This window comes from Duganella sp. GW822-FHT06D06 (genome assembly GCF_058799615.1).
Map to the genome: position 1 here is coordinate 1 of NZ_JBXALQ010000013.1, position 112,674 is coordinate 112,674.

The window sequence follows — 112,674 nt, forward strand, 5'->3', positions numbered from 1 at the left end:
ATCCCCCACTTTCATCCTTAGATCGTATGCGGTATTAGCGTAACTTTCGCTACGTTATCCCCCACTCCAGGGTACGTTCCGATATATTACTCACCCGTTCGCCACTCGCCGCCAGGTTGCCCCGCGCTGCCGTTCGACTTGCATGTGTAAGGCATGCCGCCAGCGTTCAATCTGAGCCAGGATCAAACTCTTCAGTTTAATCTCTGTTTATTTGACACTTTCGTGTCACCGTCATTGCTGACGGGTCGCTCACTCAAAATACTGACAGGCCACTACTTGCGTAGCGCCTATTTCATTACTTCTTGTGAACATTTGATATTTTAAGTATCAGCAGGACTAGCCTGCTGTGCACTTTCATCAAACGTCCACACTTATCGACTGTAAATTTTTAAAGAACTTATTCGGTACTGCTTGCTTGCTGCGGAGCGTTGTGTCCGTCAGCGAAGAAGAAAGAGTATGAAGCGTTTAGATCGTTTCGTCAACCCCTACTTTTTCCCAGCTCCCCGCTCTTCTCTGCATTTGCATGCACCGTTTTGCGGGGAGGCGAACTATATCAAAGGCCGTCGAAGTTTGGCAAGCGCTTTTCGAGGAAAGCTTGCATGCCTTCTTTCTGTGCAGGCGTGCCGAAGGCAGACTGGAACAGGCGGCGTTCATAATTGACGCCTTCCGTCAGCGTGGTCTCGAAGGCGCGGTTGACGGAGTCCTTGATCATCATCGCGACCGAGGTCGGCATCGATGCGATCTGCTTCGCCGCAGTCAACACTTCTTCGATCAGCTTATCGGCTGGGACCACGCGCGACACCAGGCCGATGCGCTCCGCTTCCGCCGCGTCGATGATGCGCGCGGTCAGCAGCATGTCCATGGCCTTGGCCTTGCCGATGGTGCGCGGCAGGCGCTGCGTGCCGCCCGCGCCCGGCGTGACGCCGACCTTGATTTCCGGCTGGCCGAACTTGGCGGTATCGGCCGCGATCAGGAAATCGCACATCATGGCCAGTTCGCAGCCGCCGCCCAGCACGTAGCCGGCCACGGCGCCCACCACCGGCTTGCGGATGCGCAGGATGTGTTCCCAGTTGCGGGTAATGTAGTTGTCGCGATAAGTATCCACATAGGTGTAGTCCGCCATGGCGGCGATGTCGGCGCCGGCGGCGAAGGCTTTCTCGCTGCCGGTCAGCACGATGCAACCGATGGCCGGATCGGCGTCGAACTTATATAAGGCATCGCCCAGCTCGTTCATCATGCGGTCGTTCAGCGCATTCAGCGCCTTCGGACGGTTCAGGCGGATCAGGGCAACTTTGTCGTGCACTTCAACGATCAGATCTTCATATTGCATAAGGTGTCTCCTTCACAGTGAAATATTCCTGAAGGATTGTAGCGCCTAACTCCCGCACTGGTATCATTGATGGACAGCAACCTGCTTTAAAGAGCCTCCTATTTTTACCGCCTTACGCCGCCACCTGAGCAACAAGCTGAACCACAAACTCAGCAATGACGCCCTGCTGCGCAACGGCGAATTCATGCGCTACTGGTCCAGCTCCATCCTCAACGGCTTCGGCAGCTATATCAGTGCGCTGGCCTTGCCGCTGTGTTCGGTCCTGCTGCTGCACGCGACGCCGGCGCAGATGGGCATGCTGGGCGCCTCGGCGGCGATTCCGTTTGCGCTGCTGGCCCTGCCGGCCGGCGTCTTCCTCGACCGTAACCGCAAACTGCCGGTGCTACTGGGCAGCAAGGCGGTCATGGCCGTGACGCTGGGCAGCATCCCGCTGGCCTACTGGCTGGGACTGCTGTCCATCGAATGGATGTACGTGGTCTCCTTTATTACCGGCGCGTGCTCGGTGGTGGGCGGCGGCGCGGAGCAAATCTTCCTCACCAATCTGATCGGCCGCGACCGCCTGACCGATGCGCAATCCAAGTTCGCCGCCACCGATTCAGCCGCCCGGCTGATCGCGCCCGGCATCGCCGGCATCCTGATCCAATGGCTGACCGCACCGTTCGCGGTGCTGGTGAACGCCATCGGCTTTGTGATCTCCATCCTGCTGCTGCGCAATCTGAAGGCCACCGACCCCAAGCCGGCGCCGTCCCACAAGCATCCGCTGCGCGACATCCACGACGGCCTGCTGTTCATCTGGGGCCAGCCGCTGCTGCGCACGCTGGCTTGGGGCGCGGGCGTGTGGCATATGCTGTTCTATGGCTACGCCGCGCTCTGCGTACTGTTCAGCACCCGGGAGCTGGGCATGACGGCCGGCATGCTGGGCATGGCGCAGATGGTCGGCGGTGTCGGCGTGCTGATGAGCTCCTTGCTGCTAAAACCGCTGAACACCCGCTTCGGCGCCGGCGTCACCATGCAGATCGGCCTGGGCCTGACCGCGTTCGCGTTCGCCGCCATGCCGATGATCCCGGCCAATCTGTTCGGCAGCCCGACCGCCAGCGCGGTGGCGTGCGGCGGCCTGTCGCTGTTCCTCGATTGCGGCGTGATGCTGTTCTTTATGCCGTATATGACGATGCGCCAGAAAGTCACGCCCGACGCCTACCTGGGCCGCATGGTGTCGACCATGCGCTTCCTGACGGTGGCGACGGCGCCGCTCGGCGCGCTGGCGGCCGGCTATATCGGCGAGCACTTCAGCATCCGCACCGGCATGGCGTGCGTGGCGGTGGGCGGCATCGCGCTGTCGGTGGCGCTGGCGATGTCTTCGGCGATGCGCAACGCCCAGCATCAGGCGGCGCCGGCCGCCTCCTAACGTGCGCCGCCGATCCGGCTAAGGCATTAGGCTGGCTTCAGTGTCCCATCATTGGAGTGCGCCATGTTCAAGTCCATCCTGCTGCCCACCGACGGCTCGGAGCTGTCGGACAAAGCGACCGCAATGGCGGTCCGGTTTGCCAAACTCAATCACGCCCGCATCGTCGCCATCACGGTCATTACGCCGTTGCCGTTCTCGTCCATGGGCGACAGCGGCGCGGTGATCGATTCCGGCCAGTTCGCCGCGCAGATGCAGAACGCGGCGCGCCAGCATATCGACAAGGCGGCCGCCGCCGCGCATGCCGAGGAGATTCCGTTCGAGGGAGTGATCACGATGTCGCCCAGCCCCTACGAAGAAATCGTCGAGGCGGCGAAGAAGTTTGAATGCGACATCATCATGATGGCGTCGCATGGACGGCGCGGCCTGAACCGGCTGTTTTTGGGCAGCGAGACACAGAAGGTGCTCGCCCATACCACGCTGCCCGTGATGGTGTTGCGCTAGGTGCTAAGTCAAAGCGGCTGCTTCGGCAGCAGCACCCAGACATTGCCGCGCTGCTTCATGCGGCCGGCGTTCTCCGAAGCCTCGGTGCCGAAGCCGAAGAAGTAGTCGACCCGGATCGCGCCCCGGATCGCGCCGCCGGTGTCCTGCGCCATGACCAGGCGCTGCAAGGGGATATCGCTGTTCGGCATCGTGGTCGCCAGGAACACCGGCGCGCCCAGCGGCAGCTGCGACGCGTCGATCGCCACCGAGCGCGACGGCGTCAACGGCACGCCCAGCGCGCCTTTCGGCCCCACTTTCGGATCCGGCAGCCGCTCTTCCTTGAAGAACACATAGCTCGGATTCACATTGAACAGCTCCTGCATGCGCGTGGGGTGGCCGGCGATCCACGCCTTGATGCCCTGCGCCGATGCCTGCTCCAGCGTCAGCTCGCCCTTCTCCACCAGGTATTTGCCGATCGACTTGTATGGATGGCCGTTCTGGTCCGCATACGCCACGCGCACGGTTTCCTGGCTGTCGGTCAGCTGCACGCGGCCCGAACCCTGCACTTGCAGGAAGAAGGACTCCACCGGATCGTCCACCCACAGCAGCTCCTTGCCACTGAAATCGGCCTTCTCGATATCGGCGCGGGTCGCATATGGCACCACTTTCTTGCCAACCAGCTTGCCGCGCAGGCGCATGCCCTTCAGCTCCGGGTACACACTGGCCAGGTCGACGGTCAGCATATCCTCCGGCACCTTAAATAGAGGGGTCTGGTACGGTCCGCCTTTTTTGCGCGCGCCGCGCAGCAGCGGCTCGTAGTAGCCGGTGACCAGGCCGTCGGTGGCGCCGTCCGGCGCGATCACCCGGTTCGGCTCCATGAAGGCCTCGAAGAAAGTACGGATCGCCTGCTCGTCGCTGCTGTTGACGCTGCGCGCGATGCTGCACGACTCCTTCCAGGTCGGCTGCTTGGCCAGCACCGAGCACGAGGACATGAACGCCGGCCAGGCCGCGCGCACATCATCCTTGTCCCAGCCCGGCAGCGAGGCGAAGGTGGTCGGCACCATTTGCAGCGCGGCCGGCTTGGACGGGAGCGGCGTCGGCGTCGGCGGCACCGGCGGCACCACCGGCGCCGGCGGCGTCACGGTGGGTGCCGGCGTTTTATCGGGCGGCAGCGGCGTGGTGGTGCAGGCGGCCAGCGAAACCGCGACGACGGTCAGCGGAACGAGTAGACTACGGCGTGTTAATGACATAAGGATGGCTATGTGGGTATTGATGATAGAAGCAGGCGTGGCGTTTTTCCTGTTGGTGTTCATCGTCTGGTGGACCATGTACCAAGGCAAGGGCAAGGCTAAAAAGCTGCCCCCGCCGGCCAGGGAAAACGAACAAGAGTAATCAGTGCAGCGTGCGCGGCAGCGACAGCACGAACTCCGGGATCTTGGTTTCGAACTGGTGGCCGTCCTCGGCCACGCAGAAGTACTCCCCGACCATCGAGCCCTGCTGGGTTTGCAGCGCCGTGCCGCTGGTGTACTCGAAATGCTCGCCGGGTTGCAGCAACGGCTGATGGCCGACCACGCCCAGGCCGCGCACTTCTTCCACATGATTGTTGGCGTCGGTGATGACCCAGTGGCGCGAGATCAGCTGCGCCGCCACCGTGCCGGTGTTCTTGATCGTGATTGAATAGGTAAACACAAAATTGGTGCGTTCCGGGTCCGACTGATCCGGCAGGTACTGAGTTCTGACCGACACAGTAAATTCGTAAGTGGCCATCGAGATTCCTTAAAGCTTGGTAAAAGCGTAATCGCTCTATGCAAAATTGGCGATTGTATATCGTCAGACCCCCATTGCACCGCAAATCCGCCCCGTATGCAAGGACGGCGCGGCTGAAATCCACCGCAAAACCGATACAGTCGCGCCGGGCAGCGTAAAATAGCGCATCTTTTTCTTGCCAGCCCAAAGCCATGACCACTTTCCGCATCGCTCCCAGCATTCTGTCCGCCGATTTCGCCCGCCTGGGTGAAGAGGTCCGCAACGTCGTCACCGCCGGCGCAGACATCATTCACTTTGACGTGATGGACAACCATTACGTTCCCAACCTGACCATCGGCCCGCTGGTATGCGAAGCGATCCGCCCGCACGTGCAAGTGCCGATCGACGTGCACCTGATGGTCAAGCCGGTCGACCGCATCATTCCGGACTTCGCCAAGGCCGGCGCCAACATCATCACCTTCCACCCGGAAGCGTCGGACCACATCGACCGTTCGCTGCAACTGATCCGCGACCACGGCTGCAAGGCCGGCCTGGTGTTCAACCCGGGCACGCCTTTGAGCTACCTGGAACACGTGATGGACAAGATCGACATGATCCTGATCATGTCCGTCAACCCAGGCTTCGGCGGCCAGTCCTTCATCCCGCAGGCGCTGAAGAAAATCGCCGAAGCGCGCCGCCTGATCAACGAATCCGGCCGCGACATCCTGCTGGAAGTGGACGGCGGCATCAAGGTCGACAACATCGCCGCCGCGGCGGCGGCAGGCGCGGACACCTTCGTGGCCGGCTCCGCCATCTTCGGCAAGCCGGACTACAAGGCCGTCATCGACGCCATGCGCGCCCAACTGGCGACGGTGTAAGCATGAGCGTGCTGGCAGGCGTACGCGCCGCAATCATCGATCTCGACGGCACCATGCTGGACACGATTCCCGATTTCCACGTCGCCCTCAACGGCATGCGCGCGGAACTGGACCTGCCACCGATCTCGCAAGACCAGATCGCGCTGATGGTCGGCAAGGGCTCGGAAAACCTGATCCGCTCCGTACTGGGGCTGGATTGGGACGCGGCCCGCGTGGAAGCGCATTTCGAGACCGCGATGGACGCCTACCAGCGCCACTACCTGAGCATCAACGGCAACCACAGCGCCCTGTATCCGGGCGTGATCGAAGGCCTGACGGCGATGCAAGCGCAGGGCCTGCGCCTGGCCTGTGTAACCAACAAGCCACTTTCTTTCACCACGCCGCTGCTCAAGCTCAAAGGCCTGGACGGTTTCTTCGAGGTGGTCTACGGCGGCGATTCGCTGCCGCGCAAGAAACCCGACCCGTTGCCGCTGCAAACCGTGTGCGCCGATTTCGGCCTGGCGCCGGCGCAGGTGGTGGCCATCGGCGACTCCTCGAACGACGCGCAAGCCGCGCGGGCGGCGGGTTGCCCGGTGTTGACCGTGCCTTACGGTTACAATCACGGAGAAGCTATACACAAAACCGATTCCGATGGTATAGTAGCCACATTGCTAGAAGCGTCTAGCCTGATTCGTTCGCAAAACTAACCCTTAGCTGAACTGACCTGACCAACATGTCTCTCTCCAAAAAACACAATGTCAACCAAACCGGCTCGATTGAGGCCTGGCTTTGGCGACGCTGGCAATCCTGGCAAACTCAGCCAAACTGATTGCTGTCGTTGGTGCACGCGCACCCGACAGGTTTTTTGACAAACCACCGCCAAGCCCACACCCACAGCCTTGGCGGCATGGAGAGAAGACATGACCGAATTCGAATTCAAATCGTTGGCCACCGACGGCTACAACCGCGTTCCACTGATCGCTGAAGCCTTCGCCGATCTCGAAACCCCGCTCACGCTGTACCTGAAACTGGCCCAGTCCCAGAACGGCGGCAAGAACACCTTCCTGCTTGAATCGGTGGTGGGCGGCGAGCGTTTCGGCCGCTTCTCCTTCATCGGCCTGCCGGCGACGACCGTGCTGCGCAACTTCGGCACGCGCACCGAGATCGTCAAGAACGGCGCCGTGATCGAGACCCACGAAGGCAACCCGCTCGAATTCATCGAGGCTTACCAGAAGCGCTTCAAGGTCGCGCTGCGTCCCGGCATGCCGCGCTTCTGCGGCGGCCTGGCCGGCTACTTCGGCTACGACACCGTGCGCCACATCGAAAAAACGCTGGTCCACACCCAGCCCAAGGACGATCTGGGCCTGCCCGACATCCAGCTGATGGTGACCGAAGAACTGGCCGTCATCGACAACCTGTCCGGCAAGCTGTATCTGATCGTCTATGCCGACACCACGCAGCCGGAATCGTATTCCAAAGCACGCCAGCGCCTGAAAGACCTGCGCATGATGCTGCGCCGTGGCCTCGACGCGCCGGTGACCAGCGCCTCGGTACGCACCGACATCACGCGCGACTTCCCGAAAGAGAAATACCTGAAGGCCGTCGCCAAGGCCCACGAGTATGTGATGGCCGGCGACTTGATGCAGGTGCAGATCGGCCAGCGCCTGCGCAAGCCCTACGTCGATTCGCCGCTGACGCTGTACCGCGCGCTGCGCTCGCTGAATCCTTCGCCGTATATGTACTTCTACAATTTCGGCGACATGCAGATCGTCGGCGCGTCGCCGGAAATTTTGGTCCGCAACGAGACGCTGCCGGACGGCGAGAAAAAAGTCACGCTGCGCCCTATCGCCGGCACCCGTCCGCGCGGTGCGACGCCGGAGCGCGACGCCGAACTGGCCAAGGAACTGCTGGCCGATCCGAAAGAGATCGCCGAACACGTGATGCTGATCGACCTGGCGCGCAATGACCTGGGCCGCATCTCCGAGATCGGCAGCGTCAAGGTCACCGACCGCCTGGTCATCGAAAAATACTCGCATGTGCAGCACATCGTCTCCAACGTCGAGGGCAAGCTGAAGTCCGGTCTGTCCAACCTGGACGTGCTGCGCGCCACCTTCCCGGCCGGCACCCTGACCGGCGCGCCGAAAGTGCGCGCGATGGAAGTCATCGACGAACTGGAAATCTCCAAGCGCGGCATCTACGGCGGCGCCTGCGGCTACCTGTCGTTCGGCGGCGAGATGGACGTGGCGATCGCGATCCGCACCGGCGTGATCAAGGACGGCATGCTGTACGTACAGGCCGCAGCCGGCATCGTCGCCGACTCGATACCCGAGATGGAATGGCAGGAGACTGAAAACAAGGCGCGCGCCGTGCTGCGCGCCGCCGAACAAGTGCAAGATGGCCTGGATGGGGAGTTCTGAGATGCTGCTAATGATCGACAACTACGACTCCTTCACCTACAACATCGTGCAGTACTTCGGCGAACTGGGTGAGGATGTACGCGTGTTCCGCAACGACGAAATCACGATTGCGGAAATCGAAGCACTGAACCCGGACCACATCTGCATATCGCCAGGTCCGAAGGATCCGTCGCAAGCCGGTATCTCGATCGAAGTGCTCAAGCACTTCGCCGGCAAGAAGCCGATACTGGGCGTGTGCCTTGGCCACCAGGCCATCGGCGAGGCCTTCGGCGGCAAGGTCATACGCGCCAAGCAGGTCATGCATGGCAAAACTTCTTTAATCGCGCATACGGGCGTGGGTGTCTTCAAAGGTCTGCCCTCCCCCTTCACGGTGATCCGGTATCACTCGTTGGCTATCGAGCGCAGCTCGCTGCCGTCCTGCCTCGAAGTGACGGCATGGACGGACGACGGTGAAATCATGGGCGTGCGCCACAAGGAATACGACATCGAGGGCGTGCAGTTCCACCCCGAGTCCATCCTGTCGGAGCACGGTCACGCACTGTTGAAGAACTTCCTGGTCCGCTAAAGACGCCGGTGCGCCCCGCGCGCGCCTCCTTTAGCAGCAATCCGCGTCCAAATTGAAGAAGGAATCGCCATGTCTATCACCCATCAAGAAGCACTGCTGCGCTGCATCGAACACCGCGAGATTTTCCACGACGAGATGCTGCACCTGTTCCGCCAGATCATGTCCGGCGAAATGTCGCCGACCATGATCGCCGCCCTGACCATGGGCCTGCGCGTGAAAAAAGAAACCATCGGCGAAATCGCCGCCGCCGCGCAAGTGATGCGCGAGTTCTCCACCAAGGTGCCGATGGCCGACACCACCGGCCTGCTCGACATCGTCGGCACCGGCGGCGACGGCGCGCACACCTTCAACATCTCCACCGCTTCGATGTTCGTCGCCGCCGCCGCCGGCGCGCGCGTGGCCAAGCACGGCGGCCGCAGCGTGTCGTCTTCGTCCGGCAGTGCCGACGTGATCGAATCGCTGGGCGCCAACATCAACCTGAAACCCGAACAGATCGCGCAATCGATCGCGCAGACCGGCATCGGCTTCATGTTCGCGCCGAACCACCACGCGGCGATGAAGCATGCGGCGCCGGTGCGCAAGGAGCTTGGCGTGCGCACCATCTTCAACATCCTGGGACCGTTGACCAATCCGGCCGGCGCGCCGAATATCCTGATGGGCGTGTTCCACGCCGACCTGGTGGGTATCCAGGTGCGGGTGCTGCAACGCCTGGGCGCGCAGCACGCCATCGTGGTCTATGGCCGCGACAATATGGATGAAGTCTCGCTCGGCGCCGCCACCCTGGTCGGCGAACTGGTGAACGGCGAGATCCGCGAATACGAAATCCATCCGGAAGACTTCGGCCTGCAAATGATCGCCAGCCGCAACCTGAAGGTGGCCGATGCGACCGAGTCGAAAGCCAAGATGATGGAAGCGCTGCGCGGCGAGCCTGGCGCGCCCTACGACATCGTCGCGCTCAACGCCGGCACCGCGCTGTACGCGGCCGGCGTCGCCAGCTCGATCGAAGACGGCCTGGCGCGCGCGCGTGCGGCCATCACCTCCGGCGATGCGATGCGCAAGGTCCAGCAGTTTGTCGAGGTCACGCAAAGCCTCGGCAACACCAATTAAGGGAGGCCAGCATGTTCGGCATCCACGATCTGACGCTGTTTGTAATCTCCGGGCTGCTGCTCAATATCATGCCCGGCCCCGATTCGCTGTTGATCATGACGCGCAGCGCCACCCAGGGCTGGCGCGCCGGTTCGGCCGCCGCATTGGGCATAGGCGCCGGCACCATGATCCACATCTTCGCCGCGGCGCTGGGCTTGTCGGCGCTGCTGGCGACGTCCGCCACCGCGTTCACGGCGGTCAAGTGGATCGGCGCGGCATACATCGTCTACGTCGGCATCGGCATGCTGCGCGCCAGGCTGCGGGCGGAGGCCGACGACGCGACGGCCGCCGAAACGGCCGCGCGCGCTGCGGCCCAGCCGCTGGCGTATCGCAAAATCTTCTTCCAGGGCTTCCTGACCAATGTGCTGAACCCGAAGGTGGCCTTGTTCTTCCTGGCGTTCGTGCCGCAGTTTATCTCGGCCGATTCCACCAGCAAGCCGCTGGCCTTCATCATCCTGGGCTGCATTTTCAATTTCAACGGTATGTTGTGGTGTAACGGCCTGGCCGTCTTCACCGCCTTTGCCAGCGCGCGCCTGAAGCTCAAGCCGCTGGTGGCGCTGTGGCTGAACCGCGTGACGGGCGGCCTGTTCCTGGCCCTCGGCCTGCGCCTGGCGCTGGCCGAACAACATTCATCTTAGGCTTATCATGTCCGACATCCTGAACAAAATCCTCGCAGTCAAAGCCGACGAAGTTGCCGCCGCCAAGAAGCACCGCAACCTGGCCAGCCTGCGCGCCGACGTCGAAAGCAACGCCGAACTGCGCGCCGGCCTGCGCGGCTTCGAAGCGAGCCTGCGCGGGAAAATCGCCGCCGGCAACGCCGGTGTGATCACCGAAGTGAAGAAGGCATCGCCGTCGAAAGGCGTGCTGCGCGCCGACTTCCGCCCGGCCGAGATCGCCGCCAGCTACGAGGCCAACGGCTCCGCATGCCTGTCGGTGCTGACGGACGAGCAATTCTTCCAGGGTTCGGTGGCGTATTTGCAGCAGGCGCGCGCCGCCTGCTCGCTGCCGGTGCTGCGGAAAGATTTCATGATCGACATGTACCAGATCTACGAAGCGCGCGCCATGGGCGCCGACGCGGTCCTGCTGATCGTCTCGGCGCTGGATCACGGCCTGATGGCGGAAATGGAAGCCTGCGCCCACGAACTGGGCATGGGCGTGCTGGTGGAAACCCACGACGGCGACGAGCTGACCGCCGCGCTGCGCCTGAAAACCGCGCTGTTGGGCATCAATAACCGCAATTTGCGGACGTTTGAGGTCTCGCTGGAGAACACGCTGGTCCTGCTGGACCGCATTCCGGACGAAAAACTGGTCATCACCGAATCCGGCATCATGGTGCCGGACGACGTACAACGCATGCGCGAAGCCAATGTGCATGCCTTCCTGGTCGGCGAAGCCTTCATGCGCGCGGCCGATCCGGGCGCCGAACTGGCGCGCCTGTTTAACTAGGCCTGCATCGCCTGCAAAGGCTGGACGTGCCCGGACGCGATCTCGATACGGTCGCGTCCACGTTCCTTGGCGCGATAAAGCGCCTCATCCGACCGCATCAGAATGGCGTCCAGGTCCTCGCTGACACTTGTTTGGCAAGCAATACCTATGCTGACGGTGTAAGCCGGCACCCCTGGTCGACCGGGTTCGCGCACCGCGCTCAGGATGCGTTCCGCGATATGGTGCGCCCGCTCCAGGCCGGTAACTGGCAGCAAAACAATAAACTCTTCTCCCCCGAATCGCGCCACGTGATCGGAAACCCGCAGCGCTTTACCGATAACGGCGGCCACGTCGATTAAAACCCGGTCGCCGGTGGCGTGGCCGTGGCAGTCGTTAATCTTCTTAAAATAATCCAGATCGATGCTGAGCATGGTCATGGCGGTGGATTCACGCCGCATCAGCGCATGTTCTTTGGCGTAAATGGCGGCGAAACCGCGGCGGTTTAATACCTGGGTCAGTGGATCGAGCGTGGACCGGCGTTCCAGTATGCCTTGCAAGCGGCGGGTGGCAACCGCTTTAAAACTCACCGCCAGCAGCAGAACCATAAAATGACCGGCCGCCAGATAGAGGCTCTGGAATGGTCCCATGCTCATTAAATTAACCTGGGCGCCTCCATATAGTGCGGCCAGCAATCCACGCGTTAATACTACCAGCGCCTGCAACAGCAGCAATATGCCGAAGAATTTAGTGGAGAAATGGCGTTCACCATAACGCCATACCATTATCAACTGGTTTATATAAAAAGCGGAAATCAGGAAGGAGAATACGGCGACCCGGGCGGCGAAATGCGGCTGGATAATCAACCAGTATCCCACGCCCAACATAGCCAGCGCCCAAACCAGATGGAACAACCACCACGTTGGCGCCCGCCCATAAAATATCTGCGTGCCGATCATTCCGAAACCAACGCCCCATATCAGGGCGGAATTGGCGCTGAGCAGGGCAAAGGTTTCACCGAGTGCGCTATATCTCAGGCTAAATAATCCTGCGCCGCATGCCAGCGATATCAATCCCACCGCCCAATAATTCAGGCCCTTAATCTCCGTGGGAAAACTCAAATGGGCGGTATAGAGGACGACACTCATCGCGCCGGCCATCAGCGTCGACATCAGGATAATCGTGGTGGGATCAAGCAGTATCACTTGCGGGTCTATCCTCTGGCAGAAAACTCAGCCAAATTCTAAACCAGAACAAGACCACCGCGTAGGATTAAACCGCCGACAACACAGCAGAGTTCCAATACACGCTGGAATCTGGTTAGTACGTGCCAAAATCTGGCATGGAGTGGGCAAAAAAATCCGGGGACTCGCCCCGGAACCAGGAATTAACGCGCCGCGCTGGGGCGCAACGGGCCTGCGGACTTCTTGCCGGCCGGATCCAGCGACAGGCTAATTCCAGGAACCCGGTCGCCTTGCAATGTCGCGCTGAATGTCATCAGCTCATCCCGGCGGAATGCGTGCACCTCAATTTCCGAGCCGACGCCGTAGCGGGAAAGCAGAGTTTCCAGATTGGTGGCGGTAACCCGCAAACCATCGACCGCCATCAATATATCGCCAGCCGATAACCCAGCCTGGTGCGCCGCGCCATTCTCATGCACGCTGGATAGCTTGCAATCATTACCGTCCTTGCCGAGATTAACATCCAGGCCGGGCTTGGCCGATTTACGTTCATCGTTATATTTAACGCCGAATGGCGCCAGAATTTTAGCCAGCGGCAAATCTTCGGTGCCGCGTATATATTTATCGAAGAATGGCTTGAATCGTCCGCCGCTGATTTCATCGAATAATGCTTCCACTTCGGCCGGCGTAACTCCGCGTCCGCCGCCTTGATAAAAATCGCGGCCATAGCGTTGCCATAATGCGCGCATCACATCATCCAGCGATTTCTTGCCGCCGGTTTTGGCGCGTATGCTCAAATCCAAAGCCAGCGCGATCAAAGAACCCTTGGTGTAATAACTGATGATGGCATTCGGCGCATTTTCATCCTGGCGGTAATATTTACCCCAGGCGTCGAAACTGGAATCGGCCACGCTTTGCTTGGTACGACCGCTGCCGCGCAATACACTAGCGATGGTTTTACCCAGCAATTTGAAATAGGCCGGTTCGGCGATCACGCCGGCGCGCACCAGCATCAAATCGTCGTAGTAACTGGTGAAGCCTTCGAACAACCACAGCAACGGCGAATAATTCTCGACCTGCAGGTTATATGGCGCGAATGCGGCCGGCTTGATGCGCTTCACATTCCACGTGTGGAAATATTCATGGCTGCACAGGCCGAGGTATTGCAGATAGCCGTCGCTGATATCCTTGCTGGCCGCAGCCGTGCTCGGCAAGTCGGCGCGGGCGCAGATCAAGGCCGTCGAAGCGCGGTGTTCCAGGCCACCATAACCGTCGCCGACGGCCAGCGTCATGAACACGTAGCGGTCCATCGGCGCCTTTTTGGACTTCGGCTCGAAGAAGGCGATCTGGGTTTCGCAGATCTTTTTCAGGTCGGCGCTCAGACGTGGCAGGTCCAGGTTGGGCACCCGGCCGCTGATGACGATGTCGTGCGGGATGCCGTGCGCCTTGAAGGTGGCCAGCGCGAAGTCGCCTTGCTCCACCGGGTGATCGATCAACTCGTCGTAGTTGGACGCGATGTACGTGCCAAAACCATAACGTTTCGCTTTCAGCTCCGGCAGCGAGGTCGCCACGCGCCAGGTCTTGGCCGCTGCGTCGTCCGGCCGCTGGATGTCCACCACGTGCGGCTGGTCTTCCTGACCCAGCACGCGCAGGAACACGCTGGTGCCGTTGTAGAAGGCGTGATTCTGGTCCAGATGCGCGGCGCGCACCGACATATCCCAGGCATAGACTTCGTAGTGCACCGTCAGCGAGGCCGCATGATCCTTCAGCGGGGCGGCCTGCCACGAGTGTTTATCCAGCTTGTCCAGCGCCACCGGCTGGCCGTTCGACTCGGCGCGGATGCGCACGATGTTGCGCGAGAACTCGCGGATCATGTAACTGCCCGGTATCCAGGCCGGCAGCGCGAACACCTGGCCGCCTTCGGCCGGCGCGTCCACCGTCAGCGTGACATGGAACAGGTGGGCGGCCAGATCGTGTCCGACGATGCTGTAGGCGATCGCCGGATTGCTCTTGTTGGTTTTCTTCATCTCTATCCTTGTTTTACAAATCGCCAGGCGTATCGATATCGCGCACCACGCCGACGTCGTCGACTATCAGCTCGCTCACCGCATGGCTTTTTAATATGTCGCGCGCGCCCTGGTCGCCTTCCAGCGCCAGCAGCAACGGCAAATGATAACTGCTGAAGGCGACCGGATTGCCGCGTCGCCCTTCAAAGACGGGCGCCGCGATGCGCGCGCCCCGTTCGATCGTCGCGGCCAGGGAGCGCATGGTCTCCGGCTGCACATGGGGCATGTCGCCCAGGCCTATCAGCCAGCCTTGCGCGCCTTGGGTGTAGTCGACCGCCATCGTCAGCGAGGCGGCGATGCCCAGGTCGGCATCCACGCAGACGCGCACTTCGCATCCCAGCTTGCCCAGCAGCGCCGCCACCTGCTCGTCGCCGGAGCGCACCACGGCAACCACGCGCGGCAGCGCGGCCAGCATATTCCTGGCGCTGGCGACGACCACCGCGTCGCCATCCTTCAATGGTTGCAGCAATTTGTTTAGTACGCCGGACGGGTCGAACCGCTTGCCCCGCCCGGCTGCCAGCAATATCCCTACCAGTGCCATTCAGCTCAGGCGCTGGCCAGATCGAACGGCAGCTTGCGCAGACGCTTGCCGGTCAATTTGAACAACGCGTTGGCGAAGGCCGGCGCCAGCGGCGGCAGGCCTGGTTCGCCCATGCCGGTCGGCGGATCGTTCGACGGCACGATGTGGACGTCGATCACCGGCATGTCCGTCATGCGCGCCACCGTGTAGTCGCCGAAGTTCTGCTGATCCACCACGCCGTCCTTGAGCGTGATCGCGGCGCCCGGCAGGGTCATGCCGAGGCCCATCAAGGCCGCGCCCTGGATCTGCGCTTCGATCGTCAGCGGGTTGACCGGCTGGTTGCAATGCACGCCGGCCGTGACCCGGTGCAGTTTGGGCGTGCCGTTCTTCACGGACGCCACCACCACATACGCGATCACGGTTCTGAACGATTCATGCACCGCCACGCCCCAGGCCTGGCCTTTAGGCAAAGCCTTCTTACCGTAGCCGGATTTGGCGACCGCCAGCTCCAGCGCGGCGATATGGCGCTTGCCCTTTTCGCCCATCAGCTTCTTGCGATAGGCGACCGGATCCATCTTGGCCGCGTGCGCGGCTTCGTCGATCAGCGTCTCCATGACGAAAGCGGTGTGGGTGGAGCCCACCGACCGCCACCACAGCACCGGCACGTTGGCCTTGACGGAGTGCGCGCTCAGGTTCAGCGGTACCTCATACGGTTCGCCCATGCCTTCGACCATGGTGGAGTCGATGCCGTCCTTGATCATAAACGGCTCGAACGGCGTGCCGGTGATGATGGACTGACCAACGATGACGTGATCCCACGCCACGATATCGCCCTTGTCGTCGATGCCGATATCGGCGCGGTGCACATGCGACGGACGATAATAACCGCCCTTGATGTCGTCCTCGCGGCTCCAGACCACCTTGACCGGGTCCTTCTTGCCGGTGGCCTGCCATACCTTGGCGATGTTGACCGCTTCGACCAGGTAGTCGGAAGTCGGCACCGCGCGGCGGCCGAAACCGCCGCCGGCCATCATCGTGTTCAGCACCACCTGCTCCGGCTTCAGGCCGGCGGTGGCGGCGATGGCGCCTTGATCCATGGTCTGGAACTGGGAGCCGGCCCACACCGTGCAGCCGTCCGGGCGCAGATCGACCACGCAGTTCAACGGCTCCATCGGCGCGTGCGCCAGGTAAGGGAATTCATACACGGCGGAGATCTTCTTCGCCGCGCCGGCCAGCTTGGAGGTATCGGCCTTGCGCACCGGCAGGCCGGGCTTCTGCGACAGCGCCTTGTACTCGGCCAGCTGCTTGTCGCTGCTGACTTTTTCGACGCCGCTGGTGTCCCACTCGATGATCAGCGCTTCGCGGCCCATCTTGGCGGGCCAGTAGCCGTCGGCCACCACCACCACGCCGCTGCCGCCGCGGTCCGTCTTCACTTCCAGCACTTCGATCACGCCCTTGATCGCCTTGGCTTTCGAGGCGTCGAACTTGGCGACCTTGGCGCCGAACACCGGCGGCCGCGCCACCACGGCGACCTTGCTGTGCGGCGCCTTGAAGTCCATGCCGAACACCTGCCTGCCGGTCGATTTGAGTTTCGCGTCCAGGCGCCGGGTCGGCTTGCCGATGAAGTTGAAGTCCTTCGGATCCTTCAGCTTCACGGTGGCGGGCACCGGCTGCTTCATCGCCGCATCGGCCATCGCGCCGTAGGTGGCTTTTTGCCCCGCAGGTCCGGTCAGCGTGCCCTTCGAAGTCTTGATCTGGTCCGGCGCCACCTTCCACTCCTGGGCCGCCGCCGCGATCAGCATCGCGCGCGCCTTGGCGCCGATCTCGCGGTACTGGATGTAGGAGTGGGCGATAGTGCCCGAGCCGCCGGTCATCTGGATGCCGAACGCCGGGTCCTTGTATTGTTCGCCGGCCGGCGCCAGCGCGCCGTTCATCTTCGACCAGTCCGGGTCCAGCTCCTCGGCGATCAACATCGGCAGCGAGGTCTGCACGCCCTGGCCGAATTCCAGCCGGTTGACCTGCACCGTTACGCTGTTGTCCGGCGCGATATGCAGGAAAGCATTCGGTTCAAACACCTTGGCCGGAGGCTGCTGCGCATTGGCGAAGCGTCCAGCGGCAGGCATGAAGAAGCCCAGCACCAATCCGCCGCCCGCCGCCGCGCCAGCCTTCATGAAGCTGCGGCGCGACACGCCGCCTGAAGTCTCTACACCCGCCATCGATTCCTGATTGAGCCATTCGATACGCATGACATTCTCCTTTAGGCGATGGTTTTGGCTGCGTCTTTGATGGCTGCGCGGATGCGCTGGTACGTCCCGCATCGACAGATGTTGCCGCTCATGGCGTTGTCGATATCGGCGTCGGATGGGGCTTTGTTGGTGCGCAGCAGAGCGGTCGCGCTCATGATCTGGCCACTCTGGCAGTAGCCGCATTGCGGCACATCCATCTTGACCCACGCCGCCTGCACGGCCTTGCCGACTTTGTCGGACTCCATCGCTTCGATGGTGGTGATCTTCTGGCCTGCCGCCGCCGAAATCGGCGTCACGCACGAGCGGATCGGCTGGCCGCCCAGGTGCACGGTGCAGGCGCCGCACAGCGCCGCGCCGCAACCGAACTTGGTGCCGGTCATATTCAGGTTGTCGCGCAAGGCCCACAGGATCGGCGTCGAAGGATCGGCGTCTACCTGCATGTCTTTACCGTTGATATTCAATGTAATCATTCAGTTCTCCTGTGGACGATGCGCTGGAATGGTAAGACTTACTGCTTGATCTTGGCGAGCTTCTCTTCAAGCGCCTTGGTGTCGATCGCGCCCGGCACGCGGGTGCCGTCGGCGAAGAAGATGGCCGGGGTGCCGGAAATACTCAGCTTGTGGCCCAGCGCCAGCACCTGGTCGTTCGGCGATTCGCACTTCTCCGCCGCGACAGGCGCCGCCTTGTTGTTGACCATCCAATCCTCCCAGGCCTTGTTGCGGTCCGGCGAGCACCAGATGTTCTTCGACTTGGCGAACGAATCCTCGCTCAGGATGTTGTACATGAAGGTGTAAACCGTGATGTTGTCGACTTCCTTGAGCGTGGTCTGGCGGAAGCGTTTGCAGTAGCCGCAGTTCGGATCTTCGAACACCGCGATCACCCGCTTGCCGTCGCCCTTGACGGTCTTGATGGCTTTGTCCAGCGGCAGGTCGGAGAACTTGATCTTGTTGATCTCTTCCAGCCGTTCCTTGGTCAGGTCGGTGCTGGTGGTCAGGTTGAACACATGGCCGGAGAACAGATAGGTGCCGGTCTTGTCGGTGTAGAGGATATCGTTGCCGACGCGGATTTCATACAGGCCGGCGTACGGCGTTTCCTTGATCGAATCGACCTTGACGTTCGATCCCAGGCGCGGCTCGACCAGCTTCTTGATCGCATCCGTGGATGGGGTTTCCGCGCCCACGCAGGACGCCATCAGCGCCGACAACAACAGCAAAACGGTCTTACTCATTCTCATAAAATCTCCAATGACTACAGACGAACCGACAGGCGCCAGCCTACTTCCCCATCGCGTGGGAGATCAGGCGGCGCTTCAGCACCGGTAATTTATCCAGCAAGTTTAATCCCAAATTGCGAACCACGCGCAGCGGCTCCATATCCGCGCCGAACAGGCGCGCCAGGCCGTCGGTGGTGAGCTGCATCAGCAGCACGTCTTCCTTGCGGGCGCGCTCGTAGCGGGCCAGCACGCGGGTGTCGCCGATGCTGCGTTGTGCTTCGCGCTCGCTCAGGGTTTTGATCAGCTGCGCGACGTCGGCGAAGCCCAGGTTCATGCCGTGGCCGGCCAGCGGATGCACCACATGGGCGGCGTCGCCCACCAGCGCCACGCGCGGCGCGCTCATGGCGTGCGGGCGCAGCAAACGCAATGGGAAGTCGCGCACCAGCTCCGGTTGCAAAGGCGTCAGCGCGCCCAGACGCTCGGCGGCATAGACGGCCAGGCGGTCGGCGATCTGCTGCGCCGATTCGGCGCGCAGCGTATCGGCCAGCGCTTCCGGCGCCGACCACACCAGCGAGACCTGGTTGCCTGGCAGCGGCAGCAGCGCGACGATGCCCTCGGCGCCGGTGAACCATTGACAGGCGGCGCCATGGTGCGGCTTTTCGCAGGCGAAGTTGGAGACCACCGCGCGCTGGTTGTAGCTGCGGTAATCGAGGCCGATGTCGCACTGGCCGCGCACCCAGGACTGGGCGCCGTCGGCGCCGACCACCAGTTCGGCCTTGATGCAGGCACCGTCGTCCAGCTGCACGGTGGCGCTGTCGTCGGTGCGCAGCAAAGCGGTGGCGCGGCCCTCGACGAAGCGCACGTTCTGCGCGAACTTGAGGGCGGCGTCCAGCGCCTGTCCCAGGTTGCGGTCTTCCATGATCCAGGCCAGCGTGCCGGTGTGGGCGCCGTAGGCGTCGAAGGCCAAGCCGCCGGCGTTGGCGCCGTCGCCGTGGACGATCATCGCGTCCACCGGCGCCACCCGCGCCTGGTCCAGCGCCTGCCACACCTTCAGCGAGGACAGCAGATTATTGGCGGTGTGGTTCAGCGCATAGACCCGCGCATCCCAGCCGATATCGGCGGCCGGGCCGGCCGGATGCGACGGCGGAGCGAGCAGGGTTACACTAAAACCGGCCTGGGCCAGGCCCAGCGCGGCGGTCTTGGCAATCGCGCCATTGCCAACAATGCAAATATCACTCTCGATAACGCGCTGCGCAGCGGGGGAGGATGGATTAGTCATCCGAACATTATAGCGTTTGTAGGCCGGAAAAATTGGCCCTGCGACAATTGTCCCGCGCGGCCCGCCGGGATCTACCTGGCGAAGAACAGCAGCCTGCCGTCGGCGGTGGCGGCGATCAGCTGGCCGTCGTGCCACAGCGGCGTGGCGATGAAGGCCCCCAGCCGCTTCACGTGCTCGATCGACGCCATCACCGTGTGCTCGCCTTCGAACAGGCGCTTGGCGTCGAACTTGCCGGTGGCGCCGTCCATCAGGCGGAATTCGTCCGCCCGGCTTTCCGCCGTGCGCCACGACCATTGCGGCTTGCCGCCGGCCGCATCCAGCGCAAACAGTTCGCCGCGCATGGTGGCGCCGATGACGGCGCCCTCGGCCAGCACCGGCGTCGCGTAAGTCCACACCTTGGTATCGTGTTCGTACGCCACCTTGCCGGTTCGCTTGTCCAGCGCGACCAGCAGGTTGGTGTCGGAGGTGCCGAAGTACACCCGCTCGGCGTCCGCCACGGCGCCCGAGATGATCCACGAACCGCGGCCGGGATAACGCCATTTCAACTTGCCGCTTGCAAGTTCCAACGCGTAGAAGTGAGCGTCGCGCGAGCCGATGAACACCGTGTCGCCATCGATCAGCGGCGGCGCCTGCACGCCGAACAGGATGCTGGTCTTTTGCTCGGTCTCGGTCTGGTAGCGCCACAGCTGGGCGCCGCTGGTGGCGTTCAGCGCGTACACCGCGCCGTCCCAGCTGCCGAACACGATCGCCTTGCCGGCGACGGCGGGACGCGCGTGGATCATGCCGCCGCTCTTGAAGGCCCACGCGACGGCGCCCGTCCTGGCGTCGAGCGCGTACAGCCGCTCGTCGCTGCTGCCGATGTACACCCTGCCCTCGTGCACCAGCGGCGACGACAGCCAGAAGTCCCACGGATCGGCCGACGGTCCGGCGCTTTTCGCCGTGCCATACAGGCCGTAGGCGGCAAAGCGCGCCTCGCCCTGGGTGGAGAAGCTCCAGCGCTGCACACCGGTCTGCGCATCGACCGCATGCAGCCGGCCGTCGCGCGCCAGGAAGTAGACCATGCCGCCATCGACCGCCGGGGTCGACGCGATGCCGCCGCCGGCATGATGCAACCATGCGAGCTTGCGGGTCGCCACATCGAACGCATACAGGTTGCCGTCCTCGGCGCCGATGAACAGGCGCCCCTGCGCAACAACGGGGCTGGACACCGTTTGCGCGTGCAGGTCTATCGTCTCCCGCAAGCGCAGCGAAGACAGGTCGGCGGCCGTCGCATGCAGCGCGGCCAGCAGGGCAAACATCGAAATCAGGAATCGCATCGGTCGTACCTCCAAGTGGGCCAGCGGCGATTGTAGCGGCGCGTTGCCGGCCCAAGCTTCAGGCTTTCTATAGGCCGCGGCAAAGCTGCCGCTGTTATACTTTTCGGCATGAATATTCTGCTCGTGGAAGATGACCTGGAACTGGGCCGCGCCCTGCGGGCGGTATTGCACGACGATGGCTACGCGGCCACGTGGGTGCGGCTGGCGGCCGACGCCCAGCGCCAGCTCGACACCGGCGCGTTCGCCGCCGTGGTGCTGGACCTGAACCTGCCGGACGGCGACGGCATGGCGCTGATGCGCCAGCTGCGCGCCGCCGGCCAGCAGATCCCGGTGGTGCTGATCACCGCGCGCGACAGCCTGGGCGACCGCCTGTCCGGCTTTGCGGACGGCGCCGACGACTACCTCGTCAAACCCTTCGACATGGCGGAACTGCTGGCGCGCCTGCGCGCGGTGCTGCGCCGCTCGCACCCGGAGGCGGCCGGCCAGGGCCTGTGGACCCGCGCCGGCCTGTCGCTCGACGAGCGGCGCCAGGCCGTCAGCTGCGAAGGGCGTCCGCTGTCCTTGTCGCGCACCGAATTCAACCTGCTGCTGGCGCTGATGCAGGACGCCGACCGCGTGCTGACCCGCGGCGAGCTGGAAGACCGCGCGCTGGCTGGCAGCGAAAGCGTGACGCTGGACGTGCACATGTCCAACCTGCGCAAGAAGATCGGCGAGCACCGCGTGCGCACCGTGCGCGGCGTCGGCTACATGATCGCGCCATGACGGCGCAGCGCTCGCTGTTCCGCCAGCTGCTGGGCGGCTTCCTCGCCGTGGTGATCCTGGTCTGGCTGGCCGTCGTCGCCATGGCGTTTTACGAGAACACGGTGCTGCAGGCCCGCCACACGGCGATCGAGAACCGGGGCTGGACGCGCCAGATCCTGCTGAACCTGAGTTCAGTGGCGCACGACCCGCTCGAAGTGGCGCGCGTCGCCGCGCAGGTGGAAGCGCTGCGCGCCGACATGCTGCGCGAGGCGAACTACTGGCCGAAGCCCGTGATGCTGCAGGTGTGGCTGCATGGGCGGCACGTCTACCGTTCCAACGTCCAGCTGCCGGGCGGGCGCGCACTGCCGGCGCCGCACGAGCCGACGCTGGGCACGGACTGGTCGACCGCCACCGCCACGGACGCGGCGAGCGGTATCGTCGTCCGGCGCGACGCCATGCACGACACCAACTGGCTGCTGACCAGTTCCGGCGCGGCCTACTACCTGACGCCGCTGCTCTACAGCCTGCCCTTGCTGGCGCTGCCCGCGTGGTTCATCGTGCGGCGCGGCCTGCGGCCCGTGCAGACCATGGTGGCGGAGATCGAAAGGCGCTCCGGCAGCGACCTGCAACCCCTGCCGCCATCCGGTTATCGCGAACTGGCGCCGCTGGCCGCCTCCGTCAACGGCTTGATGCAGCGCCTGACGGAGCGCGTGGAGCGCGACCGCGAATTCCTGTCCGACGCGGCGCACGCGCTGAAAACGCCGCTGTCCGTGATCCGCGCCAACGCCCACCTGCTGCTCAACCATCGCCAGCATCCAGACCGGCTGCGGGATGCGGACCACGGCTTGCGCCTGGGCGTGGAGCGCGCCACGCACACGGTGCACCAGTTGCTTGCGCTGGAACGCGCCCGCAGCGACGCCGCCGACGGCGACGATCGCCCGATCGACCTGCTCCACCTGCTGCGCGAGCGCCTGGCCCACGCGGCGCCGCTGGCGATGCAGCGCGGCGTGGAGATCGAACTGGATGCCGAGGCGCCCTGCGTCATGCCGCTGCACCGGGAAAGCCTGGTCGCCATGCTGGACAACCTGATCGACAACGCCGTCAAGTATTCGCCCGACGGCGGCCGGATCGCCGTAACGCTGGCGCGGCTGGACGGCATGGCGCGGCTGACAATCGCCGACCAGGGGCCGGGCATCGCGCCCGAACTGCGCAGCAGGGTGTTCGAACGCTTCTACCGGATTCCCGGCCAGGAGCAGCCGGGCAGCGGCCTGGGACTGGCGATCGCCGAACGCGCGGCGGCCCGCAACAGCGCGCGCATCGCGCTGGAGGACGGCGGCGCAGGCGGCGGTTTGAGGGTCAGCGTGACGTACGCCGCCCCGCAAGCGCTCGCCAGCGAAAATCCGGCCTGAAAAATACGTCCTTGCAATTTCGCTGGAGCCTGCTATAATTCTGCTCCTTGGCCTGGTAGCTCAGTTGGTAGAGCAGAGGATTGAAAATCCTTGTGTCGGTGGTTCGATTCCGCCCCGGGCCACCAAGAACATGATTCACGCTACGCCCACTCATCGCAGTGGGCGTTGTTGTTTCTGGGCTTCTCAGTCCTCGTGTCCGGTCTGTTTCCGGCCCACTTCTCACATGACCGAGTTAGGCCGCACTGCGCGACTCAGAAAGCGCCTTAAGCCTTTGAAGGGTAACCGGAAGCCCTGAGTTCAACTGCTTTACCAGCATCCTGCCGAGAACAAACGTGAGCGGCCCCGAAAACGTGACCCTGTGAATGACCTCGGTCATTCCTTGAAAGGGCACAAGCTCGTGCTCGAACACCATGCAAAACAAGGGGATCTTCGACTCTACTGTGAAGCAGCTGTCGTGAACCACTTTCGTGAGAACCATGGGAACGGTATTCCCCTTGGTTGGCGTGAGGCGACCGCGACTTCCGACTTCAAACGGGCCTGGAAGAGTTGCGCGCTTTGTGTCCGGGTCCCAGGTATGCCAGTTCGCAACGTCTTGGTAGATGTGGAAGATTGGTCCTGCGGCGGTAGCAACTTTGATTCGATGTTCAACTTGCATGGCGAGAAAGGGGTCGGTGAGGGTGTTACCTGTGAGTCGGATCGCGCCTTGCGCGTACTCTGTTCCACGTGATCGCGCCCCCAGTACATGCAAGCAGGACTATCGTGCGGCCCAATGTGTTACACATCGGAATATTATCAATGTAACATGCGCAACTACGACAGATCAAGATCGACCTACAAGCTCGTGCCGTGGGGCAAGTGTAATGCAGCTTTACCTTACGAACAATCGCGCGACGCTAAACCGTCAATCCACCAGCGAGCCGCAGGTCAGATTGGCAATGGCGCCGGTCATCGCGCTGGCGCGGTCGGAAGCCACGAACGCCGCATAGTCCGCCACCTCACTGAGTGTAGGAAAGCGCTGCAGCAAGGTGCCGCTACGCGCACGCTGCGCCAGCATGGCCTCGACGGTCGTGCCGGCACGTTGTGCAATTCCTTCGAACACCCCGCGCGCATGTGAAACAGCCAGCGCTTCGGGAATGGCGTCAGGCCGCAGGCAAATGACGCGGATACCGCTTGAACCAAGCTCGCCCGCCAGGATGCGTGAAAAGGTCTCGATCGCCCCGCAGGTCACGCCATATCCCAGGAACCCTGGACCCGACATGCGCGCCCCCGGTGTGGACAAGGTCAGCAGCACGCCAGCGCCTTGCCTGGCCATCGATCGCGCGGCCGCCCTTGCAGTGAGAAAATTGGCCCGAGTGTACGCCGCGATCGGGTGGGTGTAATCCTGAACGGACAACTCCAGGAAGGGCGTACCCTGAACATGGTGAACGCCGATGGCATTGAGCGCGATGTCGATGCGGCCAACGGCGCTCACCACCGCCTCAGCATGCTTGTCGACAGTATCCTCATCCAAAGCATCGACTTGTGCGACCTCGGCGTTCCCGCCAGCCGCCGCGATCTCGCGGGCCACCTGGTCAAGTTTGGCGCGTGTACGCCCTGCAAGAAAGACGGTCGCGCCCTCGCGTGCGAAAGTGCGGGCGACTGCCCCGCCGATGGCCCCGCCGCCGCCGTAAATCACGGCTACTTTATTTTGAAGCAACATTCGATCACCTCCTCAGCCAAGTGGCACTGAAAAACATTGAACGCGTGTTTTAGTCATGGTAGGGTTCCCCATGCACTTGCACATTGCAATGGGTTTAGAATAGTCAAACCAAATGCAATATGCAAGTGGTTTATGAGACTTGCCAGGATTTTATGAAATGACACATAACGATTATCGGTCGGGCTGTCCGATCAATCTGACGCTGGAGACCTTGGGCGACCGCTGGAGCCTGATAGTCATCCGCGACATCATGTTCGGCAACCACCGAAGTTTTGGGGCCTTGCTGGCGCATTCCACCGAGAAGATCGCGTCCAACATCCTGGCCGACCGCCTCAAGCGACTGGTTGACGAGGGGCTGCTGACCAAAATGGATGACCCGGCCCACAAGCAGAAGTTCGTCTATAGCCTGACTGAAAAGGCCATCGAGCTGGTGCCGCTGCTGGCCCACATGGGCGCTTGGGGGCGACGGCATTTGCCCGCGTCCAGAGAGCTGTCGGTGCGCGCCGAGCTGTTGGAGACCGGCGGCCCCCGACTTTGGTCGGAATTTATGGACGAACTGAAAGCGCGCCACCTCGGCACGCCTTATGCGGCGCACGGCCCGACGGTTGGCGAACGCCTGCAAGCCGCATACGAAGCGGCGCTTGCCTCAGAGAGCGCTGGCACGACAGACAAAGTATAGGATGATGCGCACGATGCTCAAACTCGCCGTAGTCATAGTGGGAACACCGTTGGTGCTGGCGGCTTGCAAGCCCGGCGACACCCCGCCGGCACGCACCATTCCCTCGGCCATGAACCAGACCGCGACCACCCTGCTGCGGTCAAGACTTCTACACGCGACCTCGATTGCCGTGGTTTATCGCGGCAAGGAATTCATCCTGCATCAAGGCGAACTGGAGACCGGCAAAGCCAATCCACCGAACGATACAACGCTGTACGAAATCGGCTCGGTCAGCAAAACTTTTGCCGGCCTGCTGCTGGCGAACGCGGTACTTGAGGGGAAGTTGGCGCTCGACGATCCAATCCAAAAGTACCTGCCGGCCGCCTACCCGAACCTGCAGTCGCAGGGACAGCCAGTTCGCTTGCGCCATCTGGTCACGCACACCAGCAATATGCCGGGCATGCTGCCCTTGCAGGTGAACACAGTGTTGAAGGATTTCACTGCACACGACACGCCGGCCAAGCTCAACGCAGCCTACGCCAACTACGGACAACAGCAATTCTGGCAGGACCTGCACACCGTCAGCATCCAAGGCCCACTCGGCAAGGACTACGCCTATTCAAGCGCCGGTAGCGAGCTCATCGCGCACACGCTTGAAAAAGTCTATGGCATCCCCTATGAGGTTCTGCTCACGCAATTCGTCGCGCGCGAAGCCGGCATGCAAGATACCAAGCTGAGAATCGCGGCCAAGGACGCCGGCCGGCTGGCGCCCGGCTACCACAGCGACAATCCCGTCGTCACGACGCCGATGCCGCAACTGCCCTGGGGCGCGGCGGGCAACCTGAAGTCGACCATGCCGGATATGGCGAAATACCTGCGCCTGCAATTGGGCACCCACCCCGCAGTCGTCGAATCGCACCAGCCGCTGGTACGCTTTCAGGACGACTTCAGCATCGGCTATTTCTGGAACATCGGCACCACTCGCCAGTTGGGCAAGCACTATGTGCACCATGGCGGTGTGCCACGAGCGCAAAGCTACGCCTACATCGTTCCTAAATATCAGCTTGGGGTCTTCATCATCACCAACCAGAGCGGCGACGCTACTGCCGGCGCCATGGAAAGCGCGATAACGCATATTTTCGACACTGTGGAATCCATGGAAGGCGCGAAGTAGGCCAGCCCCTTGGTTTATGGCGTCGGCCCAAGCTCTTTCAACCAATCCGTAAAAGCCGTCACTCGGGACGATGTTTGCTTGCGACCAACCGCAAACGAATAGGAACCGGTGTCAACGCCGCTAGCATGACGTTGCAGCGCATGGGTCTTGAGCATGGGCGCGATGAACACCTCCGGCACCACAAGTACACCGAGGCCTTGAATCGCCGCCTGGATCGCCAATACCGTATTGTCGAACTCCAGCGTCGGCGTCAGCGCGCTGGCATCCATGCCGTGCGCTTCGCACCAGCTTGGCCAAAGGTCGGGCCTGGAACGCGTGCCGATGCGAGGGACGTCGCTTAGCCAGCCCAGGTCCGCAGATCGCTTCAAGGCCAGACTCGGCATCAACACCGGACTCGTTACCAGCACCGAGCGCTCCCGCATGAAGGTCTGGACCGGCAAGCCGCGCAATTCCGCCACCTCGCGCCGCAAGAACACATCGGCTGGCGACGAGGGATCGATGGCGCCGTCCACGGTCCGAATATGAACCTGGAGTTGCGGGTGGCGCTCCCTGAACGCCGATAACTGCGGGATAAGCCAGTGCATGGCGAGGGTAACACTGGTGTCGACCAGGATGGCGGCCTGGCGCGGCGCGCGGCCGCCGGCGTTGAGCACCTGCTGAATCGCCGCCATTTTCCCGCCGACGCTTTCCTCCAGTTTTCGCCCTACCGGGGTCAATGCCGCCGGACCGCCAACGCTGCGGTCGAACAACACCTGCTTCAGGTGCGCCTCCAGCGCCTGGATTTGCCGGCTGACCGCGCCCGGGGTGAGGTGCAAGGCCTGCGCGGCCTGACGGAAGCCGCCCTCCCGCACCACGATACAAAAGACATGCAAGGCATTGAGCGGTGGGCGTGCAGACATGGGTTCCGGGAGAGGTGTTGAGAAAAACTCAAGCCATGATACCAAAATCTCGTTTGTTCGCCGGATCAAAAAATTCCATCATTGCGGGCATAAATAACGCTACACACAGAGGATCAACGATGGACGAAGCGTATTGGTTTTTTGTTGTCATGGTCATGCTCACCGTCGCCAGTCCCGGACCCGGCGTGCTGATGACGCTGGACAACGCGATCGCCCATGGCTGGCGGGGAGCGATGGATGGCGTACTGGGACTGGCAATCGGCGCGGCGCTGATGGCGGGGCTTTGCTCGGCCGGCATCGGGATGCTGATCCATTCTTCACAAGCACTGTTCCTGCTACTCAAGTACGCCGGGGTCGCATATCTGTTCTATCTTTCCTTCAAGACCTGGCAGCGCCGCCCGCCAACGCCTGGCGGCAGCCTCGGCAAAGGGCTGGAGAGCGAACACGGGAACGCCGCCGCTGCGGGACGAAAGCGCCTGCTTGAAGGCGCGCTACTACAGACCAGCAATCCGAAATCGCTGTTTTTCTTCCTGTCCGTGCTGCCGCAGCTCGCCCAGAACGCAACCCATACGGCGCAACAGCCGATGCGGCTGATAGCGGCGGTCGCGACCTATTGCACCGTGCTCATCCTGATCCACGGGCTGTACGCCGTGCTTGCCGCCAAGGCCAGAACGTGGCTGAGCCAGCCCGGCACCGCCCGCCTGCTGTCGCGCCTGAGCGCACTCATGTTCCTTGCGTTCGGCGCCACGCTGCTGACGCTCCAGTTTTAATCGCAAGACGCGCAGCACAAAATATCAAAACTGATGCGCCGCCTTGCCGCATCATGCCTGCGTCGCCAATCAACCGGAAAGCCATCATGCAAATCGATCATCATCAAATTTGGGAAACCTACACCTCCGCCTGGAAGGCGGAAAGTATCGACGACCAGCGCGCGCTGATCGGGGCCAGTCTGGCGCGCGAATGCGCTTATCAGGATCCGCTTGCCAACGTCAGCGGCTGGGACGCACTGCTTGCCTACATGGCGGATTTCCATCGGCAAGTACCCGGCGGCCATTTTGTCACGCGCCGTTTCCGATCGCTCCACGGGCAGAGCGTCGCGCAATGGGATATGCTGGACGCGCAAGGCAAGGTCATAGGCGACGGCATCAGCGTAGGCCACTACAATGACGCGGGCCGGCTCGTGACAGTGACGGGCTTCTTCGATACCTGAAGCTACCATGGAGCGCCAGTGAACTACCTGAATCAGATCCAGCTGGGCATCGACTTCATCGAAACCTATCTGGAGCAAGACATTCCACTGGCGAGCGTGGCGCGGGAAGCAGGTTTAAGCCAATGGCACTACCAGCGCATTTTCAAGGCCTTGACCAAGGAAACGCTCAAGGACTATATCCGCGCGCGCCGCCTCGCCAACGCCCTCGATAAATTGCTGGAAACGCGATTGGGCATACTCGATATCGCCCTGCTGGCTGGCTACCAGAGCCAGGAGGCGTTCACGCGGGCATTCAAGGAGCGCTACGCGCTGACGCCCAATGAGTTCCGCCGGCGCCGGCGGCGCAATCTGATCGTGCGCAAGCTGAAGATGGACGAGGACTATCTGCGCCATCTGCACCAAAACATGGAGCATGTTCCGGAACTGGGCGCGCGGCCGGCGATGCTGCTGGTCGGCATGCATACGCGCTTTTACGGCAGCGACTCGGACAAGAACAATTTGGGCCAGCAGCTTCCTCGCCTGTGGCAGGACTTCATCGCCCGACTCGGCGAGGTGGCACATACCGTGCCGGGGTGCTGTTATGGCGTGGTGTCGCCGGTATCAGGCGACACTGACGAACTCGAGTACTACGCCGCCATTGAAGTGCGCCAGGCGGACTCGCTGCCCGCCGGCATGTGCAGGATAGAGATCCCGGCTGCGCAATATGCGACGTTTCTGCACTGCGGCCTGGGCAAGCTGGTCGACCGTACCGTCGATTTTATTTATTCCAACTGGCTATGCCAATCCGACCACCGCCACAGCGGCGCCCCCGACCTGGAAATCTACGACGCCAGCTTCGATCCACTGTCCGAACGCTCCCAGATGCGCTACGCCATTCCGATTGTTTGACGCGGCGCTTATTTCTTGTAGAGCTTGGCTATTTGCGGGATCAAGCGCTGGGGATTCGCTCCCGCAAGGTTGGTCAGCACGATGATGGCCAAACCCTGGTCCGGATAAACAATGAACGCGGCGCGGGCGCCGCCGATGCCCGCTACCTGCCGCGCAGGCGAGGCTTGCAATACCGGCCATCCGGCAGCCCAGTCGCCATCGGCTCCGCCGTTCAGTTTTTCCGGCAGCCACATCTCTCTGACATGGGCTTTGCTGATCAGCTTGCCCTTCGAGAGCGCGATCAGCCAGCGCGCGACTTCATCGGCGGTGGTTTGCATGCCGCCACCGGCCCACAGGCTATACGGCATATCGTAAATCCAGCGGGACAAGCGATGGTCGTCGTCCCTGGCCAGGGTGCCCCGCGGCGAATAACTATAGATCGTCGCTGCATTCGGGACCAGGTCATAGCTGTCGCCGAAGGTCGTCAAGGGCATGTTTGCCGGGCCGAACTGATGCTTGGCGAGATACTGTTCGTACGGAACTTTACCTAGCTTGGCGATGACCTGCGCCAGCAAGCCATAGTTGGTCTGGTTGTAGGCGAACTGGGCGCCGACGGCCGCAGTCATGGGCAGTCCCTTCACCGCTTTCCACGCATCGCGCTCGTTCCCTCCTCCGATCAAACCTTTCTGGTCGACGATGTCGGGCAGTCCCGACGTATGGCCGAGCAGTTGGCGGATACGGATGCCGCGCCAAGTCTCGGGCAGCTCATCCAGATAAAGGGAAACCGGCGCGTTGAGATCGACCAGCCCGGCCTCGACCAGCTGCATCATGGCGACGCCGGTAAAGGTTTTGGTCGCGGAGTTAATCGGAAACAGGGTCGCGCGGGTGGCGGGCACATGGTTTTCCACATTCGCCAGGCCATAGGTCTCGGACAGCACCACCTGCTCGTCTTTAATCACGACGAACTGCACGCCGGGGATGCCTTGTTCCTTCATCGCCTGCTGCATCAACTGCCGGGCCGCTTTATTGGCGTCATCGGTATTCGCCAAGCCGGTAAGGCAAGGCAGCCAAAGCAAGGCGACGAGATATTTCTTGAGCAGCATGGAACATCCTTGATGGGAGTAGGCAAGATTGCAAAAATAGTACCATGACGGACAATGCGGGGACCATCAGCAGGCGCCGTCAACGCGCTAAATCGTTTATATCGATCGCAGGCGTGTCAGCAGCAGCTCGGCCAGCGCGCTCGCGCCGGCGTTGTCGCGGCGCGGCGCGCGATGCAGGGCGATCTCGAACGACGGCAACGGCGGCAGGCCGTCGGCCTCGCTCAGGAGGTCCAGACCCTGGTCCTGGAATCCCGCCTTGCCCACCGTGACGGCCAGACCCGCGCCGACCGCGCCGTCGATGGCGCCCAGGCTCTGCGACATGTAGGCCAGGCGCCAGCGCCGCCCGGCCCGGTCCAGCGCCGCCAGGGCCGCCGCCCGGAATTGGCAACCGGCCGGATGCAAGGCCAGCGGCAGTACGGCCTGCGCATGGCAGCCATGCCGGCGCGATCCCAGCCACACCGCGCGCTCGCTGCGCACCAGCTCGCCGCGCGCCGCGCCGGCCGGATGCATCGCCAGCACCAGGTCGAATTCGTCGCCCAGGCGCTCGAGCAGGGTGCGGCTGAAGCCGGTCTCGACTTCCACCGCCACGGTCGGATGGGCCGCCATGAACTGCGCCAGGATGCCGGGCAAGGCATGCACCGCGTAATCCTCGATGGCCCCTACCCGGATCAGCCCGGTAAAGCTTTCGTCGCGCATGCGGGCCAGCGTTTCGTCGTTGAGCGCGACCAGGCGCCGCGCGTGGCTGTGCAACAGTTCGCCGCGCCGGTTCAGCGTCACGTTGCGGGAATTGCGCTCGAACAGCGCGCCGCCGGCGATCTCTTCCAAGCGCTTGATCTGCATGCTGACCGCCGACTGCGTCAGGTTCAGCCGGCGCGACGCGGCTGTGAAACTGCCGCCTTCGGCAATCGCGAGGGCATCCCCGGCCATCTGTCGCACAAGGGCTTCACCGCCCAGGATGGCGAGCGGGTCACCATCGTCGAATTTGAAACCGAACAGGCGATGCGGGCGTGGGCGACGCACCCGGAGCACGTGGCCGCCAAAAAGCTGGGGCGCGGCGGCTTTTTTTCCGAGTACAGCGTCAAGATTTGCCACTTGCAGCGCGAAAGCACATTTCAACCGGCAGACTTTGACTTGGATCAACGAAAAATTTGATAGCGCTCATTACACTCGATTCAAGCTATATTCCTTACATCCTCGTCAACGCACACCAAGGCCACGATGCTGCCCGCCTATATCTCGCACCCGGACTGCCTGAAACACGCCATGGGCGAGCAGCATCCCGAATGCCCGGAGCGCATCGGCGCGGTCAGCGACATGTTGCTGATCAAAGGCCTGCTCGACTTCATGCAACCGTGCGAGGCGCCGCTGGCCACCGAACAACAGCTGGCGCAGGCGCACTCCAGCCTGTACATCCACAGCATCGCCGCGCAGTCGCCCAAGCAGGGCACGGTGCAGATCGACCCGGACACCAGCATGAACCCGCACACCTACCGGGCCGCGCTGCGCGCCGCCGGCGCGGCCGTGCTGGCCACCGACCTGGTGCTGACCGAGGGCGCCGGCACCGCCTTCTGCAACGTGCGCCCGCCCGGCCACCACGCCGAGTACGCGGCCGCCGGCGGCTTCTGCTTCTTCAACAATGTCGCGGTCGGCATCCGCCACGCGCTCAATGTGCACGGGCTGGAACGGGTGGCGCTGGTCGATTTCGACGTCCACCACGGCAACGGCAGCGAGGACATCCTGCGCGACGATGAGCGCGTGCTGATGTGCTCCATCTTCGAGGACCAGCTGTACCCGTTCTGCGGCAACACGCCGCGCGGCGCCAACATGGTCAACGTGGCGCTGCCAGCCCGCTCCGGCGGCGAACTGATGCGCCAGGCCGTGAGCGCGCAATGGCTGCCGGCGCTGGAGCGCTTCCGGCCGCAGCTGATCTTCATCTCGGCCGGCTTCGACGGCCACCGCGACGACGACATGGGCAACCTCGGCCTGGTCGAAGCGGACTACGCGTGGCTCACCAAACAGATCGTCGCGGTCGCCGCGCGCCACAGCCAGGGCCGCATCGTCTCCTGCCTGGAGGGCGGCTACCAGCTGTCGTCGCTGGCGCGCAGCGCCGCCGCCCATGTCAAGGTCCTGCTGGGCATGGACGACTAACCCCTCACGAATGCATCCATGGAAACCCACTACCTGACGCCGCTGTTCTCGCCCAAGTCCATCGTGGTATTCGCCGGCAAGGCCGACCAGCCCGACAGCCAGACCTGCTACGGCCGCGGCATCCGCGCCCAGCTGGAGCAAGGCGGCTACACCGGGCCGGTGACCTACCTCGACGTCGGCATGAGCGGCACCTTGTCCGACCTGGCCCACTCGCGCGCCGACCTGGCGGTGATCGCCCTGCCCAACGACGAGCTGAGCTTCGCGCTGGAAGTGGCCGGCCGCATCCAGTGCCGCGCCGCGCTGATCCTGTCGGCCGGCGTCGACGGCGCGCTGGCGCGCGAGCTGCACGGCATCGCCCGCAAGCACGGCATCCACCTGCTGGGGCCGAACTGCCTGGGCTACCAGCGGCCGCGCCTGCACCTCAACGCCAGCGTCGCCGGCCAGCTGGCGCAGCCGGGCAGCCTGGCGCTGATCTCGCAGTCGGGCGCGCTGACCTCGGCCATCCTCGACTGGGGCAGCCAGAACGCGGTGGGCTTTTCCACCGTGGTCTCGCTGGGCGCCAACACCGCGGTCGACCTGGCGCAGACGCTGGACTTCCTGGCCACCGATCCGGCCACGCAAAGCATCGTCATCTACATGGAGGGCGTGACCGACGCCCGCCGTTTCCTGTCGGCGCTGCGCGGCGCCGCCAACACCAAGCCGGTGGTGGTGCTCAAGGCCGGCAAGGTGGCGGCCGCCTCGCAGGCGGCGCTGACCCACTCCGGCGCCATCGTCGCCAGCGACGAAGTGTTCGACGCCGCGCTGCGCCGCACCGGCGCGGTGCGGGTGAAGACCTTCGTGCAGCTGTTCTCGGCCGCCAAATGCCTGGCCTCGCGCTACCGCCCGGTCGGGCCGCGGCTGGCGGTGATCACCAACGGCGGCGGCCCCGGCGTGCTGGCGGCCGACTGGATCGCCGAGCTGGGCCTGCAACTGGCGACCTTGTCGGAAGCGGGCGCGCAGGCGCTGGCGCCGTCGCTGCCGCCGCACGCCACCTTGTCCAACCTGCTCGACCTGTCGGAGGAGGCCGACGCCGCCGCCTTCAGCGCGGCGGTCCAGGCCTGCGGCCACGACAGCCAGGTGGACGGCATCCTGGTGATTTATTCGCCCAAGCTGGCCGGCGATCCGGCGGCGGTGGCGCAGACGGTGGGCGCCCTCAACGCCGGCCTCGGCAAGCCGCTGTTGACCTGCTGGATGGGCGACCGCCAGGTGGCCGAGGCGCGCCAGCTGCTCAACGCCGCCGGCGTGGCCACCTTCCGCACGCCGGAAGCGGCGGTCGACGGCTTTTCCAACATCGCTTCGTTCTACCAGAACCAGCAGCTGCTGCACCAGACCCCGCCGCCGCTGTCGCAGCTGGCCCAGCCGGACCTGGACGGCGCCCGCCTGCTGATCGAGGGTGTGCTGGCCGAGCGCCGCAAGGTGCTCACCGAGATGGAATCGAAGGCGCTGCTGGCGGCCTTCCACATCCCGATCACGCAAACCATCCTGGCGCGCAGCGCCGGCGAGGCGATGCTGATCGCCAGCCAGCTGGGCTACCCGGTGGCGCTGAAGATCGATTCGCCCGACATTTCCCACAAGTCCGACGTGCAGGGCGTGGTGCTCAACCTGCTCAACGCCGCCGCCGTGCGCGACGCCTACGGCGACATGATGGCCACCGTGCGGCGCCTGCTGCCGGAGGCGCGCATCAACGGCGTCACGGTGCAGAAGATGGCCGGCAAGCGCCACGGCCGCGAGCTGTACATCGGCGTCGTCACCGACCAGCTGTTCGGGCCGGCGATCACCTTCGGCGCGGGCGGCACGATGATCGAGCTGATCAACGACCGCGCGGTCGAGCTGCCGCCGCTGAACCTGTTCCTGGCGCAGCGCCTGATCGGCCGGGTGCGCTCGGCCGGGATGCTGGGCGAATGGCGCGGCGCGCCGCCGGTGCAGCGCGAGGCGGTCGAGCAGATGCTGCTGCGGGTGTCGGAAATGGTGTGCGCGCTGCCGCAGCTGCGCGAGATGGACATCAACCCGCTGATCGTCGACGAGCACGGCGCGCTGGCGGTCGACGCCCGCATCGTGATCGACGCCGCGCCGCCGTCGGCGCACGGCTACAGCCACCTGGCGATCCTGCCCTACCCGTCCAGCTACACCCAGGAATGGCCGATGCGCGGCGGCGGCCAGTACACGCTGCGCCCGGTGCAGCCGGACGACGCCTCGATGCTGCAGGAGCTGGTGCGCGGGCTGTCGGAAAAGTCGCGCTACTACCGCTTCGCCTCCTCGCTGCGCGAGCTGTCGGTGCCGATGCTGGCGCGCTACACGCTGATCGACTACGACCGCGAGATGGCGCTGGTGGCGGTGCTGACCCAGCGCGCGCCGGGCCCGGACGGCGACTTCGTCGAGACCGACAGCATCATCGGCGTCTCGCGCTACATCGCCAATCCCGACCTCAGCAGCTGCGAATTCTCGCTGCTGGTGGACGACCGCTACAGCGGCCAGGGCCTGGGCACGCGGCTGATGCTGGGCATCATGGACGTGGCGCGCGACAAGGGCTTGAGCGAGATCGACGGCCTGGTGCTGTGCAAGAACAGCGGCATGCTCAAGCTGATGGCCAGCCTGGGTTTCCAGATCCGTCCCTACGAGGACGATCCGGACTTCCGGCTGTGCAGCAAGAGCTTGTGAGCCGATCCGGGAAATTTTGATTTGGGACAAGGAAATCTGGCGGCGGCCGGCCTAGACTGTGCAACTTTTGCCCAACCGCCATGCTCCAAGCTCCCGAACTCCTCCTCCCCGCCGGCTCGCTGGCCAAGATGCACGCCGCCTTCGACTTCGGCGCCGACGCCGTCTACGCCGGCCAGCCGCGCTATAGCCTGCGCGTGCGCAACAACGATTTCTCGACCCTGCAGGCCTTGCAGGAAGGCATAGACGGCGCCCACGCGCGCGGCAAGCAATTCTTCGTGGCCTCCAACATCTTCGCCCACAACGCCAAGCTCAAGACCTATCTGCACGACATGGCGCCGGTGATCGCGATGCGGCCCGACGCGCTGATCATGGCCGACCCCGGCCTGATCATGATGGTGCGCGACAAGTGGCCCGAGGTGCCGGTGCACCTGTCGGTGCAGGCCAACGCCGTCAACTGGGCCGACGTCAAGTTCTGGCACCGCATGGGGCTGACGCGGGTGATCCTGTCGCGTGAACTGTCGCTCGACGAGATCGAGGAAATCCGCCAGCGCTGCCCGGAGATGGAGCTGGAAGTGTTCGTGCACGGCGCGCTGTGCATCGCCTACTCGGGCCGCTGCCTGCTGTCGGGCTACTTCAACCACCGCGATCCCAACCAGGGCACTTGCACCAACTCCTGCCGCTGGGACTACAAGGTGCAGCCTGCCGCCGAAGACGCCAGCGGCGACCTCGGCGCGATGCAGGTGATCCCGCTGCGGTTCGAGCAGGCGCTGGAGCAGGCCAACCGGCCATGGTCGTCGCTGCACCAGCAGCCGCGTCACCCGCTGGCCGACCGGCCCTACCTGATCGAGGAGGCCGAGCGGCCGGGCCAGCTGATGCCGATACTGGAGGACGAGCACGGCACCTACATCATGAATTCCAAGGATTTGCGCGCGGTCGAGCACATCGAGCGGCTGGTCAAGATCGGCGTCACCTCGCTCAAGGTCGAGGGCCGCACCAAGTCGCTGTACTACGCGGCGCGCACCGCCCAGGTCTACCGCCAGGCGATCGACGACGCCGTCGCCGGGCGGCCGTTCGACCTCGGCCTGCTGGGCCAGTTGCAGGGCCTGGCCAACCGCGGCTACACCGACGGCTTCTACCAGCGCCACCACACGCAGGCGCACCAGAACTATATGCGCGGCGCCTCGGAGGCCGAGCGCAGCCAGTATGTCGGCGACGTGCTGGGCGTGCAGGACGGCTGGGCGCGGGTCGAGGTCAAGAACCGCTTCGCGGTCGGCGACCGGATCGAGGTGATCCATCCCGGCGGCAACCGCGACATCACGCTGGCGCGCATGCGCGCCGACGACGGTGCCGACATCGCGGTGGCGCCGGGCAGCGGCCACTTCGTGCATATCGAACTCGATCCGGCGCTGGACCGCGCGCTGCTGGCGCGCTACCTGTAGCCGCGCCCGGCCCTCGGCTAGTTCGCCATCACGTAGGGCCAGCCGTCGCTGGTGAAGCCGAGCGGATTGATGCCCAGCGTCGCCCGGCCGTTGTTGTTGCCGTCGTAATAGTGGTAGACCAAGGTCGGCCGGTTGTTGTGGCCGGCGTCGGTGAACACGCTGGCGCCGCCCGGCCCGATGATGTTGCCGTGGGTGCTGAGCAGTATCGTGCCGCCGCCGGCGGTCAGGGCGACGCCGCCACGGTCCACATAGGGCCCGGTCACGCTGGTCGAGCGGCCGACGATGGTACGGTAGGGCGAGCTGCTGCTGCAGCAGGCGTTGATCGGCGCGAAATAATAGTAGTAGCCGTTGTAGTAATAGATGAACGGCCCCTCCTCGGCCGACGTCGGCGCGCCGCGCCGCGCGATCGTGTAGACCGTGGTGTTGCTGGTCGACTTCAGGCCGGTGGCGGGATTGAGCTGCATCAGGTGGATGCCGTCGGTCCACGAGCCCCAGGTCATCCACCAGTTGCCGCTGGCGTCGGTGAACGGCGCCGGATCGATCGCGTTGTCGCTGGTCGTGGTGAAGCCGGACGGCGGCGTGGTGCTGCTGGTCCAGGATTTGGTGACGAAGCCGCGGTCGGTCCACGGCCCTTGCGGCGCGCTGCTGGTGGCGACGCCGATCACCGCTTCGGCGCCCGAACTGGGCAGGTAGGGGATCGAGTAGTACTGGTAATAGGTGCCGTTCGCCAGCAGCAGGCTGGGCGCCCAGACATCGGTGTTGGCGCCGCTGTTCCATCCCTTCGGCGTCTGCAGGCCGCTCCAGGAACTGAAGTCCGGTCCGATCGGCGGGCAATTCGGCGCGTAGCCGCCCATCTGGGTGCTGGTGCAGCTGGTGTACGGCGTGAAGGTATTCAGGTCGGTCGAGGTGGCCAGCGTCTGGTGGCTGCCGTACAGCCAGTACTTGCCGCCGGCGTCACGCAACATGTAGGGGTCGTGGACGAAGCGGCCGTCGCCGCTGACGCTGCGCGGCGCCGGGTAGGGGCTGACTTTGGTGTTCACCAGCTGCCATTCCTGGCAGGTACAGCCGGTCAACGCCCATTGGTCGATGGTGGCGGTGTTCAGGTTGCTGGCCTGGTACACCTCCAGGTACTTGCCGCTGTTGACGTTCTGGATCAGGAAGTTGCCGCTGGCGGCCTGGGTGACGATCCACAGGTGGTCGCTGGTGCCGTTGTCGGCCCACTGGACGATTTGCGCGCCGTCGGCGGTGCCGGCGTTGGCCACGCCCAGCACCTGGTGGGTCAGCATGTTCTCGATGTTGTACTGGCCATTCCCCATCGGCATGAAGTGCCACAGATGGTCGGCGGTGCCGTTGTCGGCCCACTGGACCACCTTGGAACCGGCGGCCTGGCTGGCGCCGGCTATCCCCAGCAGCAAGCCACTGTTGACGTTCTTGATCTGGTATTGCACGCTGGTGTTCATGGTGATGGCGGCGTGCGCGGACCAGGCGGAACAGGCCAGGCCGAGCAGCATGGCCAGGCAAGACATTAGACGCTTCATGGTTGTCTCCGTTGCGATTGAGGGGCAATTCTCGTTATGTTTTCATCGCATGCTACGGGGCGAATGAAAATCCCTCCAATCACATTTTGAGCGCCGCCGATACGCGCTTCGGTATCGGCTTAGCGCCCGTGCCAGTTCAGGCGGCGCTGCTGGTAGGCGGCCAGCCAGCCGGCGTTTTCATCCAGCACGGCCTTGCCCAAGGCGAACGCGAGGTCGCGGGCCTGGTGTTCCTTTTCCGCGTTCGAACACGGCGCCGCCTCGCTGCGCACCAGTTCCGCGTCGGCGCGGCCATACAGCTTGTGCAGCTGCTCGGCCTGGGCCGCCGTTTCGCCATGGCCCATCTTGGTGGCCAGCGACAGCCAGGCGGCGCCGATGCCGGTCGCCAGCTTCATGCCCGCCAGCAGCAGGATCAGCGGCAGCATCAGGCGGTGGCCGAAGACCAGCGCCATCGCCAGCGCCGTCACCGACATCATCAAGCCGCTGAGCAGCATATTGTTGCCGAACGCGACAGCGCGCGCATGCTGGCGCCGCTCAGGTAGGCGCGCTGGTCGTCGATCCAGCCGCGCAGCACGCCGCGCGCCGCCAGGCCCGGCACCGGCGGCGCCACCAGGCAGGCGTCCAGCGCGTGGCGCACCCAGCCCATGCCGCCGCCGGCGCGCTGCGCGCAGTGGTCGGTGACCAGCGAGGGCGCGCCGGCGCACAGCCAGTACATCTGGCAGCGCAAGCCTTCGGCCAGCGCGCGATAGTCCAGATAGGCATTGCGCCGGCGCGACAGCGCCACCCACAGATAGGTGCCGACCGCGCAGATCGCGCCCGAGGTGTACACCACCGACTCCACCAGTTCGCCGTGGATGGCGCTGGTCAGGCGCAGCGTCGGCGCGGCCGAGGCCATGATCACCGCCAGCGCCATGAAGCGCCAGCGATAGCGCCACCAGCGCTTGGCGCGCTCGGCCTGCACGTCGGCCACGCGGAAGGCTTGCTGCAGCGGCATCAGGCCAGGACTCAAGGCGGCAGCCCCGTCCTCCGCCCCGCCCTTTCTCAGGCTGGCCAGGAAAGCGCCGCCGCTGGCCTCCCGGCTGGCGGCGTAGCGGCGCGCGGCGTCGCCGTCGGGCGCCAGCAGCGCCTGCCGGTGCAGGCGATTCAGCAGATCGATCTCGCGGCCGGCGGCGTGCGCGCGGTACAGCACCGCCTGCGTCGGCGCATCGAGCGCGCGTTCCAGCCGGCGCTCGGTGTGGGCGACGGCGTCGCGCCAGGCGCGGTATTCGGCCCAGCGTTCGCAGGCGCGGATCGGCGCGCGCAGCCATGACCGCAGCGGCGGCGCCAGCACGCCGGGCCACTCCGGCTGCGGCGCGGCCCAATGCGCTGCGGCCTCGCCGTCCCGCGCGCCCGCGCGCAGCAGCCGCACGCCGTGCGCCGCCGACGCTGCAGGCAAGCCGTCCGACGAAGCCAGGGCGCGGCGGCTGTAGATATGCAGCAGATTGCCGCGCGCCGGCTCGGCGAAACGGCGGCGGCTGCGCCGGTGCGGATCTCGTTCGACGCCGTGCAGTAGCGCATGCACCAGCTCCAGCGTGCCGCCCGGCAGGCGCGGAAACTGCTCGCCGCCGCTCTGGCCATCCCACACGGCCAGCAGCAGCTGGGCGTGGATGCCGAGGTAGCGCGACAGCTGCGCATAGGCCGCCTCGGCCTGCGTCATCGGCGTGCCCAGCAGCACGGCCGGCGGCGCCGGCGGAATCACGAACACCTTGCTGGCGCAGGCGCTATAACGCTGGAAGCGCGCGCCGAAGGCCAGCCGGCTTGCCTCGAAGCCGGCCGGATCGCGCCGCGCCTCGGCCTCCCCGCCGGCCTGCTCGCGGCAGTAGTCGTCGAACGGCATCGGCAAGGCCACCACCAGTTCGATGCGACGGCCGCCATCGCCATCGTCCTCGCGCGCGGCGCAGGCGCGCTGCAAGGCCAGCACCTGTTCGGCGAACAGCTGGTCGGCGCCGTCGGCCAGGGCCGTCAGAAAATGGATGGGCGTATGCGGCAGCGCCGCCGCGATCAGTTCGGCGGCCTGGTACAGCTGGGCGGCCACCAGCGGCAGGTCGTCCGGATGCAGGTCGCGATGGCCGGAGATCGCCACCACGAAGGGCAGCGCGGATGACGCTGGCGCGTCGTCAGCCGGCTGCATGGCAGCGGGCGAGGAAGCGCTGGCGTTCGGCTGCGTCGTCGATTTCCTGCGCCAGCGCCGCCACCAGTTGGTTGCGCGACGGCGCGGCCAGCATCGCCCGCCGCACCAGGAGGCTGGCGATCGGCCCTAGCTCCAGCGGCCGCGGCCGGCGACGACGGCGCCGCCTGCGGCAAGCGCTCCAGCAGCATCGCCACGCAGTGGCACAGTTCGTCCAGGTGTTCCTCCAGGTCGCCGGTATTGGCGTCGAGCCAGTGCTGGGTGCTGATGAAGTATTCCAGGCTCGTTGACAGCGGCACGTTCTCGATGCGGAACGGCAGCACCATCAAGCCCTTGTTGACCGCGCGCTCGACTTCGCGCCGCACCTGCGGCGAATTGTTGGCGCTGGCCGAAAATATCAGCACCAGCATCTTGGCCTGGTCCATCGCGTCGATGATGGACTCGGCCCAGTCGTCGCCGGGACGGATGTCGCGCGGCGCCACCCAGCAGCGGATGTCGGCCGCCTCCAGCCGATGGCAGATGGCGTCGGCAAACACTTTGTCGACATGCGAATGGCTGAGGAAAACGTCGACGCCCATCGCGCGCCTCAGGCCAGCAAGGCCATGGCTTTTTCCAGGCTGCGGCGCAGGCGGTTGAAGACCTGGCCCAGCACGGCGATCTCGTCCCTGCCTCCGGCCGGGAACGGCTCGACATCCATCCTGCCCGCGCTGACGGCGTCGGCGATATGGCAGATGCGCCGCACCGGACGCAGCACCAGCAGGTTGAACATGAGGTTGAGCGCCAGCAGCAGCGCACCGAAGGTCAGGGCCATGCCGCCCATGATCAGCGTGTAGGCGCGCTCGGCTTCGCGCTGCGGCACCGCCAGCGGCACCGACACGATCTGGCTGCCGATGGTCTCGCCAAGCTTCCAGCCGAAGCCGTTGTTGACGCCGTACAGCGTCTTCATGGTTTGCGGCGCGGCGGCCGGCGTGCTGTGGCAGGCCAGGCAGCGGCCGTCGCTGACGCGGATCGGCCGCGCCAGGTAGAGCGAGGGGCCGGACGGCGTCCGACGGTCGCCGATCACTTCCTTCAGTTCGGTGTGGTCGCGGAAGTGCCGCACCACGTCGGCCTCCCAGTCGGCCACCCGGTCGCGCGGATTGGTGGGGTTGAGCGCCGCTTCCTTGTAGCTGAAATCCGGATGCGTCTGGTGCAGCTTGTTGAAGCTTTAGGTGGCCGCGTAGGACGGCACCGACTGCGGCAGGAATGCCGTCAGCATGCCCTCGGCCAGCAGCGGCTTGACTTCGTTGGTGGTGTATTCGCGGGCCGCCATGGCGGCGTCCATCATCAGGCTGGCGTGGGAGACCACTGCGCGCCGGGCGTTATCGCGCAGCACATCGCGCGTCATGGCGGCGGTGGCCAGCCAGCCCAGTCCAAATATCAGCAACAGCAACAGGTTGAATTTGTACAGCAGCTTCATGATTCATGTACCCGTGCGCAAAAGAATGATTAACTACTATCATGAAATTATGACAACATTTTCATCTTTCACTACGCGGCAATAAAAAAACCCGCCGGCGCAACGCCGGCGGGGTTTTTTATGCAGCGGTTCAGGCTAGCTGGTCCGGCGCGCGCGCTGACGGCGGGCAGCCACTCCCAGCAGGCCGAGGCCGGCCACCAGCATGGCGTAGGTTTCCGGTTCCGGCACCGCCGACACCGACAGATCATCGATCAGCATGGCGCTCGGCGTGGTCACCGCGATACTGGTGAAGTTAATGCCGCTAAAGCCATAATTGCCCCAGATCTGGCCAATGCCGAAAAAGGACTCGACCAGGGTCGCGCCATTGTAGGCGCTGAAAACAAACCCGCCGCCGTTCGAAGCGAAGCGGAACGAAGCAGCCGACACCACCGACGAGAAATTGATGGTGAAGCCGCTACCGTAAGCTTGGGTATCGCCATTGGAGAAATTGCCGAGATCCGGCTTGGCCGGCAAGTCTATGCAACTTTGGCAAGGGTTGTAATACAGCCCGGTAAAGGTGACGCCGTAGGCCGCGTATTGATTGGTCAACAAGGTACGGTCCGGCAGGACGAGTTCATCGAAGTGCAGCGTGCTGGTCGGGGATGCGATACCTGTCTCCGCGCCATTGATGCTGGCTGCCTGGGCGCCAGCGCCCGCAGTCAGCATGGAAACCGCCAGCAAAATAGCGCTTTGGACATTCTTATTCATTTTCATCCCCATGTGGATCTGCAATATCCATACTGCAAGATTTGTTGTCTGGAAAGTCAAATGTAACATTGTGATACCAAAAAATCCATTGTTATTTTTTAATTTTTCTTTATTAACAAGCAGCTGCATTTTCCTGCCCAGTGGTCCGCCAGGCGCAAAAAAACCGCCGGCCTGAACGCGCGCAAGGTCGCGCTTAGGCCGGCGGGTTTCTTTTTTGAACAGTGTACTAGCACTTGCGGCGGCGGGCCGCCACTCCCAGCAGGCCGAGGCCGGCCACCAGCATGGCGTAGGTTTCCGGTTCCGGCACGGCGTTGACCTCCACTTTGTCGACGAAGGCGGTGGCGTCGTAGTTGGTCTGGCCGGCAAAGCTCAGCGTGGTGGCGCCGGAGGCGCTGAAGGTCAGCGACTTGGCCGTCCAGCCCGCGCCGTAGTTGACCGACTCCACGCTTATCACGTTGCCGCCGACGACGACCTGGTAGGTTTCGGTCGGGCCGCCGTAGTTGCCGCGGCCGGCGTCGATCCACGACAGCGTGTAGGTGCCGGCCGCCAGCGTCAGCGTTTGTTCGATGTGGCTGGTGCCCTGGATGCCGATCAGCACATTGCCGTCCGGCGTGTTCGGATTGTCCCTCGGGCCGCTGTTCGTCAGCATCAGCGGGAAGCCGCCGGTCCAGCCGTTGACGCTGCCGCAATCGTAAGGGCCGCCCAGGTAGCAGTAGGAGCCCATCGGCAGCGTGAAGCCGGGGTCTTCAAAACTGCCGTTGACCACCAGGTTGGCCGCCTGCGCGGCGGCGCCCATGCTCAATGCTGCCGAGACCGCTACTAGCGCGGCGCAAATCTTCTTGTTCATAACTGGTACTCCTAGCGAAGTGGGACAAAAACCGGGTGAAAACCAGAGTTTCAAATAGATTACATCCGATGCATTTTGCGCACTATAATTATCAAAATACAATGATAATTGCGCCAAGGGAAATGTTCCGCAGCATCCGCGCCACAAAAAAACGGCCCCGGGCGCGTCGGGCGACGCGCCCGGGGCCGGCGGGATGCTGGCGCGCTACACGCTTACGGCAGCGGACGGCCGTCGGTGTCGATCTTGCGCACTTCGCCCAGGTTCAGGGCGCGCACCCCGGCCTCCACCTTGCTCAGGTCGCCCACCACCAGCCAGGTCAGCTTGCCCGGCGTGATGGTGCGCGCCGCCAGCGCGTTGGCCTGCGCCGGCGTCATCGCCAGCACGGTGCCGGTGAAGGTGTTGAAGTAGTCGGCCGGCAGCTTGTATTGCAGGATGGTGCCGTAGGCGCCGGCCAGCTGGCCGGCCGTCTCGAACGAACCCGGCAGGCGCAGGGTTTCGTTTTCCTGCGCGCTGCTCAGCTCGGCCGCGGTGATCGGCTTGGCGCCGGCGATGTTGGCGTATTCCTGCACCAGTTCCTGCAGGGCCGCGCCGGTCTTGTCGGTCTGCACCGGCGAGGTGCTCAGGTACAGGCGCTGGCCCACCGCCGGCTGCAGGCCGGCGTTCACGCCATACGACCAGTGCTTGTCTTCGCGCAGGTTCATATTGATGCGCGAGCTGAAGCTGCCGCCGAAGATGTTGTTGACCACTTGCAGCGGCACCGCTTCCGGCGCGTTGCGCGGCGGCGCCAGTTGCGCGGCGTAGATCACGCTTTGCAGCGCGCCCGGCTTGTCCATCAGGTAGACCACCGGTTTGTCGGCCGGCGCGACCTGGGCCACGTTCTTCTTCGGCACCGCGCCGGCCTTCCAGCCGCCAAAGGTTTTTTCCAGCAGCGGCGTGATTTCCGCCAGCGTGGTGTCGCCCACCACCAGCAGCGTCGCGTTGTTCGGCTTGAACCAGCTCTGGTGGTACTTGACCAGGTCGTCGCGGCTGATGCGCGCCACGGCGGCCTCGGTGCCGGAGCCGGTCAGCGGCAGGCCGTAGGCGTGGCCCTGGCCGTAGATCAGGCCCGGCATCACGCGCAGCGCCATCAGCTGCGGATTGCTCTTCTCGCGCGCGATCGCCGCCAGCCGGTCTTTCTTCAAGCGGTCCAGCTCGTTCTGGGCGTAGGCCGGATGCAGCAGCACGTCGGCGTAGATGTCGAGCGCTTTCGGCAGCGTGGCCTTGAGCGCGTTGAGCTGGACGAAGGCGCCGTCCAGGTTGCTGTAGGCGGAGTACTCGGCGCCCAGCGCCTCGAACTCTTCGCTGATCTTCAGCGAGCCGCGCGCCGGCGTGCCCTCTTCCAGCATGCGCAGCGACAGGCTGGCCAGGCCGGGCAGGTCCTGCGCGTCGGAGGCGTAGCCGGCATCGACCATCATCGACAGGTTGACCACCGGCGCGCTGTGGCGCTCTGCCAGCACCACCTTCAGGCCGTTCGACAAGGTGGCGCTTTGCATAGGCGGCAGCTTCAGCGATTCAGGCTGGCCCAGCGCCGGCGGCGCGTTGCGGTCCAGCTTGGCGGTGGTCGACAGGCCGGTCGGGAACGGCTGCACTTCCAGCACATAGTCGCCGTCGGCCAGCCACTCGTTCATCGCCTGCCGGATCGCGGCCGGCGTGGCCGCCTTGATCGCCTTCAGGTAATCCTTGTAACAGTCCGGCTTGCCGGTGTAGGTGGCGCAGGTGGCCAGCAGGTCGCTCTTGCCGCCGAAGCCGCCGACGCGTTCGACGATGCGGGTGAAATCGGCCAGGATGCCGGTCTTGGCCAGTTCCAGCTCGGCTGCGGTGGGGCCGGACTTCATCAGCGCGCGCAGTTCTTCGTCGGCGGCCTGCTCCAGCTTGCGCGTGTCGACGCCGGGACGCGCGGTCAGCACCAGCATGAACTGGCCGGCGATTTCCGACGAACCGTTGTTGGCGCTGGCGTTCGTGGCCAGTTGGTCCTTGTAGACCAGGCGCTTGTAGAAGCGCGAGGTCTTGCCGCCGCCCAGCACGTGCGCGGCCAGGTCCAGCAGCGGCTCGTTGGCGGTGTGGGCGCCCGGCACGTTCCACACGCGGTAGATGCGCGCCTGCGGCACCCGGTCCTGCACGGTGCCGCGGTGGGTGCCGCTGCGCTTGGCGATCCACGCCTCATGCTTGGCCAGCGGCGGGCCGGCCGGGATCTCGCCGTAGTATTTCTCGACCTTTTCGCGCGCCTGTTCCGGCGTGATGTCGCCGGCCAGCACCAGGGTCACATTGTTGGGGCCGTAGTTGGTCTTGAACCATTCCTGCACGTCCGTCATCGAGGCCGCGTCCAGGTCCTTCATCGAGCCGATCACGGTCCACGAATACGGGTGGCCGGCCGGCCAGGTGTTTTCCGTCAGCAGCTGGTAGGCCACGCCGTAGGGCTGGTTCTCGCCCTGGCGCTTTTCGTTCTGCACCACGCCGCGCTGCAGGTCCAGCTTCTTCTGGTCCAGCACGCCGAGCAGGTGGCCCATGCGGTCGCTCTCGGCGAACAGGGTGTAGTCCAGCATCGAGGTCGGCACGTTCTCGAAATAGTTGGTGCGGTCGGTGTTGGTGGTGCCGTTCAGGTTGGTCGCGCCGATGCGCTCCATGGCGTTGATGAAGGTGCCCTGGTTGAAGTGGTCGCTGCCGCTGAACATCAGGTGTTCGAACAGGTGGGCGAAGCCGGTCTTGCCGGCCTTCTCGTTCTTGGAGCCGACGTGGTACCAGGTGTTGACCGCCACCACCGGGGTCTTGTGGTCTTCATGGACCAGCACGGTGAGGCCGTTCTTCAGCACGAATTTGGTGTACGGGATATCGGGGATGGCGATATCGGATTTGACGGACTTGGCCGGCTCGGCGGCGTGCAGCGCGCCGCTGGCGGACAACAGGGCAATCGAGGCCGCCAGGATGGTGCGGCGTAAGGACAGGGTCATGCGGGATCTCCTTGATAGGGAAAGCGGGCTGCAAAAAAAAAAGCGCACCGGCGTTGTAGCGGGTGCGCAAGCATTCTATTGCTTTTTAGTTAAATTGGCGACTATTTGCGCTTGGCCGAGCTGGCGTCGCGGGTGGCGCGGAATTCGGCGTCCTGGGCCCAGTTCGGCCAGGCGCCGGAATCGGCCAGGTCGCGGCCCAGTCCGTACAACAGGCCGAGGTCGCGCGCCATGCCGCTGAAGCTCCAGGCGGCGCTCCATTCGTCCGACGGCTGGTGGTAGTTGTTGCTGTTGTAGTCCTCTTCCACCTTGTGGCCGGCCGCCAGGCCGCCGTCGATCCAGTCGTCGCCGGAGCCGAAGGAGATCGCCGGCACGCCGCGCTTGGCGAACGGGAAGTGGTCGGAGCGGAAGAAGTGGCCCGCCTCCGGCTTCGGATCGGGCGCGTACGCCATGTCCATCAGCTTGGCCTTGGCGATCAGCTGGTCCAGCAGGTCCAGCTTGGCGCTGCCGGAGATGGTGAAGTTGCGCGCCGGGCCGTAGGGGCTGAGCGCATCCATATTGATCACGCCGGCCGTCTCGGCCAGCGGATACAGCGGATAGGCGGCGTAGTACTCGGAGCCGAGCAAGCCCTTCTCCTCCGCCGTCACCGCCAGGAACACCACGCTGCGTTGCGGCGCCGGCGCCTTGCCGTAGGCGCGCGCCAGTTCCAGCAAGGCGGCGATGCCGGTGGCGTTGTCGACCGCGCCGTTGTAGATCTTGTCGCCCTTGGCGTCCGGCAGGCCGACGCCCAGGTGGTCCCAGTGCGCGCTGTAGAGCACCGTCTGTTCCGGCGCGCTGTTGCCGAGCACGCGGCCGGCCACGTTCTTCGACACGATGGTCTGCGCGTCGACCGCGTAGCTGGCGCTCAGGTTCACGCCCTTCAGCTGCACCGGCTTGAAGTTGCGGGTTTGCGCCTGCTTCTTCAGCGCCTCGAAGTCCTGGCCGCCGCGCCTGAACAGGTCGATGGCGAGATCGCGCTGGATCCAGGCTTCCATAGGCGCGTGCGCCATGGCCGGCTGCTTGCGCACGATGTCGTACATGACGTTGGTGTTGGAGTTCTTCACCGTGGCCCAGCCGTAGGACGCCGGCGCGCTCTCGTGCACGATGATGGTGCCCAGCGCGCCGCGGCGCGCCATCTCTTCGAACTTGTAGGTCCAGCGGCCGTAGTAGGTCATGGCCTTGCCGCCGAAGTCGCCGCTGCCGGTCTCGAAATCGGGATCGTTGATCAGCACCACCGCCAGCTTGCCGCGCAGGTCGAAGCCCTTGAAGTCGTCCCACTTGCGCTCCGGCGCGTTGACGCCGTAGCCGACGAACACCAGCGGCGCGTTGCGGAAGTCGACCTGCTTGCTGCCGTTCATGGCGGCGCGCACGGCCATGTCGTCGCCCTGCCTGAGTTCCTGCCGGGTGTTGCCGTCGCTGAGCACCAGCTTGACCGGGCCCTTGATTTCAAAGCGGCCCAGCGGCACGTCCTGGGTCCAGCTGCGCTGGGTCTTCTGGCCTTTGAGCAGGTCGCCGGCCGGCTGCAGGCCGGCGGCCTTGAATTGCTCGATCAGGTAGTTGACGGTCTTGGTTTCGCCGGCCGTGTTCGGGCCGCGGCCCTCGTATTCATCCGACGCCAGCACTTTGACGTCTTGCGACAAATGCCTGGCATCGAACTCCGGAACGCTGGCTGCCTGTGCGGTAGCGGCGGCGACCAGCGAACAAATGAGCATGGTGTTTTTCAAATCTGTCTCCGAAATTATTTTAATTAAAACTGCGAGGCAATACTGACATGAAATCAACTCACCGGCAATCATGCAGGCGCATGCCGGGCGCGCCTTGTATCCACGGCGCACAGGACTGGAAATAATTACCAAATACGCAATACTTTCCTGTAGGATATGACTTTTCCAACAAGGAGTGACGATGCGCCGAGTCCTGACCGCCCTGCTGCGCCTGATCCTGTGCGCTCCGCTGCTGGCCGGCGCCGCCGACGCGTCGCCGTCGCCGTCGCCGAACGCCACGGCGGCGCAGCGGCTGGCGGGATTGCATTTCCAGACCGGCCGGATCACGCTGCCGGGCGGCATCGCCACGCTGGACCTGCCGCCGCACTTGCGCTATCTGAATCCGGAGGACAGCAACAGACTGCTGGTCGACGGCTGGGGCAATCCGCCGGGCGCGCCGACCTTGGGCATGATCTTGCCGACCAAGGGCGATCCGCTGGGCGCGGCCGGCTGGGGCGTGATCGTCAGCTACGACCACGGCGGCCACGTGCGCGACGACGACGCCGGCGGCATCGACTACGCCGAGCTGCTGGCGCAGTTGAAGGACGCGGTGGCCGACAACAACACCGCGCGCCGCGAGCAGGGCTATGCGGCGATGACGCTGATCGGCTGGGCCGAGCGCCCCAGCTACGACGCCGCCCGCCACAAGCTGCTCTGGGCCAAGGAACTGCACACCGAGGGCAGCAACGAGAACGGCCTGAACTACCACATCCGGGTGCTGGGCCGCGAAGGCGTGCTGGTGCTCAACGCCGTGGCCGGCATGGACCAGATCGCGCAGGTCCGCAGCGAGATGCGGAACGTCACCGCCTTCACCGATTTCACGCCGGGCAACCGCTACGCCGACTTCGACGGCAAGACCGACAAGCTGGCCGACTACGGCCTGGCGGCGCTGGTGGCCGGCGGCGGCGCGGCCAAGCCGGGCCTGTTCGGCCAGCTGTGCGCGCTGCTGCTGGCGTTCAAGAACCTGATCCTGGCCGCGCTGGCCGTCGGCGGCGCCTGGCTGTACCTGGCGCTCGGCCGCCGGGCCGCGCAAGCCGAGGTCACGCTGGACCAGCGCGAACGCGCCAGCTAAAGCGCCGCCATGCGTCAACGGCGCACAGCACGCGCCGCCTGCGGCGGTGCAGCATTGACGCTGATCAAGCGGACTGCGATACTGAATCATCGCAGCCCTTGCCTGATGCCATGACCGAACTCAAAGCCTCGCTGAAAAGCGGGGGCAAGTTCTCGCTCAACTGGAGTTATCTCAACGCGATTGCCAACGGGGTTTCGGCAATCGACTTGGGGGCGCTGGCGTTGCGCAACCTGCACGACGCCCACCAGTTCGTGCGCGAGTACGGCTTCGACCTGGAGCAGCCGGCCGCGACCGCGCTGATCCGGCGCGCCCATCGCGAGGCCATCGATTTCATCACCGGCAGCTTCCTCACGCCCGCACAGGCGGCGCTGATCCCGGCCGACGTCAGCCACCCCGACGATCCGCTGGAACTGCTGGTGTACGCCTCGCTGCGCGGCCAGCATGTCGACGTGCGGCGCATGTGGTCGTGCGCGGTGCTGAAGGTCATGCACGGCATCTTCTACATCGACAACAACCTCAAGCTGCGTCACTTCCACGCCATCCGCGCCCAGGTGTTCGGCACGCTGGACGAGGTGATACGCCACGACGGCGACCGCCACTACCTGACCGACGGCGAAGTCTGCCTGCCGATGCTGCACTACGACCGCAAGGACAACAAGGGCCGCAGCAGCATCCTGCTCAAGCTGCTGCAAAAAGCCGCCTACCTGGCGGCCGACATCTTCGACCACCTGGGCGTGCGGCTGGTGTTCGCCACCCGTTTCGAATGCCTGCTGGCGCTGCGCACGCTGCAGCGGGCGCACCTGCTGTCGGTCACCAACGTCGACGCCGAGCGCACCCGCAACACCCTGCTGGACCTGGAGGCGGCCAAGCTGATCTTCAACAAATACCGCGCCCGGCTCGAGCACAGCGACGAGTATCCGGCCGCGCTGCTGCAAACCATGGACGCCGAGCTGGCCGAACTGGCGCAGCCGCAGACCCGCTGCGACAACCCGCACAGCGGCAGCGGCTTCAACAGCATCCAGGTGACGGTGCGCAAGATGATCCACGTGCAGCAGCTCGACGCCGGGCCGGAGCAGGACTACGACGTCGGTTTCTTCTTCGAGTACGAGATCCAGCTGATGGACGAGGCCAGCTACCAGCGCAGCCTGACCGGCCCGGCCAGCCACGAGGCCTACAAGAAACGCCAGCTCGACACCGCCCGCACCCGCGTGTTCGGCCGCGAGCTGCTGCGCTGGATCGAACAACAGGTTACAAACTAGACAATAAACGTTCCAACGCGTAACATGATGGCCTTTCCGAACAAGGCCATCATGTTACGCAACGTATCCATCCTGAGTATTGCAGCTTTACTGGTCGCCTGCGGCGGCGGCGGTAGCGGCGCCTCCACCGTCACCACCGCCCCGGCAATCGACACCCGCGCGCCGGCGCAGCCGACGGTGTCGCTGGGCGACTTCTATTCCTACAAAGGGATGGACACGAGCGACTTCAAAGGCACGCCGATCAGCACGCCCTACTGGTACACCGACGTCGTCAGCGCAGTGGAAACGAACGGCGCCTGGACCGAAGTCAGTGTGGATGACAGCCCGTCGGCGCCGTACACACAGGCGCACTTCCCGGCCGGCGGCGGCGACAGCGACAGCGCCACCCGCAGCGGCTGTACGCACAACTACCAGACGACCTACAGCACCAATCAGCGCGAGCTGGTCGCCGGCGCCAGCTGGACCAGCAACATAGTCGGTACCGTTGTGGACAACTGCGGCAACAGCCCGATGACGTCCGGCAGCGTGAACACCACCGTGCTCGCACTGGAATCGGTGACGGTACCGGCGGGCACCTTCAAGACCGCGAAAGTGTCCATCCGCGCCAGCTACAAGTTTGCGAGCGGTGGCGTGACGGTCGATGAAAGCACCAGTTGGCTCGACACGACCAGCCGCCGCCGCATCAAAACCAGCACCATCAGAACCCACACCGCGCATTCTGGCCAAGTCGATACGTCCAGCTACGTCACAGAGCTGCAAGGCTATGCGCAGGCCGGGACCGGACGCAGCCTGCTCAATGTGCAGCGCTTCGCCGGCGACTGGACCGGCTCCTTTGCTGGCCCTGACAACGGCAGCTGCACCGGCCAGGTCTCGCTCGACGGTGTACTGGACGCCAGCTGCGCCGGCGGCCAGTTCGCCATCCACGGCCAGATCGACGCCAATGGCAACGTGACGTTCTCGCTGAGCGCGGGCGGCAGCACGGGGCCCACGTTCAGCGGCAAGTTCGACTCGCCTTTGAGCATCCACGGCACGTGGAGCAAACCGGGCGGCGGCGCCGGCACCTGGCAGCTCAACCACAAGTAAGCAGAACAGCGGTGCGCCACTGAAACGCATAGGGCTCTACCATCGGGTTTTAGGCGGAGGAAGCGGCGATGCGCAATCCAGTCCTTGCATGGCTGCTGGCGGCGGCGCTGGCCGGCGCCGCCCACGGCCAGGACGCCGCGCCGCCGCGCGTGACGGTCAACGCCACGCGCGACCCGGTCGACAAATCCTACCGCAAGATGGTCGCCGGCATGCAGCGCTTCGAGCGCGAGCATGCGCTGGCGCCGCAGGCCGCGCTGCGCTTCGAACTGCTGCCGCGCCTGCCCACCACCCGGCTAGCCGGCATCACCCTGCGCGTCGCCGGCGACACCGTGTCGCTGCCGGTGCCGGTGGCGCCCGACCACACCTTCACCTTGGAACTCAACGCGCAGGCGCTGAAGGAAGACGCCGCCCTGGTCGCCAGCAGCAAGACCAGCACGCTGACCTGGCGCGCCCGCGTGCGCAGTCCCGGCGTGCCGGCCGGCATGCGGCGGCTGGGCGATTTGCGGCTGGAATGCAAGGTCGGCGTGCAGGCCGGGCTGCTGTCGAACAACGACCAGCTGTTCGCCTGGCTGGGCGAGCTGCTCACCGACGCCGACCGCGTCTGCGCTTCGCCGCAAGGCAACTACCTGTTCTTCAGCGAGCGTCCCTTGTTCGCCATCACGCTGCACGACGGCGCCCGCAGCGCGGCGCTGCCGTTCGACATGCTGTACGCCGGCGGCACCCAGACGCCGGCCACGCTGCCCTTCTGCGATTGCCAGGTGCTGCTGGACCGCAGCTTCTACGCGCCGCTGTGGGACCACGGCTGGTCCGACGACACGCTGTTGGAATTGCACTACCAGGACGATCCGCCCGGCGCCGCCGACACCGCCGTGGCCGACGACCACCGCAGCATGCAGCAGATGCAGGCCGCGCTGGGAGCGGCCAGCGTGATCCGCTTCGACAGCGGCTACCAGCTCTGGCGCTACCGCTATCCGTCGCTCAGGCCGGCCAAGGATGGCGCGGCACGCCAGGCCGACTTCGTCATCCTGTTCGGCCCGGACGGCATGGCGCGCAAGGCGCGCTTGAGCGAACCCTTGTAAAGACTCCCGGACAGGAACATGATGTGGGAATGAAAACCACTCTCCTCCCCCTGCGCCTGGCCGCCTGCGCCGCGCTGATGCTGATCGCCGCCGCCTGCCACAGTGCGCCGCCCGCCAACCCAAGCGCCGCATCGCTGTGGCAACAAATCCAGGCCCGGAACGCCGACACCGGCTGCGACCGCGACAGCCAATGCCACAGCATCGCCATCGGCGCCAAGGCTTGCGGCGGACCGGAACGCTACATCGCCTGGTCCGACCGCGCGCAGGACGGCGCGCAACTCAAGCAGCTGGTCGCCCAGCACGCCGCCGCCCGCGTCGAGGAAGACAAGCGCGGCCACGTGCTGTCGAACTGCATGCTGGCGGTGGACACCGGCGCCGTCTGCCGCGCCGGCCGCTGCGTGCTGAACCTGGAAAACGCCCAGCCATAAAATTGAGGCTTCACGGTTTTCCGGAAGCTGGTTTCACCGCACGGCGTTTCCTACGGCGGGAGGTTTTTCCGGAGCCGGTCTTGCGCTGGCCGCCCTGGCCCTGCGCCGGTGCCGGTGCGTCGGGCGGGCGGATGACGGTTGGGCGCGGCACGGATACTCGCACTGCGGGCGGGGCCGGGGCGGGATCGGCGTCTGTCGGGCGGTTGTCAGTCTGCGCGCCACCCTCGTGCAAGCGCGCTATCGCGGCTTTGCGCGCCGAGCGGCAGACGTCGGCCAGCAGCCATTCGCTGCTTCCGGGCAGGCGCAGCCACACGGCTTTCCAGGCATTGCGATTGCCGCTGCCGTGCAGATTGGCAAAGCATGATGGCGAGACCGCGTGCCCTTCGTATTTGATTTCCGCTCCGATCACCGTGGCGAAATAAGGCTGGCCGCCGAAGCTGGCCCGCAGCCTTGTGCCCTCTGGAAGAAAGACCTGCTTCCATTGGTATCCCGCCTCGGACGCCACGGCGGGCTGCTGCGGGGCTGGCGGCTTGGGACTGATGTAGTTGCGGATTGCCGCGATGATGTGGGGCTCATGGGCCAAGGAATTCGACCAGAAATTGCCGGTGAATTCGCCCAGTTCGACGAGCACGTCGTCGGGTACGCGGATCGGGAATTGAAGGCCATAGCCAGGCATGGTGGGGGCTCCCAAAAATCGGTTTTTACTAAGCGCTGCTAACCACTACTGACCAGTACTACAGCGCGCTATCACTTACTAAAAATGCCGTGCTGAATGCTAAATGCCGATATTTTTTCGGCCTATATTCGTTAGAGGCGATTCGTGGTTTTTAGTTCCGAAATATCGCGGACTCGCACGAAATATCGATGGTTAGCATTGGGTAGTAGTGGTTATCACGTTTTAGTAAAAGTCGAAAAAACAGGACCCGTCCTGCGTATGCCGGCGGCACGAAAAAAAACCCGCGGGCCTTGCAGCGCGCGGGTCGTTTTTTTCCAACTGTCGATGTTAGTTGACGGTCATCGCCTTCTTGATGGCCACGCAACGCTCGTCTTCCTGATGCGCCACCAGCAGCGCGCGCCGGGTACCGGCCGACAAGTCCTTCAACTTGACGACCGCCCCCTGCAGGCGCTGCACGCTGGCCGGCGTGCAGCTGGTCGGCATCATCATGTGGGCATACGAGCGCATGAAGACCGGGCCGGCGGCCTTGTCGACCTGCGTCAGCTGGGCCAGGCGCTGATTGGCGCTCAGCTCGCCCAACGCGCCCTGCTCGGCCGGGTACATGTTTTCCATCGCCCGGCGGATCTTCGAGAACGGCAGCTTGGTTTGCAGGTCGGTGATCTGGGCCAGCCATTCAGCCTTGACCTTGGCGTCCGGCTGCACCACGGTGGCGCCCAGCGCGGCGGCCTGGCCGCTGTCGGACTTGTCGCGCTCCTGTTCCGCCGCCAGCAAGGCCGCCGCGCCCGGATAGGCGTAGCGGTTCAGGCGGTTGACGATATCCCAACGCACGTCCTGGCTGACGTTCAGGCCCGGCACCACCAGCTTGCCGCCGAGGATGTCGGCCAGCTGGGCCAGCGCGGCCGGGCTGCCGGCGATGTCCAGATAGGTCGCGAACCAGCGGCGCTGGAAGTTGTTGTCGCCGCTGGCGGCCTGGGTGGCGGCGAACGCCATCTGCTCCAGCTGCGTCGCCATCTGGCCTTTGTAGCCGGCCATCGACGGCCCCATCTCATCGAGGTAGGTCTTGGCGGTGCGGATCTTGCCGGTGACGTCGCCCAGCAGCGTGTAGTCCTTCTCGCCCGGGGCATTGACCAGCACCGTGCTCAGGAACTCGTTGAGCGGCAGCTTGGCGGCGCGCACGCCGTCCCACAGGCTTTGCCACAGCATCGAGCGCAGCAGCGGATCGTCCACCTTGCCCAGGCTGGCCTGCGCGGTGGCGAAGGATTTTTTATCCAGCTGCACCTGCGCATAGCCCCAGTCCTGGTAGTTCGGATAGACCAGGTCCGGACAGGCCGCGCCCGCCAGCTCCGGCACGGCGGTGTTGGCGCCCTTGTAGGTGACGGCCACGTTCTTGCCCAGCTTCAGCCCGTCCGCGCCCAGGTTGAACAGGCCGATCTGCACCCGTTGTTCGCGCAGCGTCGGCATCGCCTTGCTTGGCGCGCTCTGGCGCAGATTGAATTTGCTGATCTTGCCGCCGGCGCAGCTGAATTCCGCCGCGATGGTGTTGACGCCCGGTTCGTACAACCACTGCCTGGTCCAGCCCGAGAGGTCGCGGTGCGCGGCCTCGCCCAGGCTGCCGATGAAGTCGTCCAGCTTGGCGTTCTGGTACGAGTACTTGACCAGGTAGTTGTGCACGCCCTGGCGGAACACTTCCTCGCCCAGCAGGTGGCGCAGCTGCTTCAAGGTCGACGCGCCCTTGGAGTAGGTGATGGCGTCGATGTTGTCGAAGGCGTTGGCGGTGGACGGCACCGGCGTTTCGATCGAGTGCGTGGTCACGCGCTGGTCCTGCACGTAGGCGCCCTGCTTGGCGCCCGAGTAGAAGCCCTGCCATGCGTTGCTGAACTCGGTCGACTCGGCGGTGGCCAGCGTGCCCATGAAGGATGCGAAGCTTTCGTTCAGCCACAGGCCGTTCCACCACTTCATCGTCACCAGGTCGCCGAACCATTGGTGGGCCATCTCGTGCATGATGACGCCGGCCAGGTTTTGCTTCTGCGCCGCCGTCATCTCGTCCTTGTACATGAAGCTGCGCTCGGCGAAGGTGATCGCGGCCGCGTTCTCCATCGCGCCGTACAGGAAGTCCGGCACCAGCAGCTGGTCGTATTTCTCGAACTGGTAAGGCACGCCGAAGTACTGGTCGAAGAACTTCAGGCCGCGCCGCGTGTAGTTGAACCAGTCCTGCGGCGACACCTGCGACGCCACCGACTGGCGCGCGAACAGGCGCATCGGATACGGGCCGCCGTGGTCTTCCCACACCTTGTACGGGCCGGCGTGCATGGCGAAGTTGTACGAGCTCAGCTTCTTGGTGCGCGGGAAGGTCCAGCGACGGGTCGAACCGATGTCCTGGATGCCGGTCTCGCGCTTGGTGGACGACACCACCCAGTCGGCCGGCGCGGTGACGGTGATTTCATAAGTGCCCTTCAGGTCGGGCTGGTCGAACACCGGGAACATCTGGTGCGCGGCGGCCGGCTCGAAGTGCGAGTAGGTGTAGACCCGGTGGTCGACCGGGTCGACCATGCGGTGCAAGCCTTCGCCGTTGGTGCTGTGCAGGCGCGTGTAGCTGATGGTGACGCTGTTGCGGCCGGCCTTCAGCTCGCCCGGGGCAATGGTGATGAACCACTGGTTGTAGTGCGGCGCCACTTCCTTGCCGTTGACGGTCAGGCTGAGGATGGTGGCCTTGTCGAGGTCGATGGTCAGCGGCGCGCCGGCGTCGCTCAGGTCGAAGCCCAGCGTGGTGGTGCCGGCGAAGGTTTCCTTGCCGGTCAAGGTGAAGTCCAGCGTGTAGTCGACATTGGCCACGCGCGCCGAACGGGCGGCGGCATCGGCTTGCGACAGGAAGGCGTTCTCGGCGCGCGGCGTGGTGGCGGGGGCGGCGGCCGGCGCGGCGGCCTGGGCGGCGCCGTAGGCCAGCGCGAGGGCGGCCACGATCATGCATTTTTTCATGGGGATTCCTTGAATGTGGCAACGCCCGCGGTGGCGGCGAGCGTTGCGTCGTTAAACTGCTTGGCTGCTATTTCTTGAGGTAGGTATCGAGCCAGTCGATCACCGTGTGGTGCCACAGCACCGAGTTGGCCGGCTTCAGCACCCAGTGGTTTTCATCCGGGAACATCAGCAGCTTGCTCGGGATGCCGCGCCGTTGCAGCGCGGTGAAGGTGCCCAGGCCCTGCGTGGTCGGAATGCGGAAGTCCAGGTCGCCCTGCACCACCAGCATCGGGGTTTTCCAGTTCTTCACTTTCAGCGCCGGGTTGAACTTCTCGTGCAGTTCCGGCACGTCGTAGTAGGCGCCGCCGTTTTCCCATTCGGTGAACCAGATCTCTTCGGTGGCGTAGGCCATGCCGCGCGTGTCGAACACGCCGTCATGGTTGACGATGCACTTGAAGCCGTCGGACCAGTTGCCTTCGATCCAGTTCATCATGAAGCCGCCGTAGGACGCGCCCAGCGCGCAGCTGCGCTCGCGGTCCAGCCACGGGAACTTCTGCACCGCCGCGGCCAGGCCTTTTTGCAAGTCTTCCAGCGGCTTGCCGCCCCAGTCGCCGCTGATCGAATCGGTGAACTTCTGGCCGTAGCCGGTCGAGCCGTGGAAGTCGATGAACACGGTGGCGTAGCCGGCGCCGGCGTACACCTGCGGATTCCAGCGATAGCTCCACGAGTTGCCGAAGCTGCCCTGCGGGCCGCCGTGCACCAGGAAGGCGATCGGGTATTTGACGCCGGGCTGGGCGTTCCATGGCTTCATCACGTGGCCGTAGACGGTCTCGCCGTTGGCGCCGGTGAAGGAGAACTGCTGGTACTCGCCGAACTTGACGTCGGCCAGCGCCTGCGCGTTCAGCGTGGTCAGCTGCTGGGCCTTGTCGGCCGTGCCACCCAGCTTGAACTTGAACAGCTGCGCGCCGGAGGCCAGGTTGGCCTGCGCCATGACGACGGTGTCGCGCGCGACGTCGAAGCCGCTGACGTAGCCGTTGCCGCTCAAGGCGCTCACCTTGCCGCTGGCGGCGTCGATGGCGAACAGGCGGTGCTGGCCGATGTCGTCGGCGGTCGCCAGCAGGGTCTTGCTGTCCGGGGTCCAGCGGTAGTCGGCGATCGAGCGGTCCCAGCTGTCGGCGACGGTGCGCTTCTTGCCAGTGGCGACGTCGAGCAGCACCAGGTGGAAACGGTCGGCCTCGAAGGTCGGCTTGTCCATCGCCAGGTAGGCCAGCGTCTTGCCGTCCGGCGAGTAGATCGCCTTGCTGTCCCAGGCCGGGTTGTCGGCGGTCAGGTTGTTGACCGCGCCGCCTTCGGCCGCCACGGTGTAGACGTCGAAGTTGGTCGACCAGGCTTCGGTGCGGCCGGCGATGCGGGCCGAGAACACCACGGTCTTGCCGTCCGGGCTGAAATGGTATTCGTCGTGGTCGCCGAACGGCTTGGACGGCACGTCGCCGTCGAGCATGCCGGACAGGCTGACCGGCTGCGCGCTGACCTTGCCGCTGGCGTCGATAGTCGCCGCGTACAGCACATTGGTGCGGCCGTCGGCCCAGCTGTCCCAATGGCGCACGAACAGCTTGTCGTAGACCTTGCCGCTGGCCTTGTTCTTGCCCTGGGCGTCCAGGCGCGCCTTGGTGCAGGCCAGGTCGGCGCAATCGCGGAACACGGCCAGGCTCAGCGCCAGGCGGTCGCCCTGCGGCGACAGGCGGAAGTTTTCCACGTCCAGCGCCAGGTCGGTCACGCGCGCCGCCTCGCCGCCGGCCAGCGGCAAGCGCCACACCTGCTGCGAGCCGGAGCGGGCCGACAGGAAGTAGACCGCGTCGCCGTTTGGCGCCCATTCGGGATCGCTGCTGCTGGCGTCGGCCTGGGTCAGGCGCACCGGCGCGGCCTTGGGCGCGCGCAGGTCCAGCATCCACAACTGGGTGTTGCCGCGGTTCTTGTCCAGATTGGTGGAGCGCACCGTGTAGACGACACGGCTGGCGTCCGGCGACAGCACAGGGCTGCCGACGCGCTCCATCTTGACCAGATCTTCAACGGTGAAGCCGCGCGGCGCGGCCCAGGCGTTGGACACCGCGATAGCGGTTCCCAACAGCAGCAGTGATAGTCTCATTCGGTGATCTCCGACGTTATAAGAAAAATACCGGCTGGTGGCCGGCTGTCGGCATGATACCAAGATCGCAGCGCAGCAAGCAAAACAGTTACATGGCTGTTACTTGCCGCCGACGTTGGTGCTTTCGCGCCGGTATTCTTTCAAATCGTCCTGGGTGACGGTTTGCACACCGTCGTTGGAACATTCGCGGCGGCGGATCGACGTGCCCGTGGCCGGTTCGGAACTGCGGCACGACTTGCTGGCCGATGCTTGCGCCGGCACCGCGCCATCGGTGGCGGCGGTGCTTGCGCAACCCACCAACAGCACTGCGCAGATACCACTCAGCAAGGAAAATAGTTTGGAAGACATAGTCAAAACCCTTATCAGGAAATTATGGTTGGTGTATTTGCATCATATATTGATAACAAAAAAATTTCTTGACTATTTTGAGACGACCGGTCATATTAAGCGCATGGCTAAACCACACGTCAAAGAACAAATCGTCAGCGCCGGCTTGAACCTGCTTCACAGCAAGGGTTTCAACGCCACCAGCGTCCAGGACATCACGGACGCCGCCGCTGTGCCTAAGGGCTCGTTCTACAACCACTTCGCCAGCAAGGAAGCGCTGGGGCTGGAAGTATTGCAGCGCTACCTCGCGGCGGCGGCCGGCTTTCTCGACGTGCTGGACGACGCCGGCCGGGCGCCCAAGGCCAGGCTGCGGACCTACTTCGACTTGCTGATCGGCGCCAACACCACGACCGACTACAACTGCGGCTGCCTGCTGGGCAATTTCAGCAGCGAGCTGTCGACCCAGATCCCGGCCATGCGCGGCGCGCTGGGCCAGGCCTACGACGAATGGGCGGCCGCCCTGTCGGTGGTGATCGCCGAAGGCCAGCGCGACGGCAGCATCGGCGCGCCGCAGCCGGCGCTGGAGCTGGCCCATTTCGTCATCGACGCCTGGCAAGGCGCGGTGCTGCACGCCAAAGCGTCGCACGGCCGCGCGCCGCTGGACCGCTACGCCGACATGGTGCTGAACCGTATTTTGCTGTGATGCTTTTTTTTTCGCTGTTTTTTAAGATGACCGGTCATATTGTTTTACCTTGATTTTACCCACTGAAAGGAACTGCCATGAACTTCAAAGATGCTGTCGTCCTCATCACCGGCGCCAACCGCGGCCTGGGCAAAGCCCTGGCGCAAGCCGCCCTGGCCGCCGGCGCCCGCCAGGTGTATGCCGGCGCCCGCGATCCCGCCAGCGTGACCCTGGCCGGCGTCACGCCGATCAAGCTCGACGTCACCAACGCGGCCGACATCGCCGCCGCCGCGCAGGCCATCCCCGACCTGACCATCCTGGTCAACAACGCCGGCATCTTCACCGGCAGCGGCGTCGCCACGCCCGACGCCGCCGTCTCGGCGCGCGCCGAACTGGAGACCAACCTGTTCGGCCCGATGGCGCTGAGCCAGGCCTTCGCCGCCACGCTCGGGCGCAACGGCGGCGGCGCCATCGTCAACATCCTGTCCGCGCTGAGCTGGATCAGCCTGCCGACCAGCGGCACCTACAGCGTCTCCAAGGCGGCCGCCTGGGCCATGACCAACGGCCTGCGCGGCGAACTGCAGGCGCAGAACACGCAAGTGCTGGGCGCCCACATGGGCTATATGGACACCGACATGACCGACGGCGTGGACGCGCCGAAAGCGGCCCCGGCCGACGTCGCCCGGCTGATCGTCGACGCGCTCGAGGCGGGCCAGGATGAAGTGCTGACCGACGACACCGCGCGCCAGGTCAAGCAGGGCTTCACCGCGCCGCGCAGCGCCTACCTGGGCGAGGCGCGCGCCGCCTGATCGCCACCGCAGCGCAGCAATCTGGCCGCGGCGAAACATTGCCGCGGTCAGAAACAAAATATTTTTGATCGACGCAATAAATCACGTATTTTCATCCGCAAAATAGGTGCATAATTTCCTACTCAGTCAGGAAGAGACCGCACGTTCACGACCGGCATGGCGTGTAGTCAACTCGTTTTCCCCGCCGGTAATCTTCGCGATTTTATTTCGATAATGTTATTGCCACACGACCAGTTGTGAACAATTGTAAATCGACGTTGAATGAGTCCGACACAGCGCTAAGGTAGCGGTCTTCACCTCGGGCGCGTCCGCCATCCAACGCTTGCCGCGCAGCCGAAGTCAGACGAAATACGGGAAACGTTATGCTCACTGCCACCTATGTCCTATTGACACTATCCATCGAACAAAAAAAAGAACGCCACTTCATCGCCCGTCTGCTGCAATACGTGCAGTCGATCGCGCGTCGCCCACAGGAAATCGATCCTGTGTTCATCGAGTCCCAGCTGAAGGAACTGACCACCTTTGCCGAGACGCGCCACCAGCGCAAGGTCGAGGTCTGCCTGATGCCGGCCGTGCGCGCGGCCGACGCCAATTGCGGCCCGCTGATGAACGATCTCGAGTCGCTGAGCCGGCTCGGCGGCGCCATGCTCAACGCCGTGCACAAATGCCTGCGCCGCGCCATGCGCCGCAGCGCCTCGCAAGGCAAGTTCCTGTGCCGCACGGTGGACCTGTATTGCCAGAACCTGCTCAAGCGCCTCGACAAGGAAGAACAGGAGTTGTTGCCGCTGGCGCAGAAAGTGATCTCCAGCGAAGAATGGTTCGAGATCGGCAGCCAGTTCCTGGCGCAGGAAGACAACGGCGCCGCCACCCAGCCGGAGCTGCGTCCGCGCCGCGCCCGCATCTACGACCTGGGCTCCGGCGCGGCGGCGGCCTGAGCTGGCGCAAGGCCGGCGTCGGCACACTGTTGTTTTGAGTTCCGCCGCGCGCCGCTAATGCTTGCCTAAGCAAAATCGTGCAGATAATATCGTCTGCATGCAGACCCATACCGCCACCGTACTGCACCTCCGCGGCGCCGCCGGCATGGACGCCATTTACCGCAAAATCAGCTGGCGCCTGCTGCCGCTGCTGATGTTGTGCTACGCGGTCGCCTGCCTGAACCGCATCAACCTCGGCTACGCGCAAGGCCAGATGCAGGCCAGCCTGGCCTTCGACGACCAGGTCTACACCTGGGGCGCCGGCCTGTTCTTCGCCGGCTGCTGCCTGTTCGCCCTGCCCGCCAACCTGCGGCTGGAAAAGACCGGCGCCCGCCGCGCGCTGCTGCGCCTGATGCTGTGCTGGGGCGTGGTGTCGGCCGCCGCCGCCTTCGTCCGCACGCCGTTCCAGTTGTATGCGCTGCGCTTCGCGCTGGGCGCGTTCGAAGCCGGCTTCTTCCCCGGCGTGATCCTCTACCTGTGCTGGTGGTATCCGGCGCCGCGCCGCGCGCGCGCGTTCGCGGTGTTCGCCTCGGCCGCGCTGCTGGCCGACGTCGCCGCCGGGCCGCTGTGCGACGCCACGCTGGCCGCCCTGCATGGCGCGGCCGGCCTGCAAGGCTGGCAATGGCTGCTGCTGACGCAAGGCGTGCCGGCCGTGCTGCTGGGCGCCGTCGTCTACGGCTGCCTGGACGAGCGCCCCGACGACGCCGACTGGCTGTCGCCGTTCGAACAACTGATGGTGGAGCAGGACCTGGAGCGCGACGAAGCGCAGCTGCAGGCGGTGGCGCCGCCCGGCCAGACTACGCCGGACGACGCCGCGCCGCCGTCGAGCGCCGACATCATCGCCTCGCTGCTGCGCGACCGCGCCCTGTGCCTGCTGGCCGCCGCCAACCTGCTGCTGATCGGCGCCAGCTACGCGCTGCTGTCCTGGGCGCCGGCGCTGATACAGCGCTGGGCCGAAGCCAGCCATATGCAGCCAGGCCTGCTGGCCGCCGTGCCCAGCCTGGCGGGGGTGCTCGGCATGATCGCCATCGGCTACGATTCGGACCGCCGGCGCGAGCGGCGCGGCCACTTCGTCGCCTGCATGGTGCTGGCCGCCGGCGGCCTGGCGCTGGCCCTGGCCGCCAACGACGGCCTGGCCTGGTCGCTGGCCGGGCTGGCGCTGGCGTCGCTGGGCATCGCCTCGGCCGCGCCGCTGCTGATCGCCATCGTCACCGACCTGCTGTCGCGCCGGCGCGCGCCGGCCGGCATCGCGCTGGTGCTCAGCTTCGGCCTGCTGGGCGGGGCCTTCGCGCCCGTGCTGGGCGCGCGCCTGCTGGCATGGGGCGGCAGCGCCGCCATGCTGGCCGTGCTGATCGCCATGTACCTGGCGGCCGGCGCCATCCTGCTGCTGGCCTTGCGGCTGGCGCCACGCCACGGCGGCCCGGACGCGCGCCATGGCAGCAGCGACAAGATGGCCCGCAACTAGAGCTTGGGCTAGAATCGTGATCGCGCCGCGATCCGGCGCCCCTGCTCACCCAACCTCAAAGCGAAACTACCGATGCGTTTTGTCTTGCCTTTTTTAGCCGCCGCCATGGCCGGCCCGTTCGCCGCCAGCGCCGGCGCAGCCCCCACCAGCGCCACCACCGCCACCCCGATCACGCTGGACCAGGCGATGGCCAACCCCGACTGGATCGGCAATCCGGTGGAAGCCGCATGGTGGGGCTGGGACAGCCGCCAGGTCTACTACAAGCAAAAACGCGCCGGCTCGCCGCTGCGCGACACCTTCCAGATCGCCGCCGCCGGCGCCGCCAGGCAGGTCGACGACCAGCAGCTGGCCAACCTGGACGCCGCCGCCCCGGTCTACAACCGCGACCACACGCGCGCCATCCTGCTGCGCAACGGCGACCTGTTCGAGCGCGACCTGAAGACCGGCGCGCTGACCCAGATCCTGCGCGGCACCACGCCGGCCGTCGATCCGCAATACGCCGCCGACGGCGCCCACGTGCAGTTCCGCGTCGGCGCCGACTGGTTCAGCTGGAGCCGCGCCGAGCGCCTGGTGTCGCCGGTGGCGCTGCTGCGCACCGCCAAGGACCCGGACGCCGCGCCGGACGCCGACAGCCGCCGCGAGCTGCAACTGCGCCTGTTGTCCACGCTGGCGCGCCTGAAGGAAGAAAAGGACGCCAGCCGCGACCGCCGCACCGCCGAACGCAGCGCCGACGCCACCCGCGCGCCGCTGCCGGTCTACCTCGGCGAGAAGGTCGTCGTCGACACCAGCGCGCTGTCGCCGGACGGCCGCTACCTGCTGCTGGTCACCAGCGTCAAGGACGGCGACAAGCGCCGCGTCGGCAAGATGCCGAAATACGTGACCGAATCGGGCTACGAAGAGAGCGACGACGAGCGCAAGCGCGTCGGCGACACCGGCCCGCAGGCGCAGCAACTGAAACTGGTTGAACTGTCGACCCGCAAAGTGACCGAGCTGTCGTTCGACGCCCTGCCCGGCATCGCCGTCGATCCGCTGGCCGAGCTGCGCGCCGAGCGCAAGCTCGATCCGCTCAAAGGCAACCGCGGCCTGCGCTTCGAAAACCGCGAAGACTCGATACGCTGGTCCGACAACGGCGCGCAAGTGGCCGTGATAGCGCAGGCGATCGACAACAAGGACCGCTGGATCGCCAGCGTCGACCTGGCCGGCGCCAAACTGAAACCGCTGCACCACCTGAGCGACGCCGCCTGGGTCAACAACCGCGGCAACGATTTCGGCTGGCAGCCGGACAACAGCACGCTGTGGTACCAGTCGGAGGAAAGCGGCTACGCCCACCTGTACATGCAAACGGCGGACGGCAAGTCGCGCGCGCTGACCTCCGGGCGGTGGGAAACCAGCGAGATCGAATGGAACGCCGACGGCAGCATCGCCTACTTCCTGTGCAACCCCAAACTGCCGGGCACCTACGAGGTGTGCTCCGCCGCCACCAAGGACGGCGCCTTGCGCGAGCTGACGTCGCTGGGCGGCGTCGAAAGCTTCGCGCTGTCGCCGGACGGCCGCAAGCTGCTGGTGCGCTACTCCAGCGCCTACATGCCGACCCAGATCGCCACCGTCGCCAGCAGCGGCGGCGCCGCCACCCAGCTGACCGACACCCGCAACGCCGACTTCAAGACGCGCCAGTGGATCGCGCCGCAGATCGTCGCCGTGCCGTCGACGCATGGCGCCGATCCGGTGTGGGCCAAGCTGTATCGCCCGGTCACGCTGGAAGCGGGTAGAAAATATCCGGTGGTGATGTTCGTGCACGGCGCCGGCTACCTGCAAAACGTCAGCAAGCGTTACCCGGTCTACTTCCGCGAGCAGATGTTCCACAACCTGCTGGTGGAAAAAGGCTACATCGTGCTGGACATGGACTACCGCGCCTCACTGGGCTACGGCCGCAACTGGCGCACCGCGATCTACCGCCAGATGGGCCACCCGGAACTGGAAGACTACCTCGACGGCTTGAACTGGATGGTGGCCAACCAGCAGGGCGACGCCAACAACGTCGGCATCTACGGCGGCAGCTACGGCGGCTTCATGACCTTCATGGCGCTGCTGCGCGCGCCGGAGCAGTTCAAGTCCGGCGCCGCGCTGCGACCGGTGACCGACTGGACCACCTACAACCACGAGTACACCGCCAACATCCTCAACACGCCGGAGCTGGACCCGGACGCCTACAAGATCTCGTCGCCGATCGAATATGCCGATAAACTGCAAGGCAATCTGCTGATCGCCCACGGCATGATCGACGACAACGTGTTCTTCCAGGATTCGGTGCGCATGGCGCAGCGCTTCATCGAACTGAAAAAAGACAACTGGGAACTGGCGCCGTATCCGCTGGAGCGTCACGGCTTCGTGCATCCGGAAAGCTGGTACGACGAATACCGCCGCATCTATCAGCTGTTTGAACGCACGCTGAAACCAAAAGGAGCACCATGAAAAAGCTTGCCGCCCTGCTGCCGCTGGTAGCACTGATGTGCGGACCGCTCGCGGTCCAGGCCGAAACCGCCGCCGTGAAACACCCGGCCTGGTCCCGCACTTCCAACATCTACGAAGTCAACCTGCGCCAGTACAGCAAGGAGGGCACGCTGAACGCCTTCGCCGCCACGCTGCCGCGCCTCAAGCAGATGGGCGTGGACATCGTGTGGCTGATGCCAATCCACCCGATCGGCCAGCAAAACCGCAAGGGCACGCTGGGCAGCTACTACGCGGTGAAGGACTACGCCGCCGTCAGCCCGGACTACGGCAGCATGGACGACCTGCGCAAGCTGGTCAAGCAGGCGCACGCGCTGGGCATGCACGTGATCCTGGACTGGGTCGGCAACCACACGGCCTGGGACCATCCGTGGGCCAGCCAGCACCCCGATTGGTACAAGAAGAACGACAAGGGCGAGATCCACTCCGTCACCTTCAAGAACGAAGCGGGCGCGATCGAGGAATGGACCGACGTGATCGGCCTCGATTACGGCAACAAGGAGCTGTGGAAGCGCATGACGGAGGCGATGGCGTACTGGGTGCGCGAGGCCGGCATCGACGGCTTCCGCTGCGACGCCGCCGGCCTGGTGCCGACCGAGTTCTGGAACCAGGCGCGCACGCAGCTCGACAAGATCAAGCCGGTGTTCATGCTGGCCGAGTGGAACGAACCGGCGCTGCACGACAAGGCCTTCGACGCCAGCTACGACTGGCCGCTCAACGAGATCATGAAAAAGATCGGCAAGGGCCAGGCCGGAGCGGCTGAACTGAAAGCCTTCGTGGCCAATCCGCCCAAGGCTTACCCGCGCGACGCCTACCGCCTGCAGTTCACCAACAACCACGACATCAATTCGTGGCAGGGCACGGACAAGGAGCTGTACGGCCCGGCCTACGGCGCGATGGCGGTGCTGAGCTACACCCTGCCCGGCATCCCGCTGGTCTACAACGGCCAGGAAGCGCGGCTGGACAAGAAGCTGGAGTTCTTCGAAAAGGATCAGGTCGACTGGAAGAGCTACGAGCTGGAAGGCTTCTACGCCGGCCTGAATCAGCTGAAGAAGGAAAACCAGGCGCTGTGGAACGGCGCCAGCGGCGGCGCGGTGCAGCTGCTCGACGTCGGCAACGAGCAGCTGTTTGCCTTCAAGCGCGCGCAGGGCAAGAACAGCGTGCGGGTGATCGTCAACCCGACCGCCACCCTGCAGAAGTACAAGCTGGCCGGCGACGAAGGCCAGGCCGTGCTCAAGCCGTGGCGCTGGCGCATCGTCGTGCCGGAATAAAAACTACTCGGTGGCCAGGCGCTTGCCCAGGCGGTACAGGTACTCCTGGCCATCGTACAGCGACTTCACGCGGATATGCTCGTTCAAGCCGTGCGCGCCGCTGCCTTCCGGGCCGCCGAACATGCCGCTGATACCGTAGGTCCAGATGCCGCCGCTGTTGAGGAAGCGGCCGTCGGTGCCGCCGGTCGACATGGTCGGAATCACCGGTACGCCCGGCCACATATCGTTGCTGATCTCTTCCACCGCCTTCATCAGGGTCGGCGTCAACGGCGGCATCGGCGCGCTCAGGCCTTCGCCGATGCGGGTGATCTTGATCTGGTCGTCGGCCACCACGCGCTGCAGCGTCGCGTGCACGTCGTCCACCTTCTCGTCCGGCAGGATGCGGCAATTGACGGTGGCGCGGGCGCGCTGCGGCAGCGCGTTGTCGGCATGGCCGGCATCGACCTTGGTCGCCACACAGGTGGTGCGCACGGTGGCGTTGTGCACCGGGCTGACCGCGTACAGGCGCGCCAGCGCGGCCGCATCGGGCGGATCGCTGAGGATGGCCTTCATGTCGGCGGCGACCTGGCCCTGTTCCACGCTGGACATGCGTTCGTAGTAGGTGCGGGTGACGGCCGACAGCTTGAACGGGAACACGAACTGTCCCAGTCGCGACAGGCCGTCGGCCAGGTGGTAGATGGCGTTGTCGCGGAACGGCGCCGAACTGTGGCCGCCGGGATTGGTCACCTCCAGCTGGAAGCTCTGGTAGATTTTTTCGCCGGCCTGGATGCCGTGGCGTACCGGCTTGCCCTGCTTGTCCAGCAGGCCGCTGCCGCCTTCGTTGAGCGCGATCTCGGCGTCGATCAGCGCGCGGTGGTGGTTGAACAGGTATTCGGCGCCATCGAATTTGCTGGGCACGATCTCCTCGTCGCAGGTCAGCGCCATGACCACGTCGCGTTTGGGCGCCAGCTTTTCCTTTTTGTAGCGGATCATATTGGCGACGAAGGATGCCGCCATGGCCTTGTCGTCGGACGCGCCGCGCGCGTAGAACATGCCGTCTTCCTCGATCAGCTTGAACGGATCGCGGAGCCAGTCGGCGCGGTTGGCTTCGACCACGTCTATGTGGGCCAGCAACAGCAGCGGCTTCTTGCTGCCGTCGCCCTTGATGCGCGCCACCAGGTTGCCCTTGGTCGGGCCGCCCGGCGGCACGATCAGGTGCAGGTCGGCGTCCCGGTAGCCGGCCGCCTTCAGGCGCTTGGCCATCTTGTTGGCCGCCACCGTGCAGGAGCCGGTCGAATTGGTGGTATTGGTTTCCACCAGTTCCTGGTAAATCTCGCGCATCTGCTTTTGCACCGGCGTCAAATCGGCGCCATGCACCGCGCCCGCCACCGTCAATCCCGCCACCAACCAAGTCGCCCGCTTCATAGTATCCCTATCGAGGTCATGCCAAAGCGACTAAATTTATACCCTGACATTGTTGCTGTCAATAAAAGTGGCGCCGGGGCCTTGCCAAACCCCGGGGAGCGTCTGCTATAATTGCGGCCCTTGGCCTGGTAGCTCAGTTGGTAGAGCAGAGGATTGAAAATCCTTGTGTCGGTGGTTCGATTCCGCCCCGGGCCACCAAGAACATCGTTCACGCAACGCCCACTCATGCAAGTGGGCGTTGTTGTTTCTGGGATTCACAGACCTTGGCTCGTCTCTAATTCCGGTACGCCAAATGCTCAGAGTACGCTAGATCGCTTCACGGCGGCCCCTACCGCCCGCGGTTTACGGCACTGACGCAACTCATCCGCAGCATCCTAAAAAGGAGCTACGCTTGCTTATCGCGGTCCGATAAACGGCATACAATATGGCCATCCTGTCCTTCAAGTGCAAGCAGACCAAAAAGCTGTTTGAAGGAAAGGCAGTACCCCGGTTCGCAAACTTCCGATCCAGTGCGGAACGGAAGCTCCAGCTACTGGACAGCGCAGCCACCTTGGATTTCTTGAGCTCTCCGCCCGGAAATCACCTTGAGGCGCTAAGCGGCGAGCGTCAAGGCGAATACAGCATTAGAGTAAATGCCCAGTTCAGAATCTGCTTCGTCTGGACACCAGACGGGCCAAAAGACGTGGAAATCATAGATTATCACTAACCGATCCAGGCTGTGAAATGACGAAAAATGAGCTGCGCCCCATCCATCCCGGCGAAATCTTGCGGGAGGAGTTTCTTGCCCCGCTAGGGATGACGCCATATGCGCTGTCGAAGGCGCTTCATGTGACCCCATCGCGCATCAATAACATCGTCAACGAAAAACGTGGTGTCACCGCGGATACCGCGCTGCGGCTCGCGCGCTATTTCGGTGGCGATCCGCAATCATGGCTCAACCTGCAACAGGCATATGATTTGAAAATGGCCACCAGACCGGCAATGAAGAAAATTATCGATGAGATCGAACCGCGTAAGGTCGGCGGCGACAACGGCCAAGCTTTGGCAGCGTGAACGCTGGCGAGCCGACACAAATCTTGAAAATCCTTGTGTCGGTGGTTCGATTCCGCCCCGGGCCACCAAGAACATCGTTCACGCAACGCCCACTCATGCAAGTGGGCGTTTTTGTTTCTCCGGCAGAGCGATCTTGGGACGCGCGTATAATCAGATTGCAATTTCACAACCATTGCCGGAGCCTAAGATGCGCATACCTGCCCCACGCAGTCTGTTGCCCGTACTCTCCCTCCTGCTCGCCGTGCTGTTCACGCCCGGCCCGGCGGTGGCGGCCAAACCCTACGGCTATGCCGTGGTCGGCAATCCAGCCAACGTGGTGCTGCCGGCGCCGCTCCTGCCCGCACTGGTGCTGATGGGAGGCGGTCCCGATGTGGATGACGCCTTCAAGTGGATGATCAAGAAGGCCGGCGGCGGGAATTTCGTTATCATCCGCTCGCGCGGCACCGACGCCTACAATCCCTACGTGTACGCGATGGGCGGCGCAAGCTCGGTCGAAACCATTACCATCCCCAGCCGCGAAGCCGCCAGCGATCCGTTCGTGATCGCGCGCATACAGGGGGCGGAGGCGCTGTTCATCGCGGGCGGCGACCAGAGCGACTATGTAAAGTTCTGGAAAGGCACGCCGGTGCAGACGGCGATCGAAGCCCTGGCCAGCAAGAACATCCCGATCGGCGGCACCAGCGCCGGAATGGCGGTGATGAGCAAATTCGCGTTCGCGGCATTGAGCGGCACGATCACCTCGGAGGCGGCGCTGGCCAACCCGTACGACAAGACGATCACGTTGGAGCGCGATTTCCTGACGCTGCCGGATATGGGCGGCCTGATCGTCGATCCGCACCTGGCGGCACGCGACCGCATGGGACGCCTGATCACCTTCATGGCGCGTATCGTCAACGATGGCTGGACCGGCAGCGTGCACGGACTGGGCGTTGACGTCGAGACCGCACTGCTGATCGAAGGCGGCAATGCCACGCGCGTGGGTGCCGGGTCGGTGTATTTCCTGCGCACTGCGGGCCTGCCAGAAGTCTGCAAGGCAAAAACACCGCTCACCTACCGCAACATCACCACACAACGGCTGTCCGGCGACGCCAGCTTCGACATACGAAACTGGGCCAGCTACCAGGGCGGCACCGTCAACTACAGCATCTCCGCCATCAACGGTGTGCTTACTTCCAGCCAGCCAGGCGGATCGATCTACTAAGACCAAGCTTGGCCAAGGACCGGCGACCCGATTGTTGAAAATCCTTGTGTCGGTGGTTCGATTCCGCCCCGGGCCAGCGAGAACATGGTCAAACCAAACGCCAACCGTCACCGGCTGGCGTTTTCGCTTGGTGGCCCCCCCTATGCCGACGTGATGATGCCATTCAGCTTGTGGACAGCTTCCGGCGGCAGCACCAGATCGGCAGCGGCGGCATTTTGACGCAGGTGGGCGAGCGACGAAGTGCCCGGAATCAGCAGGATATTCTGCGAACGTTGCAGCAGCCAGGCCAGCGCTGTCTGCATAGGCGTCGCACCGAGTTGCGCGGCGACCTCGGACAGGATAGCCGATTGCAGCGGCGAGAAGCCGCCCAGCGGGAAGAACGGCACGTAGGCGATGCCGTCTTTTGCCAGCTCGTCGATCAGTGCGTCGTCGTGGCGGTGGACCAGGTTGTATTGATTCTGTACACAGACAATGCGGGCGATGCCGCGCGCCTGCCTCACTTGCCGCGCGGTCGCGTTGCTCAAACCAAGGTGGCGTATCAGGCCGCGTTGCTGCAGTTTCGCCAGTGCCGTGATGTGGGCTTCAATGTCGCCCTCCGCCGGCCCCATGACGTCAAACATGAGGCGCATGTTCACCACATCGAGCCGTTCCAGACCGAGGTTGCGCAGGTTGTCATGCACCGCCGCTTCCAGCTCCTTCGGCGATTGGGCCGGCAGCCACGAGGCATCGGCGCCGCGCGAGGCGCCGATCTTGGTGACGATCACCAGATCGTCAGCGTATGGATGCAGCGTTTCGCGGATCAGCTGGTTGGTGACATGCGGGCCATAGAAATCGCTGGTGTCGATGTGATTGATGCCCAGCGCCGCAAGCTCCCGCAGCACTGCCAGTGCTTCCTCGCGATTCTTCGGTGGGCCAAAGACGTGCGGGCCGCACAGCTGCATGGCGCCATAGCCCACGCGGTTGACTGTCAGATCGCCGAGTTGGAAGGTGCTCAAAATATTCTCCTGAAGGATGGGCTGATGAACACAGTCTAGGTGCTAAAACTTTGTGCGACAATACTTCGCAATGGTACAACTTGTGCCGAAAACAGGACAATGACGGATGGCTGATCTACAGGACATCGGCGCCTTCGTCGCGGTCGCCAAACACGGCGGTTTTCGCGGCGCCGCGCGCATGACGGGCACCAGCGCGTCACAACTGAGCGAAGCGGTGCGACGGCTGGAGGCAGGCCTTGGTGTGCGCCTGCTGAACCGCACCACCCGCAGCGTGGCCACCACCGACGCCGGCCAGCGCTTGCTGGAGCAACTGACGCCGGCCCTCGACGCTGTCGAATCCGCGCTGGATGTGGTGAACGGTTTTCGTGACCGGCCGGCCGGCAGGCTGCGGCTCAACGTGCCGCTCAGCGTATCGAAACTGATCCTGCCGCGCATCATTCCGCCGTTTATCGCCGCGTATCCGGACATCTGCCTGGAGATCATCGTCGATGACAGCTTTGTCGATCTGCTGCGCTCCGGCTGCGATGCCGGCGTCCGCTACGAAGAGCACATGGAGCTGGATATGGTGGCGATTCCGATTGGGCCGCGCCGGCAACGTTTTGCGCTGGCGGCGTCGCCCGACTATCTGCGACGGCACGGCATGCCCAAGCGGCCGGAAGACCTGCTGAAACATATCTGCCTGCGCGGGCGCTTTTCCAGCGGCGCCATGCCAGACTGGGAATTCGAGCACAAAGGCAAGAAAGTCGTCATCAAACCGGCCGGTCCGTTGATCGTCAATCTGGGCGCCGGCGCCGACTTGAAGGTGGATGCGGCGGTGGCCGGCGGCGGCCTGGTGTACCTGTTTGAAGACTGGCTGAAGCCCTGCATGGAGCGCGGTGAACTGGAGCCGGTGCTGGAGCGCTGGTGGCCAACCTTTAGCGGTCCCTCGCTGTACTACCCGGGCCGGCGCTACCTGCCGGCACCGCTGCGCGCGTTTGCGGATTTTATTCCGACCATGCGCTGGTAGCGCCCGGGGTACCTTTCGACATCCAGTCGTTCAGCGCTGCCAGCCCTTGCTCCGGGCCAGTTGTTCGGCCTGGGCGTCGAGCGTCTGGCCGGCGATGCGGGCGTCGATCGCATCGCTGATGGCGGCCGGCATGGCGCTGCCGGCTTGCCGATACTCGCCGCCGGCCTGCTGGTCCACATGCGCCATCAACGGCAACTGCCAGCGCGCGCCTTGGCGGCAGGCCAAGCCGGCCCCCTGCCCCATGGAGAAGCTGCGGCAGTAATTGCCATCGGTGCCGACAAAGCTCACGCCGATCCGGATACCCTGCGCCGACGGACCTGCGCCGGCGAGTTGCTCGGACAAGGCGGCGGCCAGCGGTCCCTGCGCGAACAGCGCGCCGTCAGCGCCGACGACCGATGCAAGCGCGGAGTCGTTGCTCAAGCTCCGCTGGCCGACACCGCCGACCAGTACGCCGACGAGCAGCGTCGCGGCCAGCGCCGTCCAGTCCGGCCATTCCCAGCGCCGGCGCGCCGGTGCCTTCTGCCGGGCTGCGCGCGCCGCCTGCAGATCGACGACCCCGGCCGCGGCAGCGCCCAGGCGGGCCGGCACCGCCTCCTCGACGATCGGGGCGAAAGCGGCGAACACGTCCACCCGCAAAGCCTGGTGCTGACGCACGCGGGCGGCCAGCTCGGCATCGCTCCCGATGGCGCTGGCGACAGCGGCGCTGGTCTTTTCATCGAGCTCACCGTCGGCGTAAGCCATCAACGTTTCATCGGAAAAACTACTCATACGGTCCTCGTTTGATCGGATAGTGAGGCTTGCAGGGCCGAACGCGCACGCGCCAGACGGCTCATCAACGTGCCCAGCGGTAGTTCCAGCACATCTGCGGCCTCCTGATACGCCATGCCATCGACCAGCACCAGGCCGACCACCATCCGGTGGTCTTCCGAGAGCAGGCTGATCGCCTTCTGGATCGCCAGCCGCTGCTGGTGGGCTTCGGCAAAGCCGTCGCCGACATGCTCGCCCGCCTCTTCCGGCGCGAAGATATTGTCGCGCCGGATACGCGAACGCACCTCGTCGATCCAGGCATTTTTCATGATGCGGAACATCCAGCTGTCAAGCCGTGTGCCGGCCTCCCACTGCGCGCTGCGCTTCAGCGCCCGCTCCACGGCGACCTGCACCAGATCGTCGGCGTCGTCGCGGTCAAATACAATAGCGCGGGCAAACCGGCGCAGCCGCGGCAGCAGCGCAGCGATTTCGCCTTGGAGCGGAGTAGTGGCGGAGGTCATCGTTACTTGTTAAACGTTTGGCGGCGGGACTTTAATCCCTGCCCCAAACGTTTTACCTTTAAGAAATTTCAAACCATTATATGATCAAGCCCAGCATGACGCCGAAACCCTCCCCTCTCCTTGCGCGCCTGCTGCGCCCGATCCTGCTGCTGGGCGCCCTGCTCGGCGCCTCGCAGGCGCAGGCCCAGTTGCGCCTGCCATCGCTGAACCTGCCCCTGCCGCAGTCGCCTGGCCTGATCGATACCGAAACGCTGCGCGACCGTGGCGCGCGCCTGCTGGCCGGCGCCGATGTGCGCGTGCTGGGCGAGCTGCGCCAGCTGCAGGTGGGCGATCTGCTGCGCCGCCACCGCGACATGCTCGAGCCGGACCCGCGCGGCGAACCGATGGTGCGCAGCCAGATTCTGGCCTGGTCGCCCGGCGCCGCCAGCCTGCAAGCCGCCCGTGCCGCCGGACTGAAAGTGATCGAAACCACCGCCCTCGACGCGCTGGACGAGACCATCGTCGTGCTGGAGGTGCCGGCCGGCACCAGCACCGCCGCCATGCTGGAACAATTGCGGGCGCTCGATCCGGGCGGCCAATACGACTTCAACCACGTTTATACCGCCAGCGCGTCCCGGCCAGCGGCGCCGTCCGCGCCGGGCGGTACGCCGGCGCCCGCCGCCACGGCCGCGCGCAGCGGCGTGCGGATCGGCCTCATCGACGGCGGCGTCACCGACCGGCACCCGGTATTTCGTGAGGCGGCGATCACGCGCTGGGGCTGCGAAGGCAAGCTGGTCCCGGACGCCCACGGCACCGCCGTGGCGGCGCTGATGGTCGGACGCTCGTCGCGTTTTCATGGCGTGGCGCCCGACGCCCAACTGTACGCGGCCGACGTGTATTGCAGTTCGCCGGCCGGCGGCGCGGTCGAGCGCATCGTCTCCGCACTGGGCTGGCTGGCCAAGCAACAAGTGGCGGTGATCAATATCAGCCTGGTCGGTCCGCCGAACCTGACGCTGGAGCGCGCCGTTGGCGCGATGGTGCGGCGCGGCCACCTGCTGGTCGCCGCGGTCGGCAACGACGGCCCGGCCGCCGCGCCGCTGTATCCGGCCAGCTATCCGGGCGTGGTCGGGGTCAGCGGCGTGGACCGCGACGGCAGCGCGCTGCCGGAAGCGGCGCGCGGACCACAGGTGATGTTTGCCGCGCCCGGCAATCAGATGGTCAGCGCTGCCCTGGGCAGCCCGCCTTACCGCGTGGTGCGCGGCACGTCCTTCGCTTCGCCTATCGTGGCGGCGCTGCTGGCCGGGGAACTGAGCAAGCCAGAGCCGCTGGCCGCCAGACAGGCGATCGGCACGCTGGCGCGCAAGGCGTCCGGCGCGCCGGAAAACGGCGTCAGCGATGAGCTTGGATACGGCGTACTCGGGGGCGCGTTTCGCAATCCGCCGAGCAATTTCCGCGAATAAAAAAAATATTCTGCGATCCGGGATTAAACGCCGCTGCCCGAGCGTTTTCCTTGTAACAACCGCGGATTGTCCGTGGTGCCAACAAGGAGAAATACCATGAAAACCATTTACATCGTTAAGCACCTTACCCTTGTCGCAACCCTCGGCCTGGCGTTTTCGGCGCACGCCCAATTGCTCGGCGGCAGAGGCCCGGTCGGCGGCGTGATCGGCGGCGGTGGCGCCGGCGGCTTCGGCGGCATGGGCAGCCTGGGTAACGTCACGCAGATGGCCGGCCGCGGCGCCATCTCGGGCAGCGCCAATTCGGCTGCCGAGATCACCCGCGGCGACAGCCCGCGCAAATCGGCCAGCGCCACTGGCGAAGCCGGCGGCAGTGGTTCGGCCGGCTTGCCGGGCAGCGTAGCGAACGCCGCGCCTGCCGCGCCGGCATTGCCTTCGACCAATGGCGCCTCGCCATCGGCCACGTTGCCGGCCGCACCGGCTGCGGCGGCACCGGCGCCAGCGACCACACCGCCGACCGCGCAAGGTAAGGGCATCGGCGGCCTGTTCAATGGCGGCACCGCCACCACGACCGCCAGTGCGGCAGGCAACGCCGACGCATCGGGCGGCGGCAGCGCAACGCTGGCGCCGGACATGAGCGGCGGCACGCACGCGGTCGGCAGCATCGCCCAGGGCGCTCGCAACATCGCGCAGCCAGTGCGCCAGGGCGTGCAGGCCCAAACTGAAACCACCCGCACCTTCGCTCAGGCAAGCGGCGCAAATGCGCAAAGCAGCGCCGGCCAGATCGACGCTCCCGGCAATGCCCGTCAGATCGCCGGTGCGGCCCATTCGGTAAAAGCCAAGCCGCCAACCAAGGCAAGCGGCGCGGCGCGGGGCAGTGGCTCCGGCGGTGTTTCCGGCGGCGGCAGCGCCGCCAAAGGGGATAAGCCCAGCGCTTGATACGAGGCTGTAGCAATGAGGCCAGCAGGGTTGACAATCGGGTGTGCGCCCGCCACCTATGCCGCGTCAGGTAGCTTGATTTTCGAATCGTGAGGTTGTTGCCGGGACATGGGGATCGATTCCGTTTTGGATGTGGGGAACGCCCGGCAATAGCCCCTTGAATTTTCATGCTTATGCGATTTTAGATGAGTTTTCCTCATAAAACGGTACAGAAAAGCCACTGCGAATCGATCACGATACAGGACGGGTGAAATTTTTTCACACGGTTAGACGTCAACCAGTAACGAGGAGAAAGCAGTCATGCGTATCCATGTTCCAGTTCGAACCGTATCGTCGCGCGCAGCCTTGCGCGCACTCTTGCTTGGTAGCGCGATGGCGCTCGCCAGTGCGCCCTTGCTGGCCCAGCCGACGCTCGCATCGCCGGGGACGCCGACGGCGGCAGTGCAGCGCAACGAGGCGCTCGCGGCGGCGCGGCGCGACTTCACGCAATTCGTCGCGTCCAGCATCGCCCGCCATGCCGGCACCTTGCCGGCCGGCTTTCCACTCGACGTCAGCGACGTCCAGGACCTGAAAGATGCGCGCGTCGGCCACGGCTTCCAGGTCTACACCGTCGATCCCAAAGACCTGGTCGCCGGTCGCTCCGACCTGAGCGCGATGGCCAGGCCGAGCCCGGTCTGGCGCTTCGTCCTCAACCTGCACGATCGCCCGATCGGCCTGGTCACGGTCGAGCAGGTCAACGGCCACTGGCAAGCGGTGGCGTTCGGCGCCAGCACGCTGGCTCAGGATGTCGACGCGCTGATGGCCTTCCACGGCAACGCCGAGTGCAGCAATCTGCGGTTTATCCGCATCTACCAGGCGCAGTCCGACTTTCTCGAGGTGGCGGCAAACGGCACGGCCCGCTTCGCGCCGCTGCATTCGGCGCGCCAGTCCCTGCAGCTGCAGCAGCGCGCCGCCAAGGCGGGCAAGCCGGACGATGGCCTGATGGACGCCGCCGCCTTCCTCGATCCCCTGCGCGGCGCCGTCAAGGCCAATTTGAACGCGTTCCGCTAAGCGGCGCCCTTCCCTATCCCGACCGTGAAGGAATCCTCATGCAATCATTCATGAAACGCGCCCTGGTGGGCGCCGCCTTGCTGCTGGCCATGCCGCTGGCCTTCGCCCAGTGGCGCACCTTGTACGTACCGTTGGTCACCCAGGAACACAGCCAGTGGTGCTGGGCAGGATCGAGCAAGGCCGTGTTGAACTACTACAAAAAAGTGCCGAGCCAGTGCCAGATCGTCAACTGGGCCTACGGCATAAATTACGCCTGTGGCAATACCGACTTCTGGTGGAACAGCAACGCCAACCAGCCCAACAGCATGTACGGCAGCAACGGCAGCGTGCAGAGCATCCTGTCCGCCTGGGGCGTCCCCAACACGGCCTACAACTGGGCGTCGTCGTGGAGTTCGGTGATGTGGGACATCAACGCCAACCGGCCGTTCGTGATGCGCTACGGCTGGACCAACGGTGGCGGCCACATCATGGTCGGCAGCGGCTACGACGCCGGCAACGGCCCATACTGGGTCTACATCATGAATCCATGGCCGGGCGAGGGCTGGACCTGGACCACCTACGACTCGGCAGTATCGGCATCGGACCACAAGTGGACCCATACCCAGCGCATGAACATCAACGGTTGAGCGACGACCGCACTTCCCAAGGAAAACCCAACATGAAACGACACATTTCCCGCACAGTCGTGCTGGCTCTGATGGCCGCGGCGCCGCTGGCGGCGCACGCCGATCTGGCGTACACGGTGAGCTTCAACGATCCCTTGAATCTGGCGACCGCCTATCGTACCCAGATCGACGCGCAATTGGGCGCCGCCATGGCGGCCTGGGGCAGTCACCTGGCCGGCAACGCAGTCATCGACATCGAGGTGCGCATGTCGACCGACCTGGCGTACGCATCGGGTCATTCGGCCACCTCGGCCTATGTGGGCGAGGCGGCCGGCGGTTCGCTGTGGGCGCAGGGCATGGCCTACAAGATCAGCAGCGGGATCGACCCGAACGGCAGCGCGCCGGACGTGATCCTGGACCTGAATCCGAACTACGTCGCCAACACGCTGTGGTTCGATCCGAATCCGTATGCGCGCACGGCCGTCGTGCCGGGCGACCGCACCGATGCGGCATCGGTGTTCATCCACGAGATCGGCCATGCGCTGGCGTTCAACGGCTGGGGCGATCCGCTCACCGGGCGCACGCCGAACGGCTTTGGCATGTCGACCTGGGACCAGTATGTCAGCTACGACGGCGCCAATATGTTCTTCAACGGCCCGAACGCGATGCGCGTGTATGGCGCGCCGGTGCCTGTCACGTCGGGGAACAATTTCCACTTCGGCAATGCGCCGGCCAGCGGGCGCCCGGGCGCCGACCTGGTGAACGACCTGTTCAACGGCTGGGTGTTCTACAACGGCCAGCGCTATGGCATCGGCGCGCTCGACGAGGCGGTGCTGGCCGACGTCGGCCTGACGCTGGCCAGCGCGGTGCCCGAGCCGTCCGCCGGCGCCATGCTGCTCTTGGGCCTGGCAGGCTTGTCCGGCCTGCGCTGGCGCGCACGACGCGCGGGCTAAGCGCGTTACCGGTCCACGCCGGCCAGCACGGCGGCGCCAGTGGAGCCAGGCATTGGCCGCGTGAACGCTGACGCGCCAATAGCGCGCTCGGCGTTCATGCGCTCAGATCAGCCCGCGCTGCCTTCGTCGATATCCTTCAGCGCCAGGATCGCCATCGCCCGTATCCCCTCGTACGACTTGGCGGACGCGATAAACCTGCCGTTGTGACAGAAACCCGCATCCGCCACGCCGGTGACCGCCGCCAGCTCGGCATCGCGCAGTCCCGCCCACGCTTCAGGCAAGTCGGCCCGGGCGTCGAAACTTTCGGGGCTGACCGAGACGGTGTGCAACATGTGGCGTTGCTCGGCGAGGTTGTGGCTGATGACGAACAGCACCTTCGGCATTTCCTTGCGCACCACCTGGCTCCACGGCAGCGCCCCGTTTTTCAGGAACAGCACCCGGCCGCCGTCGAGCACCTCCCCTTGCCGGACCTGCTCCAGCGCGAGCAAGGCGCCCAGCCGGTATTTGACGGCATTGAGCATGACGTCGGTCAGCACGGCCATCGCACGGCGGAACTGGTCCAGGCGGTACGCGTCCGCCGCCTCGCCGTAGCCCAGCCTTTGCTCGTCGAGCCAGTTGGTGTTGTAGCCCGAGATCACGGCCGAGAGTCCATACCCGCCCGGCGCGCTCTTCGCCGCCCCCACGTCCGACAAATCGAGGTACTGCACCACGTCCGAGTCTATGCCGTAGGCCATTTCCCGCGCCGTATCGTCCGACAATTGGTGCCCGTAGTGCGCCAGCGCCAGCGCCGCCACGCAGCGCGCGCCATACTCGCGCCATACCAGGCCGGCGCTGGCATACGGCACGCCGCTCTGCCGTGCCCCGCTGAAGCCTTTTTGATGGTGGTCGAAGCGGCCGCTGGCCGCGTCCCAGATGCCGCCGACGTCGACGGCAAAGTCGGCCGCTTCGATGGTGGCCGGGTCGCGCGTCCGGATAATGTCCGCGTCGGGGAATAACACCTTCAGTACGGCGACCGCCCACGCGTCGTCCGCGTGAAACTTGCCGCTATGAGTCGCTATGATCATGCCTGGTCCTATCGTTGAATCGACCGCCATGATATACCGTCGCGGCCATAACGCCGATAGTACGGCCTATCCGTGCTGCGAAACAGGCAGCTGCCACTCGCGTATTCGCTGCGCCGGTTCCACATCGCCCACATGGAAGAAATCGTCATGATTTTTTCGGACGATGCGAATGTCCTGGTAAACGATATAAATCGTTCGCACGCCAGCTGGAACAAACCGCGTCAAGCGCTCCCTGATGGCGCGCCGGCTGACGCCATGGCGATGGATGCGATGGACGGATTCCCGAACTCAGCGCAAGGTGCTGGGCGTCACGCCGAACTCGCGCTTGATCAATTTTCGCAAGGCGGTGCTGTCCTGATAGCCGACCTGCGCCGCGACCGCTTCGATCGAGAGCGCCGTCGTTTCCAGCAAATGCGCCGCATGCGACAAACGCCGCCGTTGTATGAATTTGATCGGCGAGACGCCGGTCGCCGCCTCGATGCGCCGCGCCAGCGTCTTGGGCGACAGCGCCAGTTCGGACGATAGCGCGGTCACCGTCATCGGCTGCGCCAGATGGGCATCGATCCAGCGTTCCGCCGCGACCACCGTCGGGTCTCCATGCTCCAGATGGTCGCGCATCATGTAGCGCGCCTGCGACGAGCGCTGGTCGATCAGCAAGTAACGCGCGCACAAATGCGCCACCGACTCGCCAAACACCTCGGCCACGATGGCCAGCATCAAATCCAGCTGCGACAGGGCCGCGCCCGCAGTCAGGCACGGGCCGTCGCGCACCAGGATGCGTCCTTCGTCGAGCGTCACCGCCGGATAACGCGCGCGAAACGCCTGGGCCAGCCACCATGCCGTGGTCGCCTTGCGCCCGTCCAGCAAGCCGGCTTGCGCCAGCAGGAACACCGCGCTGCATGACGCCGCGATCTTCGCCCTGCCCGCTGCCGCCGCCAGCCAGCGCAGCGCCTGCCTGGTATCGCTGCGCGCAAAGCCCTCGCTGAGCTGCCGATCCGACCGGTGGCCAAGGCCCGGAACAATGATCCAGTCCGATACCTGCTGCTTTGCGGTCTTGAGCTGGAGGTCAGCCTTCATCCGCATGCCGGCGCCGGTGGTAATGCCAGCCTTGGCGGCGATGGTCCTGACCTGCACTTGCGGCGCACCGCCGCGCGCCGCAAGAATGGCCTGCGCCGCATGCAAGGTATCGAGCGTAATCGACAAGCTGCTGTCGAATACGCCATCCAACAGCAGAACCGTGATGATCTTCATTTGTCCATTTTGACATAAAAAATGTCAAATATGATACTTCACCGGCAAGCCGCGAAACGCCAGACTGTGGCATTCGACCTTGGGGAGACTATCTTGTTAATTAAACGCCTAAAACTGTATCACTACCCGGCCAGCCGCAGCGCCCGCACCAAATGGATGTTGCATGAGGTCGTAGGCGACGCCTTTGAAGTCGAGAAGGTAGACCTGTGCGACGCGGTGCAGTACTCGGCCGGGTTCCTGCGCCTGAATCCCAACCACTGCGTGCCGGTGCTTGAAATCACCTGGGACGACGGCGCCTCGCAGCACATGCTCGAAAGCGCCGCCATGGTGGCTTTTCTTGCCGACGCCTTCCCCGACGCCGGCCTGGCGCCGTCACCGGCGGCATCGCCGGAGCGCGCCGACTACCTGCAAATGCTGCACTTCGGATCGACCTGGATGGACATGATGCTGTGGCAAATTCGAGCCCACGAGCATGTCTTGCCGGAGTCGGAGCGCGACCCGCGCACGGTGGCGAGATACCGCAAGAAGTTTCGCGAGGAGATAGAACCCCAGCTTGCCGCGCGGCTGGAGCAGGCGCCCTTTGTCTGCGGACAACAATTTACCGCGGCCGATTGCATCGTCGGGCACGCCGTTTTCTGGGCGCGCGGCTATGGCTTGTGCGATGGCGAGATATTCCAGCGCTACATCGCACGCCTCTCGAAGCGGCCGGCATTTGGCGCCGCGTTCGCGGACGTGCGCGAGTTTGTGCTCGACGCCACCGAACAGCCCATCTCGGCGTGCTTTACAGGATGAATGACGTTCGCCAAGCCGATCTAGTCTGTATTGACGCTCAGCCTGAGCATGATGGTGCGCGGATGCACATCGACCTTGCGGCCGGCAACCGATTCCTGGAACGCCGTGTAGTATTTTTTGGCGAACAGGTTTTCCGCACTCAGCGACCAGGTGGCGCGCCCCCGGGCATAACCGGCGCGCAGATGCCACAGCGTGCGGGGGGCGATGAACTCGCCAAAGCCGTAGACATGGCTGGCCGGCGCGACCACATTCCGGTAGCCGCTCCTGTAGTTGAGCTCGGGCCGCACAAAATAACTGTCCCGCCCCGCCGTGCCATCCCATTGCGCAAACAGCGTCGCCGTGCGGCGGGGGGCACCGTTGATGGCGGAACCAGAGGCGTCGCCGTTGGGCGAGTTCTTGTAGTCGATGAATTTGGCGTCGAGCAAGCCCAGGGCGCCACCCGCGCTGAAGGCGCCGTTCAGCCGCGTGCGCCACGCCAGTTCGGCGCCGCGCGTGCGGGCCCGCTTGGCATTGACGATGCGGTCGACCGGGATGGGGCCGCTCACGCAAGCGACCGCGCCGCTGTCTTCCACCGTCACGCCATTGGCAAGGCGGCACCAGCTTTGATTGATATGCACCTGAAAATCCCGCCACTCCATGTCGAACAGCGCTGCCTCAAGCCGCGTATTGCCAAAGAACAGACCCTTGACCCCGGCTTCATAGCTGGTCACGCTTTCCTTGCCGTACTGGCTGATGTTGGGAAAATCCAGGCCGGAGTCCGGATTGACGCGCACCCCGGCCGCCTTGTAGCCGCGCGCCACCGAACCGTATAGCCGGACATCGGCTCGCAGCTTGTAATTCCACGCCAGATGCGGCGACAGGTCGCTGCCGCTGTTGCGCCCATCGGTGCCGATGGTTTGCGCCGACCTGCCGCCGCTGCGCAGCGCATCGCCGTCGACCGGGTAATACACCGCGCCCGGCAGCGGCACGCCATGGTCGTCGGCGCGCAACGACAAGGCGCTGTTGGCGGCATAGACATTGCTCCAGTACTGGCGATCGCGGTCGCGGGAGTAGCGTGCGCCGGCGTTGAAGGTGGTGTACGGCGTGGCGTTCCAGCTCAGGTCGCCGAAGTATGCGCTGCCGCCGCGCCGGATATGGATGGTGTTTTCGTTCGCGATGTCGCCCGGCACCCAGGAGAAGATCACGCTCCTGATCAGGATGGCATTGTCGAAATCGTTGGCGTCGGCATACACGTATGCACCCGCCAGCCATTCGACCGCGCCCGCGCCCAGCGAACGCAGGCGCAACTCCTGGCTGCGCGACGCCGCGCGGAAAGTGCTGGCGCGGTCGATCAGCGTCAGGCCGCTGCCGTCGAGGTCGCGATAAGACGCCGAGCGTCCCCGGCTCAGCCCCGTCACGGAACTCAGGGCAAAGGTATCGAAGCGCATTTCCGCGCGCACGCTCGCGATGCTGGCGTCATTGACGGTACGGGCCCGGGCGTCCAGGTAGGCCTGGCTCACATTGTCCGGATACAGGCCGGTGCGGCCGATGAAACCGGCATCGAGCGGAAAGCGAGAGTAACCCCAGTTCCGGTTCATGCCGGACGCAACCACCGGCTGAATGCCGCCAGTTTCGTGCGACTGCATGTAGCTCAGGTCGAGCGTGACGTCCCGGCCTGGCTGCCAGCGCAAGGCGGTGCGCCCGCTGGCCAGCGCGCTGCCGGAGCCGGCGCCGCCCGGATAGGTGTTCCGGACCGCGCCGCTGTCGCGTTGCTTCTGCACCGTCTGGCGCAACGCCAGCGTGTCGGACAGCGGCAGGTTGAACACGCCATTGCTCATCGTCGCGCCCTGCGTGCCGACGCCGAGGTCGATCTGTCCATACAGTTTCCGGACCGGCTTGCGGGTCTGGATATTGATCGCCCCTCCGGAGGCATTGCGCCCAAAATACGTGCCTTGCGGACCGCGCAGCACTTCGATCGTTTCAATGTCATACAGTGGCGGATTGGCGGTATCGGTCGCCGCATTGCCCACGCTGAGTTCGTCGATATAGAAGGCAAACGCGCTGACCGCCGCCACGCGCTCGCCGCCCGCGCCCTGGTCGTTAATGCCGCGCATGGAAATGGTCACGCTGCGCGGGCCGCCGTTGCCGTTCTCCTGGGCGTTGACGTTGGGTACCAGCGCAAAAACATCCTTCACGCCCTGGATATTGTTTTCACGTATGATTTCCCCGTCGATCACGCTGACGCTGGCATTGACGTCGAGCGCGGACTGCGGGCGTTTTTTTGCCGTGATGGTCACCACGTCGAGCGCCGCGCCAGCCCCCTGGGCGCGGGCCGGCCCCGGCGCCAGCGCGCCCAACGCCAGCCCGATGGCGGCCGCGCCGGACATCCGCGTCGCCACCGGCAGCCTTCCGATCCAAGTCGATTTAGTCATGGCGCGCATTCTGGTTGCAACCAGTTCAGTTTGCTCGCCTTGCCCACCATTTGCAAAAGGTAAGGCCCTAGGCGTGGCGCCAAGCCAACTGTTAGAATCAAGCAGCAAGCCACATTCGAACGGACCACCGCCCATCATGCCCTCGACCATCCATGCCGCTCCCACCGGCGACCGCCTCCTGGCACGGTCGCGCCGCTGGCTCCGGCTTTGCTGCGCGCTGCTTTGCCTGCAGACGGCGCTCACGGTCGACGCGGCGGAGGTGCGCTACCCGCGCGAGGACGGCGGCAGCGACTATGCGCTGGAACTGCTCCAGCTGGCGTTGAAAAAAGCCGGTGGAAATCATACCGTCGCGCTGACGCCGATGCGCATGATGCAGGACCGGGCCTTGCTCGAAATCGGGCTCGACCACGGGGAGGTCGACATCATGGCGACCATGACGTCCCGCCAGCGCGAATCGAAACTGCTGGCGGTCAAAATCCCCCTCACCAAGGGGCTGATCGGCTGGCGCGTCGCCGTGCTCACGGCGAACCGGGCTCACCAGTTCGATCGGGTCGGCGGCCTGGCGGATCTGAAGCGCTTTCGCGCCGTTCAAGGCCACGACTGGCCGGATCTCACCATCCTGCGCCACAACGGCTTGCAGGCACACTCGGTGTCGTCGCACGAAAGCCTGTTCAATACGCTCACCAGCGGCAGGGTCGACTACCTGCCGCTATCGTTGATCGAGGCGCAATCGGCCATCAAGGGACGCCGGGGGCTGGTCATCGATCCCAACATCGTCATCCACTACCCGGCCGCGATCTACTTTTTCGTCAACCCGCGCAATGGCGCGCTGGCGGAGGAAGTGCGGCGGGGACTGGAGGCCAGCATCGCCGACGGCTCTTTCGACAAGCTGTACTTCCACCATTTCGCCGACGCGATCAAGCAGGCCCGCTTGAGCGAACGCCGCATCATCGAGCTGAAAAATCCTTCGCTGCCCGACGCCACGCCGTTGGAGAGCAAGCACCTGTGGTTCAGGTTCGACGAATCGACGCGCAAAAAACTGGACCAGGCGCGCTGACAGGGATAAACGATCCCCCCCCCCACCTGCCGCTATGTACTGAACCGCACGGACCAGCGCGGCAGGCCGGCGCATGCTGCATTCAGACCACCGCATGCCGCGGCGCAGTCACTGCCAAAGGATACCCCATGAAACATACCCTGATCTTGCTCGCCCTCGCCTCCACCTTCGCCCTGACCGCCTGCCAGCGTGAAGCGCCGCCACCTGTGGTGCAAGTGGTCGCCGGCCCCGCCGGCGCCCCCGGCGCTACCGGTGCGACTGGCGCCACCGGCGCTGAAGCCGCCCCTGGCGCCACCGGCGCCACCGGCCAGACCGGTGGCGCCGGCGCACCTGGCTTCGACGGCGCCAAGGGTGATGCCGGCGCCAAGGGCGAGGTCGGCGCTCCCGGCTACGACGGCGTCAAAGGCGACACCGGCGCCAAAGGCAAGACCGGCGACACCGTGATCGTCGTCCCGCAACGCTAATTCCGCTGGCGGCGGCGTCCAGGCGACGCCGCCCCCAACAGGGCCGCTCAGTGCAAGCTGACCGGCCTTTTTTCACGCCCAGCGGAAAATTACTGCCAAAATCGCAACATTCCTCGATATTCAAGCATATTCACCTTCTCATTCACGGGTGAATCCTCAAGAATATGCCCACACAATTTGAAAAAGGCATACCCGCGATGAATTTTGGCGAGCGACTCAAGCAAATCAGAACGGAAAGAAATCTCACGCAGCCGCAGATGTCGGCCGCCATCGGCATCGAGCAGTCCTACTTGTCCAAGCTGGAAAACGACAAATCGCAGCCCTCGGCCGACATGTTCAGCGCCATCGTCACGGCGCTGGAGCTCGACGCCAGGGAATTCCTGAGCGGTATCAACCAGCACGTCCTGCACACTTCATTGCGCCATATCCCCGAGGTCAGCCAATTCCTGAACGGCGCCGTCACCCGGCGCGTCCACGACGCCAGGAAATGGCTGTTCGGCGCCGCCGCCGCCGGCGCCCTGGGGTTTGCGCTGATGCTGGCCGCCAACGACGGCATTTTCTCGTCCAATCACCGCTACAAGTACGTCTCGAAAGGCGTGCTGCTCAAGAACGAATCGGACACCATTTTTGACCAGTTCGAAAAGATCCAGGACCTGCGGCTCGCCGCGAACACCATCAGCCGCGAGGAACGCGCCCGCTTGCTGGCCGAGTTCGAAGCCGAGCGGGTCAAGCTGGCGACGCTCGAAACACGCGACAACCGCGGCAGCGTGTTCTTCGAAAGCGCCGGCAACGGCCAGCGCAAGTTCGAACTGGCCGGGACGCGCTACGAGCATGCGCCGCTGAACCGGGTGTTGCAATACCTGGGCGGGCTGCTGGCATTCTGCGGCGCGCTGACCGTGGTGCTGGAATGGCGCCTGCGCAAGGCCAGCGCGGCGATACACAACGATTTGAAATGACAGTTGAACTAACCATAGGAGATGCACAGTGTCGCAAATCAGAACATTCCTGGCGGGAGCAAGCACGATGGCCAGCGCCTTGGCGGCGGTATTTTTCCTGGCCGGCGCCAGGGAACCGGTCAGGCACGAGAAATTCGACGAGATCACGGTCGGCCGTATCAACATCGTTGAACCGGACGGCACCAAGCGCATCGTCATTTCCAACAAGGCGCAGTTCCCCGGCGACTTCATGCAGGGCAAGGAAGGCGCCCGGCCCGACCGCAGCAGCTTTGCCGGCATGCTGTTCATCAACGAGGAGGGCACCGAGAACGGCGGCTTGATCCAGAAAGGCAGCATCGGCGCCGACGGCAAGATCTCGTCCGGCCTGTCGTTGACCTTCGACCGCTTCCGCCAGGACCAGGCCTTGCAATTGTTGAACAACGACAGCGCGAGCCATCAGCAGACCGGCATCAAGATCAACGACGTTCCTTTCTATACGGTCACGTCGCTGGAAGACATCAACCGCTTTGGCGAGGCGGCGAACAAACTCCCCCCGTCCGAGCAGCAGGCCTATTGGCAAAAACTGAGCGAACAGGGCCGACTGAGCAACAACCGCATCTGGCTGGGCAACACAGGCGACAAAGGTGCGTCCTTGCAACTGAAGGACGCTCAAGGCCGGGTTCGCATGCGGCTGATGGTCAGCGCCGACGGCAAGGCCGAAATCCAGATGCTGGATGACGCCGGCAAAGTCAGCAAGACGATCTCGCCGACCTCCAAGGAGTAGCGCCCCGGCCTAGCCGGCCACGCCCAGGCCGGAAGCCGAGCGCACTTCCCGATCGATGATGTTGGAATGGACGCGGTTGCGCCCCAGCGACTTGGCCCGGTACAGGGCCTGGTCGGCGGCCTTGATGAGATCGACCGGCTCGGTCTCGAAGCGCACCGGCGCGAACGATTCGACCCCGGCGCTGACCGTCACATGCCCGGTGGCGTTGCCGGGATGCTTGATGTTCAGGTCCTCGATCGCCGCGCGTATCGTTTCGGCGACGGCCAGCGCACCGGCCACATCCGTCCCCGGCAGCAGCACCGCCAGCTCCTCGCCGCCGTAGCGCGCGGCGATATCGCCCGGCCTGTGCTTGCAGTCGGCGACCACCTGGCAGATCGCCTTCAGGCACTCGTCGCCGGCGGCGTGGCCGAAGAGGTCGTTGTACTGCTTGAAGCAATCGACGTCGATCATGATCAGCGCCAGCGAGCTGGCGCCGCGCATCGCCCGGCTGAATTCGCTCGCCAAGGTCACGTCGAAGTGCCGCCGGTTGGACAGGCCGGTCATGCCATCCTGCATCGCCAGCCGCTCCAGCGTTTGATTCAAGGTCACCAGCGAATTGCGCGCACGCACCAGCTCCGCTTCCGCCTGTATCCGCAGATTGATCTGCCGCACCAGCCGGACGCCCAGCAAGCCTATCGCCAGCGCCAGGATGACCACGCCGCCGCCGTACAGATAGGCGTCGGCCCGCCACTGCGCCAGCACCTCGTCCCTGGACAGCGCGGCCGAGACCACCAGCGGATAGTGTTCCAGCCGCCGGTAGCTATTAATCCGTGTCACGCCGTCTTGCGCGGACGTAAAAATCACCGTGTCGACTGGCGCCTTGGGCAAGTATTCGTGAAACAGGGGCAGCCTGGAAATATCCCTGCCCAGCGATTTTTCATTGAATGGCCGGCGCACCAGCATGATGCCGTCATCCAGCGCCAGCTGAATCGCGCCGTCCTCGCCGATTTTGAAGCGCTGGAAGAACTTCTGGAAATAGTCCATATTGATGGTCGCCAGCACCACCCCGCCAAAACTGCCGTCCGGCCGATTGAAACGGCGCGACACCGTGATGATCCAATCGCCGGTCGATCTGCTGCGCAAGGGCGGGCCGATGTGCACGCCCCGATCCGTATGTTCCCGGTGGTAGATGAAATACTCGCGATCCGCGTTGTTCTTCCCTTTCAGCAGCACGGGTTGGGAATTGACCAGCCAGCGGCCGTCGGCGCCGTACACAAACAAGCCGTGCAGTTGCGGCAGTTCCGCGACGCGGTGCGCCAGCAGCTTATGGAAGCGATCAAGCCCGATCTCAAGGTTGCCGTCGTTTTCCAGCCGTTCCACCAGCCCGACCAGGACCGTATCGGCTTCCTTGATCGTGTCGTAAGCATGTTGTCCCACCGCTTCCGCGAGATTGGCGGCGTCGATTTTCGATTCGTTCAGTTGCACGCTGCGGGCGTGCGCGGTCAGCCACGCCTGGATGCCGATCAGCGAGGTGCACACCAGGACCACAAAGAAGATGGCCAGGTACATGACAGGTAAGCGTGGAGGGAGGCGGGCGAACGGAAAACCAAAGCGGCGTTTCGAAATGTTGCTGAACATCATAGCTGTCACCTCGAACAATGATCTACCGGGCAAGACGTTAAGTATGTGCGCTTTCTGCTCAGTAAAAACTCTCAAATAATCACACCATTTGCGCCATCTCAAGCAAGCGATGGTAAGTAGCAAAACTACATTAAAAATATATCAGATATTGCGAATTTAAGGCTAGTGTATTTACTTAAATGCATTTTTGTAGTTGAATAACACCATGGACATCCAATTCGAGACTTCCCCCGAGCAGCTGCCGCAGCGCTGCGCAGCAGGCATACGCTTTCGCTACCAGGGCGCGCCAGGACTGCGCAGCGTGGCGCTGGCCGGCACGTTCAACTGCTGGGTGGGCGACGCCTGCCAGTTCGAGCAAGTGGCGCCCGGCCGCTGGGAATGCACACTGCCGATCGCCGCCGGCCGCCACCTGTACAAAATCGTCGTCGATGGCACGCACTGGATACCGGATCCGGCCAATCCCTGGATCTCCGAGGACGGCCAGAACAATTCCAGCCTGACGGTCGACGAGCATGGCGAGGTGCTGATGCGCCAGCGCGGGCTGGACGCCGACACCGCCGGCGCGATGTACCGCCGCCACCAGGCGCTGGCCAGCCCGGCGTGGCTGCACGAGGCGGTGATCTACCAGCTGTCGGTGCCCGCCTTCGGCGGCGATTTCGACGGCGTGCGCGCCCGCCTCGACTATCTTGAGCAACTGGGCGTCGATGTGATCTGGATGATGCCCATCCATCCGATCGGCCAGCGCGGACGGCGCGGCACGCTGGGCGATCCGTACGCGGTGCTCGACTTCGACGCCATCGATCCGGCGCTGGGCGACGAGGCCTCGCTGCAGGCGCTGGTCGACGCCATCCACGCGCGCGGCATGCGCGTGCTGTTCGACTGGACGCTCAACCGCAGCAGCGCCGACCATCCGTGGACCGCCGCCCATCCCGACTGGTACACCCGCGACGCCGACGGCCAGGTCTACTACGCGGTTCCGCAGCGCGAGTACTTCGCCGGCTTCGACTTCCGCAACCGCGCGCTGCGCGCCAGCCTGGTGGCGGCGATGCAGCGCTGGGTCGGCCGCTACGGCTTCGACGGCTTGCGCTTCGACGATTCCGACATCACGCCCGTCGATTTCCTGGCCGAGATCCGCACCGCGCTGGCGGCGCTGCGGCCCGACATCGCGCTGATCTCGCAGTCCTACGACGAATTCCATCACCTGCACAGCTGCGACCTGACCTACGAAGGCGGCACGCGCGAGATGTTGCGCCGCGTCGCCTGCGGAGAGGCCGACGCACACGCCTTTGCCCGGTACTGGAAGGAGTCGACCTACAGCTTCCCGCGCGGCGCGCTGCGCATGCGCTGGCTGGAAGACAAGGAACAGCCGCGCGCCAGCAAGCTGCTCGGCGCCGGCGCCCACCGCGCGGCGGCGGCGCTGCTGCTGACCATGGACGGCGTGCCGCACATCCTGATGGGCCAGGAGTTCGACGAACCCAGCTGGCGCGACTGGACGGTGCTGTTCGACCGCTACCGGCTCGACTGGAGCGCCTTCAACCCCGCCATGCACAGCCACTACCGCGCCTTGCTGGCCTTGCGGCGCGCGCATCCGGCGTTGCGCCAGGGCGCCACCGCGTTCCTCGAGGCGCTGCCGCCAGGCGTGATCGGCATGCGGCGCGGCAGCGGCGCCGACGCCGTCACCGTGCTGGCCAATCTGTCGGACCAGCCGGCGATGCTGGCGGACTCGACCGGTCCGGTCCTGTACGCCGATGGCTGGGACCAGGCGCGCGGCCAGCTGGCCGCGCATGGTTGCGTGATCCGCGCCTACTGAGGGGTTGTTTTCTACAATACGGCGCTGCGCGCGCCGCGTATCGTCGCTCCGGCATGATTCATTCTTACCGGAGACCCGCAACTATGAGCATCCTGATTTCCATGGCAGCCTTCGCCCTGGCCTCGTCGATCACCCCCGGCCCGGTCAACATCGTCGCCCTCAGCAGCGGCGCCCAGCATGGCTTTCGCGCCAGCATGCGTCACGTGACCGGCGCCACCGTCGGCTTCACCGCCCTGCTGCTGCTGACCGGCCTGGGCCTGCATGAGTTGCTGATCCAACTGCCGGCCTTGACGCGGGCGATACAACTGGCCGGCGTAGCCTTCCTGCTGTACATGGCGTGGAAGCTGGCGCGCGACGACGGCACGCTGTCGCCAGCCGGCGGCGCCAGGGGGCCGTCGCTGGCGGCCGGCGCGGCCATGCAATGGCTCAATCCCAAGGCCTGGGTGGCGTCGGTGGCGGGCATGGGCGCGTTCGCCGCCGACGGCGACGCGGTGCTGGTGTGGCAGTTCGCCGCGTTGTATTTCGTGATCTGCTACCTATCGATCGCCTGCTGGGCCTATGCCGGCACCTTCCTGCGCCGCAGCCTGAGCGATCCCGCCGTCATGCGCCGGTTTAACCGCGCCATGGCGCTGCTGCTGGCGGCCAGCGCCGCCTACCTGTTGCTCAGCGCAGGTACTGCCCCGGCGTCGCCGCCAGCAATTGCTTGAAGATGCGCTGGAAATGCGCCTGGTCGACAAAGCCCGTCTCCAGTGCGACCTCGGCAATCGGCCTGCCTTGTTTGAGCAAGCCGCGCGCCAGCTGTATGCGGCGGTTCAGCAGGTAGGCGTGCGGCGTCATGCCGTAGCGCTTCCTGAAGGCGCGGATCAGGTACGAGGGCGAGAGCCCGGCGGCGCCGCAAATATCCTCCAGCTTCAGCGCCGCCGCGCAATTGTCGTTGATGTAGTCGGCCGCGCGCTCCAGCTTGCGGTTGGCTTCGCGTTCGACCATGGCGGCCGGATCGAGGACGGACTGGACCTGCTCGAAGAAGGTCACGGCCGCGCACTGCCGCAGCAGATGGTCGGAGCCGCCGGCCGTCAGCACCTCATAAAAATGGTTGAATCCCGCATACAGCGCCGGCGCCGTGCTCATGGTCGCAGCGAAGGGGCGGAAGTCGCCATTGGCGCTGAAGCCCCATTCCTGCTGCAAGCCGGCCAGCCAGCCGCGGTCGACATACAGCATGCGATACGACCAGCTCTGGTCCCCCACCGGGTTGCAGGCATGGACATCGCCCGGATTCATCAGCACCACGGCGCCCGGCCCCACCAGCTGGCGCGACGCCTGGTTGAGGTAGTTGGTGTGCCCGTCGCGGATCACGCCGATCGAAAAAGTCTCGTGCGAGTGCAGGGCATAGCCCAGCTTGCGCCCATCGCCAACCGCCCGCGCCTCGATGTGGGGCAGGTTGGCGTCGCGCCAGAAACGGGGACCGGGCTTGGAGTTCGAATGCGGCATTGCGCCAGCATACCCCATTCCGCAAATTAATTAATTTCAATGTTGACATCCTCGTCAGTGCTGGTGTTATACTTCACTACAACACCTAACCACAACGGAGATCGCCATGAACAACCCTACCCGCCCGTCCCTGCTGCTGTCCGCCCTGGTCCTGGCCCATGCCGCCGTCGCCGCCACGCCGCTCGAGCAGGCCGCCGCCCTGTTCGCCCCGTACGCCAAGGCCGACGCGCCGGGTTGCGCGGTCTCCGCCTGGCGCGATGGCAAGCCGCTGCTGGAACAAGGCTACGGCGCCGCCAGCCTCGAGCACGGCGTTGCCATCGACGCCCAGCGCACCGTGTTCGACATCGGCTCGACCTCGAAGCAATTCACCGCCGCCGCCATCCTGCTGCTGGTACAGGACGGCAAAGTCAAACTGGACGACGACATCCGCCAGTACCTGCCCCAGCTGCCGGACTACGGCAGCCCGATCACCGTCGACCACCTGCTGCACCACACCAGCGGCCTGCGCGACTATCTGGTGCTGCTGAACCTGGGCGGCGTGGCCCAAGGCGACGTCAGCACCAGCGCCGACGCCCTGGCCGCCATCGCGCGCCAGCAGGGCCTGAACTTCCAGCCCGGCAGCGCCTACGCCTACAGCAACACCGGTTATTTCCTGCTGGCCCAGATCGTTGAAAAGGTCAGCGGCAACAGCATGGCCGCCTTCGCCAAGGCGCGCATCTTCGATCCGCTCGGCATGGCAGACACCCGCATCCTCGACGACCACGACACGGTGGTGCCGCACCGCGCCAGCGCCTACCGTCCAACCGGCCCCGCCAGCTTCGCGCTGCTGATGTCGAACTGGGAGCAGACCGGCGACGGCGCGGTCCAGTCCACCGTGGCCGACCTGGCCAAGTGGGACGCCAACTTCTACCAGCCTAAAGTGGGCGGCGCCCAGCTGGTCGAGCAGATGCAGAGCGTCGGCAAGCTCGCCGACGGCAGCGCGCTGAACTACGGGCGCGGCCTGATGATGGACAGCTATCGCGGCCTGGACGTGGTCTCCCACGCCGGCGCCTTCGCCGGCTACAAGGCGGAGCTGCTGCGCCTGCCCAAGCTGAAGCTGGGCGTGGCCGTGCTGTGCAACCGTCCCGACCTGGACCCGAGCAGCCTGGCGCGCCGGCTGGCCGACATCTACGCGGCCGGCGAGTTCCCGGTCGCGGCCGCCGCCGCCGAAGCGCAGGCCGTGCCGCTGGCCGATCCGGCCCGCTATGCCGGCGTGTACTGGAACGCGCGCGAAGGCATGCTGCGCCGGGTCGAGGCGCTGGACGGCAAGCTGTGGTACACCGGGCCGGGCATGAAGCAGGAACTGCTGCCGGTCGGCGAAGGCCGCTTCCTGCGCGACCCCAAGCGCACCGCCAAGCCGGCCGTCATCACCGGGCGCACGCTGGTGGTGGAGCGTCCGGGCGAACCGGCGGCCCGCTTCGAACGGGTCGCCGCCGGCGGCATGACGGCGGCGCAGCTGGCCGCCGTCGCCGGCAGCTACTTCAGCGCCGAACTGAACGCCACCTTCGACATGAAGCTCAAGGACGGCAAGCTGTGGATGGCGGTGCCGCGCTTCGGCGAGCAGCCGCTGGACCATGCGTTCGCCGACGCCTTCAGCGCCAGCGGCATCGTGGTCCGGCTGGAACGCAACAAGGCCGGCAAGATCACCGGCATGGTGGCCTACGTCGGCCGCGCCAACGGCATGAAACTGGTGCGCCGCGGCTGACCGGCCGCAGCGGCCTAGCGCGCCAGGAAGTCGAGCATCAGTTCACTGATCTGACGGGGCTGTTCCAGCATCATCCAGTGGCCGGCCCCGTCCACTTTCTGGTAGCGCCAGCGGCCGGTGACATCGTCGGCCGAGGCCAGCATCTGCTGCTCGGTCAGGTAGTGATCCCGCTCGCTCCACACTCCCAGCACATCGCACCGCACCTTGGGCATGGCCGGCAGCGGCGTGCCGTCCGGCGGCGGCATGGACGGCTTCGAATTGGCGCGGTACCAGTTGAGCGCCGCGGTCAACCTGCCCGGACGCTTGAAGTGCGCGATGGCCGCCTCGGCATCGCCTTCGTCACGGCTCAGGGCGTGGAAGAAGGCATAGTCATTGTGCTGAAACTGCGCTTCCGCCACGCCTTCAAACTGGAAGTACAGCGAGTACCAGAATTTCTCGCGCTGGGCGATGCTGCTGAACTCCGGGTTCCACGGCGCGCCCACCGACAGCGCCATCAGCCGCTCCACCCGGTCCGGAAAGTACGCCGCCAGATACCAGGCCACCACCGCGCCCCAGTCATGGCCGACCACGCGCGCCTGCCTGATGTCGAGCGCATCGAGCAGGCCGGTCACGTCGCCCAGCACCTTGCCGATGGTGTAGTCGGACACGGCCGGCAAGAGCGGCGCGCCGCCGTAGCCGCGCAGGTCCGGCGCCACCACGCGGTAGCCGGCGCGCACCAGGGGCATCACCTGCTTGCGCCACACCCGGTGCGTATCGGGGAAGCCGTGCAACAGCAAGACGACAGGCCCTTTGCCGACGTCGAGCACGGGAAAATCGAGATTGTGGACGCGCACCGTCTTGACGCTGTGCTCCAGCGACCTGTCCGTGTCCAGCGACTGCGCGTGCGCGCCGGTGCCCAGCACGGCGCTGGCGACGATCACCGCCGCCAGCCGCGCCAACAAATTCCTGCCGATCTTGTTCATTCCGGTGTTCCTCCCGAGGTAAGCCATAAGGTGACGCCAGCTTGCCACGGAGGTAAGCCGGGCGGCTACGACTATGTGACCAATCGCGTCAATTCCGGGACGAACCGGGCGCTCAGGCGAACATGGCCTGCACCTGCTTGAGGTAGCGCGCGCTGACCCGCACCGTATCGCCCTGCGTCAAGCGCAGCGCGTAACAGCCGTCGCTGTCGCTGCGCAAGCCGGCGATGGCGCTGCGCCGCACCACGGCGGTCCGGTGCACCCGCACCCACTCCTCGTCCGGCAAGCGTTCGACGATGGCGGTGATGGTGCTGCGGTGCAGGACCACCCGCCCGGCCAGATGCAGCTCGACATAGTTGCCGGCCGCGCCCAGCCACATCACATCGCCGATGGCGATGCGCTCCAGGCCGGCGGCGGTGCGCACCACCACCTGCTGCAGGGCCGGCGTGCCGTATCCGGCCTCGTCGGCCGCGCGGTCGCGCAGGTAGGCGTGCACCGCGCTGTTCATCGCCGCCTGCTGGTTCAGCTCCAGCATCAGGGCCGCGCGCCGCAGCATCAGGTCGAAGCGTTCATCGTCGAAAGGCTTGAGCATATAGTCCAGCGCGAAGATATCGAAGGCGCTCAGCGCATGCTCGTCGTAGGCGGTGACGAACACGATCAGCGGCGCGCCCGGCCGCTGGCACAGCTCGCGCGCGAACTCCAGGCCGGACTGGCCCGGCATCTGGATGTCGAGCAGGATCAGGTCGACCGGCGCGGTCCGCAGGCGCGCCCTGGCCTGCTCGCTGGAACGGCACGATGCCAGCACCTGCCATTGCGGCCGCCGGGCCAGCAGCCATTCCAGGTTGGCGATGGCCGGCAGTTCATCGTCGACGATCAGGACCGTCCTAGGCCGGTCGGTCGACGGGGAAGCGTAGTTCGATTGCGTAGTGGTGATCATCGGCGTCTATGTTCAGTTCAGCGCGCGGCCCATACAGGATGTCCAGGCGTTCACGCGTCATGCTCAACCCCAGGCCGGTGCCGGCGCGCGAGGCGGCCAGCACCGGATTGGCGATACGCAGGCGCAGCATGCCGGCGGCATGCTGCAGCCCGATGTGGATGCGGCAAGGCTGCTGGTGCGCCTCCACGCCGTGATGCACGGCATTCTCCGCCAGCGGCTGGAACAGCAGCGGCGGACACGGATAGCGGCTCCAGTCGCGCTGCTCGATCGCCCAGTCCACTTGCATGCGGTCGCCATAGCGCAGGCCTTGCAGCGCCAGGTAGACGCGCAGGAAGCGCAGCTCGTCGGCGACGCTGGGCTGCTTGCCCTGGCCCACCGCCAGCGCATAGTTCAGCAGTTCGGCCAGCCGGTCCAGCGCCTGGTCGGCCAGCGCCGGATCGGCGGTGCGCACCAGGGCGCCGATGCTGTTGAGCGCATTGAACAGGAAGTGCGGCCTCAGTTGGCCTTGCAGCAGGCCCAGGCGAAGTTGCAGGTTTTCCGTTTGCGCGCGCTGCGCCGCCAGTTCCTGCCGCCGGCCGCGGCGCCAGGCGCTGTAGCCGGCCTGCGCCAGGCAGGCCAGGCCCACCACGAACAGGTTGTACCACCAGCTCATGCGGCCGACCTGGCCCAGCATGGCGGGGAAGTCGGCCAACGGTCGGCCGTCGCGCAGCAGCACGACCAGCAGATCGATGCCGGTCAGCAGCGGCACGAAAACCGCCATCGACAGCAAACCTGCCAGCAGCAGCGCCGGGCGTCGCGCCAGCCGCTCCGGCCAACGGTGGAACACCAGCGCCAGCAGCCAGCTGTCGCACACCAGCGGCAGGTATTGCAGCATCAGGGTCGGCAACAGGACGGGCAGCGCCGGCGCGCGCCCGGCGTGGCTGGCGTCGACGGCGGTGGCCAGCGCTTCCAGCAGCGCCAGCAGTTCCCAGCCCAGCAGGATCAGCAGGCACGGCCGCCACCAGCGCAGCATGCGCGGCGCCGCCCACGCGGATGCGGGCGCGGCTTGCGGAAGGGCGATGGCGTCAATCATCATGGCGCGCCACCGGATAGGCCAGGCGCAGACAGGTGAGATCGCCGTCGGCCCGCATGGCCAGCGTGGCGGCGCCGCCGTACTGCACGGCCAGGCGCCGCTCCAGCGCGGCCAGCGCCGGGCCCTTGCCCATGCTGGCGCCATGCGGATAACTGAGCTCGACCAGCACCAGGCTGCCCGCCGCCGTTGGCTGGCGGCCGATGCGCAGCGTCAGCCGCCGCGACGCCGCCTCCAGCGCTTGCTCCAACAGCGGCAACAGCAGCAGCGGCGGGCAGCGGTAGGCGCTCCAGTCGATGGCTTCCAGCCGCCACTCGACCTGCAGGCCGGCGTCGCGGCAGATGCGCTGCAGGTCGACATAGTCGTGCAGGAAGCGCACTTCGTCGGCCACGCTTTGCCAGTCCGAGCGGCTGGCGCGCAGCGCATAACGCAGCAAGTCGCTCAAACGCGCCAGCGCCCGCGTGGCCGGCTCGCGCAAGCCCCGGCGGTTCAGCCGGGCGATGCCGGCCAGCGCGCCCGACAGCAAATACGGTTCCAGCTGGCCCTGCAACAGGCGCAGGCGCAGCGCCAGGTTGTCTTGTTGCGCCAGCTGCCCGGCCAGCGCCTGCGCATGCGCGTGGCGCCAGGCGCTGTAGGCCAGGTGGGCGCAGAACGCCAGCGTCAGCAGCAAGGTCTGGAACCACCAGCTGAGCGCGCCCTGCTGCCTGAGCAGGGCCAGCGGCGTCGCCAGGCCCCTGCCGCTGAACATGCCGTTGATCGCGCTTTGCCAGATGCACAGCAAGGGCACGCCAAGCGCCAGCAGGCCGAGATAGACCGGCAGCAGCTGCGCCGGTGGCGGCGAGCGCCGTTGCGCGCGATGGAATCCGACCGCCAGCGCCAGGCTCAGCGCCATCAGCGGCAAGTGCTGCGCCACGAAGCGCAGCAGCGTCAGCGCGAACGAAGCGTGGACCGCGCCATGCTGCCGGGCGTCGCCATGGCTGGCCAGCGCGCCGGACAGCGCGAGCAGGTTCCAGGCCAGCGCCGCCGCGGCGAACGGCGGCAACCAGGCGTGCGGCTTGGGGCGACTGGGCGTGGCGGCGGACAACGGCATGTGGCTTCCTGTGTAGATTCCTGCTGCGGTGGCACAAACTTAATTTTAATTCAATTATTAATTGTTTTTTGGCAGTTGTCGATGTAACATTTTCCCCTCTTTTGCCGCCACTTAATCTGAGGAAGTCATGATATTTGTCAAACGCCTGTCCCTAGCCATCGCCTTGTGCGCCACCGTCGGCGCCGCCGTAGCGGCGCAGGTCGACGCGCCGGTCGCCAGCAACGCCTACATCACCCGCAACAATCTCGACTGGGCATGGGCGTCGCCGCTGCCCGCTTCGAGCGGGCTGGACCTGTCCTACCAGTCGCAATTCGGCTGGCGCCTGCCGACCGCGGCGGAACTGGCCAACGCGCCGCTGGCCACCGACTTCATTTTCGCCGGCGCCAATGTGCCGCTGGGCGGCACGGATCCGATGACCGGCGCCAACTTCGCCGCGATCAACGGCCAGCTGACCGGCGCCGCCGCCTGCGCCACGCCCTACTTCAGCAACAGCTACAGCCACTGCGACTGGCAGGACGGCAATGGCCAGACCTACGGCCCCTGGGCCGGCACGCCGGGCGCCCCGTCGTTTGGCGACCAGCTGGTGGTGCGCTCCGTGCCGGAAGCCGACACCTACGCCATGCTGCTCGCCGGCCTGGGCGTGGTCGGCGTGGTGGCCCGCCGCCGCCGGCAGGCCGGCGCTTGAACACGGGAACTAGACGACTGGTCTAATTGTGCTATGATGGGTCCACCATGACCACAGAACACAACAACGTCCGCCAGCACATCCTGGACACGGGCAAGTCCATCATCACCGGCAAAGGCTTTGCCGGCGTGGGCTTGAACGAGATCCTGACGGCGGCGGGCGTGCCCAAGGGCTCCTTCTACCACTACTTCAAGTCCAAGGAGTTGTTTGGCGAGGCGCTGCTGGACGACTATATCGGGCAATACCTGGCGCAGATGGAAACCACGCTGAGCCAGCCCGGCCAAAGCGCCGCGCGCTCGTTGATGGACTATTGGGCCAGCTGGAACGACCTCGACGCGGACAGTTGCGACTGCCGCTGCCTGGTGGTCAAGCTCAGCGGGGAAGTGGCGGACATGTCGGAAGCCATGCGCGTCACCCTGCTGGAGGGCACCAACCGCATCGTCGCCCGGCTGGCGGTCTGCGTCGAGCAGGCGCAGGCCGACGGTTCGCTGCGCCAGGTCGCCGACGCCAAGCTGACGGCGCTGGCCTTGTACCAGCTGTGGCTGGGCGCAGCGCTGCTGACCAAGTTGCGGCGCGAGCCCAGCGCGCTGCACGCCGCCTGGCAAACCACGCTCACCATGCTGGACCTGCCGGCCGACACCCAAGGGGGTCAAGTCTGACATTCGGACACAAACTCTACCGTACAGTGACGCTACGGTAGAGGTCGTGTCCGAATGTCAGACTTGACCCCGTTTTTTTAGTGCATCACTAGACGACCAGTCTAATAACAGGAGCTAGCATGAAGAATTTTGAATTCCACAACCCGACCAGGATCGTTTTCGGCGCCGACACCATCGCCCAGTTGTCCCAGCTGGTGCCGGACAGCGCCCGCGTGCTGATCCTGTACGGCGGCGCCAGCGCCGAAAAAACCGGCACCCTGGCCGAAGTGCGGCGCGCGCTGGGCGCCCGCGTCAGCCGCGAGTTCGGCGGCATCGAACCCAATCCCAGCTACGAAACCCTGATGCGCGCGGTCGAACAGGTGCGCCGCGACGAAATCGACTTCCTGCTGGCGGTCGGCGGCGGCTCGGTCATCGACGGCACCAAGTTCGTCGCCGCCGCCGCGCTGTACGACGGCGAACCATGGGAAATCGCCCAGAGCGGCGGCGCCAGGGTGCGCCGCGCCCTGCCCTTCGGCGCCGTGCTGACCTTGCCCGCGACCGGCTCGGAAATGAACAACGGCGCCGTGGTCACCCACAAGGCCAGCCACACCAAGCTGCCGTTCCGCAGCCCGCTGCTGTTCCCGCAATTCTCGGTGCTCGATCCGTCCAAGACCTTCACGCTGCCGACCAAACAAGTGGCCAACGGCCTGGTCGACGCCTTCGTCCACACGGTCGAGCAATACCTGACCTACCCGGTGCAGGCGCTGGCGCAGGACCGCTTCGCCGAGGGCTTGCTGCAGACGCTGGTCGAGATCGCGCCGCAGGCGCTGGCCGCGCCGGACGACTACGCCACCCGCGCCAACCTGATGTGGACCGCCACCCTGGCGCTGAACGGCCTGATCGGCGCCGGCGTGCCGCAGGACTGGGCCACCCACATGATCGGCCACGAACTGACCGCGCTGTACGACATCGACCACGCGCGCACCCTGGCGCTGGTGCTGCCGTCGCTGCTGGACGTGCAGCGCGCCAGCAAGCGCGAGAAGCTGCTGCAATACGGTGAGCGCGTGTGGGGCATCCGCGACGGCGACGACGAGCAACGCATCGACGCCGCCATCGCCCACACCCGCGCCTTCTTCGAAGGCCTCGGCATCCCGACCCGCTTGTCGGCCTACCAGCTGGGACAGGAAGCGGTCGAAGCCGTGCTGGCGCAGCTGGCCGCGCACGGCATGACCAGCCTGGGCGAACACCGCGACATCGACCTGGCGCGCAGCCGCCGCATTCTTGAAGCTGCACTGTAAGCCCCTCCACTCCACACAAGGACTCGACATGAACATCCTGATGGTACTCACCTCGCACGACCAACTGGGCGACACCGGCCACAAAACCGGCTTCTGGCTGGAAGAATTCGCCGCGCCCTACTACGCGTTGAAAGAAGCCGGCGCGCAACTGACGCTGGTGTCGCCGCTGGGCGGCCAGCCGCCGCTGGACCCGAAAAGCGACGCGCCGGAATCGCAGACCCCGGCCACCATCCGCTTCAAGGCCGACGCCGCCGCGCAAGCCGCGCTGGCCCACACCGGCAAGCTGGCCGAGGTTAACGCGGCCGACTTCGACGCCGTGTTTTATCCGGGCGGCCACGGCCCGCTGTGGGACCTGGCCGAAGACCGCGCCTCGATCGCGCTGATCGAAGCCATGCTGGCGGCCGGCAAGCCGGTGGCGGCGGTGTGCCACGCGCCCGGCGTGCTGCGCCATGCGAAGGCGGCCGACGGCAGCCCGCTGGTGCGCGGCAAGCAGGTGACCGGCTTCACCAACAGCGAGGAGGAAGCGGTCGGCCTGACCAAGGTCGTGCCCTTCCTGGTCGAGGACATGCTGAAGGAACACGGCGGCCTCTACACCAAGCTGGCCGACTGGCAAGCCTACGCCGTCACCGACGGCCTGCTGGTGACCGGCCAGAATCCGGCCTCGTCGGAAGCGGCGGCGGCGGCCCTGCTCAAGCTGCTGGCCCGACGTGGCCGGGAGCAGGCGCCGAGCGCCTGATTACCACATCAGGTCGTCCGGGATCTGGAAGGCGGCGTAAGGGTCGTCTTCCTCCACCGCGGTGGTGTTCTTGTTGACGCGCACCACCAGGGTGGCGTCGCGCTCGGCGATCTTGTCGGCGATCACGCGCGGCACCAGTTCGGCCACGCCGTTCAGCACCACGATCACCAGGCGGCCGGCCACCAGGTGCTCGCGCACCGCCGCCGTCACGAACATGCGCTCGATCTTGCTGCCGTGCGTGTAGTTGTAGGCGATGTCGCCGTTGCGGCCCTTGTCCTGGCGGTTTTGCTGCACCATCTGCGCGATCTGCGCCAGGATGGCTTTCTGTTGCGCGGCCGCGTCGCGCTGGGCGTTCAGTTCGCGGTTGCGTTCGGCCAGCTTGCGCTGCGCCTCCTGCGCGGCCAGCTTGGCTTCGTCGACGCTCTGGGTGCCGGAGCGGCGCTCTTCCTTCTTCTGCTTGCTCTTTTCCTGAAAGGCGACCTTGACCTTGTTCTTGGCCACCAGGCCGGCCTTCAGCAATTGATCTTGTAACGAAACCATGTGTAGCACTCCATAAAAAAAGGTCCGCCGCCCCTTGCGGAGCCGCGGACCTCATTATAGCTGCGGCGTGCCGCTTAGAAGCGATAGTTCAGCGAGGCGGAGAAGGTGCGGCCCAGCTGGCTGAAATGCGAGCCATCGTAGGTCACCATCGAGTAGCGGCCGTTGAAGGTCACCAGGTTGGTCTGCGCCTCGACCGGCGTCATGCCGGTCACGGCATCGGCCACCTTGCTGTCCAGGATGGCCTGGCCCTTGGCGTTGCGGGCATTGAAGTGCCAGCTCGGCGTGGTGTTGAGCATGTTGTTGATGTTGAACGACAGCGTGGTGCTCGGGGTCAGCGCGTAGGTGACCGAGAAGTCCGTCACCACCTTGCTCTTGAACGCCACTTCCAGGTTGTCGTCCATGCCGGCGTTGCGGAAGTGGGTAGGACCGAACACGGTGTTGTTCAGCGACAGGTTCAACTGCTTGTAGTCCCAGTCGGCGCCGAGGATGGTCTTGAATTTCGGCCGCGAGGTGAACATCAGCGCTTCGGTGGTGGCGTTCAGCACCGACTGGTTGGCCGAGGCGATCAGGCCTGGATTGTTGACCGCGCCATCGCGTTCGTTCTTCAACGACACGTTGCCCGACAGGTTGAGCGTCACCTTGCCGTCCGCGAAAGGAATGTTCTTGCGCGAAGCGACGTAGTCGATGCCTTCGGTGCGGCTGGTCAGCGCGTTGACGAAGAAGCTGGCCGAGACGATGTTGGCTTTGCCCAGCTGCTGGTCCAGCGGGCTGGCCGCCACGCAGGCGTCGTAGTCGGCATCGGCGGTCGGGCCGGTAAAGTCGTCGCGTTTGCAGATCGGCTTGATCTCGGTGCTCAGCACGATGCGGTCCTTGACCTTGATGTTGTAGTAGTCGATCGTGATGCTGGTGTTGCTGTCCGGCTTGAAGCCCAGGCCCAGCGTGATGTTGTTCGACTTCTCGGCCTTCAGCTTGGGCACCTGCAAGGCGGCGGCCGCGGTCGAGACATTGTTGACCAGGCCCGACACCAGGATGCCCTTGCCCGGCACGAAGGAGTATTGCGCCTTCTGGGTGTAGATCTGCGCCAGCGACGGCGCGCGGAAACCGGTCGAGGCCGACGCGCGCAGCGTGACCTTCTCGTTGAGCTTGTAGCGGGTCGAGGTCTTCCAGACGAAGGCGCTGCCGAAGTCGGTGTACTTCTCGTAGCGGCCGGTGGCGTCGACCAGGAAGGCCGGGCTGATGTCCCAGGTGGCGCCGGCGTAGGCGCCGTAGTTCGAGCGCGACGAGCCGAACGAATTGGCCGGCGCATTGCCGGCGTAGGAATCGGCGCCGCTGCCGTAGTAGGACGCGGCGTCGCCGGCGATGGTGTCGTAGTTCTCGTGGCGCAGCTCGGTGCCGGCGTAGAAGTTGACGTCCTTGCTCAGCTGCTTGGAGATGTCGCCGTTCAGCACCCAGTGGCTGAACTTGACGCCGCCGGCGTCAAAGCTGGTCGGCGATGGCGTGGTGATGACGTGCGCCAGGTAGTCTTCCTGCATGCCGCGGTTGACCGAGTTGCCGACCGCGTAGCCCTGCTTGTTGCCGCCGTAGGTCAGGCTGACGTCGGCGTTCCAGTCGCCCAGCAGGAACTTGGTGCCGCCGGTGGCGTTGTAGTCGTCCAGGGTGCCGACGAAGGTCGGCACATAGCCGACATAGGTGGAACCGGCCGGGTGCAGCAGGCCGTAGTCGGTCGGACGCCAGTACGGCGTGCGGTAGTTGGCGTAGGAGTTGACCTTCTTGTTCACATAGGCGGCGTTGCCGTAGAGGCTGGTGGTGTCGCTGAGATCGTAGCGGGTATTGACCGAGGCCTTGACGGAGCGGGTCGCCGGCGAGCCGTTGATGTTGCCGGCGTCCGGATGGGTCTTGAGGAAGTTCTGCGCCACCGGCAGCACGGCCGAGAACGGAACGCCGTGGGCCGGATCGCTGAAGTCGCTGGCCTCGCCGCGGGCGTCGACCATGCCGGGACGGTTGGACAGGTTGACCTTGGAGACATCGAGCGTGTAGTTGAAGAAGCCGCGGTCTACGCCCAGCGGCAAGCCCTGGTTCAGCGACAGGCCGCCCATCTTGCCGTCGTTCTCGTGGGTGATGCCGCCGCGCGCGGTGACCGAGCCGCCTTCGGCATTGTCCTTCAGGATGATGTTGACCACGCCGGCGATCGCGTCGGAACCGTACTGGGCCGAGGCGCCGTCGCGCAGCACTTCGATGCGCTTGATGGCGTCGACCGGAATTGCCGAAATGTCGGCGCCGCTTTCGCCGCGGCCCGGGGAAGTCTGGGTGTAGATCAGCGCGCTGGAATTCTTGCGCTTGCCGTTCACCAGGATCAGCACGCGGCTCGGGCCCATGTTGCGGATCTCGTAAGGATCGAGCAGCGAGGTGGCGTCGTTGACCGGCGTCTGCACGGTGTTAAAAGAGGGGACGCGGAATTGCAGCGATTTGTCCAGCGTGACCTGGCCGGTCTTGCCGAGCTCGCGCGCGCCGATGATATCGACCGGGACCGGCGTATCGACCATGGTGCGCTGGGCGCCGCGGCTGCCGGTGGAGACAATGATCACTTTCTGGATTTCGTCCGGCGTCACATCGGCCGCGGCGGCCGTCTGCGCGGCGGCGCCTTGGGCGACGGCGCTTGCCTGGGCTTGGGCCTGGGCCAGGAGGTATGGGCTGGCGGACAACAACAACGCTGCGAATGGAAAATTCTTCTTCATATGCGATCTCTTTTATTTTCGTGATGTCGGGTGTCTGTTGATTGCAACTTAGGTGTCACGTGAAGATTGTTGCTACGGCTGAATGTATAGACATCATTGCAGACCGTCTATTGTTTCCACCAAACTTCAGCGTGAATCCAGATTCATGCGGCAAATTAACAACTACATAAACGTTTTCCCGATAGCATATGAACACTATTTCCGGTCGCCGGGCGCTCAGGCCGGCTTGCGGCGTCGGGCCGGCTTGGCCGCCGCCGGCAGCGCCGCCAGCGAGGCGCGCAAGGTCATCGTCACCGGATAGCCGCGCGTGACCGGGCGCTGCAGGTCGTAGCAGCTGTTGAGCAGCGCGTTGATGCCGTTCTGCGTCATCTCGCGCCACGGCATGTGCACCGTGGTCAGGCGCGGCGCCGAGAATTCCGCGCTGGGCGTATCGTCGTAGCCGATCACCGACAGCTCGTGCGGCACGCGGATGCCGGCCTCCTGGAAATACGACAGCGCGCCCACCGCCATCTCGTCGTTGGCGCAGAACAGCGCGCTGCACGGGTGTTTGGAGTCCATCAATTCCTTGGCCGCCGACCAGCCGCCGGCCGGCGAGAAGTCGCGCTCGGTCACCCACAGCTTGCCGGTGTCGACGCCGTTGGCGTGCAGCTCGGCGAGGAAGGCGTTGACCCGCACCACGTTGTCCGGCAGGCTGGCCGGCCCGGCCACCACGGCGATCTGCCGGTGGCCGTGGTCGAGCAAGGCGCGCGCCGCCATCCGCCCGCCCAGCATGTGGTCGACCGTGAAGCACTGGCCGGCGATATTGTCGAAGCTGTGGTTGAGCACCACCATGCGCTCGTGCTTGAAGCGCAGCGCGCCGATGTCTTCCTCGTGCAGCACATTGGTCATCAGGATCAGGCCGTCGCAGCCGCGCTCGATCAGGAAGGCGATGCCCTCGATCGCCTGCTGGCGCGCGCCGCCCAGGCCGGCGCCGAAGGCCACCACCATGTGCAGGCCGGCGGCGCGCAATTCGTTGTCGATGATTTGCAGGATGGGCGTGTAGAAGGTGCCGCTCAGCACCGGGATGTACACGCCTATCATCTGGCTGGAGCCGGACAGCAAGGTGCGCGCCGCGTGCGAGGGCCGGAAGTCCAGCTGCTCGATGGCCGCCCTGACCTTGGCCAGCGTGGCCGGCGATACCGAACCCTTGCCGCTGACGACGCGCGAAGCGGTTCCCAGTCCTACACCCGCGAGGCGGGCTACGTCTTTGATGGTGGCCACGGCTGGTGCCTTTTCACGTAGGTCATGATGGTTAGAAAAGTGTCGGTCCAGTACAGCCGGCGGTGCGCCGCCAGGTACTGCACCAGCTCCTCGTGGGCGGCGTTGGAGGTGCTCAGGTAGTCGCCGCCGACGCCGTGGAAAGTGAAGTTGACCATGCCGCCCTGGCGCCCCGCCCGCTCGACGATGGCGATCAAGTCCTTGCCGCTGAGGCCGACCGGCGCCAGCACCGCCACCGCCCGCGGGTCGAGCGCCGCCATCGACGCCGTCACCCCGTCGCCGCCGCCCACCTTGATCGCCACGAAGGCCGGCGCGATCAGCGGCAGGTAGTCGACGCCGTTGGCCAGCGTGTCGCCGCAGGGCACGGTGTAGCTGCGCGCGCGCTTGCCGTCGATGGCGTACAGCATGGTGTTGGCGGCCAGCACCTGGTCGCGCATCTGCTCGGCGCTGGTGGTGTCGAGGTTGCGCTGCGGTTGCACCCAGTCGCGCCCGGGCGCCGCCCGCGAGCACTGGTGGAACAGGCTGTGGTTGCCCAGCTCGTGGCCGCGCCGCGCGGCGCGCCGCCAGTCCGCCAGGCGCCGCTCCACCGTCGGATTCGACAGTTGCAGGTAGAAGCTGCCCTTCAAGCCGTATTTGTCCAGCGTCGGGATGGCGTGGTCGAGCTGCGAGTCGAGCGCGTCGTCGTAGGCCAGGCTGACGGCCGCGCGGGCGCCGTGCGGCCAATCCCCGGCCGAGGCGACGGCCGGAGCGGCCAGGCCGACCACGGCCAGCGCAAGAAAATGGAGTCTATGCATGCAAAGTGTCTCTTTTTGGAAACGTTCCCAGACATGGTGCACGGGTTGATTTCCTCTGTCAACGAAAACCGGGGCCGGCTTATGCGGCATTGCAAATTGACTTTGAAATTCGTTCGGTGCTATATTTGCCACATGAAATGGAAACCTTTCCAAATCTGGGTCGAGGGAAGTGGTACAGCAAGCTGTTCATAAAAACACAGGAGATAACATGCATTATCCAAAGGCACGACAGAAACTAATGAGCCTGGCGGTGGCCAGTGCCTGCGCGGCGGCGGCCGGTCAGACACTGGCGCAGGAAGCAGCCGTCAAGGCGGCCGAACCGGAAGTCCAGAGCGTGGTCGTCACCGGCCTTCGCCAGAGCTTGCTGTCCTCGATGAACCTGAAGCGCAATTCCGACGGCATCGTCGACGGCATCGTGGCCGAGGACATCGGCAAGTTCCCCGACACCAACCTGGCCGAATCGCTGCAGCGCATTACCGGCGTGTCGATCGACCGCTCGATCGGCGAGGGCTCGAAGATCACCGTGCGCGGCGTCGGCCCCGATTTCAACCTGGTGCTGCTGAACGGCCGCCAGATGCCGACCTCCAACCTGGGCGACCTCAACGGCCGCGCCTTCGACTTCGCCAACCTGGCGTCGGAAGCCATCTCCCAGCTGCAGGTGTACAAGACCAGCCGCGCCGAAACGCCGACCGGCGGCATCGGCGCCACCGTCAACGTGATGACCGCGCGGCCGCTCGACCGGCCGGGCATGCATGCGAGCGTCGGCGTCAAGGGCGTATACGACAGCACCAACGGCAACCTGCCGGGCGACGTCAAGGCCAGCCGCTCGACCACGCCGGAAATCTCCGGCCTGTACTCGAACACCTCCGCCGACAAGAAGTTCGGCGTGGCGCTGACCGGCAGCTACCAGGAGCGCAACCTGGGCTACAACACCGCCGCCGTCTCCAACGGCTGGAAAGGCCCGTTCCGCGGCGATGAAAACACCTGGGGCACGATCCCGCAGGATGGCGCGATCAACCGCCCGACCGGGGCCAATCTGTACTCGGTGCCGCAAAACCTGAACTACAACTTCAACGGCGTCAAGCGCCAGCGCACCAACGCCCAGTTGACCTTGCAGTACAAGCCGACCGACAAGCTGGTCACCACGCTGGACTACACCTACTCCGAAAACAAGCTCCAGACCAAACGCAACGATCTCTCGGCCTGGTTCAACTTCGGCCCGTCGACCAGCTCGTGGACCGGCGGCCCCGTCTCCAGTCCGCTGATCTACAAGGAAATCATCGGCAAGGACGGGATCGGCACCTCCGACATCGCGATGGGCGGGGCCGACTTCGCCACCAAGACGCAAAACAAGTCGCTGGGTTTCAACGCCGTATGGAAACCGACCCCCGACCTGCGCTTCGAGCTCGACACCCACCACTCGACCGCCGAGTCCAAGGCCGACAGCCCCTTCGGTTCGAGCAACGTGCTCGGCACGGCCAGCTTCAGCCGCAGCGACACCACGGTCGACTTCAGCCACGATTTCCCGGTACTGAGCATTGTCGGCGCCGATTTCAGCAAGGCGCCGCAGCAGGTCACCGGCTCGGTGTTCACCAACGGCTACATGAAGGGCGAGGTCGACCAGACCCAGCTCAAGGGCGCATGGAAGGTGCTGGAAGCGTCCGAACTGAAATTCGGCGCCACCGCGTCCGAGGTCAAGAACCGTTCGGCCTTCTCCAACCAGCAGCGCGACACCTGGGGCGGCGCCACCAAGCCGTCCGACTATCCTGGCAGCGTGTTCCATCCGGCCTCGGTGGCGCAGTACTTCGACCATATCGACGGCAGCGGCAGCCCCAACCTGTTCAACCAGTTCTACACCTTCAACTTCGCCCAGCTGCGCCAGCTGGCGGCCACCGCCTCCGGCAAGCCGGCGCTGTACCTGCCGAAGACCACTTTCGACAACGACGCCCGCACCGCCGAGAAATCGAAGGCGGCCTACCTCCAGTTCAACACCGACTGGGACACCAGGCTGCCGATCCGCACCTCGATCGGCCTGCGCTACGAAACCACCGACGTCACCTCGACCGCGCTGGTGCCGGCCGCCACAGGGATCAGCTGGGTGTCGCAGAACGAGTTGCCGATCACCTTCGGCGACCCGACCTTCACCACGCTGACCGGCAAGTACCACCACCTGCTGCCGAGCTTTGACTCCGACATCGAGATCACGCCGGACCAGAAGATCCGCCTGAGCATGAGCGAAACCATCGGCCGTCCGCGCTACGACCAGATCCAGGGCGGCACCACGCTGGACTCGATCACCCGCGCCGACGGCGGCACCGGCAACCAGGGCAACCCGGCGCTGAAACCGGTCAAGTCCAAGAACCTGGACCTGTCCTACGAGTGGTACTACGGCAAGCAGAACTTCTTCTCGCTGGGCTACTTCCGCAAGAACCTGGAAAACTACGCCGGCCAGACGCAATTCAACGCCACGCCGTTCAACCTGCACACCCCGGTGGGCGGCAAGTACTGGAACGAAGCGCTGGCCAGCGGTTGCGCCGGCGCCGACACCACCTGCATCCGCGACTTCATCTTCAAGAACCACGACGGCGCGCCGGGCGTCACGCGCGGCCCCGACACCGGGACCGGCAACGACACCCACACCACCGGCACCATCGTCGGCCAGCCGAGCGATCCGATCGCCAACTTCAAGATCAACTCGTATTCCAACCAGAAGGCGGCCAGCCTGAACGGCCTGGAGGTGAACTTGCAGCATATGTTCGGCAACAGCGGCTTCGGCGTGTCGACCAACTACACCTACGTGCACTCGGGCCTGAAGTACAACAACGCCAAGATCGGCGAGCAGTTCGCGCTGGTCGGCCTGTCGAACTCGTCGAACGTGGTCGGCATCTACGAGGACAAGAACTTCACCGCCCGCCTGGCCTACAACTGGCGCGGCGAGTTCCTGTCGTCGACGTTTGACGGCTCCGGCCCGAACCCTCAGTACGTCGAGGCATACGGCCAGGTCGACATCAGCATCGGCTACAACTTCAACGAGAAGCTGAGCTTCCAGTTCGAGGGCATCAACGTCGGCAACTCGATCCAGCGCACGCACAGCCGTACCAAGCAACAGCTGGAATCGGTGACGCAGCAGGGTCCGCGTTACATGCTGGGCGCACGCTACAAGTTTTAACCGGTAGTCGGTCGTTCCGGGGCCGCTGCCTGGCAGCGGCCCCTTTTCGGTTAGACTTTCAGCCATCTCATCCTCATATCAAGGCGAGCAATATGGTCCGACGCATCGTGATTGTGGGGGGCGGTTCCGCCGGCTGGCTCACCGCCGGCCTGATCGCCGCCGACCACCAGGGCTCGTCCCTGCACGTCACCCTGATCGAATCGCCCGACATCGCGCCGATCGGCGTCGGCGAAGGCACCTGGCCCAGCATGCGCGACACGCTGCGCCGCATCGGCGTGTCCGAAGCCGATTTCTTCCGCGCGTGCGACGCCTCGTTCAAGCAGGGTTCGCGCTTCAACCGCTGGGTGAATGGTGCGGACAACGATTACTATTTCCATCCCTTCGTGCTGCCGCAAGGCTATGGCGAAGTGAACCTGCCGGAGCAATGGCAGGCGCAACATCCGAACATCCCGTTCGCCGACCTGGTCAGCTATCAGCCGCACCTGTGCGTCAACGGCCGCGCGCCCAAGCAGGTGGTGACGCCGGAGTTTGCGTCGGTGGCCAACTACGGCTACCACCTCGACGCCGGCAAGTTCGGCGCCTTCCTGCGCCAGCACTGCCTGGAAAAACTGGGCGTGCGCTACGTGCCGGACAACGTGGTCGGCATCGCCAGCCACGACAACGGCGACCTCGCCGCGCTGCAAACGCAGACGCACGGCGCGCTCGAAGCCGATCTGTTCATCGACTGCACCGGCATGCAATCGCTACTGCTGGGCAAACACTACGAGGTACCCTTCCTCTCGCAGAAGCATGTGTTGTACAACGACTCGGCGCTGGCGGTGCAGATCCCCTACCCCGACGACAACGCTCCGATCGCCTCGCAAACCTCGTCCACCGCGCAAAGCGCCGGCTGGATCTGGGACATCGGCCTGCCGACCCGGCGCGGCGTCGGCCACGTGTATTCCAGCGCCCACATCGGCGACGACCAGGCCGAGGCCGAACTGCGCCGCTACATCGTCGCCACCGGCGGCCCGCACGACATTCCGCAGCCGCGCAAGCTCAGCTTCAACCCGGGCTACCGCGCACGCTTCTGGCACCGCAACTGCGTGGCCATCGGCCTGTCGGCCGGCTTCATCGAGCCGCTGGAGGCGTCGGCCCTGGCGCTGGTGGAAATGTCGGCCTCCATGGTCAGCGACGAGCTGCCGGCCACGCGCGCGGCGATGGACATCGTCGCCCATCGTTTCAACGAAGCGTTTATCTATCGCTGGGAACGGGTGATCGATTTCCTCAAGCTGCACTACGTGCTGAGCCAGCGCCGCGACAGCGACTACTGGCGCGACAACACCGCCGCCATCCCCGACCGGCTGAACGACTTGCTGACCTTGTGGCGCCACCGCGCGCCCTCGCGCAACGACTTCAACCGCATCGAAGAAGTATTCCCGTCGGCCAGCTACCAGTACGTGTTGTACGGCATGGGCTTCCGCAGCGAATTCATGCACCCACAGCCACGACAGGCCGCGCTGGCGGACGGCTATTTCCGCGAAGCGGCCGCGCTGACCCGCAAGATGCTGGGCGCGCTGCCGGACAACCGCGAACTGATCAACCATATCAAGCGCCACGGCTTGCAGAAAATCTAAAGAGACCATATGTCGACTACCGTATTGCTCAACAACGTAGACCACAAGGACCTGCGCGTCATCACCCGCCGCGGCGCGCAGTTCGGCGAGCGCCAGATGTCGGCCGTCACCTTCCCGGCCGAATTTCGCGACGTGCAGGCCTGCTACCCCATCGTCTTCCGCAAGACCACGGACGGCTTGGGCTTCGAGCCGATCGCGCTGTTCGGCTTCCAGGAAGATGAGAACCTGTTCCTGGTGGACGATGGCGGCGAGCGCTGGGACGCGCCCTACGTGCCGATGATGATCGAACGCCAGCCCTTCATGATCGGCGTCAACG

The 112,674-nt window shown here is 65.0% G+C and carries 101 protein-coding genes, 2 tRNA genes, 1 rRNA gene and 1 pseudogene (1 of these 105 only partly in view); 57 read left to right on the forward strand and 48 right to left on the reverse strand.

What is annotated here, in order from left to right:
* Together AC1RMD_RS21640 and AC1RMD_RS21645 are read right to left on the reverse strand one after the other, a co-directional pair.
* Positions 1-198: ribosomal RNA gene (locus tag AC1RMD_RS21640) — 16S ribosomal RNA — on the reverse strand; the annotation flags it as partial.
* Positions 199-553: 355 nt separating this feature from the next.
* The gene (locus AC1RMD_RS21645; protein ID WP_492929258.1) at positions 554-1,330 is read right to left on the reverse strand and encodes an enoyl-CoA hydratase; all 777 of its coding nucleotides are present in this window, start codon (positions 1,328-1,330) and stop codon (positions 554-556) included.
* A 166-nt stretch (positions 1,331-1,496) separates the two neighbouring features.
* On the opposite strand from AC1RMD_RS21645, the gene AC1RMD_RS21650 reads away from it, so the two are divergent.
* Together AC1RMD_RS21650 and AC1RMD_RS21655 are read left to right on the forward strand one after the other, a co-directional pair.
* A complete protein-coding gene (locus AC1RMD_RS21650) occupies positions 1,497-2,735 on the forward strand; it encodes an MFS transporter (RefSeq protein ID WP_492929546.1) in 1,239 nt (412 codons plus the stop codon).
* 63 nt (positions 2,736-2,798) lie between these two features.
* The gene (locus tag AC1RMD_RS21655; protein ID WP_492929260.1) at positions 2,799-3,236 is read left to right on the forward strand and encodes a universal stress protein; all 438 of its coding nucleotides are present in this window, start codon (positions 2,799-2,801) and stop codon (positions 3,234-3,236) included.
* A gap of 8 nt (positions 3,237-3,244) precedes the next feature.
* Here the strand turns inward: AC1RMD_RS21655 and mltA are convergent, their stop codons facing one another.
* The gene (mltA, locus tag AC1RMD_RS21660; protein WP_492929262.1) at positions 3,245-4,465 is read right to left on the reverse strand and encodes a murein transglycosylase A; all 1,221 of its coding nucleotides are present in this window, start codon (positions 4,463-4,465) and stop codon (positions 3,245-3,247) included.
* Between the two features lie 4 nt (positions 4,466-4,469).
* Between mltA and AC1RMD_RS21665 the strand changes: the two genes are divergently transcribed.
* Positions 4,470-4,607, forward strand: coding sequence for a hypothetical protein (locus AC1RMD_RS21665; protein WP_492929264.1), 138 nt, complete (start codon positions 4,470-4,472; stop codon positions 4,605-4,607).
* Here AC1RMD_RS21665 and apaG read toward each other — a convergent pair whose 3' ends face one another.
* Positions 4,608-4,982: a Co2+/Mg2+ efflux protein ApaG gene (gene apaG, locus AC1RMD_RS21670; protein WP_020704685.1), complete on the reverse strand. Its 375-nt coding sequence runs from the start codon at positions 4,980-4,982 to the stop codon at positions 4,608-4,610.
* 191 nt (positions 4,983-5,173) lie between these two features.
* On the opposite strand from apaG, the gene rpe reads away from it, so the two are divergent.
* The 7 genes from rpe (at position 5,174) to trpC (ending at position 11,392) form a co-directional block, all read left to right on the forward strand.
* Positions 5,174-5,839, forward strand: a complete 666-nt coding sequence (gene rpe, locus AC1RMD_RS21675; protein ID WP_492929266.1) for a ribulose-phosphate 3-epimerase — start codon at positions 5,174-5,176, stop codon at positions 5,837-5,839.
* A 2-nt stretch (positions 5,840-5,841) separates the two neighbouring features.
* A complete protein-coding gene (locus AC1RMD_RS21680) occupies positions 5,842-6,525 on the forward strand; it encodes a phosphoglycolate phosphatase (protein WP_492929268.1) in 684 nt (227 codons plus the stop codon).
* Between the two features lie 213 nt (positions 6,526-6,738).
* A complete protein-coding gene (trpE, locus tag AC1RMD_RS21685; RefSeq protein WP_492929270.1) occupies positions 6,739-8,235 on the forward strand; it encodes an anthranilate synthase component I in 1,497 nt (498 codons plus the stop codon).
* A 1-nt stretch (position 8,236) separates the two neighbouring features.
* Positions 8,237-8,800: an anthranilate synthase component II gene (locus tag AC1RMD_RS21690; RefSeq protein WP_492929272.1), complete on the forward strand. Its 564-nt coding sequence runs from the start codon at positions 8,237-8,239 to the stop codon at positions 8,798-8,800.
* 69 nt (positions 8,801-8,869) lie between these two features.
* Positions 8,870-9,907 (forward strand): anthranilate phosphoribosyltransferase, encoded by a 1,038-nt coding sequence (trpD, locus tag AC1RMD_RS21695; protein ID WP_492929274.1) that lies wholly within the window; start codon positions 8,870-8,872, stop codon positions 9,905-9,907.
* 11 nt (positions 9,908-9,918) lie between these two features.
* Positions 9,919-10,584 carry a LysE family translocator gene (locus AC1RMD_RS21700; RefSeq protein WP_492929275.1) on the forward strand — a complete coding sequence of 222 codons (666 nt, stop codon included), beginning with the start codon at positions 9,919-9,921 and terminating at the stop codon, positions 10,582-10,584.
* Between the two features lie 7 nt (positions 10,585-10,591).
* Positions 10,592-11,392, forward strand: a complete 801-nt coding sequence (gene trpC, locus AC1RMD_RS21705) for an indole-3-glycerol phosphate synthase TrpC (protein WP_492929277.1) — start codon at positions 10,592-10,594, stop codon at positions 11,390-11,392.
* Here the strand turns inward: trpC and AC1RMD_RS21710 are convergent.
* The 8 genes from AC1RMD_RS21710 to AC1RMD_RS21745 form a co-directional block, all read right to left on the reverse strand.
* Positions 11,389-12,540 carry a diguanylate cyclase gene (locus AC1RMD_RS21710; protein WP_492929278.1) on the reverse strand — a complete coding sequence of 384 codons (1,152 nt, stop codon included), beginning with the start codon at positions 12,538-12,540 and terminating at the stop codon, positions 11,389-11,391. The two genes, trpC and AC1RMD_RS21710, sit on opposite strands and share 4 nt — an antisense overlap.
* A gap of 215 nt (positions 12,541-12,755) precedes the next feature.
* Positions 12,756-14,576, reverse strand: coding sequence for a M61 family metallopeptidase (locus tag AC1RMD_RS21715; protein WP_492929280.1), 1,821 nt, complete (start codon positions 14,574-14,576; stop codon positions 12,756-12,758).
* A gap of 13 nt (positions 14,577-14,589) precedes the next feature.
* On the reverse strand, positions 14,590-15,156 hold the full coding sequence (locus AC1RMD_RS21720; RefSeq protein WP_492929282.1) for a nucleotidyltransferase family protein: 567 nt from the start codon (positions 15,154-15,156) through the stop codon (positions 14,590-14,592).
* A 5-nt stretch (positions 15,157-15,161) separates the two neighbouring features.
* On the reverse strand, positions 15,162-17,381 hold the full coding sequence (locus AC1RMD_RS21725) for a xanthine dehydrogenase family protein molybdopterin-binding subunit (RefSeq protein ID WP_492929283.1): 2,220 nt from the start codon (positions 17,379-17,381) through the stop codon (positions 15,162-15,164).
* 11 nt (positions 17,382-17,392) lie between these two features.
* Positions 17,393-17,851 (reverse strand): (2Fe-2S)-binding protein, encoded by a 459-nt coding sequence (locus AC1RMD_RS21730; protein ID WP_161091944.1) that lies wholly within the window; start codon positions 17,849-17,851, stop codon positions 17,393-17,395.
* Between the two features lie 38 nt (positions 17,852-17,889).
* Entirely contained in the window at positions 17,890-18,615 is a 726-nt protein-coding gene (locus AC1RMD_RS21735; protein ID WP_492929286.1) for a DsbC family protein, read from the reverse strand.
* 40 nt (positions 18,616-18,655) lie between these two features.
* Positions 18,656-19,873 (reverse strand): UbiH/UbiF family hydroxylase, encoded by a 1,218-nt coding sequence (locus tag AC1RMD_RS21740; protein WP_492929288.1) that lies wholly within the window; start codon positions 19,871-19,873, stop codon positions 18,656-18,658.
* Positions 19,874-19,944: 71 nt separating this feature from the next.
* Complete coding sequence (locus tag AC1RMD_RS21745; RefSeq protein ID WP_492929291.1) at positions 19,945-21,189, reverse strand: outer membrane protein assembly factor BamB family protein; 1,245 nt, start codon at positions 21,187-21,189, stop codon at positions 19,945-19,947.
* A gap of 108 nt (positions 21,190-21,297) precedes the next feature.
* On the opposite strand from AC1RMD_RS21745, the gene AC1RMD_RS21750 reads away from it, so the two are divergent.
* From AC1RMD_RS21750 to AC1RMD_RS21760, 3 genes are all read left to right on the forward strand, one after another.
* A complete protein-coding gene (locus AC1RMD_RS21750; protein ID WP_492929293.1) occupies positions 21,298-21,951 on the forward strand; it encodes a response regulator transcription factor in 654 nt (217 codons plus the stop codon).
* A complete protein-coding gene (locus AC1RMD_RS21755) occupies positions 21,948-23,339 on the forward strand; it encodes a sensor histidine kinase (RefSeq protein ID WP_492929295.1) in 1,392 nt (463 codons plus the stop codon). The genes AC1RMD_RS21750 and AC1RMD_RS21755 overlap by 4 nt, the downstream gene beginning before the upstream one ends.
* Positions 23,340-23,388: 49 nt before the next feature.
* Positions 23,389-23,464: transfer RNA gene (locus tag AC1RMD_RS21760), tRNA-Phe, on the forward strand.
* A gap of 776 nt (positions 23,465-24,240) precedes the next feature.
* Here the strand turns inward: AC1RMD_RS21760 and AC1RMD_RS21765 are convergent.
* Positions 24,241-25,038 carry an SDR family NAD(P)-dependent oxidoreductase gene (locus AC1RMD_RS21765; protein WP_492929296.1) on the reverse strand — a complete coding sequence of 266 codons (798 nt, stop codon included), beginning with the start codon at positions 25,036-25,038 and terminating at the stop codon, positions 24,241-24,243.
* A 157-nt stretch (positions 25,039-25,195) separates the two neighbouring features.
* Here AC1RMD_RS21765 and AC1RMD_RS21770 point away from each other — a divergent pair, with 157 nt between their 5' ends.
* Together AC1RMD_RS21770 and AC1RMD_RS21775 are read left to right on the forward strand one after the other, a co-directional pair.
* The gene (locus tag AC1RMD_RS21770) at positions 25,196-25,717 is read left to right on the forward strand and encodes a winged helix-turn-helix transcriptional regulator (RefSeq protein ID WP_492929298.1); all 522 of its coding nucleotides are present in this window, start codon (positions 25,196-25,198) and stop codon (positions 25,715-25,717) included.
* A 13-nt stretch (positions 25,718-25,730) separates the two neighbouring features.
* Complete coding sequence (locus AC1RMD_RS21775; RefSeq protein ID WP_492929299.1) at positions 25,731-26,870, forward strand: serine hydrolase domain-containing protein; 1,140 nt, start codon at positions 25,731-25,733, stop codon at positions 26,868-26,870.
* 14 nt (positions 26,871-26,884) lie between these two features.
* Here AC1RMD_RS21775 and AC1RMD_RS21780 read toward each other — a convergent pair whose 3' ends face one another.
* A complete protein-coding gene (locus AC1RMD_RS21780) occupies positions 26,885-27,769 on the reverse strand; it encodes a LysR substrate-binding domain-containing protein (protein WP_492929301.1) in 885 nt (294 codons plus the stop codon).
* Between the two features lie 119 nt (positions 27,770-27,888).
* On the opposite strand from AC1RMD_RS21780, the gene AC1RMD_RS21785 reads away from it, so the two are divergent.
* The 3 genes from AC1RMD_RS21785 (at position 27,889) to AC1RMD_RS21795 (ending at position 29,867) form a co-directional block, all read left to right on the forward strand.
* Positions 27,889-28,539 carry a LysE family translocator gene (locus AC1RMD_RS21785; RefSeq protein ID WP_492929304.1) on the forward strand — a complete coding sequence of 217 codons (651 nt, stop codon included), beginning with the start codon at positions 27,889-27,891 and terminating at the stop codon, positions 28,537-28,539.
* An 86-nt stretch (positions 28,540-28,625) separates the two neighbouring features.
* A complete protein-coding gene (locus AC1RMD_RS21790) occupies positions 28,626-28,979 on the forward strand; it encodes a nuclear transport factor 2 family protein (RefSeq protein ID WP_492929306.1) in 354 nt (117 codons plus the stop codon).
* An 18-nt stretch (positions 28,980-28,997) separates the two neighbouring features.
* The gene (locus AC1RMD_RS21795) at positions 28,998-29,867 is read left to right on the forward strand and encodes a helix-turn-helix domain-containing protein (protein ID WP_492929308.1); all 870 of its coding nucleotides are present in this window, start codon (positions 28,998-29,000) and stop codon (positions 29,865-29,867) included.
* A gap of 8 nt (positions 29,868-29,875) precedes the next feature.
* Here the strand turns inward: AC1RMD_RS21795 and AC1RMD_RS21800 are convergent, their stop codons facing one another.
* Together AC1RMD_RS21800 and AC1RMD_RS21805 are read right to left on the reverse strand one after the other, a co-directional pair.
* The gene (locus AC1RMD_RS21800; protein ID WP_492929310.1) at positions 29,876-30,949 is read right to left on the reverse strand and encodes a serine hydrolase domain-containing protein; all 1,074 of its coding nucleotides are present in this window, start codon (positions 30,947-30,949) and stop codon (positions 29,876-29,878) included.
* Between the two features lie 96 nt (positions 30,950-31,045).
* Positions 31,046-31,810, reverse strand: coding sequence for a LysR substrate-binding domain-containing protein (locus tag AC1RMD_RS21805; RefSeq protein WP_492929548.1), 765 nt, complete (start codon positions 31,808-31,810; stop codon positions 31,046-31,048).
* 357 nt (positions 31,811-32,167) lie between these two features.
* Between AC1RMD_RS21805 and AC1RMD_RS21810 the strand changes: the two genes are divergently transcribed.
* From AC1RMD_RS21810 to trhP, 3 genes are all read left to right on the forward strand, one after another.
* Positions 32,168-33,097 (forward strand): histone deacetylase family protein, encoded by a 930-nt coding sequence (locus tag AC1RMD_RS21810; RefSeq protein WP_492929312.1) that lies wholly within the window; start codon positions 32,168-32,170, stop codon positions 33,095-33,097.
* 18 nt (positions 33,098-33,115) lie between these two features.
* A complete protein-coding gene (locus tag AC1RMD_RS21815; RefSeq protein WP_492929314.1) occupies positions 33,116-35,794 on the forward strand; it encodes a bifunctional acetate--CoA ligase family protein/GNAT family N-acetyltransferase in 2,679 nt (892 codons plus the stop codon).
* Between the two features lie 80 nt (positions 35,795-35,874).
* Positions 35,875-37,233 (forward strand): prephenate-dependent tRNA uridine(34) hydroxylase TrhP, encoded by a 1,359-nt coding sequence (trhP, locus tag AC1RMD_RS21820; RefSeq protein WP_492929316.1) that lies wholly within the window; start codon positions 35,875-35,877, stop codon positions 37,231-37,233.
* Between the two features lie 17 nt (positions 37,234-37,250).
* On the opposite strand, the gene AC1RMD_RS21825 is transcribed toward trhP, so the two are convergent.
* From AC1RMD_RS21825 to AC1RMD_RS21875, 11 genes and pseudogenes are all read right to left on the reverse strand, one after another.
* Positions 37,251-38,771: a family 43 glycosylhydrolase gene (locus tag AC1RMD_RS21825; RefSeq protein WP_492929318.1), complete on the reverse strand. Its 1,521-nt coding sequence runs from the start codon at positions 38,769-38,771 to the stop codon at positions 37,251-37,253.
* Between the two features lie 119 nt (positions 38,772-38,890).
* Complete coding sequence (locus tag AC1RMD_RS21830; protein ID WP_492929320.1) at positions 38,891-39,262, reverse strand: hypothetical protein; 372 nt, start codon at positions 39,260-39,262, stop codon at positions 38,891-38,893.
* Positions 39,244-40,938: a hypothetical protein gene (locus AC1RMD_RS21835; RefSeq protein ID WP_492929323.1), complete on the reverse strand. Its 1,695-nt coding sequence runs from the start codon at positions 40,936-40,938 to the stop codon at positions 39,244-39,246. Before AC1RMD_RS21835 ends, AC1RMD_RS21830 begins: the two co-directional genes overlap by 19 nt.
* Positions 40,925-41,032, reverse strand: coding sequence for a DUF8082 domain-containing protein (locus tag AC1RMD_RS21840; protein WP_492929550.1), 108 nt, complete (start codon positions 41,030-41,032; stop codon positions 40,925-40,927). The genes AC1RMD_RS21835 and AC1RMD_RS21840 overlap by 14 nt, the downstream gene beginning before the upstream one ends.
* A 121-nt stretch (positions 41,033-41,153) precedes the next feature.
* Positions 41,154-41,513: pseudogene (locus AC1RMD_RS21845) on the reverse strand (toll/interleukin-1 receptor domain-containing protein); the annotation flags it as partial.
* A gap of 8 nt (positions 41,514-41,521) precedes the next feature.
* On the reverse strand, positions 41,522-42,127 hold the full coding sequence (locus AC1RMD_RS21850; RefSeq protein WP_492929552.1) for a Tll0287-like domain-containing protein: 606 nt from the start codon (positions 42,125-42,127) through the stop codon (positions 41,522-41,524).
* 12 nt (positions 42,128-42,139) lie between these two features.
* On the reverse strand, positions 42,140-42,391 hold the full coding sequence (locus AC1RMD_RS21855) for a hypothetical protein (protein ID WP_492929325.1): 252 nt from the start codon (positions 42,389-42,391) through the stop codon (positions 42,140-42,142).
* A gap of 135 nt (positions 42,392-42,526) precedes the next feature.
* Complete coding sequence (locus AC1RMD_RS21860; protein ID WP_492929327.1) at positions 42,527-43,267, reverse strand: PEP-CTERM sorting domain-containing protein; 741 nt, start codon at positions 43,265-43,267, stop codon at positions 42,527-42,529.
* A 97-nt stretch (positions 43,268-43,364) separates the two neighbouring features.
* On the reverse strand, positions 43,365-43,985 hold the full coding sequence (locus tag AC1RMD_RS21865; RefSeq protein WP_492929329.1) for an FxDxF family PEP-CTERM protein: 621 nt from the start codon (positions 43,983-43,985) through the stop codon (positions 43,365-43,367).
* Positions 43,986-44,197: 212 nt separating this feature from the next.
* Positions 44,198-46,972 carry a M16 family metallopeptidase gene (locus AC1RMD_RS21870; protein WP_492929330.1) on the reverse strand — a complete coding sequence of 925 codons (2,775 nt, stop codon included), beginning with the start codon at positions 46,970-46,972 and terminating at the stop codon, positions 44,198-44,200.
* Between the two features lie 101 nt (positions 46,973-47,073).
* Positions 47,074-48,720: a M28 family metallopeptidase gene (locus AC1RMD_RS21875; RefSeq protein ID WP_492929554.1), complete on the reverse strand. Its 1,647-nt coding sequence runs from the start codon at positions 48,718-48,720 to the stop codon at positions 47,074-47,076.
* Between the two features lie 193 nt (positions 48,721-48,913).
* Here AC1RMD_RS21875 and AC1RMD_RS21880 point away from each other — a divergent pair, with 193 nt between their 5' ends.
* The 5 genes from AC1RMD_RS21880 (at position 48,914) to AC1RMD_RS21900 (ending at position 53,692) form a co-directional block, all read left to right on the forward strand.
* Positions 48,914-49,843 carry a DUF2167 domain-containing protein gene (locus tag AC1RMD_RS21880; protein WP_492929332.1) on the forward strand — a complete coding sequence of 310 codons (930 nt, stop codon included), beginning with the start codon at positions 48,914-48,916 and terminating at the stop codon, positions 49,841-49,843.
* A gap of 110 nt (positions 49,844-49,953) precedes the next feature.
* Positions 49,954-51,102, forward strand: coding sequence for a TIGR04552 family protein (locus AC1RMD_RS21885; protein WP_492929334.1), 1,149 nt, complete (start codon positions 49,954-49,956; stop codon positions 51,100-51,102).
* 51 nt (positions 51,103-51,153) lie between these two features.
* Positions 51,154-52,185: a hypothetical protein gene (locus tag AC1RMD_RS21890; RefSeq protein WP_492929336.1), complete on the forward strand. Its 1,032-nt coding sequence runs from the start codon at positions 51,154-51,156 to the stop codon at positions 52,183-52,185.
* A 68-nt stretch (positions 52,186-52,253) separates the two neighbouring features.
* Complete coding sequence (locus tag AC1RMD_RS21895) at positions 52,254-53,264, forward strand: hypothetical protein (protein WP_492929338.1); 1,011 nt, start codon at positions 52,254-52,256, stop codon at positions 53,262-53,264.
* A 29-nt stretch (positions 53,265-53,293) separates the two neighbouring features.
* On the forward strand, positions 53,294-53,692 hold the full coding sequence (locus tag AC1RMD_RS21900; protein WP_492929340.1) for a hypothetical protein: 399 nt from the start codon (positions 53,294-53,296) through the stop codon (positions 53,690-53,692).
* A gap of 10 nt (positions 53,693-53,702) precedes the next feature.
* Here AC1RMD_RS21900 and AC1RMD_RS21905 read toward each other — a convergent pair whose 3' ends face one another.
* The 4 genes from AC1RMD_RS21905 to AC1RMD_RS21920 form a co-directional block, all read right to left on the reverse strand.
* The gene (locus tag AC1RMD_RS21905; protein WP_492929341.1) at positions 53,703-54,368 is read right to left on the reverse strand and encodes a hypothetical protein; all 666 of its coding nucleotides are present in this window, start codon (positions 54,366-54,368) and stop codon (positions 53,703-53,705) included.
* Positions 54,369-54,695: 327 nt separating this feature from the next.
* Positions 54,696-57,344: an aminopeptidase N gene (pepN, locus tag AC1RMD_RS21910; RefSeq protein ID WP_492929343.1), complete on the reverse strand. Its 2,649-nt coding sequence runs from the start codon at positions 57,342-57,344 to the stop codon at positions 54,696-54,698.
* Positions 57,345-57,411: 67 nt separating this feature from the next.
* On the reverse strand, positions 57,412-59,469 hold the full coding sequence (locus tag AC1RMD_RS21915) for a S9 family peptidase (RefSeq protein ID WP_492929345.1): 2,058 nt from the start codon (positions 59,467-59,469) through the stop codon (positions 57,412-57,414).
* 99 nt (positions 59,470-59,568) lie between these two features.
* Positions 59,569-59,817, reverse strand: coding sequence for a hypothetical protein (locus AC1RMD_RS21920; RefSeq protein WP_492929346.1), 249 nt, complete (start codon positions 59,815-59,817; stop codon positions 59,569-59,571).
* A 103-nt stretch (positions 59,818-59,920) separates the two neighbouring features.
* Here AC1RMD_RS21920 and AC1RMD_RS21925 point away from each other — a divergent pair, with 103 nt between their 5' ends.
* From AC1RMD_RS21925 to AC1RMD_RS21950, 6 genes are all read left to right on the forward strand, one after another.
* The gene (locus AC1RMD_RS21925; protein ID WP_492929348.1) at positions 59,921-60,499 is read left to right on the forward strand and encodes a TetR/AcrR family transcriptional regulator; all 579 of its coding nucleotides are present in this window, start codon (positions 59,921-59,923) and stop codon (positions 60,497-60,499) included.
* 77 nt (positions 60,500-60,576) lie between these two features.
* Complete coding sequence (locus AC1RMD_RS21930; RefSeq protein ID WP_492929349.1) at positions 60,577-61,287, forward strand: SDR family oxidoreductase; 711 nt, start codon at positions 60,577-60,579, stop codon at positions 61,285-61,287.
* 362 nt (positions 61,288-61,649) lie between these two features.
* Positions 61,650-62,222, forward strand: a complete 573-nt coding sequence (locus tag AC1RMD_RS21935; RefSeq protein WP_492929352.1) for a hemerythrin domain-containing protein — start codon at positions 61,650-61,652, stop codon at positions 62,220-62,222.
* Positions 62,223-62,319: 97 nt separating this feature from the next.
* Positions 62,320-63,726, forward strand: coding sequence for an MFS transporter (locus AC1RMD_RS21940; protein WP_492929353.1), 1,407 nt, complete (start codon positions 62,320-62,322; stop codon positions 63,724-63,726).
* Positions 63,727-63,831: 105 nt separating this feature from the next.
* On the forward strand, positions 63,832-66,198 hold the full coding sequence (locus tag AC1RMD_RS21945) for a S9 family peptidase (RefSeq protein ID WP_492929556.1): 2,367 nt from the start codon (positions 63,832-63,834) through the stop codon (positions 66,196-66,198).
* The gene (locus AC1RMD_RS21950; protein WP_492929355.1) at positions 66,195-67,505 is read left to right on the forward strand and encodes an alpha-amylase family glycosyl hydrolase; all 1,311 of its coding nucleotides are present in this window, start codon (positions 66,195-66,197) and stop codon (positions 67,503-67,505) included. Before AC1RMD_RS21945 ends, AC1RMD_RS21950 begins: the two co-directional genes overlap by 4 nt.
* A 3-nt stretch (positions 67,506-67,508) precedes the next feature.
* On the opposite strand, the gene AC1RMD_RS21955 is transcribed toward AC1RMD_RS21950, so the two are convergent.
* A complete protein-coding gene (locus AC1RMD_RS21955; RefSeq protein WP_492929357.1) occupies positions 67,509-68,909 on the reverse strand; it encodes a M20/M25/M40 family metallo-hydrolase in 1,401 nt (466 codons plus the stop codon).
* Positions 68,910-69,031: 122 nt separating this feature from the next.
* On the opposite strand from AC1RMD_RS21955, the gene AC1RMD_RS21960 reads away from it, so the two are divergent.
* From AC1RMD_RS21960 to AC1RMD_RS21975, 4 genes are all read left to right on the forward strand, one after another.
* Positions 69,032-69,107: transfer RNA gene (locus tag AC1RMD_RS21960), tRNA-Phe, on the forward strand.
* 226 nt (positions 69,108-69,333) lie between these two features.
* Positions 69,334-69,615, forward strand: coding sequence for a type II toxin-antitoxin system RelE/ParE family toxin (locus tag AC1RMD_RS21965; RefSeq protein WP_492929359.1), 282 nt, complete (start codon positions 69,334-69,336; stop codon positions 69,613-69,615).
* A 17-nt stretch (positions 69,616-69,632) separates the two neighbouring features.
* A complete protein-coding gene (locus AC1RMD_RS21970) occupies positions 69,633-69,962 on the forward strand; it encodes a HigA family addiction module antitoxin (protein WP_492929361.1) in 330 nt (109 codons plus the stop codon).
* A gap of 187 nt (positions 69,963-70,149) precedes the next feature.
* Entirely contained in the window at positions 70,150-71,163 is a 1,014-nt protein-coding gene (locus tag AC1RMD_RS21975; protein ID WP_492929363.1) for a cyanophycinase, read from the forward strand.
* A 140-nt stretch (positions 71,164-71,303) separates the two neighbouring features.
* On the opposite strand, the gene AC1RMD_RS21980 is transcribed toward AC1RMD_RS21975, so the two are convergent.
* The gene (locus AC1RMD_RS21980) at positions 71,304-72,158 is read right to left on the reverse strand and encodes an aldo/keto reductase family oxidoreductase (RefSeq protein ID WP_492929365.1); all 855 of its coding nucleotides are present in this window, start codon (positions 72,156-72,158) and stop codon (positions 71,304-71,306) included.
* A gap of 106 nt (positions 72,159-72,264) precedes the next feature.
* Here AC1RMD_RS21980 and AC1RMD_RS21985 point away from each other — a divergent pair, with 106 nt between their 5' ends.
* A complete protein-coding gene (locus tag AC1RMD_RS21985; protein ID WP_492929367.1) occupies positions 72,265-73,164 on the forward strand; it encodes a LysR substrate-binding domain-containing protein in 900 nt (299 codons plus the stop codon).
* A 30-nt stretch (positions 73,165-73,194) separates the two neighbouring features.
* On the opposite strand, the gene AC1RMD_RS21990 is transcribed toward AC1RMD_RS21985, so the two are convergent.
* Both AC1RMD_RS21990 and AC1RMD_RS21995 read right to left on the reverse strand, forming a co-directional pair.
* On the reverse strand, positions 73,195-73,932 hold the full coding sequence (locus AC1RMD_RS21990; RefSeq protein WP_492929369.1) for an anti-sigma factor family protein: 738 nt from the start codon (positions 73,930-73,932) through the stop codon (positions 73,195-73,197).
* A complete protein-coding gene (locus AC1RMD_RS21995) occupies positions 73,929-74,432 on the reverse strand; it encodes a sigma-70 family RNA polymerase sigma factor (protein WP_492929371.1) in 504 nt (167 codons plus the stop codon). The genes AC1RMD_RS21990 and AC1RMD_RS21995 overlap by 4 nt, the downstream gene beginning before the upstream one ends.
* Before the next feature lie 95 nt (positions 74,433-74,527).
* On the opposite strand from AC1RMD_RS21995, the gene AC1RMD_RS22000 reads away from it, so the two are divergent.
* The 5 genes from AC1RMD_RS22000 to AC1RMD_RS22020 all read left to right on the forward strand — a co-directional run bounded on the left by AC1RMD_RS22000 (position 74,528) and on the right by AC1RMD_RS22020 (position 79,415).
* Positions 74,528-75,871: a S8 family serine peptidase gene (locus tag AC1RMD_RS22000; protein WP_492929373.1), complete on the forward strand. Its 1,344-nt coding sequence runs from the start codon at positions 74,528-74,530 to the stop codon at positions 75,869-75,871.
* 96 nt (positions 75,872-75,967) lie between these two features.
* On the forward strand, positions 75,968-76,807 hold the full coding sequence (locus AC1RMD_RS22005; protein WP_492929375.1) for a hypothetical protein: 840 nt from the start codon (positions 75,968-75,970) through the stop codon (positions 76,805-76,807).
* Between the two features lie 300 nt (positions 76,808-77,107).
* Positions 77,108-77,857, forward strand: a complete 750-nt coding sequence (locus AC1RMD_RS22010) for a hypothetical protein (RefSeq protein WP_492929377.1) — start codon at positions 77,108-77,110, stop codon at positions 77,855-77,857.
* 38 nt (positions 77,858-77,895) lie between these two features.
* Positions 77,896-78,483 carry a C39 family peptidase gene (locus tag AC1RMD_RS22015; protein WP_492929379.1) on the forward strand — a complete coding sequence of 196 codons (588 nt, stop codon included), beginning with the start codon at positions 77,896-77,898 and terminating at the stop codon, positions 78,481-78,483.
* A 32-nt stretch (positions 78,484-78,515) separates the two neighbouring features.
* Complete coding sequence (locus AC1RMD_RS22020; protein ID WP_492929381.1) at positions 78,516-79,415, forward strand: PEP-CTERM sorting domain-containing protein; 900 nt, start codon at positions 78,516-78,518, stop codon at positions 79,413-79,415.
* A 107-nt stretch (positions 79,416-79,522) separates the two neighbouring features.
* Here AC1RMD_RS22020 and AC1RMD_RS22025 read toward each other — a convergent pair whose 3' ends face one another.
* Positions 79,523-80,479 (reverse strand): MYG1 family protein, encoded by a 957-nt coding sequence (locus AC1RMD_RS22025; protein WP_492929383.1) that lies wholly within the window; start codon positions 80,477-80,479, stop codon positions 79,523-79,525.
* A 288-nt stretch (positions 80,480-80,767) separates the two neighbouring features.
* On the reverse strand, positions 80,768-81,730 hold the full coding sequence (locus AC1RMD_RS22030) for a GlxA family transcriptional regulator (RefSeq protein WP_492929385.1): 963 nt from the start codon (positions 81,728-81,730) through the stop codon (positions 80,768-80,770).
* Positions 81,731-81,823: 93 nt separating this feature from the next.
* On the opposite strand from AC1RMD_RS22030, the gene AC1RMD_RS22035 reads away from it, so the two are divergent.
* Positions 81,824-82,522, forward strand: coding sequence for a glutathione S-transferase family protein (locus AC1RMD_RS22035; RefSeq protein ID WP_492929387.1), 699 nt, complete (start codon positions 81,824-81,826; stop codon positions 82,520-82,522).
* 20 nt (positions 82,523-82,542) lie between these two features.
* Here AC1RMD_RS22035 and AC1RMD_RS22040 read toward each other — a convergent pair whose 3' ends face one another.
* The gene (locus tag AC1RMD_RS22040; RefSeq protein WP_492929389.1) at positions 82,543-84,933 is read right to left on the reverse strand and encodes a TonB-dependent receptor; all 2,391 of its coding nucleotides are present in this window, start codon (positions 84,931-84,933) and stop codon (positions 82,543-82,545) included.
* 136 nt (positions 84,934-85,069) lie between these two features.
* On the opposite strand from AC1RMD_RS22040, the gene AC1RMD_RS22045 reads away from it, so the two are divergent.
* The 4 genes from AC1RMD_RS22045 (at position 85,070) to AC1RMD_RS22060 (ending at position 88,173) form a co-directional block, all read left to right on the forward strand.
* Complete coding sequence (locus AC1RMD_RS22045; RefSeq protein WP_492929391.1) at positions 85,070-85,990, forward strand: type 2 periplasmic-binding domain-containing protein; 921 nt, start codon at positions 85,070-85,072, stop codon at positions 85,988-85,990.
* Between the two features lie 128 nt (positions 85,991-86,118).
* Positions 86,119-86,454, forward strand: a complete 336-nt coding sequence (locus AC1RMD_RS22050) for a collagen-like protein (RefSeq protein WP_492929393.1) — start codon at positions 86,119-86,121, stop codon at positions 86,452-86,454.
* Positions 86,455-86,651: 197 nt separating this feature from the next.
* A complete protein-coding gene (locus tag AC1RMD_RS22055; protein WP_492929395.1) occupies positions 86,652-87,410 on the forward strand; it encodes a helix-turn-helix domain-containing protein in 759 nt (252 codons plus the stop codon).
* 28 nt (positions 87,411-87,438) lie between these two features.
* Positions 87,439-88,173: a hypothetical protein gene (locus tag AC1RMD_RS22060; protein ID WP_492929397.1), complete on the forward strand. Its 735-nt coding sequence runs from the start codon at positions 87,439-87,441 to the stop codon at positions 88,171-88,173.
* Positions 88,174-88,182: 9 nt separating this feature from the next.
* On the opposite strand, the gene AC1RMD_RS22065 is transcribed toward AC1RMD_RS22060, so the two are convergent.
* A complete protein-coding gene (locus AC1RMD_RS22065) occupies positions 88,183-89,721 on the reverse strand; it encodes a sensor domain-containing diguanylate cyclase (protein ID WP_492929399.1) in 1,539 nt (512 codons plus the stop codon).
* 277 nt (positions 89,722-89,998) lie between these two features.
* On the opposite strand from AC1RMD_RS22065, the gene AC1RMD_RS22070 reads away from it, so the two are divergent.
* A complete protein-coding gene (locus AC1RMD_RS22070; RefSeq protein ID WP_492929401.1) occupies positions 89,999-91,603 on the forward strand; it encodes an alpha-amylase family glycosyl hydrolase in 1,605 nt (534 codons plus the stop codon).
* Positions 91,604-91,686: 83 nt separating this feature from the next.
* Positions 91,687-92,310 (forward strand): LysE family translocator, encoded by a 624-nt coding sequence (locus AC1RMD_RS22075; protein ID WP_492929403.1) that lies wholly within the window; start codon positions 91,687-91,689, stop codon positions 92,308-92,310.
* On the opposite strand, the gene AC1RMD_RS22080 is transcribed toward AC1RMD_RS22075, so the two are convergent.
* The gene (locus AC1RMD_RS22080) at positions 92,267-93,091 is read right to left on the reverse strand and encodes an AraC family transcriptional regulator (RefSeq protein WP_492929405.1); all 825 of its coding nucleotides are present in this window, start codon (positions 93,089-93,091) and stop codon (positions 92,267-92,269) included. The genes AC1RMD_RS22075 and AC1RMD_RS22080 overlap by 44 nt on opposite strands.
* A gap of 106 nt (positions 93,092-93,197) precedes the next feature.
* Here AC1RMD_RS22080 and AC1RMD_RS22085 point away from each other — a divergent pair, with 106 nt between their 5' ends.
* Positions 93,198-94,835, forward strand: a complete 1,638-nt coding sequence (locus AC1RMD_RS22085; protein ID WP_492929407.1) for a serine hydrolase domain-containing protein — start codon at positions 93,198-93,200, stop codon at positions 94,833-94,835.
* Positions 94,836-94,849: 14 nt separating this feature from the next.
* On the opposite strand, the gene AC1RMD_RS22090 is transcribed toward AC1RMD_RS22085, so the two are convergent.
* The 4 genes from AC1RMD_RS22090 to AC1RMD_RS22105 all read right to left on the reverse strand — a co-directional run bounded on the left by AC1RMD_RS22090 (position 94,850) and on the right by AC1RMD_RS22105 (position 98,890).
* Positions 94,850-95,797, reverse strand: a complete 948-nt coding sequence (locus AC1RMD_RS22090; protein ID WP_492929409.1) for an alpha/beta fold hydrolase — start codon at positions 95,795-95,797, stop codon at positions 94,850-94,852.
* Between the two features lie 112 nt (positions 95,798-95,909).
* Positions 95,910-96,731 (reverse strand): LytR/AlgR family response regulator transcription factor, encoded by an 822-nt coding sequence (locus AC1RMD_RS22095; RefSeq protein ID WP_492929411.1) that lies wholly within the window; start codon positions 96,729-96,731, stop codon positions 95,910-95,912.
* Complete coding sequence (locus AC1RMD_RS22100) at positions 96,679-97,806, reverse strand: sensor histidine kinase (protein WP_492929413.1); 1,128 nt, start codon at positions 97,804-97,806, stop codon at positions 96,679-96,681. The genes AC1RMD_RS22095 and AC1RMD_RS22100 overlap by 53 nt, the downstream gene beginning before the upstream one ends.
* Positions 97,796-98,890: a histidine kinase gene (locus AC1RMD_RS22105; RefSeq protein ID WP_492929415.1), complete on the reverse strand. Its 1,095-nt coding sequence runs from the start codon at positions 98,888-98,890 to the stop codon at positions 97,796-97,798. The genes AC1RMD_RS22100 and AC1RMD_RS22105 overlap by 11 nt, the downstream gene beginning before the upstream one ends.
* Before the next feature lie 127 nt (positions 98,891-99,017).
* Between AC1RMD_RS22105 and AC1RMD_RS22110 the strand changes: the two genes are divergently transcribed.
* The 4 genes from AC1RMD_RS22110 (at position 99,018) to AC1RMD_RS22125 (ending at position 102,247) form a co-directional block, all read left to right on the forward strand.
* The gene (locus tag AC1RMD_RS22110) at positions 99,018-99,575 is read left to right on the forward strand and encodes a PEP-CTERM sorting domain-containing protein (protein WP_492929417.1); all 558 of its coding nucleotides are present in this window, start codon (positions 99,018-99,020) and stop codon (positions 99,573-99,575) included.
* 47 nt (positions 99,576-99,622) lie between these two features.
* Positions 99,623-100,234, forward strand: a complete 612-nt coding sequence (locus AC1RMD_RS22115) for a TetR/AcrR family transcriptional regulator (protein WP_492929419.1) — start codon at positions 99,623-99,625, stop codon at positions 100,232-100,234.
* Positions 100,235-100,353: 119 nt separating this feature from the next.
* Positions 100,354-101,511 (forward strand): iron-containing alcohol dehydrogenase, encoded by a 1,158-nt coding sequence (locus AC1RMD_RS22120; protein ID WP_492929421.1) that lies wholly within the window; start codon positions 100,354-100,356, stop codon positions 101,509-101,511.
* Positions 101,512-101,539: 28 nt separating this feature from the next.
* Positions 101,540-102,247, forward strand: a complete 708-nt coding sequence (locus tag AC1RMD_RS22125; protein ID WP_492929423.1) for a type 1 glutamine amidotransferase domain-containing protein — start codon at positions 101,540-101,542, stop codon at positions 102,245-102,247.
* Here AC1RMD_RS22125 and AC1RMD_RS22130 read toward each other — a convergent pair whose 3' ends face one another.
* The 4 genes from AC1RMD_RS22130 to AC1RMD_RS22145 all read right to left on the reverse strand — a co-directional run bounded on the left by AC1RMD_RS22130 (position 102,248) and on the right by AC1RMD_RS22145 (position 107,573).
* A complete protein-coding gene (locus AC1RMD_RS22130) occupies positions 102,248-102,787 on the reverse strand; it encodes a DUF2058 domain-containing protein (RefSeq protein WP_492929425.1) in 540 nt (179 codons plus the stop codon).
* Between the two features lie 74 nt (positions 102,788-102,861).
* The gene (locus AC1RMD_RS22135; protein ID WP_492929427.1) at positions 102,862-105,522 is read right to left on the reverse strand and encodes a TonB-dependent receptor plug domain-containing protein; all 2,661 of its coding nucleotides are present in this window, start codon (positions 105,520-105,522) and stop codon (positions 102,862-102,864) included.
* 216 nt (positions 105,523-105,738) lie between these two features.
* A complete protein-coding gene (locus AC1RMD_RS22140) occupies positions 105,739-106,782 on the reverse strand; it encodes a LacI family DNA-binding transcriptional regulator (RefSeq protein WP_492929429.1) in 1,044 nt (347 codons plus the stop codon).
* Positions 106,761-107,573 (reverse strand): polysaccharide deacetylase family protein, encoded by an 813-nt coding sequence (locus tag AC1RMD_RS22145; RefSeq protein ID WP_492929431.1) that lies wholly within the window; start codon positions 107,571-107,573, stop codon positions 106,761-106,763. The genes AC1RMD_RS22140 and AC1RMD_RS22145 overlap by 22 nt, the downstream gene beginning before the upstream one ends.
* A gap of 208 nt (positions 107,574-107,781) precedes the next feature.
* Here AC1RMD_RS22145 and AC1RMD_RS22150 point away from each other — a divergent pair, with 208 nt between their 5' ends.
* The 3 genes from AC1RMD_RS22150 to AC1RMD_RS22160 form a co-directional block, all read left to right on the forward strand.
* Positions 107,782-110,742, forward strand: coding sequence for a TonB-dependent receptor (locus AC1RMD_RS22150; RefSeq protein ID WP_492929433.1), 2,961 nt, complete (start codon positions 107,782-107,784; stop codon positions 110,740-110,742).
* A 92-nt stretch (positions 110,743-110,834) separates the two neighbouring features.
* On the forward strand, positions 110,835-112,358 hold the full coding sequence (locus AC1RMD_RS22155) for a tryptophan halogenase family protein (protein WP_492929435.1): 1,524 nt from the start codon (positions 110,835-110,837) through the stop codon (positions 112,356-112,358).
* A 9-nt stretch (positions 112,359-112,367) separates the two neighbouring features.
* On the forward strand, positions 112,368-112,674 hold the 5' portion of the coding sequence (locus AC1RMD_RS22160) for a SapC family protein (protein WP_492929437.1). Its footprint extends 404 nt past the window's final position; only the first 307 of its 711 coding nucleotides appear in the window; it begins with the start codon at positions 112,368-112,370; the stop codon falls past the right edge of the window.

What these genes read in the sequence shown, in the direction of transcription:
- AC1RMD_RS21645 (WP_492929258.1), bottom strand. Translation starts at nt 1,330, where the DNA reads ATGCAATATGAAGATCTGATCGTTGAAGTGCACGACAAAGTTGCCCTG.
- AC1RMD_RS21655 (WP_492929260.1), top strand. Translation starts at nt 2,799, where the DNA reads ATGTTCAAGTCCATCCTGCTGCCCACCGACGGCTCGGAGCTGTCGGAC.
- mltA (WP_492929262.1), bottom strand. Translation starts at nt 4,465, where the DNA reads ATGTCATTAACACGCCGTAGTCTACTCGTTCCGCTGACCGTCGTCGCG.
- AC1RMD_RS21665 (WP_492929264.1), top strand. Translation starts at nt 4,470, where the DNA reads ATGGCTATGTGGGTATTGATGATAGAAGCAGGCGTGGCGTTTTTCCTG.
- apaG (WP_020704685.1), bottom strand. Translation starts at nt 4,982, where the DNA reads ATGGCCACTTACGAATTTACTGTGTCGGTCAGAACTCAGTACCTGCCG.
- rpe (WP_492929266.1), top strand. Translation starts at nt 5,174, where the DNA reads ATGACCACTTTCCGCATCGCTCCCAGCATTCTGTCCGCCGATTTCGCC.
- AC1RMD_RS21680 (WP_492929268.1), top strand. Translation starts at nt 5,842, where the DNA reads ATGAGCGTGCTGGCAGGCGTACGCGCCGCAATCATCGATCTCGACGGC.
- trpE (WP_492929270.1), top strand. Translation starts at nt 6,739, where the DNA reads ATGACCGAATTCGAATTCAAATCGTTGGCCACCGACGGCTACAACCGC.
- AC1RMD_RS21690 (WP_492929272.1), top strand. Translation starts at nt 8,237, where the DNA reads ATGCTGCTAATGATCGACAACTACGACTCCTTCACCTACAACATCGTG.
- trpD (WP_492929274.1), top strand. Translation starts at nt 8,870, where the DNA reads ATGTCTATCACCCATCAAGAAGCACTGCTGCGCTGCATCGAACACCGC.
- AC1RMD_RS21700 (WP_492929275.1), top strand. Translation starts at nt 9,919, where the DNA reads ATGTTCGGCATCCACGATCTGACGCTGTTTGTAATCTCCGGGCTGCTG.
- trpC (WP_492929277.1), top strand. Translation starts at nt 10,592, where the DNA reads ATGTCCGACATCCTGAACAAAATCCTCGCAGTCAAAGCCGACGAAGTT.
- AC1RMD_RS21710 (WP_492929278.1), bottom strand. Translation starts at nt 12,540, where the DNA reads ATGTCGACGCTGATGGCCGGCGCGATGAGTGTCGTCCTCTATACCGCC.
- AC1RMD_RS21715 (WP_492929280.1), bottom strand. Translation starts at nt 14,576, where the DNA reads ATGAAGAAAACCAACAAGAGCAATCCGGCGATCGCCTACAGCATCGTC.
- AC1RMD_RS21720 (WP_492929282.1), bottom strand. Translation starts at nt 15,156, where the DNA reads ATGGCACTGGTAGGGATATTGCTGGCAGCCGGGCGGGGCAAGCGGTTC.
- AC1RMD_RS21725 (WP_492929283.1), bottom strand. Translation starts at nt 17,381, where the DNA reads ATGCGTATCGAATGGCTCAATCAGGAATCGATGGCGGGTGTAGAGACT.
- AC1RMD_RS21730 (WP_161091944.1), bottom strand. Translation starts at nt 17,851, where the DNA reads ATGATTACATTGAATATCAACGGTAAAGACATGCAGGTAGACGCCGAT.
- AC1RMD_RS21735 (WP_492929286.1), bottom strand. Translation starts at nt 18,615, where the DNA reads ATGAGAATGAGTAAGACCGTTTTGCTGTTGTTGTCGGCGCTGATGGCG.
- AC1RMD_RS21740 (WP_492929288.1), bottom strand. Translation starts at nt 19,873, where the DNA reads ATGACTAATCCATCCTCCCCCGCTGCGCAGCGCGTTATCGAGAGTGAT.
- AC1RMD_RS21745 (WP_492929291.1), bottom strand. Translation starts at nt 21,189, where the DNA reads ATGCGATTCCTGATTTCGATGTTTGCCCTGCTGGCCGCGCTGCATGCG.
- AC1RMD_RS21750 (WP_492929293.1), top strand. Translation starts at nt 21,298, where the DNA reads ATGAATATTCTGCTCGTGGAAGATGACCTGGAACTGGGCCGCGCCCTG.
- AC1RMD_RS21755 (WP_492929295.1), top strand. Translation starts at nt 21,948, where the DNA reads ATGACGGCGCAGCGCTCGCTGTTCCGCCAGCTGCTGGGCGGCTTCCTC.
- AC1RMD_RS21765 (WP_492929296.1), bottom strand. Translation starts at nt 25,038, where the DNA reads ATGTTGCTTCAAAATAAAGTAGCCGTGATTTACGGCGGCGGCGGGGCC.
- AC1RMD_RS21770 (WP_492929298.1), top strand. Translation starts at nt 25,196, where the DNA reads ATGACACATAACGATTATCGGTCGGGCTGTCCGATCAATCTGACGCTG.
- AC1RMD_RS21775 (WP_492929299.1), top strand. Translation starts at nt 25,731, where the DNA reads ATGCTCAAACTCGCCGTAGTCATAGTGGGAACACCGTTGGTGCTGGCG.
- AC1RMD_RS21780 (WP_492929301.1), bottom strand. Translation starts at nt 27,769, where the DNA reads ATGTCTGCACGCCCACCGCTCAATGCCTTGCATGTCTTTTGTATCGTG.
- AC1RMD_RS21785 (WP_492929304.1), top strand. Translation starts at nt 27,889, where the DNA reads ATGGACGAAGCGTATTGGTTTTTTGTTGTCATGGTCATGCTCACCGTC.
- AC1RMD_RS21790 (WP_492929306.1), top strand. Translation starts at nt 28,626, where the DNA reads ATGCAAATCGATCATCATCAAATTTGGGAAACCTACACCTCCGCCTGG.
- AC1RMD_RS21800 (WP_492929310.1), bottom strand. Translation starts at nt 30,949, where the DNA reads ATGCTGCTCAAGAAATATCTCGTCGCCTTGCTTTGGCTGCCTTGCCTT.
- AC1RMD_RS21810 (WP_492929312.1), top strand. Translation starts at nt 32,168, where the DNA reads ATGCTGCCCGCCTATATCTCGCACCCGGACTGCCTGAAACACGCCATG.
- AC1RMD_RS21815 (WP_492929314.1), top strand. Translation starts at nt 33,116, where the DNA reads ATGGAAACCCACTACCTGACGCCGCTGTTCTCGCCCAAGTCCATCGTG.
- trhP (WP_492929316.1), top strand. Translation starts at nt 35,875, where the DNA reads ATGCTCCAAGCTCCCGAACTCCTCCTCCCCGCCGGCTCGCTGGCCAAG.
- AC1RMD_RS21825 (WP_492929318.1), bottom strand. Translation starts at nt 38,771, where the DNA reads ATGAAGCGTCTAATGTCTTGCCTGGCCATGCTGCTCGGCCTGGCCTGT.
- AC1RMD_RS21830 (WP_492929320.1), bottom strand. Translation starts at nt 39,262, where the DNA reads ATGCTGCTCAGCGGCTTGATGATGTCGGTGACGGCGCTGGCGATGGCG.
- AC1RMD_RS21835 (WP_492929323.1), bottom strand. Translation starts at nt 40,938, where the DNA reads ATGCAGCCGGCTGACGACGCGCCAGCGTCATCCGCGCTGCCCTTCGTG.
- AC1RMD_RS21840 (WP_492929550.1), bottom strand. Translation starts at nt 41,032, where the DNA reads ATGCTGGCCGCGCCGTCGCGCAACCAACTGGTGGCGGCGCTGGCGCAG.
- AC1RMD_RS21855 (WP_492929325.1), bottom strand. Translation starts at nt 42,391, where the DNA reads ATGAAGCTGCTGTACAAATTCAACCTGTTGCTGTTGCTGATATTTGGA.
- AC1RMD_RS21860 (WP_492929327.1), bottom strand. Translation starts at nt 43,267, where the DNA reads ATGCAGCTGCTTGTTAATAAAGAAAAATTAAAAAATAACAATGGATTT.
- AC1RMD_RS21865 (WP_492929329.1), bottom strand. Translation starts at nt 43,985, where the DNA reads ATGAACAAGAAGATTTGCGCCGCGCTAGTAGCGGTCTCGGCAGCATTG.
- AC1RMD_RS21870 (WP_492929330.1), bottom strand. Translation starts at nt 46,972, where the DNA reads ATGACCCTGTCCTTACGCCGCACCATCCTGGCGGCCTCGATTGCCCTG.
- AC1RMD_RS21875 (WP_492929554.1), bottom strand. Translation starts at nt 48,720, where the DNA reads ATGCTCATTTGTTCGCTGGTCGCCGCCGCTACCGCACAGGCAGCCAGC.
- AC1RMD_RS21880 (WP_492929332.1), top strand. Translation starts at nt 48,914, where the DNA reads ATGCGCCGAGTCCTGACCGCCCTGCTGCGCCTGATCCTGTGCGCTCCG.
- AC1RMD_RS21885 (WP_492929334.1), top strand. Translation starts at nt 49,954, where the DNA reads ATGACCGAACTCAAAGCCTCGCTGAAAAGCGGGGGCAAGTTCTCGCTC.
- AC1RMD_RS21890 (WP_492929336.1), top strand. Translation starts at nt 51,154, where the DNA reads ATGTTACGCAACGTATCCATCCTGAGTATTGCAGCTTTACTGGTCGCC.
- AC1RMD_RS21895 (WP_492929338.1), top strand. Translation starts at nt 52,254, where the DNA reads ATGCGCAATCCAGTCCTTGCATGGCTGCTGGCGGCGGCGCTGGCCGGC.
- AC1RMD_RS21900 (WP_492929340.1), top strand. Translation starts at nt 53,294, where the DNA reads ATGAAAACCACTCTCCTCCCCCTGCGCCTGGCCGCCTGCGCCGCGCTG.
- AC1RMD_RS21905 (WP_492929341.1), bottom strand. Translation starts at nt 54,368, where the DNA reads ATGCCTGGCTATGGCCTTCAATTCCCGATCCGCGTACCCGACGACGTG.
- pepN (WP_492929343.1), bottom strand. Translation starts at nt 57,344, where the DNA reads ATGAAAAAATGCATGATCGTGGCCGCCCTCGCGCTGGCCTACGGCGCC.
- AC1RMD_RS21915 (WP_492929345.1), bottom strand. Translation starts at nt 59,469, where the DNA reads ATGAGACTATCACTGCTGCTGTTGGGAACCGCTATCGCGGTGTCCAAC.
- AC1RMD_RS21920 (WP_492929346.1), bottom strand. Translation starts at nt 59,817, where the DNA reads ATGTCTTCCAAACTATTTTCCTTGCTGAGTGGTATCTGCGCAGTGCTG.
- AC1RMD_RS21925 (WP_492929348.1), top strand. Translation starts at nt 59,921, where the DNA reads ATGGCTAAACCACACGTCAAAGAACAAATCGTCAGCGCCGGCTTGAAC.
- AC1RMD_RS21930 (WP_492929349.1), top strand. Translation starts at nt 60,577, where the DNA reads ATGAACTTCAAAGATGCTGTCGTCCTCATCACCGGCGCCAACCGCGGC.
- AC1RMD_RS21935 (WP_492929352.1), top strand. Translation starts at nt 61,650, where the DNA reads ATGCTCACTGCCACCTATGTCCTATTGACACTATCCATCGAACAAAAA.
- AC1RMD_RS21940 (WP_492929353.1), top strand. Translation starts at nt 62,320, where the DNA reads ATGCAGACCCATACCGCCACCGTACTGCACCTCCGCGGCGCCGCCGGC.
- AC1RMD_RS21945 (WP_492929556.1), top strand. Translation starts at nt 63,832, where the DNA reads ATGGCCGGCCCGTTCGCCGCCAGCGCCGGCGCAGCCCCCACCAGCGCC.
- AC1RMD_RS21950 (WP_492929355.1), top strand. Translation starts at nt 66,195, where the DNA reads ATGAAAAAGCTTGCCGCCCTGCTGCCGCTGGTAGCACTGATGTGCGGA.
- AC1RMD_RS21955 (WP_492929357.1), bottom strand. Translation starts at nt 68,909, where the DNA reads ATGAAGCGGGCGACTTGGTTGGTGGCGGGATTGACGGTGGCGGGCGCG.
- AC1RMD_RS21965 (WP_492929359.1), top strand. Translation starts at nt 69,334, where the DNA reads ATGGCCATCCTGTCCTTCAAGTGCAAGCAGACCAAAAAGCTGTTTGAA.
- AC1RMD_RS21970 (WP_492929361.1), top strand. Translation starts at nt 69,633, where the DNA reads ATGACGAAAAATGAGCTGCGCCCCATCCATCCCGGCGAAATCTTGCGG.
- AC1RMD_RS21975 (WP_492929363.1), top strand. Translation starts at nt 70,150, where the DNA reads ATGCGCATACCTGCCCCACGCAGTCTGTTGCCCGTACTCTCCCTCCTG.
- AC1RMD_RS21985 (WP_492929367.1), top strand. Translation starts at nt 72,265, where the DNA reads ATGGCTGATCTACAGGACATCGGCGCCTTCGTCGCGGTCGCCAAACAC.
- AC1RMD_RS21990 (WP_492929369.1), bottom strand. Translation starts at nt 73,932, where the DNA reads ATGAGTAGTTTTTCCGATGAAACGTTGATGGCTTACGCCGACGGTGAG.
- AC1RMD_RS21995 (WP_492929371.1), bottom strand. Translation starts at nt 74,432, where the DNA reads ATGACCTCCGCCACTACTCCGCTCCAAGGCGAAATCGCTGCGCTGCTG.
- AC1RMD_RS22000 (WP_492929373.1), top strand. Translation starts at nt 74,528, where the DNA reads ATGACGCCGAAACCCTCCCCTCTCCTTGCGCGCCTGCTGCGCCCGATC.
- AC1RMD_RS22005 (WP_492929375.1), top strand. Translation starts at nt 75,968, where the DNA reads ATGAAAACCATTTACATCGTTAAGCACCTTACCCTTGTCGCAACCCTC.
- AC1RMD_RS22010 (WP_492929377.1), top strand. Translation starts at nt 77,108, where the DNA reads ATGCGTATCCATGTTCCAGTTCGAACCGTATCGTCGCGCGCAGCCTTG.
- AC1RMD_RS22015 (WP_492929379.1), top strand. Translation starts at nt 77,896, where the DNA reads ATGCAATCATTCATGAAACGCGCCCTGGTGGGCGCCGCCTTGCTGCTG.
- AC1RMD_RS22020 (WP_492929381.1), top strand. Translation starts at nt 78,516, where the DNA reads ATGAAACGACACATTTCCCGCACAGTCGTGCTGGCTCTGATGGCCGCG.
- AC1RMD_RS22025 (WP_492929383.1), bottom strand. Translation starts at nt 80,479, where the DNA reads ATGATCATAGCGACTCATAGCGGCAAGTTTCACGCGGACGACGCGTGG.
- AC1RMD_RS22030 (WP_492929385.1), bottom strand. Translation starts at nt 81,730, where the DNA reads ATGAAGATCATCACGGTTCTGCTGTTGGATGGCGTATTCGACAGCAGC.
- AC1RMD_RS22040 (WP_492929389.1), bottom strand. Translation starts at nt 84,933, where the DNA reads ATGACTAAATCGACTTGGATCGGAAGGCTGCCGGTGGCGACGCGGATG.
- AC1RMD_RS22045 (WP_492929391.1), top strand. Translation starts at nt 85,070, where the DNA reads ATGCCCTCGACCATCCATGCCGCTCCCACCGGCGACCGCCTCCTGGCA.
- AC1RMD_RS22050 (WP_492929393.1), top strand. Translation starts at nt 86,119, where the DNA reads ATGAAACATACCCTGATCTTGCTCGCCCTCGCCTCCACCTTCGCCCTG.
- AC1RMD_RS22055 (WP_492929395.1), top strand. Translation starts at nt 86,652, where the DNA reads ATGAATTTTGGCGAGCGACTCAAGCAAATCAGAACGGAAAGAAATCTC.
- AC1RMD_RS22065 (WP_492929399.1), bottom strand. Translation starts at nt 89,721, where the DNA reads ATGTACCTGGCCATCTTCTTTGTGGTCCTGGTGTGCACCTCGCTGATC.
- AC1RMD_RS22070 (WP_492929401.1), top strand. Translation starts at nt 89,999, where the DNA reads ATGGACATCCAATTCGAGACTTCCCCCGAGCAGCTGCCGCAGCGCTGC.
- AC1RMD_RS22075 (WP_492929403.1), top strand. Translation starts at nt 91,687, where the DNA reads ATGAGCATCCTGATTTCCATGGCAGCCTTCGCCCTGGCCTCGTCGATC.
- AC1RMD_RS22080 (WP_492929405.1), bottom strand. Translation starts at nt 93,091, where the DNA reads ATGCCGCATTCGAACTCCAAGCCCGGTCCCCGTTTCTGGCGCGACGCC.
- AC1RMD_RS22085 (WP_492929407.1), top strand. Translation starts at nt 93,198, where the DNA reads ATGAACAACCCTACCCGCCCGTCCCTGCTGCTGTCCGCCCTGGTCCTG.
- AC1RMD_RS22090 (WP_492929409.1), bottom strand. Translation starts at nt 95,797, where the DNA reads ATGAACAAGATCGGCAGGAATTTGTTGGCGCGGCTGGCGGCGGTGATC.
- AC1RMD_RS22095 (WP_492929411.1), bottom strand. Translation starts at nt 96,731, where the DNA reads ATGATCACCACTACGCAATCGAACTACGCTTCCCCGTCGACCGACCGG.
- AC1RMD_RS22100 (WP_492929413.1), bottom strand. Translation starts at nt 97,806, where the DNA reads ATGATGATTGACGCCATCGCCCTTCCGCAAGCCGCGCCCGCATCCGCG.
- AC1RMD_RS22105 (WP_492929415.1), bottom strand. Translation starts at nt 98,890, where the DNA reads ATGCCGTTGTCCGCCGCCACGCCCAGTCGCCCCAAGCCGCACGCCTGG.
- AC1RMD_RS22110 (WP_492929417.1), top strand. Translation starts at nt 99,018, where the DNA reads ATGATATTTGTCAAACGCCTGTCCCTAGCCATCGCCTTGTGCGCCACC.
- AC1RMD_RS22115 (WP_492929419.1), top strand. Translation starts at nt 99,623, where the DNA reads ATGACCACAGAACACAACAACGTCCGCCAGCACATCCTGGACACGGGC.
- AC1RMD_RS22120 (WP_492929421.1), top strand. Translation starts at nt 100,354, where the DNA reads ATGAAGAATTTTGAATTCCACAACCCGACCAGGATCGTTTTCGGCGCC.
- AC1RMD_RS22125 (WP_492929423.1), top strand. Translation starts at nt 101,540, where the DNA reads ATGAACATCCTGATGGTACTCACCTCGCACGACCAACTGGGCGACACC.
- AC1RMD_RS22130 (WP_492929425.1), bottom strand. Translation starts at nt 102,787, where the DNA reads ATGGTTTCGTTACAAGATCAATTGCTGAAGGCCGGCCTGGTGGCCAAG.
- AC1RMD_RS22135 (WP_492929427.1), bottom strand. Translation starts at nt 105,522, where the DNA reads ATGAAGAAGAATTTTCCATTCGCAGCGTTGTTGTTGTCCGCCAGCCCA.
- AC1RMD_RS22145 (WP_492929431.1), bottom strand. Translation starts at nt 107,573, where the DNA reads ATGCATAGACTCCATTTTCTTGCGCTGGCCGTGGTCGGCCTGGCCGCT.
- AC1RMD_RS22150 (WP_492929433.1), top strand. Translation starts at nt 107,782, where the DNA reads ATGCATTATCCAAAGGCACGACAGAAACTAATGAGCCTGGCGGTGGCC.
- AC1RMD_RS22155 (WP_492929435.1), top strand. Translation starts at nt 110,835, where the DNA reads ATGGTCCGACGCATCGTGATTGTGGGGGGCGGTTCCGCCGGCTGGCTC.